The 112,702-nt window shown below is 67.9% G+C and carries 113 protein-coding genes and 1 tRNA gene (2 of these 114 cut by a window edge); 36 read left to right on the top strand and 78 right to left on the bottom strand.

Translation table 11 applies throughout. The features are described from left to right. The 7 genes from EV646_RS25815 to EV646_RS25785 all read right to left on the bottom strand — a co-directional run. Window positions 1-555: the 5' portion of a LacI family DNA-binding transcriptional regulator gene (locus EV646_RS25815; RefSeq protein WP_132152869.1), read on the bottom strand. 453 nt of this gene lie to the left of the window's left edge; 555 of the gene's 1,008 nt are visible here — the first part of the coding sequence; the start codon lies at window positions 553-555; its stop codon lies beyond the left edge, outside the window. 50 nt (window positions 556-605) lie between these two features. Next, a complete protein-coding gene (locus tag EV646_RS25810) occupies window positions 606-1,925 on the bottom strand; it encodes an ABC transporter substrate-binding protein (protein ID WP_132152867.1) in 1,320 nt (439 codons plus the stop codon). 218 nt (window positions 1,926-2,143) lie between these two features. After that, on the bottom strand, window positions 2,144-3,343 hold the full coding sequence (hemW, locus tag EV646_RS25805; RefSeq protein WP_132152865.1) for a radical SAM family heme chaperone HemW: 1,200 nt from the start codon (window positions 3,341-3,343) through the stop codon (window positions 2,144-2,146). Between the two features lie 72 nt (window positions 3,344-3,415). Continuing rightward, a complete protein-coding gene (locus EV646_RS25800) occupies window positions 3,416-3,763 on the bottom strand; it encodes a VOC family protein (RefSeq protein WP_132152863.1) in 348 nt (115 codons plus the stop codon). 94 nt (window positions 3,764-3,857) lie between these two features. Beyond that, window positions 3,858-5,306, bottom strand: coding sequence for a M81 family metallopeptidase (locus EV646_RS25795; protein WP_199237207.1), 1,449 nt, complete (start codon window positions 5,304-5,306; stop codon window positions 3,858-3,860). Window positions 5,307-5,351: 45 nt separating this feature from the next. Further along, the gene (locus EV646_RS25790) at window positions 5,352-5,543 is read right to left on the bottom strand and encodes a hypothetical protein (protein ID WP_132152859.1); all 192 of its coding nucleotides are present in this window, start codon (window positions 5,541-5,543) and stop codon (window positions 5,352-5,354) included. A 338-nt stretch (window positions 5,544-5,881) separates the two neighbouring features. Next, window positions 5,882-7,714, bottom strand: coding sequence for an AMP-dependent synthetase/ligase (locus EV646_RS25785; protein WP_132152857.1), 1,833 nt, complete (start codon window positions 7,712-7,714; stop codon window positions 5,882-5,884). Between the two features lie 108 nt (window positions 7,715-7,822). Between EV646_RS25785 and EV646_RS25780 the strand changes: the two genes are divergently transcribed. Then, complete coding sequence (locus EV646_RS25780; protein WP_132152855.1) at window positions 7,823-9,421, top strand: peptide-N4-asparagine amidase; 1,599 nt, start codon at window positions 7,823-7,825, stop codon at window positions 9,419-9,421. A gap of 130 nt (window positions 9,422-9,551) precedes the next feature. On the opposite strand, the gene EV646_RS25775 is transcribed toward EV646_RS25780, so the two are convergent. The 4 genes from EV646_RS25775 to EV646_RS25760 all read right to left on the bottom strand — a co-directional run bounded on the left by EV646_RS25775 (window position 9,552) and on the right by EV646_RS25760 (window position 11,912). Further along, a complete protein-coding gene (locus tag EV646_RS25775; protein WP_132152853.1) occupies window positions 9,552-10,139 on the bottom strand; it encodes a class I SAM-dependent methyltransferase in 588 nt (195 codons plus the stop codon). Between the two features lie 94 nt (window positions 10,140-10,233). Then, window positions 10,234-11,259 (bottom strand): aspartate-semialdehyde dehydrogenase, encoded by a 1,026-nt coding sequence (locus tag EV646_RS25770; protein WP_132152851.1) that lies wholly within the window; start codon window positions 11,257-11,259, stop codon window positions 10,234-10,236. Between the two features lie 184 nt (window positions 11,260-11,443). Then, window positions 11,444-11,629: a tautomerase family protein gene (locus EV646_RS25765; RefSeq protein WP_132152849.1), complete on the bottom strand. Its 186-nt coding sequence runs from the start codon at window positions 11,627-11,629 to the stop codon at window positions 11,444-11,446. A gap of 10 nt (window positions 11,630-11,639) precedes the next feature. Beyond that, window positions 11,640-11,912 carry a hypothetical protein gene (locus EV646_RS25760; protein WP_199237192.1) on the bottom strand — a complete coding sequence of 91 codons (273 nt, stop codon included), beginning with the start codon at window positions 11,910-11,912 and terminating at the stop codon, window positions 11,640-11,642. A gap of 150 nt (window positions 11,913-12,062) precedes the next feature. On the opposite strand from EV646_RS25760, the gene kduI reads away from it, so the two are divergent. From kduI to EV646_RS25745, 3 genes are read left to right on the top strand one after another with little or no spacing between them, the layout of a single operon-like run. Next, on the top strand, window positions 12,063-12,890 hold the full coding sequence (gene kduI, locus EV646_RS25755; protein ID WP_199237191.1) for a 5-dehydro-4-deoxy-D-glucuronate isomerase: 828 nt from the start codon (window positions 12,063-12,065) through the stop codon (window positions 12,888-12,890). Further along, complete coding sequence (locus EV646_RS25750) at window positions 12,887-13,639, top strand: SDR family oxidoreductase (RefSeq protein ID WP_132152847.1); 753 nt, start codon at window positions 12,887-12,889, stop codon at window positions 13,637-13,639. Before kduI ends, EV646_RS25750 begins: the two co-directional genes overlap by 4 nt. Before the next feature lie 10 nt (window positions 13,640-13,649). Beyond that, window positions 13,650-14,414, top strand: coding sequence for an IclR family transcriptional regulator (locus EV646_RS25745; protein ID WP_241996322.1), 765 nt, complete (start codon window positions 13,650-13,652; stop codon window positions 14,412-14,414). Window positions 14,415-14,480: 66 nt separating this feature from the next. Here the strand turns inward: EV646_RS25745 and EV646_RS25740 are convergent, their stop codons facing one another. Genes EV646_RS25740 through lepA form a run of 3 tightly spaced genes read right to left on the bottom strand, consistent with a single transcriptional unit; the run spans window position 14,481 to window position 17,946 of the window. Continuing rightward, window positions 14,481-15,107 (bottom strand): MOSC domain-containing protein, encoded by a 627-nt coding sequence (locus tag EV646_RS25740; protein ID WP_132152845.1) that lies wholly within the window; start codon window positions 15,105-15,107, stop codon window positions 14,481-14,483. 41 nt (window positions 15,108-15,148) lie between these two features. Continuing rightward, entirely contained in the window at window positions 15,149-16,060 is a 912-nt protein-coding gene (locus tag EV646_RS25735) for an aminoglycoside phosphotransferase family protein (RefSeq protein WP_132152843.1), read from the bottom strand. After that, a complete protein-coding gene (gene lepA / locus EV646_RS25730; protein WP_199237190.1) occupies window positions 16,060-17,946 on the bottom strand; it encodes a translation elongation factor 4 in 1,887 nt (628 codons plus the stop codon). Before lepA ends, EV646_RS25735 begins: the two co-directional genes overlap by 1 nt. 117 nt (window positions 17,947-18,063) lie before the next feature. On the opposite strand from lepA, the gene EV646_RS25725 reads away from it, so the two are divergent. Then, on the top strand, window positions 18,064-18,960 hold the full coding sequence (locus EV646_RS25725; RefSeq protein WP_132152842.1) for a protein kinase family protein: 897 nt from the start codon (window positions 18,064-18,066) through the stop codon (window positions 18,958-18,960). On the opposite strand, the gene EV646_RS25720 is transcribed toward EV646_RS25725, so the two are convergent. Beyond that, a complete protein-coding gene (locus EV646_RS25720) occupies window positions 18,957-21,932 on the bottom strand; it encodes a S8 family serine peptidase (protein ID WP_132152840.1) in 2,976 nt (991 codons plus the stop codon). The two genes, EV646_RS25725 and EV646_RS25720, sit on opposite strands and share 4 nt — an antisense overlap. A 266-nt stretch (window positions 21,933-22,198) precedes the next feature. Here EV646_RS25720 and rpsT point away from each other — a divergent pair, with 266 nt between their 5' ends. Continuing rightward, complete coding sequence (gene rpsT, locus EV646_RS25715; protein WP_132152838.1) at window positions 22,199-22,459, top strand: 30S ribosomal protein S20; 261 nt, start codon at window positions 22,199-22,201, stop codon at window positions 22,457-22,459. A 104-nt stretch (window positions 22,460-22,563) separates the two neighbouring features. Here rpsT and holA read toward each other — a convergent pair whose 3' ends face one another. The 3 genes from holA to EV646_RS25700 form a co-directional block, all read right to left on the bottom strand. After that, on the bottom strand, window positions 22,564-23,547 hold the full coding sequence (holA, locus tag EV646_RS25710; RefSeq protein ID WP_132152836.1) for a DNA polymerase III subunit delta: 984 nt from the start codon (window positions 23,545-23,547) through the stop codon (window positions 22,564-22,566). Window positions 23,548-23,621: 74 nt separating this feature from the next. After that, a complete protein-coding gene (locus EV646_RS25705) occupies window positions 23,622-24,266 on the bottom strand; it encodes a response regulator (protein ID WP_132152834.1) in 645 nt (214 codons plus the stop codon). Next, window positions 24,263-26,212 carry a sensor histidine kinase gene (locus tag EV646_RS25700; protein ID WP_132152832.1) on the bottom strand — a complete coding sequence of 650 codons (1,950 nt, stop codon included), beginning with the start codon at window positions 26,210-26,212 and terminating at the stop codon, window positions 24,263-24,265. The genes EV646_RS25705 and EV646_RS25700 overlap by 4 nt, the downstream gene beginning before the upstream one ends. A gap of 150 nt (window positions 26,213-26,362) precedes the next feature. Between EV646_RS25700 and EV646_RS25695 the strand changes: the two genes are divergently transcribed. Beyond that, window positions 26,363-26,758 carry a hypothetical protein gene (locus tag EV646_RS25695; protein WP_132152830.1) on the top strand — a complete coding sequence of 132 codons (396 nt, stop codon included), beginning with the start codon at window positions 26,363-26,365 and terminating at the stop codon, window positions 26,756-26,758. Between the two features lie 123 nt (window positions 26,759-26,881). Here the strand turns inward: EV646_RS25695 and EV646_RS25690 are convergent, their stop codons facing one another. From EV646_RS25690 to EV646_RS25675, 3 genes are all read right to left on the bottom strand, one after another. Beyond that, complete coding sequence (locus EV646_RS25690; protein WP_241996320.1) at window positions 26,882-29,572, bottom strand: ComEC/Rec2 family competence protein; 2,691 nt, start codon at window positions 29,570-29,572, stop codon at window positions 26,882-26,884. Continuing rightward, window positions 29,559-30,434, bottom strand: a complete 876-nt coding sequence (locus tag EV646_RS25680; RefSeq protein WP_241996319.1) for a ComEA family DNA-binding protein — start codon at window positions 30,432-30,434, stop codon at window positions 29,559-29,561. The genes EV646_RS25690 and EV646_RS25680 overlap by 14 nt, the downstream gene beginning before the upstream one ends. A 345-nt stretch (window positions 30,435-30,779) precedes the next feature. After that, window positions 30,780-31,622 carry a DegV family protein gene (locus EV646_RS25675; protein ID WP_132152826.1) on the bottom strand — a complete coding sequence of 281 codons (843 nt, stop codon included), beginning with the start codon at window positions 31,620-31,622 and terminating at the stop codon, window positions 30,780-30,782. Between the two features lie 53 nt (window positions 31,623-31,675). Between EV646_RS25675 and EV646_RS25670 the strand changes: the two genes are divergently transcribed. Then, a complete protein-coding gene (locus EV646_RS25670) occupies window positions 31,676-32,194 on the top strand; it encodes a pyridoxamine 5'-phosphate oxidase family protein (protein WP_132152824.1) in 519 nt (172 codons plus the stop codon). Between the two features lie 641 nt (window positions 32,195-32,835). Here EV646_RS25670 and EV646_RS25665 read toward each other — a convergent pair. The 11 genes from EV646_RS25665 to EV646_RS25615 all read right to left on the bottom strand — a co-directional run bounded on the left by EV646_RS25665 (window position 32,836) and on the right by EV646_RS25615 (window position 45,813). Next, entirely contained in the window at window positions 32,836-35,397 is a 2,562-nt protein-coding gene (locus EV646_RS25665; protein ID WP_132152822.1) for an ATP-binding protein, read from the bottom strand. A 170-nt stretch (window positions 35,398-35,567) separates the two neighbouring features. Further along, a complete protein-coding gene (locus tag EV646_RS25660; protein WP_132152820.1) occupies window positions 35,568-35,774 on the bottom strand; it encodes a hypothetical protein in 207 nt (68 codons plus the stop codon). A gap of 101 nt (window positions 35,775-35,875) precedes the next feature. Next, window positions 35,876-36,295, bottom strand: coding sequence for a secondary thiamine-phosphate synthase enzyme YjbQ (locus EV646_RS25655; RefSeq protein ID WP_132152818.1), 420 nt, complete (start codon window positions 36,293-36,295; stop codon window positions 35,876-35,878). Window positions 36,296-36,314: 19 nt separating this feature from the next. Continuing rightward, window positions 36,315-38,783: a leucine--tRNA ligase gene (leuS, locus tag EV646_RS25650; RefSeq protein ID WP_422386728.1), complete on the bottom strand. Its 2,469-nt coding sequence runs from the start codon at window positions 38,781-38,783 to the stop codon at window positions 36,315-36,317. Window positions 38,784-39,016: 233 nt separating this feature from the next. Next, entirely contained in the window at window positions 39,017-39,877 is an 861-nt protein-coding gene (locus EV646_RS25645; RefSeq protein WP_132152816.1) for a trypsin-like serine protease, read from the bottom strand. 67 nt (window positions 39,878-39,944) lie between these two features. Next, on the bottom strand, window positions 39,945-40,835 hold the full coding sequence (locus EV646_RS25640; RefSeq protein ID WP_132152814.1) for a helix-turn-helix domain-containing protein: 891 nt from the start codon (window positions 40,833-40,835) through the stop codon (window positions 39,945-39,947). Beyond that, window positions 40,832-41,599 (bottom strand): phytanoyl-CoA dioxygenase family protein, encoded by a 768-nt coding sequence (locus EV646_RS25635; RefSeq protein ID WP_132152812.1) that lies wholly within the window; start codon window positions 41,597-41,599, stop codon window positions 40,832-40,834. The genes EV646_RS25640 and EV646_RS25635 overlap by 4 nt, the downstream gene beginning before the upstream one ends. Window positions 41,600-41,695: 96 nt before the next feature. Further along, complete coding sequence (locus tag EV646_RS25630) at window positions 41,696-42,619, bottom strand: AraC family transcriptional regulator (protein WP_132152810.1); 924 nt, start codon at window positions 42,617-42,619, stop codon at window positions 41,696-41,698. A 35-nt stretch (window positions 42,620-42,654) separates the two neighbouring features. Continuing rightward, window positions 42,655-42,918 carry a hypothetical protein gene (locus EV646_RS25625; protein ID WP_132152808.1) on the bottom strand — a complete coding sequence of 88 codons (264 nt, stop codon included), beginning with the start codon at window positions 42,916-42,918 and terminating at the stop codon, window positions 42,655-42,657. Between the two features lie 19 nt (window positions 42,919-42,937). Beyond that, entirely contained in the window at window positions 42,938-44,617 is a 1,680-nt protein-coding gene (locus tag EV646_RS25620) for a sodium:solute symporter family protein (protein WP_132152806.1), read from the bottom strand. Between the two features lie 200 nt (window positions 44,618-44,817). Continuing rightward, window positions 44,818-45,813, bottom strand: coding sequence for an endonuclease/exonuclease/phosphatase family protein (locus EV646_RS25615; RefSeq protein ID WP_132152804.1), 996 nt, complete (start codon window positions 45,811-45,813; stop codon window positions 44,818-44,820). A 118-nt stretch (window positions 45,814-45,931) separates the two neighbouring features. On the opposite strand from EV646_RS25615, the gene EV646_RS25610 reads away from it, so the two are divergent. Beyond that, window positions 45,932-46,351, top strand: a complete 420-nt coding sequence (locus tag EV646_RS25610) for a carboxymuconolactone decarboxylase family protein (protein ID WP_132152802.1) — start codon at window positions 45,932-45,934, stop codon at window positions 46,349-46,351. A gap of 133 nt (window positions 46,352-46,484) precedes the next feature. Here EV646_RS25610 and EV646_RS25605 read toward each other — a convergent pair whose 3' ends face one another. The 6 genes from EV646_RS25605 to EV646_RS25580 all read right to left on the bottom strand — a co-directional run bounded on the left by EV646_RS25605 (window position 46,485) and on the right by EV646_RS25580 (window position 54,773). After that, a complete protein-coding gene (locus EV646_RS25605) occupies window positions 46,485-47,501 on the bottom strand; it encodes an ABC transporter substrate-binding protein (RefSeq protein WP_132152800.1) in 1,017 nt (338 codons plus the stop codon). A 130-nt stretch (window positions 47,502-47,631) separates the two neighbouring features. After that, entirely contained in the window at window positions 47,632-49,911 is a 2,280-nt protein-coding gene (locus tag EV646_RS25600; RefSeq protein WP_132152798.1) for a glycoside hydrolase family 95 protein, read from the bottom strand. A 6-nt stretch (window positions 49,912-49,917) separates the two neighbouring features. Continuing rightward, window positions 49,918-51,576 (bottom strand): type 2 periplasmic-binding domain-containing protein, encoded by a 1,659-nt coding sequence (locus EV646_RS25595; protein WP_132152796.1) that lies wholly within the window; start codon window positions 51,574-51,576, stop codon window positions 49,918-49,920. Between the two features lie 30 nt (window positions 51,577-51,606). Next, the gene (locus EV646_RS25590) at window positions 51,607-52,539 is read right to left on the bottom strand and encodes a carbohydrate ABC transporter permease (protein WP_132152794.1); all 933 of its coding nucleotides are present in this window, start codon (window positions 52,537-52,539) and stop codon (window positions 51,607-51,609) included. Continuing rightward, window positions 52,536-53,531: an ABC transporter permease gene (locus tag EV646_RS25585; protein WP_132152793.1), complete on the bottom strand. Its 996-nt coding sequence runs from the start codon at window positions 53,529-53,531 to the stop codon at window positions 52,536-52,538. Before EV646_RS25585 ends, EV646_RS25590 begins: the two co-directional genes overlap by 4 nt. A 492-nt stretch (window positions 53,532-54,023) precedes the next feature. Further along, entirely contained in the window at window positions 54,024-54,773 is a 750-nt protein-coding gene (locus EV646_RS25580; protein WP_132152791.1) for an SDR family NAD(P)-dependent oxidoreductase, read from the bottom strand. Between the two features lie 385 nt (window positions 54,774-55,158). Here EV646_RS25580 and EV646_RS25575 point away from each other — a divergent pair, with 385 nt between their 5' ends. Next, window positions 55,159-56,406, top strand: a complete 1,248-nt coding sequence (locus EV646_RS25575) for an MFS transporter (RefSeq protein WP_132152789.1) — start codon at window positions 55,159-55,161, stop codon at window positions 56,404-56,406. Between the two features lie 33 nt (window positions 56,407-56,439). On the opposite strand, the gene EV646_RS25570 is transcribed toward EV646_RS25575, so the two are convergent. Then, window positions 56,440-57,426 carry a TerC/Alx family metal homeostasis membrane protein gene (locus EV646_RS25570; RefSeq protein WP_132152787.1) on the bottom strand — a complete coding sequence of 329 codons (987 nt, stop codon included), beginning with the start codon at window positions 57,424-57,426 and terminating at the stop codon, window positions 56,440-56,442. A gap of 309 nt (window positions 57,427-57,735) precedes the next feature. On the opposite strand from EV646_RS25570, the gene EV646_RS25565 reads away from it, so the two are divergent. Continuing rightward, window positions 57,736-58,758 (top strand): NADPH:quinone reductase, encoded by a 1,023-nt coding sequence (locus EV646_RS25565; protein WP_132152785.1) that lies wholly within the window; start codon window positions 57,736-57,738, stop codon window positions 58,756-58,758. A gap of 11 nt (window positions 58,759-58,769) precedes the next feature. Here EV646_RS25565 and EV646_RS25560 read toward each other — a convergent pair whose 3' ends face one another. Next, a complete protein-coding gene (locus EV646_RS25560) occupies window positions 58,770-59,294 on the bottom strand; it encodes an NUDIX domain-containing protein (protein WP_132152783.1) in 525 nt (174 codons plus the stop codon). A 39-nt stretch (window positions 59,295-59,333) separates the two neighbouring features. Here EV646_RS25560 and EV646_RS25555 point away from each other — a divergent pair, with 39 nt between their 5' ends. The 4 genes from EV646_RS25555 (at window position 59,334) to EV646_RS25540 (ending at window position 63,535) form a co-directional block, all read left to right on the top strand. Further along, window positions 59,334-59,729, top strand: a complete 396-nt coding sequence (locus tag EV646_RS25555) for a VOC family protein (RefSeq protein ID WP_132152781.1) — start codon at window positions 59,334-59,336, stop codon at window positions 59,727-59,729. Next, window positions 59,716-60,360 (top strand): hypothetical protein, encoded by a 645-nt coding sequence (locus tag EV646_RS25550; protein ID WP_132152779.1) that lies wholly within the window; start codon window positions 59,716-59,718, stop codon window positions 60,358-60,360. The genes EV646_RS25555 and EV646_RS25550 overlap by 14 nt, the downstream gene beginning before the upstream one ends. 202 nt (window positions 60,361-60,562) lie before the next feature. After that, window positions 60,563-61,057 (top strand): SRPBCC family protein, encoded by a 495-nt coding sequence (locus EV646_RS25545; protein ID WP_158291016.1) that lies wholly within the window; start codon window positions 60,563-60,565, stop codon window positions 61,055-61,057. A gap of 177 nt (window positions 61,058-61,234) precedes the next feature. After that, a complete protein-coding gene (locus tag EV646_RS25540) occupies window positions 61,235-63,535 on the top strand; it encodes a PQQ-dependent sugar dehydrogenase (protein ID WP_132152775.1) in 2,301 nt (766 codons plus the stop codon). Between the two features lie 11 nt (window positions 63,536-63,546). Here EV646_RS25540 and EV646_RS25535 read toward each other — a convergent pair whose 3' ends face one another. Together EV646_RS25535 and EV646_RS25530 are read right to left on the bottom strand one after the other, a co-directional pair. After that, on the bottom strand, window positions 63,547-64,080 hold the full coding sequence (locus tag EV646_RS25535) for a GNAT family N-acetyltransferase (protein WP_132152773.1): 534 nt from the start codon (window positions 64,078-64,080) through the stop codon (window positions 63,547-63,549). A 9-nt stretch (window positions 64,081-64,089) separates the two neighbouring features. Beyond that, window positions 64,090-64,437, bottom strand: a complete 348-nt coding sequence (locus EV646_RS25530) for a nucleoside triphosphate pyrophosphohydrolase family protein (RefSeq protein WP_132152771.1) — start codon at window positions 64,435-64,437, stop codon at window positions 64,090-64,092. Between the two features lie 99 nt (window positions 64,438-64,536). Between EV646_RS25530 and EV646_RS25525 the strand changes: the two genes are divergently transcribed. Continuing rightward, window positions 64,537-65,013 (top strand): GNAT family N-acetyltransferase, encoded by a 477-nt coding sequence (locus tag EV646_RS25525; protein ID WP_132152769.1) that lies wholly within the window; start codon window positions 64,537-64,539, stop codon window positions 65,011-65,013. A 29-nt stretch (window positions 65,014-65,042) separates the two neighbouring features. On the opposite strand, the gene EV646_RS25520 is transcribed toward EV646_RS25525, so the two are convergent. Continuing rightward, window positions 65,043-65,687, bottom strand: a complete 645-nt coding sequence (locus EV646_RS25520; protein ID WP_199237188.1) for a GNAT family N-acetyltransferase — start codon at window positions 65,685-65,687, stop codon at window positions 65,043-65,045. Window positions 65,688-65,897: 210 nt separating this feature from the next. Next, on the bottom strand, window positions 65,898-66,074 hold the full coding sequence (locus EV646_RS39505; RefSeq protein ID WP_199237187.1) for a GNAT family N-acetyltransferase: 177 nt from the start codon (window positions 66,072-66,074) through the stop codon (window positions 65,898-65,900). Window positions 66,075-66,118: 44 nt separating this feature from the next. Here EV646_RS39505 and EV646_RS25510 point away from each other — a divergent pair, with 44 nt between their 5' ends. Beyond that, window positions 66,119-67,057, top strand: coding sequence for a phosphotransferase family protein (locus tag EV646_RS25510; RefSeq protein WP_132152767.1), 939 nt, complete (start codon window positions 66,119-66,121; stop codon window positions 67,055-67,057). Between the two features lie 20 nt (window positions 67,058-67,077). On the opposite strand, the gene EV646_RS25505 is transcribed toward EV646_RS25510, so the two are convergent. From EV646_RS25505 to EV646_RS25495, 3 genes are all read right to left on the bottom strand, one after another. After that, window positions 67,078-67,434, bottom strand: a complete 357-nt coding sequence (locus tag EV646_RS25505) for a YciI family protein (RefSeq protein WP_132152765.1) — start codon at window positions 67,432-67,434, stop codon at window positions 67,078-67,080. A gap of 41 nt (window positions 67,435-67,475) precedes the next feature. Continuing rightward, window positions 67,476-67,664 carry a hypothetical protein gene (locus tag EV646_RS25500; protein ID WP_132152763.1) on the bottom strand — a complete coding sequence of 63 codons (189 nt, stop codon included), beginning with the start codon at window positions 67,662-67,664 and terminating at the stop codon, window positions 67,476-67,478. A gap of 122 nt (window positions 67,665-67,786) precedes the next feature. Next, window positions 67,787-68,800, bottom strand: a complete 1,014-nt coding sequence (locus EV646_RS25495; protein ID WP_132152761.1) for an RNA polymerase subunit sigma-70 — start codon at window positions 68,798-68,800, stop codon at window positions 67,787-67,789. A 305-nt stretch (window positions 68,801-69,105) separates the two neighbouring features. Between EV646_RS25495 and EV646_RS25490 the strand changes: the two genes are divergently transcribed. Beyond that, on the top strand, window positions 69,106-69,489 hold the full coding sequence (locus EV646_RS25490) for a dihydrofolate reductase family protein (protein ID WP_199237186.1): 384 nt from the start codon (window positions 69,106-69,108) through the stop codon (window positions 69,487-69,489). A gap of 37 nt (window positions 69,490-69,526) precedes the next feature. On the opposite strand, the gene EV646_RS25485 is transcribed toward EV646_RS25490, so the two are convergent. Then, window positions 69,527-70,285 carry an MBL fold metallo-hydrolase gene (locus EV646_RS25485; RefSeq protein ID WP_132152759.1) on the bottom strand — a complete coding sequence of 253 codons (759 nt, stop codon included), beginning with the start codon at window positions 70,283-70,285 and terminating at the stop codon, window positions 69,527-69,529. A gap of 42 nt (window positions 70,286-70,327) precedes the next feature. Continuing rightward, window positions 70,328-70,891 carry a dihydrofolate reductase family protein gene (locus EV646_RS25480; RefSeq protein ID WP_132152758.1) on the bottom strand — a complete coding sequence of 188 codons (564 nt, stop codon included), beginning with the start codon at window positions 70,889-70,891 and terminating at the stop codon, window positions 70,328-70,330. A gap of 151 nt (window positions 70,892-71,042) precedes the next feature. On the opposite strand from EV646_RS25480, the gene EV646_RS25475 reads away from it, so the two are divergent. Further along, on the top strand, window positions 71,043-71,429 hold the full coding sequence (locus EV646_RS25475; protein WP_132152756.1) for a VOC family protein: 387 nt from the start codon (window positions 71,043-71,045) through the stop codon (window positions 71,427-71,429). 57 nt (window positions 71,430-71,486) lie between these two features. Here the strand turns inward: EV646_RS25475 and EV646_RS25470 are convergent, their stop codons facing one another. Together EV646_RS25470 and EV646_RS25465 are read right to left on the bottom strand one after the other, a co-directional pair. Further along, entirely contained in the window at window positions 71,487-71,861 is a 375-nt protein-coding gene (locus EV646_RS25470; RefSeq protein ID WP_132152754.1) for an alpha-isopropylmalate synthase regulatory domain-containing protein, read from the bottom strand. A 283-nt stretch (window positions 71,862-72,144) separates the two neighbouring features. Further along, window positions 72,145-73,041, bottom strand: coding sequence for a ketopantoate reductase family protein (locus tag EV646_RS25465; RefSeq protein WP_132152752.1), 897 nt, complete (start codon window positions 73,039-73,041; stop codon window positions 72,145-72,147). Between the two features lie 208 nt (window positions 73,042-73,249). Here EV646_RS25465 and EV646_RS25460 point away from each other — a divergent pair, with 208 nt between their 5' ends. Then, a complete protein-coding gene (locus tag EV646_RS25460) occupies window positions 73,250-73,711 on the top strand; it encodes an Lrp/AsnC family transcriptional regulator (RefSeq protein WP_241996318.1) in 462 nt (153 codons plus the stop codon). A 159-nt stretch (window positions 73,712-73,870) separates the two neighbouring features. Here EV646_RS25460 and EV646_RS25455 read toward each other — a convergent pair whose 3' ends face one another. The 8 genes from EV646_RS25455 to EV646_RS40710 all read right to left on the bottom strand — a co-directional run bounded on the left by EV646_RS25455 (window position 73,871) and on the right by EV646_RS40710 (window position 78,011). Further along, the gene (locus tag EV646_RS25455; protein ID WP_132152748.1) at window positions 73,871-74,323 is read right to left on the bottom strand and encodes a hypothetical protein; all 453 of its coding nucleotides are present in this window, start codon (window positions 74,321-74,323) and stop codon (window positions 73,871-73,873) included. A gap of 229 nt (window positions 74,324-74,552) precedes the next feature. Continuing rightward, window positions 74,553-75,419 carry a GNAT family N-acetyltransferase gene (locus EV646_RS25450; protein ID WP_132152746.1) on the bottom strand — a complete coding sequence of 289 codons (867 nt, stop codon included), beginning with the start codon at window positions 75,417-75,419 and terminating at the stop codon, window positions 74,553-74,555. 121 nt (window positions 75,420-75,540) lie between these two features. Continuing rightward, window positions 75,541-75,613 (bottom strand) — tRNA-Ala (locus tag EV646_RS25445). A gap of 370 nt (window positions 75,614-75,983) precedes the next feature. Then, on the bottom strand, window positions 75,984-76,631 hold the full coding sequence (locus tag EV646_RS25440; RefSeq protein ID WP_132152744.1) for a histidine phosphatase family protein: 648 nt from the start codon (window positions 76,629-76,631) through the stop codon (window positions 75,984-75,986). Continuing rightward, window positions 76,628-77,005: a ribosome silencing factor gene (rsfS, locus tag EV646_RS25435; protein WP_132152742.1), complete on the bottom strand. Its 378-nt coding sequence runs from the start codon at window positions 77,003-77,005 to the stop codon at window positions 76,628-76,630. The genes EV646_RS25440 and rsfS overlap by 4 nt, the downstream gene beginning before the upstream one ends. A gap of 10 nt (window positions 77,006-77,015) precedes the next feature. After that, complete coding sequence (gene nadD, locus EV646_RS25430) at window positions 77,016-77,618, bottom strand: nicotinate-nucleotide adenylyltransferase (RefSeq protein ID WP_422386727.1); 603 nt, start codon at window positions 77,616-77,618, stop codon at window positions 77,016-77,018. A 27-nt stretch (window positions 77,619-77,645) separates the two neighbouring features. Continuing rightward, a complete protein-coding gene (locus tag EV646_RS39500) occupies window positions 77,646-77,804 on the bottom strand; it encodes a hypothetical protein (protein ID WP_199237185.1) in 159 nt (52 codons plus the stop codon). A 78-nt stretch (window positions 77,805-77,882) separates the two neighbouring features. Continuing rightward, complete coding sequence (locus EV646_RS40710; RefSeq protein ID WP_277875135.1) at window positions 77,883-78,011, bottom strand: hypothetical protein; 129 nt, start codon at window positions 78,009-78,011, stop codon at window positions 77,883-77,885. Between the two features lie 138 nt (window positions 78,012-78,149). Between EV646_RS40710 and EV646_RS25425 the strand changes: the two genes are divergently transcribed. Then, a complete protein-coding gene (locus EV646_RS25425; protein ID WP_241996336.1) occupies window positions 78,150-78,602 on the top strand; it encodes an Lrp/AsnC family transcriptional regulator in 453 nt (150 codons plus the stop codon). Here the strand turns inward: EV646_RS25425 and EV646_RS25420 are convergent. Further along, a complete protein-coding gene (locus EV646_RS25420; protein ID WP_241996335.1) occupies window positions 78,510-79,733 on the bottom strand; it encodes an MFS transporter in 1,224 nt (407 codons plus the stop codon). The genes EV646_RS25425 and EV646_RS25420 overlap by 93 nt on opposite strands. 59 nt (window positions 79,734-79,792) lie before the next feature. Between EV646_RS25420 and EV646_RS25415 the strand changes: the two genes are divergently transcribed. Beyond that, on the top strand, window positions 79,793-80,656 hold the full coding sequence (locus EV646_RS25415) for a winged helix-turn-helix transcriptional regulator (protein WP_132152738.1): 864 nt from the start codon (window positions 79,793-79,795) through the stop codon (window positions 80,654-80,656). Here EV646_RS25415 and EV646_RS25410 read toward each other — a convergent pair. Further along, window positions 80,643-81,530 (bottom strand): alpha/beta fold hydrolase, encoded by an 888-nt coding sequence (locus EV646_RS25410; protein WP_132152736.1) that lies wholly within the window; start codon window positions 81,528-81,530, stop codon window positions 80,643-80,645. The genes EV646_RS25415 and EV646_RS25410 overlap by 14 nt on opposite strands. Before the next feature lie 66 nt (window positions 81,531-81,596). Here EV646_RS25410 and EV646_RS25405 point away from each other — a divergent pair, with 66 nt between their 5' ends. Together EV646_RS25405 and EV646_RS25400 are read left to right on the top strand one after the other, a co-directional pair. Next, a complete protein-coding gene (locus EV646_RS25405) occupies window positions 81,597-82,157 on the top strand; it encodes a PadR family transcriptional regulator (RefSeq protein WP_132152734.1) in 561 nt (186 codons plus the stop codon). Then, on the top strand, window positions 82,154-82,789 hold the full coding sequence (locus EV646_RS25400) for a 4'-phosphopantetheinyl transferase family protein (protein WP_132152732.1): 636 nt from the start codon (window positions 82,154-82,156) through the stop codon (window positions 82,787-82,789). Before EV646_RS25405 ends, EV646_RS25400 begins: the two co-directional genes overlap by 4 nt. On the opposite strand, the gene EV646_RS25395 is transcribed toward EV646_RS25400, so the two are convergent. From EV646_RS25395 to EV646_RS25375, 5 genes are read right to left on the bottom strand one after another with little or no spacing between them, the layout of a single operon-like run. Then, a complete protein-coding gene (locus EV646_RS25395) occupies window positions 82,774-84,018 on the bottom strand; it encodes a glutamate-5-semialdehyde dehydrogenase (protein WP_132152730.1) in 1,245 nt (414 codons plus the stop codon). The two genes, EV646_RS25400 and EV646_RS25395, sit on opposite strands and share 16 nt — an antisense overlap. Window positions 84,019-84,068: 50 nt before the next feature. Further along, window positions 84,069-85,445, bottom strand: coding sequence for an aldehyde dehydrogenase family protein (locus EV646_RS25390; protein ID WP_132152728.1), 1,377 nt, complete (start codon window positions 85,443-85,445; stop codon window positions 84,069-84,071). After that, window positions 85,442-85,858, bottom strand: a complete 417-nt coding sequence (locus tag EV646_RS25385; RefSeq protein ID WP_241996317.1) for a cupin domain-containing protein — start codon at window positions 85,856-85,858, stop codon at window positions 85,442-85,444. Before EV646_RS25385 ends, EV646_RS25390 begins: the two co-directional genes overlap by 4 nt. Then, window positions 85,855-86,163, bottom strand: a complete 309-nt coding sequence (locus tag EV646_RS25380; protein WP_132152726.1) for a putative quinol monooxygenase — start codon at window positions 86,161-86,163, stop codon at window positions 85,855-85,857. Before EV646_RS25380 ends, EV646_RS25385 begins: the two co-directional genes overlap by 4 nt. After that, window positions 86,160-87,227 (bottom strand): Ldh family oxidoreductase, encoded by a 1,068-nt coding sequence (locus EV646_RS25375; RefSeq protein WP_132152724.1) that lies wholly within the window; start codon window positions 87,225-87,227, stop codon window positions 86,160-86,162. The genes EV646_RS25380 and EV646_RS25375 overlap by 4 nt, the downstream gene beginning before the upstream one ends. 80 nt (window positions 87,228-87,307) lie before the next feature. Here EV646_RS25375 and EV646_RS25370 point away from each other — a divergent pair, with 80 nt between their 5' ends. Beyond that, complete coding sequence (locus tag EV646_RS25370) at window positions 87,308-87,964, top strand: GntR family transcriptional regulator (RefSeq protein ID WP_132152722.1); 657 nt, start codon at window positions 87,308-87,310, stop codon at window positions 87,962-87,964. Here EV646_RS25370 and EV646_RS25365 read toward each other — a convergent pair. Continuing rightward, the gene (locus tag EV646_RS25365; RefSeq protein ID WP_199237184.1) at window positions 87,961-88,644 is read right to left on the bottom strand and encodes a response regulator; all 684 of its coding nucleotides are present in this window, start codon (window positions 88,642-88,644) and stop codon (window positions 87,961-87,963) included. The two genes, EV646_RS25370 and EV646_RS25365, sit on opposite strands and share 4 nt — an antisense overlap. Further along, window positions 88,641-90,257, bottom strand: a complete 1,617-nt coding sequence (locus EV646_RS25360; protein WP_199237183.1) for a sensor histidine kinase — start codon at window positions 90,255-90,257, stop codon at window positions 88,641-88,643. The genes EV646_RS25365 and EV646_RS25360 overlap by 4 nt, the downstream gene beginning before the upstream one ends. Window positions 90,258-90,406: 149 nt before the next feature. On the opposite strand from EV646_RS25360, the gene EV646_RS25355 reads away from it, so the two are divergent. The 4 genes from EV646_RS25355 to EV646_RS25340 are packed head-to-tail and all read left to right on the top strand — an operon-like array spanning window position 90,407 to window position 93,838. Beyond that, window positions 90,407-91,411, top strand: coding sequence for a Bug family tripartite tricarboxylate transporter substrate binding protein (locus EV646_RS25355; RefSeq protein WP_241996316.1), 1,005 nt, complete (start codon window positions 90,407-90,409; stop codon window positions 91,409-91,411). After that, window positions 91,411-91,914 carry a tripartite tricarboxylate transporter TctB family protein gene (locus tag EV646_RS25350; RefSeq protein ID WP_132152720.1) on the top strand — a complete coding sequence of 168 codons (504 nt, stop codon included), beginning with the start codon at window positions 91,411-91,413 and terminating at the stop codon, window positions 91,912-91,914. Before EV646_RS25355 ends, EV646_RS25350 begins: the two co-directional genes overlap by 1 nt. Next, window positions 91,914-93,446, top strand: a complete 1,533-nt coding sequence (locus EV646_RS25345) for a tripartite tricarboxylate transporter permease (protein ID WP_132152719.1) — start codon at window positions 91,914-91,916, stop codon at window positions 93,444-93,446. Before EV646_RS25350 ends, EV646_RS25345 begins: the two co-directional genes overlap by 1 nt. 2 nt (window positions 93,447-93,448) lie before the next feature. Next, entirely contained in the window at window positions 93,449-93,838 is a 390-nt protein-coding gene (locus tag EV646_RS25340) for a universal stress protein (RefSeq protein WP_132152717.1), read from the top strand. On the opposite strand, the gene proB is transcribed toward EV646_RS25340, so the two are convergent. The 8 genes from proB to EV646_RS25300 form a co-directional block, all read right to left on the bottom strand. Further along, window positions 93,835-94,947, bottom strand: coding sequence for a glutamate 5-kinase (gene proB / locus EV646_RS25335; protein WP_132152715.1), 1,113 nt, complete (start codon window positions 94,945-94,947; stop codon window positions 93,835-93,837). The two genes, EV646_RS25340 and proB, sit on opposite strands and share 4 nt — an antisense overlap. Beyond that, on the bottom strand, window positions 94,947-96,521 hold the full coding sequence (gene obgE / locus EV646_RS25330; protein ID WP_199237182.1) for a GTPase ObgE: 1,575 nt from the start codon (window positions 96,519-96,521) through the stop codon (window positions 94,947-94,949). Before obgE ends, proB begins: the two co-directional genes overlap by 1 nt. Window positions 96,522-96,655: 134 nt before the next feature. Beyond that, window positions 96,656-96,916 (bottom strand): 50S ribosomal protein L27, encoded by a 261-nt coding sequence (gene rpmA, locus EV646_RS25325; protein ID WP_132152713.1) that lies wholly within the window; start codon window positions 96,914-96,916, stop codon window positions 96,656-96,658. 11 nt (window positions 96,917-96,927) lie between these two features. Then, complete coding sequence (gene rplU / locus EV646_RS25320) at window positions 96,928-97,245, bottom strand: 50S ribosomal protein L21 (protein WP_132153148.1); 318 nt, start codon at window positions 97,243-97,245, stop codon at window positions 96,928-96,930. A 139-nt stretch (window positions 97,246-97,384) separates the two neighbouring features. Beyond that, on the bottom strand, window positions 97,385-100,816 hold the full coding sequence (locus tag EV646_RS25315; RefSeq protein WP_199237181.1) for an Rne/Rng family ribonuclease: 3,432 nt from the start codon (window positions 100,814-100,816) through the stop codon (window positions 97,385-97,387). A gap of 142 nt (window positions 100,817-100,958) precedes the next feature. Further along, the gene (locus tag EV646_RS25310) at window positions 100,959-101,786 is read right to left on the bottom strand and encodes a TIGR03936 family radical SAM-associated protein (RefSeq protein WP_132152711.1); all 828 of its coding nucleotides are present in this window, start codon (window positions 101,784-101,786) and stop codon (window positions 100,959-100,961) included. A 367-nt stretch (window positions 101,787-102,153) separates the two neighbouring features. After that, window positions 102,154-102,654, bottom strand: coding sequence for an anthrone oxygenase family protein (locus EV646_RS25305; protein WP_132152709.1), 501 nt, complete (start codon window positions 102,652-102,654; stop codon window positions 102,154-102,156). Between the two features lie 10 nt (window positions 102,655-102,664). Next, window positions 102,665-103,480, bottom strand: coding sequence for a hypothetical protein (locus EV646_RS25300; protein ID WP_241996315.1), 816 nt, complete (start codon window positions 103,478-103,480; stop codon window positions 102,665-102,667). Window positions 103,481-103,646: 166 nt separating this feature from the next. On the opposite strand from EV646_RS25300, the gene EV646_RS25295 reads away from it, so the two are divergent. Together EV646_RS25295 and EV646_RS25290 are read left to right on the top strand one after the other, a co-directional pair. After that, window positions 103,647-104,450, top strand: coding sequence for a lysophospholipid acyltransferase family protein (locus EV646_RS25295; RefSeq protein WP_132152707.1), 804 nt, complete (start codon window positions 103,647-103,649; stop codon window positions 104,448-104,450). A gap of 39 nt (window positions 104,451-104,489) precedes the next feature. Next, window positions 104,490-105,368 carry a prephenate dehydratase gene (locus tag EV646_RS25290; protein WP_132152705.1) on the top strand — a complete coding sequence of 293 codons (879 nt, stop codon included), beginning with the start codon at window positions 104,490-104,492 and terminating at the stop codon, window positions 105,366-105,368. A gap of 108 nt (window positions 105,369-105,476) precedes the next feature. On the opposite strand, the gene EV646_RS25285 is transcribed toward EV646_RS25290, so the two are convergent. Further along, on the bottom strand, window positions 105,477-106,685 hold the full coding sequence (locus EV646_RS25285; protein WP_132153137.1) for an NAD(P)/FAD-dependent oxidoreductase: 1,209 nt from the start codon (window positions 106,683-106,685) through the stop codon (window positions 105,477-105,479). A 326-nt stretch (window positions 106,686-107,011) separates the two neighbouring features. Here EV646_RS25285 and EV646_RS25280 point away from each other — a divergent pair, with 326 nt between their 5' ends. The 5 genes from EV646_RS25280 to EV646_RS25265 all read left to right on the top strand — a co-directional run bounded on the left by EV646_RS25280 (window position 107,012) and on the right by EV646_RS25265 (window position 112,157). Then, window positions 107,012-109,330: a DUF8189 domain-containing protein gene (locus tag EV646_RS25280; protein ID WP_241996314.1), complete on the top strand. Its 2,319-nt coding sequence runs from the start codon at window positions 107,012-107,014 to the stop codon at window positions 109,328-109,330. A gap of 107 nt (window positions 109,331-109,437) precedes the next feature. Continuing rightward, window positions 109,438-109,614 carry a hypothetical protein gene (locus EV646_RS38955; protein ID WP_158291015.1) on the top strand — a complete coding sequence of 59 codons (177 nt, stop codon included), beginning with the start codon at window positions 109,438-109,440 and terminating at the stop codon, window positions 109,612-109,614. A gap of 1 nt (window position 109,615) precedes the next feature. Next, on the top strand, window positions 109,616-110,932 hold the full coding sequence (locus tag EV646_RS25275) for a M28 family metallopeptidase (protein WP_132152703.1): 1,317 nt from the start codon (window positions 109,616-109,618) through the stop codon (window positions 110,930-110,932). Between the two features lie 5 nt (window positions 110,933-110,937). Next, complete coding sequence (locus EV646_RS25270) at window positions 110,938-111,651, top strand: tyrosine-protein phosphatase (protein ID WP_158291014.1); 714 nt, start codon at window positions 110,938-110,940, stop codon at window positions 111,649-111,651. Window positions 111,652-111,788: 137 nt separating this feature from the next. Next, window positions 111,789-112,157, top strand: coding sequence for a hypothetical protein (locus EV646_RS25265; protein ID WP_132152702.1), 369 nt, complete (start codon window positions 111,789-111,791; stop codon window positions 112,155-112,157). A gap of 139 nt (window positions 112,158-112,296) precedes the next feature. On the opposite strand, the gene EV646_RS25260 is transcribed toward EV646_RS25265, so the two are convergent. Further along, window positions 112,297-112,702, bottom strand: the end of a protein-coding gene (locus tag EV646_RS25260; protein ID WP_132152700.1) for a TIGR03960 family B12-binding radical SAM protein. It continues 1,526 nt past the right edge of the window; 406 of the gene's 1,932 nt are visible here — the last part of the coding sequence; the start codon falls outside the window, past its right edge; the stop codon is at window positions 112,297-112,299.

Genomic DNA, 112,702 nt, shown 5'->3' with positions numbered 1-112,702 from the left:
CCCGAGCGAGAGCAGGTACTCAACCGCCGTACGCGCCCCCGCGACGTTGTCCACATCCACACTCGCCACCGGTACGTCGACGCCGAGCGGCCGCGCGCTGAACACGATCGGCAGCGGCAACTGGGCCAGCTCCTGCAACACGTTGTCGCGCCAGTGGTGGCTGATGATGATCGCGCCGTCGACGTGCCCGCCGCGCAGGTACCGCAGCAGCCGCTGGTCGTCGCCCTCGGCCGGCTCGATCAACAGCACCAGCTGTGACGAGGTCGGCGCCAGCGTCCGGCTCACCCCGCGCAGCATCCCGGCGAAGAACGGATCCGAGAACACCCGGCTGTCCGGCTCCGGCACCACCAAGGCAACCGAATCCGTACGACGGGTCACCAGCGCCCGAGCGGCCCGGTTCGGCACATAGCCGAGCTGACCGATCGCGCGCTCGACCGCGGCCACCGTGTCCGGCAGCACCTTCGGCGATCGGTTCACAACGCGCGAGACAGTGGCGCGGGACACTCCCGCCAGCGCCGCAACCTGCTCCAAGGTCGGAGAACCAGATTCCTTCATCGGTCCTCCCGGGTCTCGAATCTGTGCCGCGTTCACAACTTAGTACGTGTTCAGCCCTGCTTTCGCGTGTTCGCGGCATTGTCGGCGAGTTCAAGCGCCTGCTTCCAGGCCGCGTCCGCGTTCTGCTTGCCGTCGTCGACCCGGGTCAGTGCGGCGCTGAAGACCTGGTTGATCGCGCCGTCGCGAGGGCCCTTGTGCTGCTTGAGGATGACGTTCTTGGCCCGGTTGACGAAGATCTGGCCGACCGGCGCGTTGTTGAAGTACGGGTTCACCTGGGACTTGACCTGCTGGTCGTCGTACGCGTCCAAGGTGGAGGGGAACGAGCCGATCTTCTTGAAGACCTTGACCTGTTGCTCCGGCGCGGTCAGCCAGGCCGCCAGCTTGGCCGCCTCTTCGGGCTGCGTCGACTGTGTCGGGACGGTCAGGTACGAGCCGCCCCAGTTGCCGCCGCCACCAGGGAACACATCGGCGACATCCCACTTGCCCTTGCCGTAGCTGCCCGCGTTCCCCTGGATCACGCCGAGCATCCAGCCCGGGCAAGCCATGGTCGCGAACGCATCGGTGCGGAACGCCTTGTTCCAGGCGTCGCTCCAGGCCGGCAGCTTCGCGGACAGCCCGTCCGCGCTGCCCTGGACGACCTGGTCCCAGGTCTTCTTCAGCAGCGGGTTCTCGGCGCCGAGGTAGCGGTCCTGGTTCGAGTAGTAGGCTTGGATCAACTGGTTGCGCATCGCCTCCCAGGTCAGCACCGCGGAGTCGTACCAGGCCGAACCGGGCACCTTCTGCTTGAACTTCCGCCCGGTCGCGAAGTACGACGACCAATCCGGGAACAGCTTGGCGACCTCGGCCCGGTCGGTCGGCAGCCCGGCCTTCGCGAACAGGTCCTTGCGATAGCAGATCGCCTCCGGCCCGATGTCGGTGCCGTAGCCGATGATCTTCCCGTCCGGCGTGGTCGCGCCGGCGACCTTCCAGTCCAGCCAGCGGTCCTTCAGGTCGTCGGCGCCGTACTCGCGCAGGTCGACGAACTTGTCCGCCTTGGCCAGATAGTTGTAGATCCAGCTGACCTCCATCGCCTCGATGTCGGCCATCCCGGACCCGGCGGCCAAGTTGGTGTCCAGGTTCTTGATGTGCGCGTCGACGGTCGGCGCCTTGCGCTCGACGATCTTGATGTTCGGGTGCAGGGCCTCGTACTCGCGGTAGAGATCGTCGTACCCGAACTCGTTGAACGTCGCGATCGTGAGCTCGACCCTGGGCTGGTCCTCATCGTTGCCCGAGGCATCGGATCCGCCGGCCGCACCGCAGGCGGAGGCGAGCAGGACCGCGCCACAGGCGAGCAGCACTGCTATGGGGCGATAGCCGGCACAAGGCCGCATGGCTTGCTCCCAGGAACTGGACGGAGTTGAGGGGAGAGCGCTCTCGGATCGCGAGAGTGTGCTGAGTTTCGAGGGCCTCAACCAGATATGTCAAGCACCGTGCCGTCACTCTGAGACACGGCTCGGCTGGAGCTGGCGTGTCGTCACGAAGTGTCGCATGCCCGTCACCGAATGCACCACTAGCTGGGAGTTTGCTGGGTTTGCGGCACAGACCTGTTTCAGGGGAGCAGGTCGCGGACCACCGCATCGGCGAGCAGCCGACCACGCGGAGTGAGCACGAGCCGGTCAGCCCGCTGTACGACGAGCTCCGGCATGTCGGCCGCCGCGGCTCGCCCAGCCTCGTCGAGTACGTCGAGCGGCAGGCCCGCCGCCAGCCTGATCTCCAGCAAGACCCGCTCCACGCGACGCGTCTCGTCGTCGAGCGTCTCCCGTGCGTACGCCGGACTCACCCCGGCGTCGATGCGCTCGGCGTACGCGCTGGGGTGCTTCACGTTCCACCACCGGACGCCGCCGGCATGGCTGTGTGCGCCGGGGCCGATGCCCCACCAGGTGTCGCCGCGCCAGTAGATCTCGTTGTGCCGGCAGCGGGCGTCCTCGGTCCGCGCCCAGTTGGAGACCTCGTACCAGCCGAGTCCCGCGTTGGTGAGCAGCTCGTCGGCCAGCACGTACTTGTCGGCGAGGTCGTCGTCGTCCGGCATCGGGAGTTCGCCGCGCCGGATCCGGCGGGCGAGTTGGGTGCCGTCCTCGACGATCAACGCGTAGGCGCTGACGTGGTCGGGCTCCGCGGACAGCGCCGACTCGAGCGAGGCGCGCCAGTCGTCGAGCGACTCCCCCGGCGTGCCGTAAATGAGGTCGAGGTTCACGTGCTCGAAGCCGGCCGCCGTCGCTTCCTTGACCGCCTGCAGCGCTCGGCCGGGTGTGTGTTGCCGGTCGAGGATCTTCAAGACGTGCGATGAGGCGCTCTGCATGCCGAAGCTGACCCGGGTGAAGCCTGCTTCTCGCAGCTCCTCGAGGTATTGCGGGTCGACCGACTCCGGATTCGCCTCCGTCGTCACCTCCGCGTCCGGCGCCAGCCCGAACTCTTCGCGTACGGCGGCCAGCATCCGCCCGAGGTCCTTCGCCGGAAGCAGGGTCGGCGTACCGCCGCCGAAGAACACGGTGTCGACCGGCCTGTCGTCGAGCACCCGCCGGGCGAGGCGGACTTCCTTGATCGCGGTGTCGGCGTACGACGCCTGGGACGCACCGCCGCCGAGCTCCTTCGCGGTGTAGGTGTTGAAGTCGCAGTACCCGCAGCGGGACGCGCAGAAGGGCACGTGCAGGTAGAAGCCGAGCGGCCTGGTGGCGGCTTCGGCGACGGCGGCTTGCGGCAGCGACCCGTCCCGGGGCGCAACCTCCCCCTCGGGCAGTGTCGACGGCACCCGACCATCGTACGGACCTTTTCGAAACGCGATCGCCGCGAATCTGTGGTAGCGCGCCGTGGTCAGCTGACTTCAGGTGTCTTGAAGGAGACCGAGTACGTTGCCGTCGGGGTCTGTGACGGTGGCTACCAGGCGGCCGCCGCCTACGTCGTGGGCGGGTTCTTTGATGATCGCGCCGGCGGCGGTTACTTCGGCGAGTTTGGCTTCGATGTCGGTGACGTGCCAGTAGGCGACCGGCGACGTCATGGCCTGGGGGCCGCCGCCGGGGACGAGGCCGATCTGCTGGCCGGCGGCCTCGAAGCCGACGTAGTAGGTCGAGTCGGTGGTGGGCTGCATCCCGAGCAGCGCGGCGTACACCTGCTTCGCCTTCTCCAAATCCGAAACCGGGTGCAGCACAGTCTTGATTCCCTCAGTGGACATCGTCACTCCTGTAGTCGTAGGCCTGTTCATGCACATACCTCGACGCTAGTTCCGGCTCCAGGACGACGCTTCTTGATTCCTGATCGATCGGACCTCAGAGCAGTTCGGGGGCGAGGGTTGGGGTGGGCATGTCGGGGTCGAAGGGGTACATGGGGCGGTCGATGTGGTGGTGGCCGAGGCTGAGGAGGTCTTGGTTGACGCCGCCTGGGGTGAGGGCGAGGAGCCAGTCGGCGGCCATGGCGTAGAGCTCTGGTTCCAGGTAGCCGATCTTGACGATGACGAGGTCGGCCTTGCGTGGTTCCAAGCCAAGCTGGGTGAAGTCGGATTCCAGGTGGTACGGCTTGCGTCTGGACGTGACGATGACGTGTAGACCGCCGGTTCGCAGTACGGCGACACCTTCGGCGGGATCGACCGCGGCGACCTCGGCCTTGAGCGATACGGGCCCGCACGGGCCGGAGTCGATCTTGCCGCCGACCTCGACGCTGACCGTCGTACCGACGCCGGCAGATATGGCAGCCGCGGTCACTTCGGGGTCGACGATGGCGGCGTAGATCGTGGTCAGGCCGGGATCGGTGATCGCCGGGGTGCGCAGGAGCGCGTCGAGCGTCCACGACGTGTCGCCCGCTCCGCCCGCGGTCGGGTTGTCGCCGGAGTCGCTGATGAAGAACGGCCGCGCCGTACTCTCGACTGCTCGCTCGACGCACTCGGCGAGGGTCCCGGTCGGTGCGACGAACTCGAACTCGTCGTGTGCCTCCCAATAGGCCTCAGCCAGTCGCTGAGCCTGTACGGCGATGACCGTCTCGTCGTCACCGGTGACCACGACCGCGGCCTGGCAGCGGGGTTCGTCCGCCCACGCGTAGCCGACCCAGATCGCCGCGTCCAGTACGCCGTCCATCGCCTCGACTTCGTCGACCAGCGCGTAGATCCGCTTGGCCGGGTCGATCCGCGTGCTCGTCTTCTCGCCGGGCAGCAGGACTGGAACCTGCACCCACGCCTTCTGGGGACGCCCGCCGGAACGCAGCCGCGCCACCAGGTTGCGCGCTGCGCGTTCCCTGGTGTCCCATGCGTCGGTGTGCGGGGCCTTGCGGTAGCAGGTGATGAGGTCGAGCGTCTCCGCGAGCTCACGAGACACGTTGCCGTGCAGATCCATCGACGCCGAGAGCAGCACGTCCGGGCCGACGATCTCGCGGATGCCCGCAACGAACTCGGCCTCGATGTCGGTCCGGCCCAGCACACTCATCGCGCCGTGGAAGTCGATGAACACGCCATCCAGCGGCTCCACGTCAGCCAACCGCGAGTAGATCTCCCCGGACAGACGCTCGTACGTCTCCTCGGTGACCGGTCCACCCGGTACGGCGACCGCGTGCAGCAGCGGCACCCACTCGACCCCGTCTCCCGGTTTGAGAAAGTCATACCGCGCGAGCAACTCGTCTCCACGTGTCACCCGGAAATCGTCGATCGTGGTCCGGTGTGGCGAAAACGTACTCGACTCGATCGCGATCCCGGCAATACCTATCCGCAACGGTTCCGACCTACTGTGCACAGAGGATGAGCTCACCGGACAATCATCCAGCACCGCGGCTGATTCTCAACCGCCCTGGGGGTCGGCGCAGAGGAATGGAGGTCGCGAACCACCGGAATGGTAGTGGTAGCGCTTACCGTCGGCTTCGAGGATGACGCGGTAGCCGTCGATCAGCGCCTGGGTGTAGCTCATGCCCGGCTCCGGGCAGCCGAGGCTGCCATCGCTCCACGTCATCTCCTCCGAGCTCACGACTGTCACTTGACCAGCATCGACGCCCAGACGTGCCACGAGGTCAGCCTTGGCCAGTTCCACCGGACCGGCCCCTGGCGACGCGGACGGTCGTGAGCTACTTCCGGTCGGAGACATCGTCGGATCCTCACCCGCTCCAGATTCGTTGCCGCATGCACCCAGCAACATCGCGACCGCTACCAGACCGGCCCATCTCATCCCGATTACCTCCCACTGTAGGACGAGGCAGCGGCGCCAACCGTTGCAGTGGGAGCGTACGGACGAACGGGTAGTGGTCGCCCGCCCGCGGTGTGGTCAGGCGGGTGGCGGTTCCATCTGCCCGACTACCACCCGTTCGTCGGCACGCGCTACTCGTACATCTTGTCGAGCACGTCGGCGTACTCGTTCTCGACGTGCTTGCGCTTGAGTTTGAGGCTGGGGGTCATCTCGCCGGACTCGACGGTGAGGTCGCGGTCGAGGATGGTGAACTTCTTGATCGTCTCCCAGCGATTCAGGCCGAGGTTGAGCTCGTCGACGTAGCCCTGGACCATCGCGTGCGCCGCGTCGGAGGTGACGATCTCGGCGTACGACTTGCCGGCCAGGCCGTTCTGGGCGGCCCAGCCCTGGATGGCGTCGGCGTCGAGCGTCACCAGGGCGCTGACGAAGTTGCGCTTGTTGCCGTGCACAACGAACTGGCTGGCGTACGGGCAGATCGTCTTGAACCGGCCCTCGATCACCTGCGGGGCGACGTACTTGCCGCCGGAGGTCTTGAACAGGTCCTTCTTCCGGTCGGTGATGAAGAGGAACTCGTCGTCGAAGTGGCCGATGTCGCCGGTGTGGAACCAGCCGTCGGCGTCGATCACCTCGCCGGTCTGCTCCGGCTGGTTGTGGTAGCCGCTCATCACGCCCGGGCCCTTGATCAGGATCTCGCCGTCTTCGGCGATCTTCGCTTGGGTGCCGGGGAAGATCGGGCCGACGCTGCCGAGCCGGTACTGACCGGGCCGGTTCAGCGACGAGCCGGCCGCTGTCTCGGACAGGCCGTAGCCCTCCAGGATCAGCAGCCCGGCCGCGTGGAACCACTCGGCCAGCTTCTTGTCGAGCGCCGCCGAGCCGGAGACGAAGAACCGGATCCGCCCGCCGAACCGGGCCCGGATCTTCGACAGCACCAGCTTGTCGGCCAGCGTGAACTGCGCGGCGAGCGCGCCACCCGGCTCCTTGCCCTGCTGACGCAACTCCGACACCCGCTCGCCGACGCCGAACGCCCAGTGGAAGAGCTTGGCCTTGACGCCGCCCTCAGCCTCCATCATCGTCACGATCCGGGCGTGCGCCTTCTCGAAGATCCGCGGCGCCGCTGCCATGAACGTCGGCTGAACGACAGCCGCGTTCTCGACAATCTTGTCGATCCGGCCGTCGATCGCGGTGGCGAAACCGATCTGGAACTGCACGGCGAGCAGCACCTGCCCGAACACATGCGACAACGGCAGCCAGAGGAACTGCAGGTCATCCGGGCTCAGGACCTGGATCCCTTCCACCGCAGCGCCCTCGTACGTCCAGACCGAGTGCGGCAGCCGCACGCCCTTCGGACGCCCGGTGGTGCCGGAGGTGTAGATCAGCGTGCAGAGGTGGTCGGGCTTGATCTGGTCAAGCCGCTCCTCCACCGCCGACCCATGCTGTTCCAGGTACTTCGTACCGAGCTCGTCCAGCGCCGCCAGCGAGACCACCCAGTCACCGTCGGCCTCCGGAGGCTCGCCGTCGATCAGGACGACCTTCTGTAGCGACGGCGTCTCGGACCGGTGTTCACGCAGCTTGTCCAGCTGGCCCGCATCCTCGGCGAACACCACGTGGACATCGGCGTCCCCGACGATGAAGGCGACGTCGGTGGCCATCGTGGTCGGGTAGATCGTGGTCGTGGCGGCGGCCGCGAGTACGGCGGCCAGGTAGCACTCGACCCACTCCATCCGGGTGCTCGAGGCGACCGCGACGCGCTGCTCCGGCTCGACGCCGAGGGCGATCAGCCCGGCCGCCCGGCGGCGCGCCAGCTCGTCCAGCTCGCGCCAGGTGAGTGACTTCCACTGCTCACCCGACGGGTACCGGAAAGCCTCGCGGTGGGGGGTCGCGGCGACCCGGTCCAGGAACATCTGGGCCATGTTGTCCTTGCGGTTGCTCAGCACCGCGAGCTGGCCGGGATCGGCGACTGTCATCTCTGGCCTCCATCGGGGGTCAAGTAACCGGAGGGTAATCGCTAGCGGGCATCGGTGACCATGGCACCCGCTTGCCCGTGGTCACCTTCTCCATTACGTTTCCGCAACATGCGCATCCGGCCAGTGGCCCTCATCTCACTATCCGTTCTACTCCTCGGCAGGTTGGTCCCCGCGAGCGCCGCTCCGGCGCCGTCTGAGTTCGGGTCTGACTACGACGACCCGCGGACGCCCGGCCCGGCGGTCGCGGTACCGAACACGAAGCACTGCTCGGTCGAGATCGTCCGCAACCAGTTCAAGAACTTCGATCCGTACACCTCCACCTACACTCCCCCGGCCGCCTGCCAGGGACCGTGGTCCAAGGTCGTGCTGCGGATGCACGGCGAGGTGAAGGGAGTCCAGTACGACCGGCTCGGCCACATCACCATCGGCGGCGTCGGCGTCTTCCGCACCTCCACCCCGGAGCCGAGCACCGACGGCATCGCCTGGGACGTGCAGAAGGACGTCAGCTCCTACATCCCCTTGCTGCGTACGGCGCAACCGGTCGTGATGGAGCTTGGCAACGTCGTCAACGAAGCCTACACCGGCATCCTCGACATCACCGTCACGCTCGACTTCTACACCACCGGTCCCGGCGCACCTGCCGCGAAAACCGCTCAGGAAGTCCTTCCGCTGCAGGATCAGCGCCGCGAGGACTCCGACCTGATCGGTACGGCGACGCTGCCGCGGAACACCACGCGGTTGCTCGGTGAGATCTACGTCACCGGCTCCGGCGGCGGCTGCGAGGAGTTCTGGGACACCTCGGCGCCGGAGTCGACCGGATACTCCTGCCCGGACGGATCGCCGTACCGGGAGGTCGAGGTGTCGATCGACGGCAAGCTGGCCGGGATCGCGCTGCCGTACCCGTACATCTACACCGGCGGCTGGTCGAACCCGTATGCCTGGCGTCCGTCGCCGGCGCCGCGCGCGTTCGACATCAAGCCTTTGACGTACGACCTCACGCCGTTCGCCGGGCTGCTGACCGACGGCAAGGCGCACGAGTTCCGGGTCCACGTGGCCGGCGTCCCGGCCGGTCAGAGCGGCTGGTTCACGGTTCCCAACTTGCACGTGTGGACGGACGCCAAATGGAGCCAGACGCATGGCGGGCTCACGTCGTACGCGGTGACGCCGCTGAGCAAGACCGATGACGTGACCGGCGCGCCGGGCGACGCCGGATCCGTTCGGATGAAGGCTTCCCGCAGCCTCAAGATCAGTGGCTACGTCGACACCTCCGCCGGGCGAGTCCGTACGACGGTCCAGCGCGCGCTGAGCAACGAGTCGGACCACACCTGGGCAGCGGGCGAGTCGCGCGACACCCTCGACGCGAACTGGCGCGACATCTCGACCACCAGCACCGGCGGAAAGATCGAACGTACCGACCTCGGCTACGGCAAGAACGGCTACATCAGCTTCTTGCCTAACGCAACGATCCCCGGCGGGTACGACGTCGTCACCGACCTGTCGATTGTCGACAATGCTCGTACGACGTCCGGCGTCACCACCGAGACGTACGACGGCCGCGCTTCGTGGATCTACGGCGTACCAAGGGATCAGCGGCATGCGACCGGAACTCAGACCGTCCGCTACAAGGCCGTTGGAGCCGGCGGTTGCTACGACCACACGTTGAGTGCGGTCAACGGCGTGTATGTGAAGGACTTCTACCGCTGCTGATCAAGCTCGCGGAGCTTGGCGCGGACCGTCTCGGCATCGGGACGGTCCAGCGCCTCGAAGATCTCCAGCGCTTCGGTCCAGCTGGCCCGAGCCGCCGGAGCCGGTCGATCGCGACTACCCCGCTGTGGGATCAGGCGGACTTGCTGACCACCACGCGGTGGATGGTTCGGCCGGAGCTGGCGCTGGTGACTTCCTCGTCCACGAGGAGTTCGCTGGCGCCGAGTGCGTCCTTGACTGCGGCCGCGTCGACTGCGGCGTACAGGCGGCCGGCGTCGTCACGCTGATCGGTGGGCGACACCCGCCAGGTCAGGTACAGCACGCCACCCGGCTTGAGGATGTCGACCAGCCGTCGTACGGCGGGTGCGACTGCGGCGGGCTCGAGATGCATGATCACCGTCTCGCACAGCACGTTGACGAAGCTGCCGCTGGCGACCCCGTCGAGCTCAGGCAGCGCCGCCGCTCTGAACTCGACCTCCGGATGCCGGCGCTCAGCCTCGGCGCGCAGCCCGTCGGATGGCTCGAACCCAACCGCGGGAAAACCGTTCGCCGTCAGCCAGGCGGCATCACGCCCGCTCCCGCACCCAACGTCCGCCGTCAGCCCAGGCCGAAAGTACTTCCGAACAATCGCCTGCAGATCAGTACCAGCCGGCTGCGTCTCCCAATCCTCGGCATACTCCCCAGCCCCAACGTCGTAAGCCCGCAAGGTCTCCGTATCCACAGAGGCATCCTCCACCCCACCTCTCTCGACGTCAACCTTCTCGACATCAAGAGATCCCGCGCTGATCAAGCTGTTTGCGGCCGGCGGAGGTGGCTCAGCGGGTGGCTAGGAGTTCGGCGATTTGGACCGCGTTGAGGGCTGCGCCCTTGCGGAGGTTGTCGTTGGAGATGAACAACACCAAGCCGCGGTTGTCGGGGACGGACTGGTCTTGCCGGATGCGGCCGACGTACGACGGGTCCTGGCCGGCTGCTAGTAGCGGCGTGGGGAGGTCGGCGAGGGCTACGCCGGGGGCGGCGGCGAGGAGTTCGGTGGCGCGCTCGGGGGTGATCGGCTCCGCGAACTCGGCGTGGATGCTGAGCGAGTGACCGGTGAAGACGGGCACGCGGACGCAGGTGCCGGCGACCGGCAGGTCCGGGATGTGCAGGATCTTGCGGCTCTCGTTCCGCAGCTTCTGCTCCTCGTCGGTCTCACCGGTGCCGTCGGCAACAATCGATCCGGCCAGCGGGAGCACGTTGAACGCGATCGGCCCGGCGTACACCTTCGGCTCGGGCAGCGTGATGCCCTCGGTGCCACGAGCGAGCCGGCCGCCAGCCTCGGCGAGCGCCCGCGCCTGATCCTCGAGCTCGCTCACACCGACGCCGCCAGAGCCGGACACGGCCTGGTAGGTGGCGGCGATCAGCCGGGTGAGCGTCGCCTCCCGGTGCAGCGGCGCGAGCACCGGCATCGCGGCCATGGTGGTGCAGTTCGGGTTGGCGACAATGCCCTTCGGCAGGTTCTCGAGGTCGCCCGGATTCACCTCGGAGACGACGAGCGGTACGTCGGGATCCATCCTCCAGGCCGACGAGTTGTCGACCACGACAGCTCCGGCCGCCGCGACCTTCGGCGCGAACTCCTTCGACGCAGTCTTCCCGTTGGAGAACAGCGCAAGCTCAAGCCCGCTGAAGTCGGCAGTAGCAGAGTCCTCGACAGTGATCTCCACGTCACCGAACGGAAGCTTGCTCCCAGCCGACCGCGCCGACGCGAAGTACCGAATCTCATCCACCGGGAACTTCCGCTCAACCAGCAGCTCCCGCATGACGCTGCCAACCTGACCCGTGGCCCCAAACACTCCTACTCGCATGCCCCAGACAGTAGTAGCTGTCCGCCACGCCCGCCCCGCAATTCCAGCAACCGGACCCCAGCCACTCACCAACCCGCATCCACTCCGCGGGTTCACGCTCACGCGACCGGCCCTGCATCGGCAGAACCGAGGTTGGTGAGTGCTGGAGGTCCGCACGGCCGAGACCCAGCCGCCGCGTCAGCCGTCAGGCGTCGGCGACGAGTACTCCGCCGTTGGCGACGTCGGTGGTTTCGATCTCCTGGAAGACGATGCGGACCGACTCTCGCTTGGCGTTCAGGATGGCGATCGCCGACTCGGTGACGGCGGCGACGAATTCGCGGCGCTGGTCGAGCGTGCGGCCGGAGAGGAGTTCGACGGTGATATTTGGCATGGATTCGCTCCTATGGTTGAAGGTTTACAGCGGTTGGGCGGGCGGTGACCTCGTCGGGGTCGGTGTTCAGCGACGCCACCAGCTCGTCGACTTCCGGGCGGCGTTCCGGCAACAGTAGGCCGAGGCCGACGTACACGACCAAGGAAGTTGCCAGTGGCAACGCGACGACCAGGGTGGTGTCGGTGGACTCGATCCCCGTCTTGATCTTGGTGCGCGACCAGAGTCCGATCAGCACCATCAACACGAAATAGCCGACCAGGACCGTCCAGTCCACTGCGGTCATGAGGGTTCCTCCCAGGGGCGATGGGCGAATGACTGGAAGGTTCCAGAGAACAGAACTGAGTGTCAAGAGGCGGAACCCGGAACAATCCGCGTGCCTGTTCCAAAGCCGAGAAGGTTTGACACCTGGTTCCGTGGGATAGAACCTGGTTCTGTGACAGCTCTGCAGATCAGGCACGCCACCCATCCCGAGCAGGTCCCCGGCTTCGACACCGCCGCGCTGCGCCGGCACTACCTTGTCGACAATCTCTTTGTCCACGACACGATCAGCGCAGTGCTCACCCACCACGACCGGATCGTCCTCGCCGGCGCCCGGCCCGCCACCGGCCCACTGGAGCTCAGCACCTGGCCCGAGCTGCGCAGCGAGTACTTCCTCGAACGCCGCGAGGCCGGCATCGTCAACGTCGGCAAGCCAGGCACGATCACCGCCGACGGCACGAAGTACGAGCTGACGACGGGAGCCTGCCTGTACGCCGGTCGCGGCACCCGCGAGATCACCTTCGAGGGCAGCGACGCCGCCTTCTACATCTTCTCGGCACCCGCCCACACGAACTTCCCGACCACGCTGGTGCAACCCGGCGAAGGCAACCGTCTCGAGCTCGGCGACCAGCAGACCGCGAACCGCCGCACGATCGACCAGTACATCCACGCCGACGGAGTCCGCAGCTGCCAGATCGTCCTCGGCGTCACGACCCTCCACCCCGGCAGCACCTGGAACACCATGCCGGCGCACACGCATGATCGTCGTACCGAGTGTTATCTGTACTTCGGCCTGCCCGAGACCGAGCGGATCGTCCACCTGCTTGGCGAACCCGACGAGACCAGGCACCTGCTCGTCGCCGATCGGCAGGCGGTGATCTCCCCCAGTTGGTCGATCCACTCCGGCGCGGGCACGTCGTCGTACAGCTTCGTCTGGGCGATGGCGGGCGAGAACCAGACGTTCACCGACATGGACGGCGTCGACGTACGGGATCTGCGGTGACCTTCAGTTTGGCAGGCCGTACGGCGCTCGTGACCGGAGCCAGGCGTGGAATCGGAGCGGCGATCGCGGCCGGATACGCGGCTGCGGGCGCCGAGCTGATCCTGATGGCGCGCGACGCGGCGCTCGAGGAAACGCTGGAAGCGATCAAGGCCAGCGGCGGCGGCGAGGCAACGATCATCACTGCCGACTTCGCCGATCCATCAGCAGTGGAAGCGACCGCTGCCGAGCTCGTAAAGACACGGCGCATCGACATCCTGGTCAACAATGCCGGCACGATCCGGCGCGCGCCCGCGGCCGAGACGACCACAGCTGACTGGCAGCACGTGATCGACGTGAACCTCAACTCCACCTGGGCCGTGACCCGGCCGATCGGTGCCGCGATGGCGGAACGCCGTACCGGGAAGATCATCACGATCGCGTCGCTGCTCAGTTTCCAGGGCGGGATCACCGTTCCGGCTTACACTGCGAGCAAGCACGCGGTCGCGGGACTGACCAGAGCGCTGGCCAACGAGTGGGGGCCGTACGGCGTTCAGGTGAACGCGATCGCGCCCGGATACATCAGCACCGACAACACGACCGACCTGCGTGCGGACCCGGCTCGGGAAGCGGCGATCCGGGATCGTATCCCCGCCGGCCGCTGGGGGCGGCCGGACGACATCGTCGGCGCCGCGGTCTTCCTGGCCTCGGCGGCCGCCGACTATGTCAACGGTCACGTCCTCCCCGTCGACGGCGGCTGGCTGGCCAGATAGGAGTGACAAGATGACCGATATGAGCTCGCCCTCGGCCATCGACAAGACGCTGATGGTGCTGGACGCCGTACTGGAGCATTCGCGGTTCACCGATGTCGTCAACGCGACCGGGCTGGCCAAGTCGACTGTGCACCGGATCATGGCTTCGCTGGTCGAGCACGAGTTCGTCGCGCAGGCCGAGGACGGCTCGTACCATCCCGGGCCGAAGGCGCTGCGGCTTGCGGGGCATGCGCTCACCAATGTCGACCTCGCGACGGTCGCGCGGCCCGTGCTCGCCGATCTGGTTGCGCAGACTCGCTGCACGGTTCATGTCGGTCTGCTCAATGGCGACGAGGCGATCTATGTTGCTCGGCTCGACGGCCCGAAGCCGTATCGGATGCCGTCGCGCGTCGGGAAGGCCTTCTGGTTGCACTGCACTGGCATCGGCAAGGCGCTGCTGGCTGAGAAGGACGACGAAGCTCTCGATGCACTGATCACCCGCACCGGTTTGCCCGCGCGTACGCCGTTGACGCACACGACCGCGGCGGCTTTGAAGGCCGACCTCGCCCAGGTCCGCGCCCGCGGTTACGCGCTCGACGACGAGGAGAACGAGCCCGGCATCCGCTGCGTCGCCGCGGTCATCCACGACCACACCGCCGCCGCGATCGCCGCCGTCAGCATCTCCACGCTCTCCCTGGAGCAATCCATCGCCCAGGTCGCCCTGATGGCGCCGGCCGCGATCGAAGCCGCCCGCAAGATCTCAGCCGCTCTGGGCTACCGCGAACCCACCAACTGACGCGCCCCGGCCCACCGCACCACCGGCACGAACAACGCTCCGATCACCGCGGACCACACACCCTAGTCATGCGCGGGCGGCGACGCGGCGCGCCAGTTCGATCATCTCGTCGCCGAGGTCGGCGCCGGAGTCGAGCATGCGTTGCATGCGGGCCGGGTCTGGCGAGCCGAAGACCTCGCCGACGGTGACCTCGTGGGCGGGACGGTGGATGATCTCGATCGGGTCGCCCGCGCCGATGGTGCCGGTCTTCAGGACCTTCAGATACGCGCCCGGTCGGCCCTCGCGGTGGAAACGCTTGATCCAGCGAGGAATTCCCATCCGGTGCTCGAACGTCACGCAGGGAATCCGCGGATACCGGACCATCACCTCGACGTCCGGCCCGATCCGCCAGACCTCGCCGATCAGGGCTCCGGTGATGTCGAGCCCATCGGTGCGCAGGTTCTCACCGAACAGGCCGGTGGGGATGCTGCGGTCGAGTTCGGCGGACCACCACTGGGCGTCCTCTTCGGCGTACGCGTAGAGCGCCTGGTCGGGACCGCCGTGGTTCTTGGTGTCGCAGACGCTGTCACCGGCGAGGCCGAGCTCGCCCACCTGGACGCGGCCCGGCTGCGGTCGCTTGTCGATGGCGGTCAGTCCGGTTTCCTTCGGACCCGGGATCAGCTCTTCCACCACATTGACCGTCAGCAACCGCATACCCGCATACTCTCCCGCCGGGCCGGGAGTCAGCCACCGATTTAATCCTGGATGGCCTTCACGATGGCGATGTTGCGAGTCAGCCAGTCCTGCGGCAGCGTCTCGTCGGAATCGGTGCTCTCGAGGGTCCAGAGGACGTTGAGCATCTGGCGGACGATGACCCAGTCGCGGGCGCGGTCCTCGTCCAGTTCGGCGGCGTCGATCGCGGCGTAGAAGCGTTGCCGGACCGCGAACCGAAGGTCGCCGGAGGCAACGACCTCGTCCCAGCGGTTCCAGATCAGCGGCGCGACCTCGTAGTGCGGGTCGCCGGACAGCGGCTTCGGGTCGATCACCAGCCAGGGTTCGCGGACACCCGCGAGGACGTTGAAATAGTGCAGGTCGGTGTGGATCAGCTTGCCGTCGCAGGCCGGTTCGGTGCTGAAGTCCTCGGCGAGTGAGATCGCCTGCTCGACGTACCGGTGCGGGACCGGCGCCGAGGCGGGTAGTTGCCTCAGGCGCTCAACCCAGCGCTTGAGCTCACCCGACAACGTCCGGTACTGCGGACCGGCCGGGATGTGCAACCGCTTGTACGTCGCTCCGACGATCTCGCAGGCGTCGACAGCATCGATCGTGGTCAGGTCGCGCGGTTCCAACCGCTCGAGCAGCAAGGCGAAGCGGCGTGGATCCGCCCGCAGCAGCTGGACCGCGCCGTTCCCACCCCAGTCGCGGAGCGCCAGATGCTCGGTCTCCGCCTCCCAGTGCGGGAACTGCACCTTGAGCATCGCCGGCTGCCCATCGGCCGTCGTCACCGGCACGACCAGCGCACAGTTCCCGTACGACGTACTGCCGTCGACCCGCAGCTCCCACTCGTCGAGCAGCTCGCGGGTCAGCCGCGGCAGCCGATCCAGCCAGTCGGCCCAGTCCTGCCCGCGGGATGCGACCGCCCGGAAGTCCGCTGGGATCTCGACCGGCACTACTTCTTGGCCTTCTCCGCGTTGTCGGTCGTGCGCAGGGCGGCGATGAAGGCCTCTTGCGGGACCTCGACCCGGCCGACCATCTTCATCCGCTTCTTGCCTTCCTTCTGCTTCTCGAGCAGCTTGCGCTTCCGGGTGATGTCACCGCCGTAGCACTTGGCCAGCACGTCCTTGCGGATGGCGCGAATCGACTCGCGGGCGATGATGCGGGACCCGATCGCGGCCTGGATCGGCACCTCGAACTGCTGCCTCGGGATCAGTTCCTTCAGCTTGCCGGCCAGCGCGACGCCGTACGCGTAGGCGTTGTCGCGGTGCACGATCGCCGAGAACGCGTCGACCTGCTCGCCCTGCAGCAGGATGTCCACCTTGACCAGCGCGGCGGCCTGCTCACCGGTCGGCTCGTAGTCGAGCGACGCGTAGCCCTTGGTCTTGGACTTCAGCTGGTCGAAGAAGTCGAAAACGATCTCTGCCAGCGGCAGCGTGTAGCGGAGCTCGACGCGGTCCTCGGACAGGTACTCCATGCCACCCAGGCTGCCGCGCTTGGTCTGGCACAGCTCCATGATCACGCCGATGTAGTCCTTCGGGCTGAGGATCGTCGCCTTCACCACCGGCTCGTAGATCTCGGCGATCTTGCCCTCGGGAAACTCGCTCGGGTTGGTGACGACGTGCTCCTTGCCGTCCTCCATCTCGACCCGGTAGACCACGTTCGGCGCGGTCGAGATCAGGTCCAGGTCGAACTCGCGCTCGAGCCGCTCCCGGACGATCTCCATGTGCAGCAGGCCGAGGAAGCCGCAGCGGAACCCGAACCCGAGCGCACCCGAGGTCTCCGGCTCGTACTGCAATGCCGCGTCGTTCAGCTGCAGGCGCTCCAGCGCGTCACGCAGCGTCGGGTAGTCGTCGCCGTCGATCGGGAACAGCCCGGAGTACACCATCGGCTGGGGATGCTTGTAGCCGCCGAGCGGCTCGGTCGCGCCGTGCACGGCCGCGGTGACGGTGTCACCGACCCGCGACTGGCGGACGTCCTTCACCCCGGTGATCAGGTAGCCGACCTCGCCGACCCCGATACTCGGCGACTTCATCGGCTCCGGCGAGATGACACCGACCTCGAGCATCTCGTGGACCGCGCCGGTCGACATCATCTTGATCCGGTCCCGGTGGGTCAGCTCGCCGTCGACCACCCGGACGTAGGTGACCACGCCGCGGTAGGTGTCGTAGACGGAGTCGAAGATCAGCGCTCGCGGCGGCGCGTCCTTGACGCCCTTCGGCGGCTCGACCTGGGCGACGATCTCGCTGAGCAGGTCCTCGACGCCCTCGCCGGTCTTGGCCGACACCTTGAGTACGTCGGAGGGGTCGCAGCCGATGATGTGGGCCAGCTCGGCGGCGTACTTCTCCGGCTGCGCGCTGGGCAGGTCGATCTTGTTCAGCACCGGGATGATGTGCAGGTCCGCGTTCAGCGCGAGGTACAGGTTCGCCAGCGTCTGCGCCTCGATCCCCTGCGCGGCGTCCACCAGCAGTACGGCGCCCTCACACGCCTCCAGCGACCGCGACACCTCGTAGGTGAAGTCGACGTGACCGGGGGTGTCGATCATGTTCAGGATGTACGTCGTACCGTCCGGGGCCAGCAGGCCACCCGGGCTGTCCGGGCCGGGCGTGAACGGCAGCCGGACCGCCTGCGACTTGATCGTGATCCCGCGTTCGCGCTCGATGTCCATCCGGTCCAGGTACTGCGCCCGCATCGAGCGGTCGTCGACCACCCCGGTGATCTGCAGCATCCGGTCGGCCAGCGTCGACTTGCCGTGGTCGATGTGGGCGATGATGCAGAAGTTCCGGATCAGCGACGGGTCGGTGCGACCCGGCTGCGGCACATTCTTGGGGCCAACGGGCACGGAGGGATCCAGTTCTGGTCTCGATCTTGCTGGTCAACCGGTCAATCATCCCATGCGGGACCAGCGGATTTGAAAATCACCGGCGGCCGCCGGGCTATGCACCTACCGTAGTGACGCATGGCGCACGCTGCTGGGGTCCGGTTGCCCTTCGAAGAGGTGCCCGCCGGGGTGCGGGCATGGGTGGAAGGCGCACTGGGGTCGGTGGTGGTCTCCGCCACGACCCAGCAGGGCGGCTTCTCCCCCGGCGTCGCCGCCCGCCTGGTGACCGCCTCCGGCCGCCGGGCCTTCGTGAAAGCCGTCGGTACGTCGCTCAACCCGAAGACCCCTTCGCTGTTCCGCCAGGAGATCACCGCAGTGCAGGCGATCGGCCAGCTGCCGTCAGCCCCGGTGCTGTATGACGTTTACGACCACGGCGACTGGGTCGCGCTGCTGTTCGAGGACATCGAGGGGCGGCTGCCTGACCACCCCTGGGTGCAGGAGGACGCCGTACGGGTGCTGGAGGCTCTGGAGGAGCTGACCTCCGCTTTGGACCCGTCGCCGTGGCCGGAGGCGCCGGTTGCCGCCGTACGGAGTGGAGAGTTCCTGAGCCGGTGGGACAACGTGATCGCGGACGGGCTCGACGTACCCGAGTGGGCGGCTGGGCGTGAGGAGGAGCTGGCTTCGCTGGCTCGGACCGGGCTGCGGGCGCTGGCGGAGGGAAAGGCGCTGGCGCACTGGGATCTGCGGGCGGACAACATCATCCTGACCGAGCAGCGGGTGGTGTTCATCGACTGGGCGCACCCGGCGCTGGCGCCGCGCTGGGCTGACACGGTGATCCTGCACGCGGACATGCGCGAGTCGGTGCGGTTGCCGGAGCTGCCTGGCGACGAGGCGATCACCGGCTTCATCGCCGCCATCGCGGGCGGCCTCTGGTGGGGCGCGGCTCAGCCGGCCCCACCTGGCCTACCGACAATCCGTGCCTGGCAGCGCCGGCACGCTTTGGTTCATCTGGACTGGGTGCGGGAGCGGCTTTAGCTGTCTACCCGGACCACTGTGGAGCCGGAGCCGTCCGCACCGTCGGAGTAGTGCAGCCAGCCCAGGTACCGCGTGCCGGCGGTCAGGCCGGTCCACTCCGCCGTGACACTCGTCTGCCCGGCTACCTGGACCTGCTGTGCAGCTGGAGAGACGGTGAGGTTGCCCTCGTCGGCCTGCAGCTCCCAGTGGTTGAGCTTGACCGTCTGCTCCTTCGCCCCGGCAAACAGGTCGACGTACACGTCGTACGAGCCTCCGGCCGGCGCGGGGAGGTTGACCTCCTCCTCGGCTGAGCCTCCGGTGCTGCTGCCGAGCAGAGTCGTCGTGCCTGCCTTGTAGACGAACACATCGAGGTCGGTGCCCGCTGGGTAGTCCGCGTCGAACGTGGAGAACCGGGCGTACTTCACCCCGGCCTGGACTGGGACCGTGAACTTGGCGACGTGGTCGTTGGCCTGCGGGTTCGCCGTTGGGAACGCCACGCCGCCCGGGTTCTTCAGCGCAGCCTCACCGACGTCCGCCTTCGTCAGACCGACCGCGGTGGTGTTGAGCGTGCCGGTGTACCCAGCCGTGATCGGCACCTGCACCGATCCGCTGGTGCCGGTCCCATTCACCTGTTCGGGCGCTTTGACCGTCAACGGCTTGATCGCCAGCGTGCTGGTGACGGAGTGTTCGTTCGACTTCCAGGTGAGCTTGCCGAACGAGTACTGCTCCAGCGGAGCGCCGTCGTTCTCGAAGGTGACCTTGTACGTCGCCGTGCGGCCGGGCAGCGTGACCAGGAGTTTCGGCGACACGGTCACCTTGAACCCGGTCAGCCCCTCGACCTTCGGGAAGTAGATCTCCGGCAGGTCGCCGACGTTCTTCACGGTCCGGGTGACCGTCTGCTTGCCGGCCAGGTCGCCTACCGCGATGGTCGGGTAGTTGAGGTCGCTCGGGTCGATCTTGCCGTTCGCACACAGCTCGTGCGTCGACGGCACCTGACCGGACCCGCAGACGAACTTGGCCCAGTCGTCGTACGACGAGTCGTAGACCAGACCCGGGTCCATAGCCTTCTTCGGCTGCACCAGGCCGGCGCCGTACCCGAACGGCGATCCCGGCGAACCAGAGTCGTTCTGGATCGGCTTGCCGCTGGTGTCCTTGTCGGTGCCGGTGGTGAGCAGGGCGGACTTGATCGCCATCGGGGACCAGTCCGGGTGCCTGCCCTTCAGCACTGCTGCGGCGCCGGCGATGTGCGGCGACGCCATCGACGTACCGCTGAGGAAGGCGTACTCACCGCCGGCCGCGCTGAACGCGGTCGTCGCGGCCAGGACGTTCGTGCCTGGCGCCATGATGTCGGGTTTGAGCAGGTCGCCGTTGCCGGCCAGCGACGGGCCACGACTGGAGGAGCTGGCGACCTTTGGTGCGGTCACGCGGACCGGCGTACCAGGGCTGATGGTGGCGGTCGGGTTCGTGGTGCTGCCGACGTACGCCTTGATCTCCGGCGCGGCCTTCTCGTCGAGGTGGACGGTCGGGACCGAGTGAAGGTCGGCGTCGAGCGTGCCCGGGGTCAGGTTGACCAGGATCATGCCGATGCCGCCGGCGTTCTTCACCTGCAGGCTCTTGTCCACGCGGGCGTTGACGCCACGGTCGCAGACGACGATCTTGCCGGAGACCTTGGCCGGGTCGAGCGTGTTCGCCTGGCACAGGTTCGGGTTGGTGTTGGGCAGACCGGCGTCCTTGGCGAGGATCACCGGGGCGTTCGGCGTACCGGCTCCGATACCGGAGCCGGTGTAGGTCTTGCCGTTGCCCAGGGTCACGGTGGTCTGGATGTCGCGGTCATGGGTGCCGTTGGCAACCGTCGTCACCCAGGGGTAGTTCTTGCCGACCGTACTGACGCCCGGACCGGTGTTGCCGGCGCTGGTCGAGACGAACACCCCCGCCTTGGCGGCCCGCAGGAAGGCCAGGCCGGTGGCGTTCACGAAGGTCGAGCCGGAACCGGAGATCGAGTAGTTGATCACGTCCACGCCATCGGCGACCGCGGCGTCGATACCGGCCACGATGTCGGCGTCCGTACCGCTGCCGCCACCGGCCTGGTCAACCGACCACAGCACCTTGTAGATCGCGAGGCGGGCGTGCGGTGCGATGCCGGAGCCCTTGCCGTAGTCCCGGCCGAGCACGCTCATGTCGACGCCGTAGTTGCCGGCCGCCGTACTCGCGGTGTGCGTGCCGTGGCCGCCGTAGTCGCGAGGGGACTTGAACTCCTCCGGGATCGGGCGGGTGCCGATGCCCTTGTTGAAGTACCGAGCGCCGATGACCTTGTTGTTGCAGGTCACCGGGCCGGTCTCGCCGGTCTGGCAGGTGCCCTTCCACTTCTTGGCGACGATCGCGTCGGACTGCTTGGTGGTCTCCATCGGCGCGAAGCTGGCGCGCTCCGGGACGAAGCCGGTGTCGATCATGCCGATGATGACGCCGTCGCCGGCCTTGTCGACCCCACCCGCCTGCTGCCATGCACCGCCCTTGCCGGACAGGCCGAGGAACCGCGGCGTGTCGACGGTGTCCTGGTGCTGGATCTCACTGGGCTCGACGCTTCTCACCCCGGACGACTTGGCCAGCTTGACGGCGTCGTCGTACGACATCTGCGCGGAGAATCCGGCGTAGGTGTAGCTGTAGTCGTAGAGCTTCTTGACTTTGGGGAGTGCGCTGAGCAGCTCGTCGCGCTCGTTGGTGAGGTGCTGGACGTACTCCACGACCTGGCTGGCGGTCTTGACCAGCTTGCTGCCGGGGAGGACGCGAGTGGCGGGCAGGCCGGCGATGTCACCGTCGTACTCGGTCACCGGCGCATCGTCGAGCTGGACGATGTAGTCGCCGGTTTCGGACCGCTTCACCAGTGGATCGGCTGCGGGGGTCTCGTTGGCCTGGACCGTGCGGGCGGCGAAGGGGAGGCCGACCAGGGATGCGACGAGCGCGGTCGCGACAATGATCGGCGTACGGCGTGACACTGAGTTCCTCCAGGGCTGGGACGGCGGCGATGGTGGAGCTTTGCTCTGTGACGGTGCTCGGCGTCACGCGGGCCCGAGTATGCCGTCGGCCGGGACTGATGTCACGCTCAGCCGGTTGAAATCCGCCGCCGAGTCCGGCTGGCCCGGTTTGGTTCTGAGCGGGGCTTGTTGGTAATCTGGCTCTTCGCGCACCCACGGGTGGTAGTCAGCCGTGCGCGCGACACCTTTCCTGTACTGACCAACACACCTGATCGAGGCTCTGCTCCGTGGCGAACATCAAGTCCCAGATCAAGCGCAACCGCCAGAACGAGGCTGCGCGACTTCGCAACAAGTCGGTGAAGTCGACCCTCAAGACGGCCGTTCGCCGCTTCCGCGAGGCCGCCGAGGCCGGCGACACCGCGAAGGCGCAGGAGCAGGCCCGCGTGGCCGGCCGTCTGCTCGACAAGGCTGCCAGCAAGGGCGTCATCCACGCCAACCAGGCCGCCAACCGGAAGTCGTCCATCTTCAAGAAGGCCGCCTCCCTCTAAGGCACCGCCAAACGATCGGCCACCCCTTCTGGGCCGGCCGATCGTTTTTGCGTCCCCAAAACCCGGCTGTTTCGTCTGTTCGCGAGCCTCTGCGTCGTACTGGCTCAGCGGCGGCCGTGGGATCGGCTGACGGTGATGACCATGCGTTCCAGGGCATAGCCGGCGTCGCCGGAGGCGCCTTTGACGTCGGCGTCGGCTTGGGCGACTGCCTTGATGGCGGCAGCGAGTCCGCCGGGCGTCCAGCCGCGGGCCTGCTGCTTCAGTTGCTTGAGCTTCCACGGCGGTACGCCGACCTCCCGCGCCAGATCGGCCTCGCGCAGCCCGCTCGGGGCGCTGGAGTACTTCGCCAGCCCGCGCAAACCACCCGCCATCGCGCTCGTCACCAGCACCGGCGCGACTCCACAGTCCAGCGCCCACCGCAGCTGCTCCAGTGCCGGCTCGGTCCGCCCCGCGATCGCCGCATCCGCCACCGCGAAACTCGTCACCTCCGCCCGCCCACCGAAGTACTGACCGATGAGCTCCGCCGTGACCGCCTGACCGCCCGAATCCGACACCAGCTGGGAACACGCTCCCGCCAGCGCCCGCAGGTCATGCCCGACCGCGTCGACCAGCGCCGACGCCGCCCCCTCGTCCACACTCCCGCCGTGCAACCGGATCTCCCCGGCCACGAACTGCGGCAACTCCCACGTCTTCGGCGCGGTCGCGACCACCTCGGTGACCGATGCCTTCCGCAACTTGTCGAGGACCGCCTTGCCCTTCTGCCCGCCCGAGTGCACCAGCACGACCAGTACGTCGTCCGACGGTGCGCCCGCGTAGTCGAGCAAATTCGGCACCATGTCCGCCGGGAGGTCCTGCAGCGACCGCAGCACGAGCACTCGCTCACTCGCGAACAGCGACGGCCCGGTCAGCTCCGCGAACACCCCCACGTCCAGCGTGGTCGCCTCGACCTCGGTCACCTCGACCTCGGCGCTGCCCTTCGACACCGCCGCGATCGCAGACTTCACCGCCCGATCCGCCAAGAACGCCTCGGCCCCGGTCACCAGCAACACGTCACCGAGCTTCGGCGCAGTACCCCTACGAACAGCCACGCCCGCCAGCATCCCACGCCCCACCGACAATCCAGCCCAACGGGTGCTGCAGGCCGAGCAGCCCGGCCGCCGGATCAGTGGCCGAGGCCGGCGTCGCGGGCTCGGGCTACTGCTTCGGCGCGGCCGGCGACGTGCAGCTTCGCGAAGACGTTCGAGACATGGTTGCGGACGGTCTTGTCGGTGACCACGAGCTGCCGTGCGATCGCCGCGTTGGTCAGCCCCCGGGCCACCAGGTCGAGCACCTCGCGCTCCCGGTCGGTCAGTTCCGGGAAGGGAGCGACCCCGGACCCAGCTCGCCCGGCCGCGAAGTACGAGATCACCCGGCCTGCGATGGCGGACGAGAACACGACTTCGCCGTGCGCGACTCCGTCCAGTGCCCGGCCGATCTCGGCGCGATCGGCGCCTTTGAGCAGGTAACCCCTGGCGCCGGCCCGGATCGCCGCGAACACCGACTCGTCGTTCTCCAGCATCGTCAGCACCAGCACCGCGACCGCCGGATGCCTCCCGGTCACCTCCCGGGTCGCCTCGACGCCGTTCATCACCGGCATGTGCAGGTCCATCACCACAACGTCCGGAACCAGTTCATCCGCCAGCCGTACCGCCTCCGCACCATCGGCCGCCTCCCCCACGACCTCCTTCTCAGGCATGGTGGAGATCGCAGTCACGAGCCCCTCCCGGTAAAGCGGGTGATCATCGACCACGAGCACACGCACCGTCATAGCGCTCCCCTCGGCAGTACGGCGATCACGCGCGTACCGTCAGGCCCTGAGTCGATCGTCAGCTGCCCGCCGAGCTCTTCGGCGCGCTCCCTCATCGACGACGTACCCACCCCGGGCGTCAACCGGTCCGGCAGCCCGCTGCCGTCGTCCACGACCTCGACCCGGAGGCAGCCGTCCAGCTCCTGAACTCGTACGGCGACGCTGCTGGCCCCAGCGTGCCTGACCGCGTTGCCTGTCGCCTCACCTGCGATGTGGTACGCGGCAACCTCAACCGCTGCAGGCAGTCCGGCGACCTCATCGGCCAGCACGCGCACAGTGGTCGTACCAGTGGACAGTCGGTCACCGAGTTCGCGGACCGCGGCGGCCAAGCCCAGCTCGTCCAGCATCGGCGGCCGCAGCTCGTGCACCATCGCGCGTACGTCGGCAACCGCAGCATTGAGCCGGGGAACCAGCCGGTCGAGCAACCGCCGGGCCGCGTCCGGGTCGTCCGGCGCGATGTCACGCGCGGTCTCGACATGGAGAGCGAGCGCCGCCAGCGACGGACCGACGCCGTCGTGCAGGTCCCGCCGGAGGCGCCGGCGCTCCTCCTCCCGGGCGACGACCACCGCCTCGCGTGAGCGCTGCGACTCCCGCGCGAGCAGCACAGTGTGCGCCGCCACCGCGGCCTGCGCCGCAAGCTGGTCCAGAGCTCGCACCTCGTGGTCATCGAACTCGGCTGATCGTGCAACTGTGAGCCGCCCGAAGCGCTCACCGGCGTACTCGAGCTCGACAGTCAAGCTCCGGCCCACCGGACCATCGCCGTACGACGTCACGAGCCCGTCCCGGAGCTGGATCGTCGCCTGCTGGGCCCGCAGCGACCTTGCCACCTGCTCGACCACCGAGGGCAGCACTCGCTCCGAGAGGTCGTCAGGCGTGGTCGCAGCGGCGAGCCGGTCCCCGAGTCTTGCCAGTACCGCGTACGGCTCGTCGACATCACCATGGACGAGCCTGTTGACGTGCCGCTGCAGCCAGGAGCGGAGTGGCAGCGCGACCAAGGCGACGGCGGTGGTGGCGAGGATGGGTGCGCCGGTGGTCGCTCCCAGGCGATCGCCGACCAGCCAGACCGTGACGGCGTACAAGGCGATGACCAGCGCAGACAGGCCGGCATACACGAGGACTCGGGAGATGACGACGTCGACGTCCCACAGGCCGTAGCGCATGACGGCGAAGCCGATCGCCAACGGCAACGGCAGCATGGCGAGCGCTGCGACGACGCCTGCGGCACCACCGGGCAGGAGTCGTGCGAAGCCGAACAGTACGACGGTGCACGCATAGCCGACCAGCACCCACTTCAGCTGCTGTCGCTCGACGTCAACGACCCGCCGCCATCGCATGACCAGCGACGCGAACCCAGCGAGGACAGCCGCTACGAGCAGAACCCCGGCTGCATTGCCTATGACCGGCTGTGCCACGGCTGCCACACCCACTGGGTTCGTCTCGCCCCGTAGAGCCTCAGGGAAGTCCTGCGACTCGTACGGCGTCAGCGCCCAGGTGAGTGCGGTGACTACGACGGCAGCGCAGGTGAGCCACAGGACCGGTCGCCACCGTCTGGTAGCGGGACGGCCGTCCGGCAGCAGTAGCGGGAGCAGTGCAGCGATGGCGGCGTAGCCGGGAGCCCACAGCCACGACCCGAGCCAGGTCGCCCAGGAATCTGCAGTGAGCAGACCGAGCTCAGCGCTGAACAAGGCCAGGCCTTGAGTGAGGCCGATCAGCCCGAGCAGCAACCGGATCCAGTTCGCATCGGTGGCCCGAAGGAGCAAGCACGCCAGCCCGTAGGCCACCGACGCAGCCAGCTCCATCAGCCAAAACGACGGCTCACTGGTCCGCCCGGCCGCTGCATTGACGGCATGCAGGCCGGCACCCACCAGCCCCATCAGAACCGCAAGCCCGCCGACGACAACACCCATACCCGCATCATCCCGGCGCCTGGTCCCGCCGTCACGGGACACCAAGTCCCGACCAAGGTCATGACGCACACCCGTCGCCCTCGGGACAGCCCGGCCGCGACCGTGGAGTCACCTCAGCACGTCGCTGGGAACTATCGACAGGAGAGAAACATGACCGCCATCACCCACGCCAGCGCCACCACGACGACTCGGCGGCGGCCTCCCGCGACCGTCATCGCCGCGTCGATCCTCCTCGGCCTCATCGCGGCCGTCGGCGCGTACGGCGCCATCTACTTCACCGGACTCGAGGGGTGGAGCGGACTCGGCCTGAGCTTCGTGGTCTCGTACGAGTTCCTCGCCCTCGGCGGACTGATCGCCGTCATCGCCTTCCTCCGCGGCCACCGCCTCGGCCGCCCCGGCGTGACGGTGTACGCGATCTGGATGACCTACTTCACCCTCTTCAAGCTCATCGCCTTCCAAGAGCTCCAGGCCATCCCCTTCGGCGTCGTCGCCGCGACGGCTCTCGTCCTGATCACGCGCCCGTCGTCCCGCGAATACCGAAACTGACCGCAGCCCGATTTCACTGGCGGCCCGCGTCGTCTCCCGAGTAGCCGCGTGGGCCCTGGGCAGCGAGGCCCGCACCACCGTCCCAACAACCGTCGCCTTCACAACCTCCGCAGGGAACTGACGTCACGGCGGGTGGTGGGTTGTGGTGAGGGTCAGGTGGTTGTTGGGGTTGGTGATGGTCAGAGGGCCGGTGGTGTTGGTGGCGGCGGTCCTGGTGGATTGGTGGGACAGGAGGGCGAGGGTTCTGGGGGCGGGGTGGCCGTAGTCGTTGTCGCGGCCGGCGGAGATGAGGGCTAGGCGGGCGTTGGTGGCGGCGATGAAGGCAGGGTCCTGATAGGCGGAGCCGTGGTGGGGGACTTTGAGGACGTCGGCACGGAGGTCGGCGCCCGAGGCAAGGATTGCGCGCTGCGACTCGGGTTCGAGGTCGCCGGTGAGGAGGATCCGGAGGCCGGCGAGCTCGACCATCATGGTGATGCTCGCGTTGTTCTCGGGCGAACCCTCGTCCGTCGAGGTCGCCGAGGACTTGCCGTCCGCCGGCAACGCAGGTACGCGAGCCGGCCAGAGTGTGGTCCAGCTGAGCGATCCGACCACCCGTTTCTCGTGGTAGCTGACGGTCCGCAGACTGATGCCGTGGTGCGATGCGAGGTCTACGACGCGGCGGTGCTCCGCCGGTGGTGAGGAGTACGGCGTCACCTCGATCTCGTCGACCCGACGCCCATTGAGTACGCCTGCCAGCCCACCGACATGATCCGCGTGGAAGTGACTGAGCACCAGCACCGGGATGTAGTCGACGCCCAGGTCGCGCAAGCAGCGATCCATCGCGGTCGGGTCCGGGCCGGTGTCGACGACAACCGCTGCTCTGTCGCCTGACCGCAGTACCAGACCATCGCCTTGACCCACGTCGCAGACGACGAAGAGCCAGTCGTCGGGCGGCCAGCCGAGTGAGCCGGCCGGACGCAGTACGACGAGCGCAAGCAGGACCACCGCGAGCAGCATCGCGATCGGGCGGGCGAGCAGGCGATGGAGGCCCACGACGAGGGCGAGGCACAGCAACGTCAGGACCACGACGCCGACCACGGTCGCAGGCCAGGCGTTCGCTGCGCCAGGGAGATCCGCACCTTCACGGCCGATGAGGATGATCCAGCGGGCGGGCCAACCGGCGACCCAGCCTACGAGTTGGGCCGCCTCCGTGCTCACCATCGCGACTCCGGCCGCCGCGAAGCCGAGGATCGTCGCCGGCCCGACCGCCGGACCCGCGAGCAGATTGGCGCCGACGGCAACCAATGAGATCTCGCCGGACAGCCAGGCCACGACCGGCGTACACGCGAGTTGCGCGGCCAGCGGGCACGAGATCGCCTCCGCAAGCCACACCGGCAACCACTTGGCGAGCGCGTCCCGCCAGCTTGGGCCGAGCAGCACGATGCCCGCGGTCGCGAGGACGGACAGCGCGAACCCGGCCGACCTCGCGAGCGAGGTGTCGAGGAGCAGTAGGACGATCACCGCGACCGAGAGACTGCGTACGGCGCGCCGGCTCCCACCGCCGCTCGTCATCGCTGCCAATGCGATCAAGCCCATCGCCGCTGCTCGCAGGACGCTGGGCTGAGGTCTGGCGAGGATCACGAACACCACGACGGTCAGCAAGCCGACCACCGTGAGAGCACGCGCGCGTACGCCGATCAGCCGGGCGAGCGGGAGCACGAACGCCAGCAGCAGCGTTAGGTTGGTACCCGAAACCGCCGACAGATGAGTGAGGCCGGTGGTCTTGAAGTCCTCGGTCAGCTCGGCCGGGATCCCGCTCTCGTCGCCCATCACCAGAGCCGGAACCAGTCCGCGTACGTCCTCGGGCTGGCCGGCGACGGATTCGCGCAGGCCCGCACGGACCTGCTCGGCGGCGCGCAGCCACCACGGTGGTTCGTCGACGATCCGTGGTGGTGAGCGGATCGACAGCATCGCCCCGACGTCGGAGCCGGCCTCGACCGCGTCGAGCCGCCCGTTGGCGTTGACGTGCTGGCCGTACCGGACGTCACGCCACTGGCTCGAGCCGATCACGAACACCGGCGTACGCACCCGGGTCACAGTCCCCCGCGCCCGCACCTCCTCGATCGTCGCTTTCACCACCACGTACGGCGGCCGCCGACTGCCCGAACTCCGTCGTACGGACGGATCACCGTCGATCGTCAACCGCACGCCGACCGTGGCACTCTCCGCCGCCAGCCCGCGCACCGGCCCAGCCTGCAAACCCTCCACCTGCAAACCCGCCGCCACAGCCATCCCCGCCACCACAACCAACACCCCAACCACAGCCCACCCCCCAGCACCCCACCGCCGCCCCCACCCGCCCTCCGGCCGCCGCAGGCCGCCGCCCAGTCCCCCGATCGGCTCGCTGCCGACAGGCACGCCCGCGGCCCGTGCCCCGACCAGCTCGTTGCCGACAGGCACGCTGGCGACAGGTTCGGCGGGGGCTGGCTCGTCGACGGCGGGCTCGTCGACGGCGGCTGCCGCTGACCTGCGTAGCGTGACACCCACCAGCACGGCGAGTGTGAGAGCGACTGCGCCGGTGATGACACCCGCGAGCGGGCGTTGCGCGACGAGGAAGACCGCCGTCAGCCAGCCGGCTGCCGCCGGCACCAGCAAGCGCACGTCGAGCGGCTCACCTGGGTTAGCGGGTTCGTCTGCTGGGGTCGAGGGTTCGGCTGCCGAGGCCGCGGAGTCGACCGCTGGGGCCGCGGAGTCGACCGTCGGGGTCGCGGGGTCGGCTGGTGGGGTTGTGGGGACGGCTGCTGGGAGCGTGGGGGTGGGGTCAGATGCGGACATGGGATTTGAGGGATTCGAACTTTTTGGGGCCTACGCCGGGGATCTCCTGGAGTTGGTCGATGGTGGTGAAGGGGCCGTTTTCGGTGCGGTAGTCGAGGATGCGTTGGGCCAGGACCGGGCCGACGCCGGGGAGGGCGTCGAGTTGGGCGAGGGTCGCGGTGTTGAGGTCGACGGGTGTGTTGGTGGATGGGTTGGCTGGGGTTGAGGTGGCTGGACCTGGGCCGGTTGTGGTGGGGGCGGCGGGTAGGCCGACGAGGATTTGTTCGCCGTCGGTGACCTGGCGGGCGAGGTTGAGGGTGGTGAGATCTACGCCGGGGAGCGGGCCGCCTGCGAGGGTGAGTACGTCGGCGACGCGCGAGCCGGTGGGAGCGCGGACCAGGCCGGGGCGGCGGACCTTGCCCGCAACATGAACGACGACGACGGCCTGGGACGGCCCGCCGAGCGATGGCTGTGCGGTGCCGCCAGGCGATGGCTGCGAACTGCCGGGCGATAGCTGAGCAGCGCCTGGCGAGGTGAGGGATCCGCCGGTCGTGGGCTGGGAGACGGGCGCGCCGGTGGTGAGGGTCGACGGGCGGGCGTCTGGCAGGACCTCGGGGCGGGCGCGGAAGACTGACCAGGCGGCCCAGGCCAGGCCGATGGACAGTACGACGGCGAGCACCACGACGTGGCGTGGTGACAGCGTCCAGCGGGCACCACGTAGTCGCTCGGGCCGGACTGATTCGGGAATCCATCCACCTCGCACCTCCTCATCACGCTCCTCCAGGTCCTGACCGGTTTCGCCGTACTTCCCCGCATCCAGGCGCGCGAGCGCACGCAAGCGGTCGCCCGAGTCGGGCGCAGGAGCACGGTGTGTGACCTTCACACCAGAGAAAGTACGAGTCCGCAGACCCGCCCAGACGACGAATCCGAAGCTGTGGAAAACCACCGCAAGCGAGGGTTGCCTACTGACCTGGACGGTTGCCCCCTCAGATTCTCAGAGGGCAACCCTCCACCTGACGGGATAACCCCTGAGGTGGAGGGTTTGCGGCCTGGCCGCGGAGGGGTTTGCGGCCGGGCGGCGGAGGGTTTGCGGCCGGGCGGCGGAGGGGTTGCGGCCGGGCGGCGGTGGGGTTTGCCGCCGGGGCGGCGGAGGGTTTGCGGCCGGGGGGAGTGTGGTGGCGGCGGGGCGGATGCCGGGCGCGGGACTCGTGAGGTGGGTGAGGAGGGGCTAGCGGGGGGCGATGACGACGGCGAGGAGGCCGGGGCCTACGTGGGCGCCGATGACGGCGCCTACTTCGCGGAGGACGATTTCGTCGGCTTGGGGCAGCCGGTTGGCCAGGCCGTCGGCGAGAGTCTGGGCCTTTTCCAGGCTGTCCAGGTGGTGTACGGCGACCTGGACGGGACCGTCGCCGGCGCGCTGGACGGCGATGTCGGCCAGGCGGGCGATCGCGCGGCTCGAGGTGCGGACTTTCTCCAGTGGGACGATCCGGCCGCCGCTGATCGTCAGCAGCGGCTTGACGGCGAGCGCCGTACCGACGAGTGCGCGGGCGGCGCCGATGCGGCCGCCGCGGCGGAGGTACTCGAGCGTGTCCACGTAGAAAAACGCCGAGATCGACGCCATCCGGGCTCGGGCGGCGGCCTCGACCGCCGCCTGGTCCTCCCCTGCGGCGGCTGCGGCGGCCGCGGCCAGGACGGGGAAGCCGAGGCCCATCGCGACCGACCGCGAGTCGATCACGCGCACCGGGATCGGCGACTCCTTCGCCCCGATCATGGCCGCCTCGACCGTCCCGGACATCTCGCCGGAGAGGTGGATGGACACGACCGAATCGGCTCCGGCTGCCGCACAAGCGGCGTACGCCTCGGAGAACGTCTGGGGCGACGGACGGCTGGTCGATACCGGTGTGAACGTCTTGAGCGCCTCCGCGACCGCGTCGGCCGACGTGGCGCCGTCGTCGTACGACGTGCCGCCGATGACGACCTGCACCGGTACGACGGTCAGCGGGTGCCGGAGCACCTCGTGCGCGGACAGGCCAGCCGTGGAGTCGGTGACGACGTGCACGCGGGCTGACATGCAGCGAGGTTACCGGACAGTTTATGTCGGCGCGCGGTGGAAGACTGCGAAAGATGAAGGAGACAGCGGCGGAAGTCAGCGAGTTGCAGGCTCTCCTCGACGCGGCGTACGAGCGCTCGACGGAGCATCTGCGCAACATCATCAAGGGCCCACGCCGGCTGACCGCGGCCGAGCTGGTGCGGGTTCTGACCGGGATGTGCACGATCAACCTCGCCACGGTCACCGCGCGCGGTGAGCCACGGATCAGCGCGGTCGACGGGCACTTCCTGCATGCCCGGTGGGTGTTCACCACGTCTGGCTCGGCTGCGAAGGCGAGGCAGCTCAAGGCGAGACCGGCGGCGAGCATCTCGTACGTCGACGGGGAGCGGATCGGGGTGTTCAGTCACGGCGACGTGGAGTTCCTGACCCCGGAACACGCGGATTTCGCCGAGATCGAGGCACATCTGACCAAGCACTATGGCAGTTCACCGTCCAGCTGGGGCGAGGACATCGTCTACTGCCGCCTGCAGCCCACCTGGATCGTCGGCTACGCCTTCGACAAGACGGCGGTCCTGAAGGACGCGAAAGACTAGCGAGGTGAAGGCCACCCCTCCGGGGCCTTCACCTCGCTGCGGCTGACTTCCCCTGTGAATCAGCCTTTGCCTCACTTGTGCTGACTCCCCCTCGTCGTCAGCAGAGTTCAAGTTCCTCGGTGAGCTACTCCCCGTACCGGTCCCGCGAAGGCCGGCCTGACCGCGAGCTCGCCGAGGTCCCCGGGGAGCCCCAGCATCTGACCCACCGGCGGGTGACCAAGCCCGCCGGTTTCCCCGTGTCAGCAGGACCGGCACTCGTCCCCTGTGTCGTGTGCCCGGTCCAGTGCTGGGACCCCGCCCCGGGTGTGGTGCCCTGACGGCGCACGGCACCCGGTACTGGCAGGACAGATCCGCACGTCGCAGCACTCCGGAGCTCTCGACAGCCGATCGGCGCCCCCACCGTCCGGCCGCCGGATGCCCTCCGCGTCGCCTTTCCAAAGCTCGATGAGTACCCGGGCAGTCTGGTGAGCCATGGCTGCCTCGTCATGGTCACCGCCTCTTTCCCTGCCCGTGATGCCCGAGCCCGGCATCGGTCTCTGCTTCGTGGAACCTGTCCTACGGCTGTAATTCTTCGTCCGGCAGCCATGTCAGGACGAGGCAGAAGACCCGGCAGTTACCCGGCAGCTTCAGCGGGATCGCCGTCACGAAAGGGCAGCGAGTACGTCGTTCGCCAGCCGCTGTACGGCGGCCGCCGGGTCAGGCTCGGGCCACCCATCGGCCACCGACGCACTGGCACACGACTCCTGCAGCACCGACCACGCGGTAGGAAGCATCGGCGGGTCCATAGACCGCTGCCACGCCAGCAACTGCCCGCAGAGCTGGTCACCCTCAGCAGACTTCCCCAGGGCGTGCAGCACGGCCACCGCCTCGGGCAGTACGTCGAGCAGGTACACGACCCGGCCCTCGGCCAGGAGCCGGTTTACCGCGTCACGGATGCACAGCCGTGCCTGATCAAGGTCTCCGGCGTCACGGGCGAGCCGGGACCGGTGGAGCATCACCAGGTAGTCGAAGTACCCACGGTGGCCCCGGATGTCGGCGTCGGCCTCGTCGAGCAGAGCGCGAGCCTCGTCGTACCGGCCGTCGTGGTACTCGACCATGGCCAGGCAGCCGGCCACCTTCGTACGCTCGGGGTCGTCCGACGCCTGGCTGTCCTGGGCCAGTTTCGCCCAGCGCCGTGCCTCGGACAGGTTGCCCAACTCGAGTTCAACCCGGCTGAGCGCCATGTACGCGATCTCGTCCGGGTAGACGCCCGGGTTGACCAGCGCGGCCTGCCAGGCGAGCAGCAGCTCCTTGGCCTCGGGCAGGCGTCCCCAGCGCAGCAGGGCCAGCCCGCAGATCGCCTGGACTGTTGCGGACCGCTGCACGTTCCCGTGCTTACGCGCGTCCTCGACCAGCGCAGGCACCTCCGCCAGGCTCTGCATGTCGAGCAAGTGGGAACCGGAGGACACCCACCCGCCACGAGCGACCAGCCCCATCTCCGTCTCGCCGGGGATGAGTGTGCGCGCCTCACCGTAGTGCCGGCGGGCACCACGGATGTCACCGGTCAGACTGGACAGCCGCCCGGCGATCGCCCGCAGCATGCCGCTGACTTCCTTGTTCTCGACGTTCTCCGCGCACAGCGTCGCCCAGCGGATCCCGCTCTCGGCCACGCTCGCCTGGTACTGCCACGCGATCCGGAAGCCCAGCACGATCTGCGCGGCCACATCCCACTTCTCCAGCGCAGCTGCTCGCTCGAGGGCTACCTCGAAGAGGGCCGAGTTCGCGTGCGCTGCCCGGTAGCGGCGGTCGCGATCCGGTGAGGACCAGGCGCCCTCCAACCCCGAGACGTACGTCGAGCACCACTCGACCGCCCGGTCCTGGAACTCGGTCAGGTCGTCACCCTGCGACGCCAGACCGGCGTACGCGTGCTCCCGGATCGTCTCCAGCAGCTTGTAGCGAGCGCCGTACAGCTGCTCGAACTCCAGCACAGGCTGCAGCAGCGACTTGTCCACCAGCTCGGCTAGCAACATCGGTACGTCGGCGCCGTCGATCGGCTCGCCCGTACACACGCCGGCCACCGCTTCCAGCGTGAACGGCGACCCGAGCACTGACGCGCGATACAGCATCTGCCGCGCGGGGTCCGACAGCGCGTCCACACTCCACGCGATCGTGTCCGCCAGCGTGCGCTGGTGTGGCGCTCCGAACCGCCGCGGCCCGGATAGCAGCCGGAACCGGTCGTCCAGAGCGGCCAGGATCGTCTCCACCGACAGCGACCCGGCCCGCGCGGCCGCCAGCTCCAGCGCGAGCGGCAGCCCGTCCAGCCGACGGCACAGCCTGGCTACGGTCGGAGCGTTCTCCTCGGTCAGCTGGAAGTCAGGCCGCACTCGCGCGACCCGGCGGGAGAACATCTCCACCGCCGGGCTGGCCGCGATCTCCGCGAAGTCCTTGTCGTTCGCCGGCACCTCGAGCACCTGGACCCGGCGGACCACCTCGTCCGGCAGGCCGAGCGGGATCCGCGACGTCACCAGTACGCCGATGCCCGGGAAGCTGCGGACCATCCGGTTCGCCACCGTCGCGACCCCGTCGAGCACGTGCTCGGCGTTGTCCTCGACGATCACCAGGTCCCCCGGCTCGCGACCGGACAGTACGTCGTCCAGGTCCGACGTACCTGGTGCGGTTCCGAACGCGTCGAGAATCGCAGACGGTACGGCGGCATCGCGCTGGACGGTGGTGAGGTCGACGACCACGACTGTGGTGTCAGCACCGGAGAAGCGGTCAGCCGCTGCCAGCGCAAGCTCGGTCTTGCCTACTCCACCCGGGCCGACCAGCGTGACGAGCCTGTTCTGACGCAGTAGGGCCTGCAGCTCCTGCAGCTCCTGCTCGCGACCGACAAGGCCGTCGGGGATCGGGCGCGTGCCGCGCCAGCGCAGACCGGTCGGTGCGGGCGCCGCAACGGAGATGACGGGTCGCACGGTGCCGTGGCCGGCGGCGGCGAGAAAGCGCTCGGCGTCGCCGTCATGGAGCTTCAAACCTGCGGCCAGCAGCCGGACGGAGTCCTTGCGGGGCCGGGCCACTCGGCCGGCCTCCAGCTCACGGATGGTCCGCACGCTGAGTCCGGCGCGATCGGCCAGCTCCTCCTGGGAGAGCCCCGCCTGGACCCTCAAGTCGAGCAGGAGATCGGCAAAACCCCGCCGTCCCTCAGCCCGGCCATCCGTGTCCGACAAAGCCCGTCACCCCTCTTGCAGCCCCACGTTCCCGTCACAACATAGCGTGACAACGGCGCCGGCGCCGGGACGCCCGGTGACGTCTGCTGCGGCGCAGGTCACAGGGGACGGGCAATAAAGGCAACGAGTGTGATTAAGTCTGCAATTACTGAAGGGGCAGAATGCGCGTTTCAAGCCGTCGCGCGAACCGAGGCTGATTCATTTTCACCGGTGTAAAGGGAAAGGACGCCGGCCCAGTCTTCGAGGCGGGCGCTGGTGTCGGCACGGCCGGTGTCGGCATTCAGCAGGCTGCCATCACAAATACCGCGGGTGGCGCGGATCAGAAGTTCGGTGCCTAGCCCCGCCCACTGGGCCCGAAGGTTGTCAAGCGCTGCCATGCGGGCAATTCAACCGGAGCTGTGTTTCGCATGCGTAACGCGACCCGCAACATCGCGATAAGTCACAAGAATTCCGGAACTCGTGGTTACCGGGTGGTCCATTAACCGGGCAGCCAGGAAAGCCGGACCTGCCGGCGCGGATTGTCCACGTTGGTGTCGACCAGACAGATGGACTGCCAGGTGCCGAGCATCATCCGCCCGTCGAGCACCGGGATCGTCGCGGACGGCGGCACGAAGGCGGGCAGCACGTGATCTCGCCCATGGCCAGGAGTGCCGTGCCGGTGCCGCCAGCCGAAGTCCCGCGGCAACACCTCCTCGAGCAAGGCGAGCAGGTCGGTGTCGCTCCCCGCACCGGTCTCCAGGATCGCGATCCCGGCCGTCGCGTGCGGCACGAACACGTGCAGCAGTCCGTCGCCCTGAGCCTGATGGGCCTCAGAGTCGACGAACTGCTCACACTTGCTCGTCAGGTCGAAGACGACCTCGGAACCGCCGGTCTCGACATCGATCAGCTCAGAACGCATCTGAGCAGCCTAGCCCGTGCTAGGCCGGGACGATGTTGACCAGTTTGGGCGCCCGGACGATGACCTTGCGGACACCGCGGCCGTCCAGTGCCTTCTGGACCGTGTCGGAGGCCAGCGCCAGCTGCTCCAGGTCGGCGTCGGTGATGTCCGGCGAGACCTCCAGCCGGTCCTTCACCTTGCCGGCGATCTGCACCACGCAGGTGACCGCGTCCTGGACCAGCAGCGCCGGATCCACCTTCGGCCAGCCGGCCTTGGCAACCGTGGCTTCGTGGCCCAGCGCCTCCCACATGTCCTCGGCCGTGTACGGCGCGACCAGACTCAGCAGGACCGCCACGGCCTCGACCGCCTCGCGGACCGCCGGGTCGGCCGCACCCGGGCCGGAGTCGACCGCCTTGCGGGTCGCGTTCACCAGCTCCATGATCCGGGCGACCATCACGTTGAACCGGAACGAGTCGATCAGCTCGGCCGCGTCGGCGATGGTCCGGTGGGTGATCTTGCGCAGCTCGGTGTCACCGGTCGACGGATCCGAGCCCAGCGGCGCCTCGACCGCTCCTGCCAGCCGCCAGGCCCGTTGCAGGAACTTCAGTGAGCCTCCCGGCGACATGTCGGCCCAGTCGATGTCGTCCGACGGCGGCCCGGCGAACACCATGGTCAGCCGTACCGCGTCCACGCCGTACTCGTCGATCATGTCGCCCAGGTTCACCCCGTTGCCCAGCGACTTGCTCATCGCCTTGCCCTGGTTGATCACCTGGCCCTGGTTCAGCAGCCGGGTGAACGGCTCCACCGCGGTCAGCATGCCCATGTCGTGCAGCGCCTTGACGAAGAACCGCGCGTACAGGAGATGCAGTACGGCGTGCTCCTTGCCGCCGACGTACTGGAACACCGGCATCCACCGCTCAGCGGCGGAAGGGTCGAACGGGCCCTCGGCGTAGTCCGGCGACAGGTAGCGCAGGAAGTACCAGGACGAGTCGACGAAGGTGTCCATCGTGTCGGTGTCGCGCTCCGCCTTGCCACCGCACTTCGGGCAGTCGACCTCGACCCACTCGCGGGCGGCCGCCAGCGGCGACACACCCTTCGGCGCCAGGTCGGCACCGCGCAGGTCGGGCAGCTCCATCGGCAGCTGGTCGTCCGGCACCGGCACCTCGCCGCAGGACGGGCAGTGGATGATCGGGATCGGGCAGCCCCAGTACCGCTGCCGGCTCAGCAGCCAGTCGCGCAGCCGGTAGTTGATCGTCCGCTCGCCCAGGCCCTTGCTCGCCAGCCAGTCGATGATCGTCGACTTGGCCTCGTCGATGGCCAGGCCGTCCAGGCTGATCTCGGCGTTGGCGCTGTTGATCGCGGCGCCCTCACCGGTGTAGGCCTTGCCGTCGAAGTCCTCCGGCGGCTGCACGGTCCGCACGATCGGCAGGCCGAACTTCTCTGCGAACTCCCAGTCCCGGGTGTCCTGGCCGGGCACGGCCATGATCGCACCGGTGCCGTAGTCGGCCAGCACGTAGTCCGCCGCCCAGATCGGGATCCGCTCGCCGGTGACCGGGTTGATCGCGTACGAGCCCAGGAAGACGCCGGTCTTCTCCCGCTCGGTGCTCAGCCGCTCGATCTCGGTCTCGCCCTTGACCTTCGCCAGGTACGCGTCGAACGCGGCCTGCTGCTCCGGAGTGACCAGCTCGGCGGCCAGCTTCGCGTCCGGCGCGACCACCATGAAGGTGGCGCCGAACAGCGTGTCCGGGCGGGTGGTGAAGACCTTGATCGGCTCGTCCCGGCCCTCCACCTGGAAGTCCGCGAACGCACCCTCGGACCGGCCGATCCAGTTGCGCTGCATCAGCAGGATCTCTTCCGGCCACTCCAGCAGCTCCATGTCGTCCAGCAGCCGCTGGGCGTACTCAGTGGTCTTGAAGTACCACTGGGTCAGCTCACGCTTGGTGACCTCGAACCCGCACCGCTCACACCGGCCCTGCACCACCTGCTCGTTGGCCAGCACGGTCTGGTCGTTCGGGCACCAGTTCACGTACGACGCCTTGCGGTAGGCCAGGCCGCGTTCGTAGAAACGCAGGAACAGCCACTGCGTCCACCGGTAGTACTCCGGGTCGGACGTGTGCAGCCGGCGCGACCAGTCGAAGCTCAGGCCGTAGCGCCGGATCGACTCCGCCTGGGTCTCGATGTTGGCGTAGGTGTAGGTCGCCGGGTGCTCGTTGCGCTTGATCGCCGCGTTCTCGGCTGGCAGCCCGAACGAGTCCCAGCCGATCGGGTTCAGTACGTCGTACCCCTGCTGGAACCAGTAGCGCGCCAGTACGTCGTGCAGCGCGAAGACCTCGGCGTGACCCATGTGCAGGTCGCCGGAGGGGTAGGAGAACATCGTGAGCGCGTAGCGACGCTCCGCGGAGCCGTCGTCACGCGTCTTGAACGGGTCCAGCTTCTCCCACACCGGCCGCCACTTGGCCTGCATGGTGTTGAAGTCGTACCCGCCCCTGTCGATGGGGGCGTCCTCCACCTGCTCGCTCACGGTCCTACTCCTGCTTCGTGTGTTTGTTGAGCCTTAATCTGCCAGACGGCATACCTAGAAATAAAAAAGCCCCTCGCACAGGAGGGGGTGCCGCACTGACCGGCGCTCTAGCGCCTGAATGCCAGTACGGCTAACTAAGGAGCAGGCTCACTCGCATGCGATCAGGATAGCACCGGTGCCGCGACCGACTGAGACGGTCGCGGCACCGGTAGGGAGAGCGGTCAGCCGATCGGTACGCCGTACGTCTTCAGCCAGTCCTGGACGACCTTGATGTCGATCCGCTGCAGGCCGTCGAGGTAGCGGCAGTTGGCGGTGTAGCCGTAGCTGGTCACGGTGACCTGGTAGCCACCGAGGAACGTCGGGCCGCCGGAGTCACCAAAGCAGGTGCCGCCGGTGCCGCGGGTGTCGTGCTCGTTGCCGTTCACCTGCAGGATCTGCGGAGTGAGCTTCTGGCCGGGCTCGTCGGCCCAGCGGCGCAGCAGCGGGTACGACATCGGGGTCGGCTTCTGCGGACCACTGTCGGCCTTGCGGACCTCGGTGCCGTAGCCGACAGACCTGAAGAGCGTGCTGTTCAGCTTCGGCTGCTGGTAGGCGTTCAGGTAGTTGGTGGGCGCGATCTTGGCCGGTGCGATGTTGGTGACCGGCCTGTCGAGCACGATCACGCCGACGTCGTTCCAGTTGTCCATGTCGGTGAAGTCGGAGTACTTCGGGTGCGCGTACGCCGTACCCGACTTGTAGCCGGCCTTCTCGAGCTCGGCCTGGGTGTAGCCCTTCGACGGGTCGGCAGCGACCGGGAACGGCGACGGCGGCTGCTCGGCGATCACCGAGTCGAACGTCACCAGCGTCTTGCCGAGCGTGCCCAGCGTGCAGTGCGCCGCGGTCACCAGCACCGTCGGCGAGACCAGGGTCGCCGTACAGCGGAAGCGCCCGTCGGGTTGGTAGAACAGGATCACGCCGACGTTGGGATGACCGTTGCCATCGGGCTCGCCGCCGGTGATGGCGGAGGCGGACAGCGCCGGCAGGCTGATCAGCCCGAGTGCCAGCGCGCAGATGCCGATGACGCGGCCGAGTCGACTTCTCATATGACCCCTCCCAGAGGTGTGGTTGCTGCATTGGAGCAGCCACGCGAAACACTGTCCAGGTGTCGCTCTAGATAAACTCGGTGCCTCCACTGCGGCGGTGGTCGCCTGGTGTGCGGCCATAGTGGCGGCGGAAGGCTGTGGAGAACGGGCGTACGTCGGAATAGCCGCAGGAGCGGGCTACCTCGGTCACGGTGACGGCTGGGTCGAGCAGCAGCTGTGCGGCCAGCTCGAGGCGCAGCCGGCGCAAGGTGGACATGATCGACGTTCCGGTCTGCTGGTGGAACAGGCGCTCTGCATGGCGCTCGGAGAGGTGGGCAGCGGCTGCGACGTCCCGGACGGTGATCTGCCGGGACAGGTTGTCTCGGAGGTGCCGCTGCATCGCGGCGACGGCCAGTGGAGCCCGGTCACGTACGACGGGCTCGACGGCCAGGTCCTCGTCGAGGGCGAAGGCGCGGGCGGTTTCCAGCACCAGTGTGGAGGCGAGAGCCGCTAGAGCGGTGTTGTAGCCAGACAACGGTGCTGCTGCCTCGGCGGCCAGCGCGGTGATGAGTGCCGGCAACGAGTCTGTCCGGTCGGACACCACTGGGCCGTCGGCTCGAGTCAGGCCCGACCACCATCCAGGCTGGTCAGAGCCCGGGCGGAAGGTGAAGCCCCAGAAGGCTATGCCTAAGGGCTCGGACCGGCTGGACTCGATCTCGTGGACGTCGCCGGGGCGGGCGATGAAGACCGAGCCGGGCTGGACGTCGTACTGCACGTCTCCGGAGTTGAAGCGGCCTGAGCCGGAGTACGCGAGGCAGACCTCGTGGAAGGAGTGGCTGTGCCAGTAGTTGCGCCAGTACTCCGGCCGGTAGTGCCCCCAGCTCAGGAAGTCGGCACGGAACCCGTCGACCTCGCAGGACTCCAGCAGCCCGGCGAGGTCGACGAAACGGTCCGCGTCAGCGACATCCGAAAGCGTCAAACGCCACTCCTGCCGGTCGGGTCGACTCCACGCAGCATCATGCCCTGACCGAGCGAGAAGTCGTGCGTCTTCACCGTCGGCGGGTCCGCCGGATCGCGGTACTGGATCAGCCAGGTCGTCCGGGCTTCCTCACTGACGTTCACCCCGGACCCGTGCACGGTCAGATAGGTGAAGAACAGTACGTCGCCCGCCTCGGCCGGCTGCGGGATCGCCGAGTCGAACGGTACGTCGGGCAAGTGGTACGACCCCTCCGGGTCGTGCTCCCGCGGCCCCTCCTTGTGGCTGCCCGGTATGACCCTGACGCACCCCTTCTCGACTGGCGCGTCGTCGAAGTGGAAGATCGCCGCACCGACCCGGTGGTACTTGTGCGGGAAGAACGGGTAGTCCTGGTGCAGCGGGAACGGCGACCCGTTCTCCGGCGGCTTCACGAACAGCTTGGTGTGGTGCAGCTGCACGTTCTCCACCCCCATCACCGCGGCGGCCACGTCGGTGAACCGCGGGTCCACCAGCAGCCGGGAAAACGCGGCGTCGTAGAACTGCGCGTCGTGCAGATGCTGCAGCTTCGTCGGTGCGTCCGTCATCTCCCGCGCGGCGGCCCAGGTGGGGTCGTCGGCCCGGTGCAGCAAGGCCAGCAGGTCGTGGCTGCGCTGCCGGTAGAAGGCAGCTTCCTCCTTGCTGAGCAGGCCTTTCACCAGCACGAAGCCGTCCTCGGCGTACCGCTCGGCCAGCGTCGCGAGGTCCGAAGAACCGGAAGTGATGGTCATCTCGAAGTCCTCCTGATCGGGTACTTCGAGCCTACGAACACAGGCGCCCGGACGGCAGGACCACACCGGACGCCGATGTTCGCCAAACGGACATGCTCACAGCGGGGTGACGGGAATGCAGAAGTCGAGGACGATGCGCTTCTTGGGGCCGGGCTCGGCGCTGTCGTAGTAGATCTCCAGTGGTGGGCGGTCGTCGGCCTGGAAGCCGCTGCCGGGCAGCCAACCGCCGTACATCGCATCCACGCTGCGGCCGATCTCGGCCGGGTCGTCGACGTCCAGGCGCTGTACGGCGTAGCGCCCGCCCGGGAGATCCTGGATGTCGACCTCTGCCGAAGCGGTCGTGACAGTCGCCGGCACCGTGACACATGCGTCGTACCGGCAGAGGTCGTTGGGCGTGACGTCGGGATTGTCGTGGGGTACACCGATGACCAAGGTGTTGGGACCGAAGAGGCCCTGGCCGGCGACCCAGCCGCAGACCTGCTGGAAGGCCGCGTTGAGGTGCTCGGCGAAGACGCCTTTGCTGTAGGCGAAGCGACGGATGTAGGCGACGTGGTAGGCGGGCAGGGTCTTGACTTCGACGTTCATCGTGCGGCTCTCCTCGGGGTACAGGTCCCAGTCCTTCGGAGCGTAGAGCGCACGCCTGCTGTCACCTTCTCCCTCCTTGCGGTGTATGTCTCCACCCTTGCGGAACTCGGAGGCGCTGACACCGAAGCGCTCCTTGAAAGCCCGCGCGAAGTTGGAGTGTGAGGAGAAACCGCAGCTGAGCGCGATGTCGGTGACTCGCGTTGTCGGCTGCCAGAGGAGCAGGCTGGCTGCTCGCTCCACCCTCAGCCGCCAGATGAAGCTGCTCAATGTCTCGCCCATGACGCCTTTGAAGATGCGGTGGAAGTGGTACGGCGAGAAGCCGGCGACGTCGGCGAGCTCGCGCAGGGTGAGCGGCTCGTCGAGGTGCTCGCTGATGTGATTCACGACGCGGTTGAGTCGCCTCGTGTACTCCCAGCGCGGCGGAGATGTGGTCATGGCGCAGCCTCCGGTGGCTGCCACGATCGTACTGATCACTCCTCCGGAGCGTCGGCCGGCCTTTCCGTGATCGGTACGACGATCGGCCGCAGCCGGGCCCAGGCGACGAACAACGCGGCGAAGGCGAGCATCGCGATGCCGCCCCAGAGGTTGATGTTGATCCCGGCCGCCTTGTCCACCTCCTTCGGGTCCGCGATGATGCCGAGGATCGTCAGCACCAGGCCGTAGATCCCGATCAGCGTCGCGATCACCACCCGGATGTCGAACGCCCCGGCCTTCTTCTTCTCGCGATCAGCCATGACTGTGCTCCTTCCGGGATCAGCCGAAGACGAAGTTGAGTGCGACGGTCAGCGCCAGCGAGATGCCGGCCAGCAGCACCGGCTTGCGGTACCAGCCGCCGTCGCCGTGCTGGGCGTCCTCCTTCAGGTGCTCCTTGGGCGTCAGCGAGTACACCAGTCCGACGAGCTCGGTGTCGCGCTTCGGCGTCGTCACCAGGCTGACGATCACGCTGAGGATGATGTCCACCACGAAGGCCGCGCCGGCGCCGACGAAGCTCGCACCCTGGCCGGGCAGGTCGATGACGCCGTTCTCCGAAAGAACGAACACAGCCACCGCGGTCGCCGTACCGCTGACCAGGCCGACCCAACCGGCCGTCGCGGTCATCCGCTTCCAGAACATACCGAGGATGAACGTGGCGAACAGCGGCGCGTTGAAGAACGAGAACAGCTGCTGGAGGTAGTCCATCAGGTTGCTGTAGCCGGAGGCGATCGCCGCGGTCCCGATGGCGATCAGCGTGCCGACGACAGTCACCCAGCGGCCGGTACGCAGGTAGAAGCCGTCCGGCCGGTCCTTGACGACGTACCGCTCGATCAGGTCGTACGTCATGACCGTGTTGAACGAGCTGAGGTTGGCCGCCATACCGGCCATGAACGACGCCAGCAGACCGGTGATCGCGAGACCGAGCATGCCGTTCGGCAGCAGGTCGCGCATCAGGATCAGCAGCGCATCGTTGTAGTCGACGTCGCCGCTGCCGGTGGCCTTGAACTGGGCCAGCTCGGGCGCGACCACGGCCGCGATCATGCCCGGGATGATGACGATGAACGGGACGAACATCTTCGGGAAGGACCCGATGATCGGCGTACGGCGGGCGGCCGACATGTTCTTCGACGCCATCGCCCGCTGGACCTCGACGAAGTTGGTCGTCCAGTAGCCGAACGAGAGGACGAAACCGAGGCCGAAGACCAGACCGATCACGGACAGGAAGTTGCTGCTGAAGCCACTCAGGGCGTTGCCGGGCCAGGCGCTCAGCTGCTCGGAGCCGCCCGGCGACGCGGTCACCTTGTCGACCAGGCCCTGCCAGCCGCCGACCTTGTGCAGGCCGACGATGGTCAGCGGCAGCAACGCGGCGACGATGACGAAGAACTGCAGCACCTCGTTGTAGATCGCCGCGGACAGGCCGCCGAGGGTGATGTAGCTGAGCACGATCAGCGCGGCGACGATCACCGACGCCCAGATCGGCCAGCCGAGCAGCACGTTGACGATGGTGGCCAGCAGGAACAGGTTCACCCCGGCGATCAGCACCTGGGCGACGGCGAAGCTGATCGCGTTCACCAGGTGCGCGGGCTTGCCGAACCGGCGCAGCATGAACTCCGGCACGCTGCGCACCTTCGAGCCGTAGTAGAACGGCATCATCACGACGCCGAGGAACAGCATCGCCGGGATCGCGCCGATCCAGAAGTAGTGCACCGTCGGCATGCCGTACTCCGCGCCGTTCGCGGACATGCCCATGATCTCGATCGCGCCCAGGTTCGCCGAGATGAACGCCAGGCCGGTGACCCAGGCCGGCAGCGACCGGCCGGAGAGGAAGAAGTCCAGGCTGTTGGAGACGGCGCGCTTGGCCAGGTACCCGATGCCGAGCACGAAGGTGAAGTACAACGCGATGATGATGTAGTCGATCGCCGTGGCGTCCAGCCTCAGGATCGAGTCTTGCGCAAGCATCCGGCCTCCCGCATCGTCGATGTGACGGATGGTGGTGTTACCGGTTCGGAACGTTACTCCTGCTTTCAACTAGAGTCGCGCCGACCCGCGTCTCCACCCGAATCTCCACCCGTAGTCGACCTTGTTGCTGAGGGCAACGTCGAGGTCGTCCGGCACCGCGCCGAAGCGGTCCGCTACGCCTCCCTCAAGGCGATCGCGGACTAGATCCTGAGCTCGGCTACCACTGGGCGGTGGTCGCTGCCGGTGGACTTCATTACCCAGGCCTTGGTAGGGGTGACGCCGCGGACCAGGATGTGGTCGATTCGCGCCATCGGGAACTTGGCCGGCCAGGTGAATCCGAAGCCGTAGCCGGCCGCGCCTTGCGCCGATCGCAGTCCGGTGGTCAACGGCGCCAGGCTGCGGTCGTTCGCCGTACCGTTGAAGTCGCCCATCACGATCACGCCGTTCAGCTTCTCGTCGGAGATCTGCCGGCCGAGCGCCTTGATCGTGTCGTTGCGCTGGCCGGACGTGAACCCGCCGGCTCCGACCCGGACCGAGGCCAGGTGGGCGACGTACACCGCGACCTTGCCCTCCGGCGTATTCACCTCGGCCCGCAGCGCTCGGGTCCACTTGAAGCCGACGTCGACCGACTTGCTCTGGGCGACCGGATACTTCGACCAGAGGGCGACCGTGTCGCGCTGGACCTCGTACGGATAGGTCTTGGCGAACGCTGCCTTGTAGATCTTCATGTCGGCCGTGGTGATCTCCTCGAGCGCCACCACATCCGCGTCCGCCGCCAGCAGCTCCTGCGCCGTCTTCTGCGGATCCGGGTTGTCCGCGTCGACGTTCTGCGAGAGCACCCGCAGGTCGTAGGCGCCACCGCCCTTGCCGGGGATTAGGAGGTGCCCGAACATCAGCCCCCACACCGCCGCCGGAAGGAGCAACGCGACCCCAGCCGTCGCGGAACGTCGTACCACCGCAGACACCGCCAGAATCGGTATGGCGACGCCGACCCACGGCAGGAACGTGTCGAGCAAGCTGCCGAGGTTGCCGATCGAGTTCGGCACGTAGCGATGGAACATCAGCGGTACGGCGGTCAGCACGGCGAGCACGGCGATCACCCACCCGCGACGCCAGGGGCTGCTTTTCCGGCGTCGCCTGGCCGAACCGCGCGACGGCGGGTTCCGGGCGGCGACAGCGGTTTGGCGGTCCGACATGCTGCGATTCTTGCCGACACCGGGTCCGGACCAAAGTCCACACCCGGTCTTTCATCCCTACGAAGGACCGAACCGGCCGAAATGATTAGTGATCCCGGCCGGGGCTAGCGTCGAGAGCATGACTCACGTTCCCGACATCAACAGCCCGGAAGAACAGACCCGGTACGAGCGAGGCCTCGCCGTCCTGGCCGCGGTCGACGGGGGTTCAGCGCCGGCGGTGATGGAGAACCTCGCCGACATCGCCCCCGCCCTCGCGCACCACGTGGTCGCGTTCGGCTTCGGAGACATCTACGCGCGGCCCGGCCTCGACCCGAAGCAGCGGCAGCTGGTCACCCTCGGCATCCTGACCGCCCTCGGCGGCTGCGAGCCGCAGCTCGAAGTCCACGTGCGTACGTCGCTCAACGTCGGGCTCACGACCACGGAGATCGTCGAGGCACTCACCCACGCCGCCGGCTACTGCGGTTTCCCGAAGGCACTGAACGCGATCTTCGTCGCCAAGAAGGTCTTCGCTGAACGCGGCCTGCTCCCGGTCGGCTAGCCCTTCGGGCGTCTCCAGCTCCTCCGGTCGGCTAGCCCTTCGGGCGGAGCAGCTTCTCCAGGCGACTAGCCCTCCGGGCGGAGCAGCTTCTCCAGGCGACTAGCCCTTCGGGCCGAGGAGCTTCTCCAGGCGACTAGCCCTTCGGGCCGAGGAGCTTCTCCAGGTCGGAGAGGACGCCCTGAGCGCCGAGCGGGCCGAGGCCGAGGAACCAGACCTCGTCGTCGACGCGGGCGACGTGGCCGGCCTTCACCGCCGGCAGCGCCTTCCAGAGGTTGCCGTTGACAACAGTGTTCTCGGCGGTGGTGTCCGGCTTGCCGTAGCTGGAGTAGAAGATCCAGTCGCCGTCGGCCTTGCCGATGTTCTCCTGCGACACCTCGACGGCCAGGTCCTGGACGTCCTGGATCTTCGGCCGCGGCAGCCCGACGTCCTTCAGGATCACGCCGATGAAGGACAGGTTGCCGTACAGCCGGATCTCACCCGGCCGGAACCGGACCAGCGAGATCGTCGGCGACCCGTCGACCTTCGCCTTCACCTCGTCGGCGCGCTTCTGGTAGTCGTTCAGGAGCTGGGTCGCCTTGGTCTCCTCGCCGACCGCGTCCCCGACCAGCAGGAAGTTCTCCTTCCACGGGAACCCGGGCCGGATGCTGAACACCGTCGGCGCGATCGCGCTCAGCTTGTCGTAGAGATCGTTCGCGCGCAGCTTGCTGCCGAGGATCAGGTCCGGCTTCAGGGCGGCGATCGCCTCGAGGTTCAGCTCGCTGATCCCGCCGACCGTCTTGATCCCTTGCGCCTTGTCCGCGAGGTACGACGGTACGCCGCTCTGACCCGCGGTCGTCGCCATCCCGACCGGGGTGATGCCGAGCGCGAGTACGTCGTCCAGTTCACCACTGTCGAGGACGACGATCCGCTCGGGCTTCTTCTCCAGCTTGGTCTCGCCCAGCGCGTGCTTCACGGTCCGCGGGAACACCCCCGGCTCCGCGTCCGACCCGAGCTTGGCCGTCTCCGCATCCGCCGTCTTGAACAACCGGCCGCCCGTCGCCACCTCGGTGTCGCCAGGCCCGGAGTCGGAGCTCTTCGTCTCCCCTCCCCCACACCCGGTCAGCGCCAGCAACGCGGTGGCCACGACAACAACCCCAAGGCGGATTTTCATGCCGCAGACCCTACAACAAGTTTGGTTAGGCACCCCTAACCACCGCCCCCATTTGATGGGTTACCCGCCGACCTGGTGGGTTCCCCGCCCGGATGCGAGCGGGGAACCCACCATTTGACTGGTGAACCCGTCAAATGGCTGCGGGCGGGAGGAGAGTGCGGGAGTCGCCGGCGGCGAGGGTTACGGTGGTGGTGCCGTTGGCGGGGAGGGCGATCTGGAAGGTGCCGGGGTGGGTGGCGTGGACTGTGACGGCGGTGAGCTTGCCCTCGCGCCAGGTGACGTCGAAGGTCAGGCCGCCGCGGGCACGGAGACCGCGGAAGGAACCGTCCGGCCAGTCGCTCGGGAGAGCCGGCAGCAGGCGGATGGTGTCGGTGTGGCTCTGGATCAGCAGCTCGGGGATGCAGCCGGTCATGCCGAAGTTGGCGTCGATCTGGAAGATGTCGCCGTCGCGGTGCAGCAGGTTGTCCGAGACGAGCCGGCTGAGATAGTCGCGGATGACAGCCGCCGCCTTCTCCGGCTCGAACAGTCGTGCCCACAACGCGACCAGCCAAGCGCTCGTCCAACCGCCCGGCTTCGCACCGGCCGTCCGGACCTCGAGCGACTTTCGGGCGGCTGATGCCCATTCCGGCGTACGCGTGGGGTCGATCTCGGCGCCCGGGTAGAGGCCGTACAGATGCGACTGATGCCGATGATCAGGCTCGGACGGCTGCCAATCGGTCGGCCATTCGAGCAGCCGGCCGTCGTCCGCCGTACGGATCTCCGGCAGGCGCTCCCGGGCAACACGAGCTTCTCGAGCCAGGTCCGTCGCCAGACCCAGCGCTGCCTCCGCTTCCAGCAGGTTGGAGAACAGTTCTCTGATGACCCAGATGTCGTACGTCGTGGTGAGGTCGACCGAGGCTTTGTCGCCCGACGGCAGGACGAAGTGGTGCTCCGGCGCGGTGGACGGGATGAACTGCAGTCGCCCGTCACGGTCCTCCACCAGCATCGCCAGGACGAACTCGGCAGCGCCGGCGAGCAGCGGATACGCCCGATCGCGCAGGAAGTCCAGGTCCTGCTGGAATCGGTAGTGCTCCATCAGGTGCGCGGTCAGCCAGACTCCACAGGTCGCGCACATCGCCCACACCGGGTCGTCGCCGCCTTCACCCACCGGCCAGGTCGCGCGCCAGATGTCCGCGTTGTGATGCGACACCCAGCCGGGTGCGTCGTACAGGATGCGCGCAGTCTCGGCACCGGACTCGGCCAAGCCTTCGAGCAGGTCGGTGAGGGGGTCGAAGCACTCGGTGAGGCCGGTGAGGTCGGCGAGCCAGTAGTTCATCTGGGTGTTGATGTTGTTGGTCCAGTCGCTGGCCCACATCGGCCGGCGGTCCTGGTTCCAGATGCCTTGCAGGTTGGCCGCCTGCGTCCCAGGGCGGGACGACGCCATCAGCAGATAACGGCCGAAGTTGAACATCAACGCGACCAGGTCGGGATCGTTGCCACCGGCCTTGATTCGCTCGTCGGTGGGCAACTCCGACGGCTCGCCCAGCTGCAACTCAGCACGGTCATACAACCGATGGTGATCTTCGAGATGCCGCTCCCGAAGCTTGTCGAGGGCAACCACATCCAGTACGGCGGTTGCCTCGCGCAATGCGACGAGCGGATCCCGGCCGGGCGGGACCGACCACCCGGCAAAGGTACTTGCCGCCGACAACACCACGGTCACACTGTCGGCTCCGCGGACAGCAACGCCCGCCGCGCCGACGTCGCCTGTGCCGCCGGTGCTGTGAACCCGGAGCGCGACGCCGAAACCGATCCCGTGGCCATCCCTGTAGCGGATCGGGTCCGGGCTCTTCCGGTACTCGATGGTGAGCTCCGACGGCGCGTGACCGACGATCCCATAGGTGCCATCGGCAACTTCCACTTGCACCGGATGCTGACTGGTCAGCTCCAGGGCGAGGTCGATTGCACCCGGCTCGTCGGCCGTGATCGTCCACACCATCACCTGGTCCGGCGTGGACACGTACGTCTCCCGCCGGAACCGTACGCCGCCGACCGTGTAGTCGACGGCGACGATTCCGGTCTCCAGATCCAAACTCCGCCGGTACTCCTCGGGCTCCCCCGACGACAGAATCCGCAGGTCGGCGAGCGGCTGATACGACTCGACCAGCGGACCCTGCAACGCCCGGGTCCGCTCGGTCGCCGCCAACTGATCGCCCTCGGCGAGCAACCGCCGTACGTCGGCCAGCACGGAAGGACCATCAGTGACGTTCAACGTGCGCGGACCGTCGCCGGACCAGACGTCGTCGAGGTTGAGCGCGATCCGCTCCTCGTCGACGCGGCCGAACACCTTCGCGCCGAGGTGACCGTTGCCCACCGGCAACGCCTCGAACCAGTCCGGAGCCGGAGTTCGGAACCACAGATCATGCGACATGGAGGTCTACTTGCTCCCGGACTTGTACTTGTCGTAGGCCTGCTGCTGGATCTCGAGGTACCGCGGCATGCCGGTGCTGTCCAGACCCTTCACGTAAGCATCCCAGTCGGTGTCGATGTTCTTCGAGCCGGTGATGAACGCCAGCTGGTTCTGGTTCACGTAGTTGTTGAGGTTGGTCTGCAGAGTGGCGGTCTCACCGCTCAGGCTCGGGTCCGGCCAGACCGAGGTCTGCGGGAACCACTGCGCCTTGTCCTCGTGACCCTCGTACAGCTTCGTCGCCTCCCACAGCCGCCGCTCGAGGCCGGCGCCGGCGTAGATGTCCTTCGGCACGACCTGCGCGTTCCGGAAGGCCAGCGTGTTGTTGTACTGGCCGAGCGCGCCCCAACTGATGTTCTTCGGCGGGTCCTGCTTCGGCTTGTACAGCGGCTTGGTGTTCGCGTCGAGCGCGATGTCACCGGCACCGGGCTTGGTCCAGCCGACGCCCTCCGGACCCATGTTGGTGATCATCTGACCCTCGTCGGAGTAGATCCAGTCCAGCATCTTGATCGCCGCGACTTGGGCCTCCTTGCTGGCCTTGTTGGTCAGCATGAACGTGTAGCCGGTGGAGGTCGGGTGGTTGTACCCGGTGTAGCTCTTCCCCTCGGGACCGGTCAGCGGCGGCACCGCGTCGTACTGCTTGTCCCGGCCGTCCTTGGAGTCGAGCTGCACGAAGATGCCCGGCCAGAGCACAGGCACCGAGCCGAGGACGACAGCCTTCGGATTGTTGCCCTGGGCCTGCAGCGCCTGCGCGTTCTGGGTGAACGCGGCCTGGTCGATCAGGCCGTCCTTGTACAGGGACGCGATGTACTTCAGTCCTTCCTTCCACTGCGGCGAGGTCACCGGAGTGACGACCTTGTCGCCATTCAGGGTGATCAGCGACCGTACGCCGTTGTTCGCGCCGACCGGGTCATAGGCGAACGCGTTCATCAGGTACGCGATGAGGCTGCTGTCCTGGACGTCGGTGGTCATCGGGATCTCGTCGGCCTTGCCGTTGCCGTTCGGGTCCTTGGTCTTGAACGCCTCGAGCACCGTGCGCAGGTCCTCGGTCGTCTTCGGCACCTGCAGGCCGAGCTTCTTCAGCCAGGTGCTGTTGATCCACAACTTGTCCGGGTAGGTGCAGTGGAAGCAGTCGGCCCACTGCGGCAGCGCGTAGATGTGACCGTCCGGCGCGGTCGACATCTCCTTGTACTCCTTGTTGGAGTCCAGCGCCTTCTGGATGTTCGGCGCGTTCTCCTTGATCAGGTCTTCCAGCGGTACGGCGACACCCTGCTGACCGAGCTTGAGCACCTCGGCCTGGGTGAACGCGTCGATCCACGGGATCAGGAAGAACAGGTCCGGGTAGTCGCCGCTGGCCAGCGAGATCTGCCGCTTCTCCTTGGCCGGACCGGCGTCGTACGTCGTGGTCTGCCAGCGGAACTGGATCTTGAACTTGTCGCTCATGATCTTGGTCACCGCATTGGTGTCCAGGTTCGTACTCTGGTCGGCCGGCGTGAAGGTGTCGATGACGACCTTGCCGTCGGCCGTGGTCTCGTTCGCCGCACCCTTCGACTTGTCCGAGCTGCACGCCGCCAGGGCGAGCACGCCGGCCGCAGCCAGCGCGACAACCTTGCTCACGGATGAGCGCATGTCTGGTGTTTCCCTTCTGGAGTAGGCTTTTCAGCCCTTGACCGCGCCGACCATCACGCCCTTGGTGAAGTGGCGGGCGACGAACGGGTAGATGATCAGTACGGGCAGGCTCGAGATGACGATGAGCGCGTACTTGAGGACGTTGGCCAGCTGTTGCTGTTCGAGCTGCTGGGCCAGGCTTGTGGTGGTGGTGGACCCGGTGAGGGTGTTCAGGATCAGCACATTCCGGAGCACGATCTGCAGCGGGTACAGGCCGGGGTCCTTCAGATAGACCAGCGCGTCGAAGTAGCTGTTCCACTGGAAGATCGCGTACATCAGCGCGATCACCGCGATCACCGGCTTGGACGACGGCAGCACGATGGACCAGAGGAAGCGCAGATCGCTCGCGCCGTCGATGGTGGCCGCCTCGTACAGCTCATCCGGGATTGTCGAGCGGAAGAAAGTCCGGGCGATGATCACCTGCCAGACCCCGATCGCGCTCGGAATCACCATCGCCCAACGGGTGTTCAGCATGCCCAGGTCCTGGACCACCAGGTACGTCGGGATCATGCCGCCGGAGAACAGCATGGTGAAGATCAGCAGGCTCATGATCACGTTCCGGCCGAAGAAGGTACGGCGCGACAACGGATAGGCGATGGCGACCGTCAGCGTGACCGAGATCAGCGTGCCGCCGATCGCGTAGATGAACGAGTTCAGGTAGCCCTTCATGATCAGCGGATCACTGAAGGCTTCCTGGTACGCCTTGACACTCGGCTCGATCGGCCAGAGCAGCACCCGGCCGGCACTGACCGCGGACGGACTGCTGAATGAGTTGGCGACGATGTAGATCAGTGGCACCGCAACGACGATCAGGGCGAGCCAGAGCATGATCTTCACCCCGGTCAGGAAGATCTTGTCGGTCCGGGTCTCCTCGATCGTGGTGCGCTCCGACCGGCGGGACGTCGTACGGGCGATCACTGTCATGACCAGAGTCCGTTTCCGGTGATGCGCTTGGCGGCGAAGTTCACGCCGAGCAGCAGGAAGAGGTTGAGGACGGAGTTGAACAGCCCGATGGCGGTCGCCATGCTGAAGTCGGCGTTCAGCAGACCGGTCTTGTAGACGTACGTCGCGATGATCTCGGACTGGGCCGTGTTCAGCGGGTTCTGCAGCAGGAACGCCTTCTCGAACCCGATCGACATGATGTTGCCGACGCCGAGCACCAGGATGATCACCGCGGTCGGCATGATGCCGGGCAGGTCGACGTGCCGGATCCGCTGCAGCCGGCTGGCGCCGTCGATCCGGGCCGACTCGTGCAGGGCCGGGTCGATACCGGACAGCGCGGCCAGGTAGATCACCGCGGAGTATCCGGTGGTCTGCCAGACGTCGGACCAGACGTAGATGTGGCGGAAGTAGTCCGGCCTGCCGAGGAAGTCGATCGACGGCACGCCGAACAGCCCGATCGCGTCGTTGACGAAGCCGAGCCGCGGCGACAGCACCAGGATCGTCATCGAGACCACCACGACGGTGGAGATGAAGTACGGCGCGTAGGTCACCAGCTGGACGGTCTTCTTGAACCGCCCGTTGCGGATCTCGTTCAGTGCGATCGCCAGGATGATCGGGATCGGGAAGCTGGCCAGCACCGTGTAGACCGAGAGCAGGAAGGTGTTCTTCACCAGGGTCCAGAACGTCGGGTTGGCGAAGAACAGCTCGAAGTTGCGGAACCCGACCCACTCGCTGCCCCACGGACCCTTGACCGGGCTGTAGTTCTTGAACGCGATCACCGCGTTGGCGATCGGGACGTACTTGAAGATGACGAAGTACGCGAGCGGTACGACGATGAGCAGGTACAGCTGCCAGTGCCGGCGCAGACTCCGCCGGGCCGCGGTCCACCGGCTCGGCCGCGGGATCCGGGCGGGTCTCACCGCCTCGCTGCGTACCGGCGCCGGCCGCGCGGCCGGTTTCAGGGTTGCACTCACTCCGCGTCCTTCCAATATCCGATAGGATCTCGGGTTCTGTCCCGGCGAGGATGACACAGAACGTTCTGCTGCGGAAGACTATCTCTGCGGCCGAGACCAGACCTTGACCGATCGGCTCAGATCCCTTGTTTTCAAGGGTTATCACTCATTGCATCAGGCAACCAATGGGGTGACAGCACGGATCGACCCGATGGCCCGCCAGCGGATCAGGATGTGCGTCAGCCCCGTCCGAAGTCGCTCTGAGCCACCGGCTTCGATCGGATCCCGACTTTATTTCCTCTGTGAACTATGTCGAAGTCAACCTGGCGCCGGTGCCGCTGTCAAGCCCCGGCGAGGCGCAGCGTCCATCGCCCGTACACCGATCGGCCAGCTCAGGTCGTTGCCTTCGCCGTCGTACTGGGCATCCGGCCATCCTCGCAGTTGACCTTGAGAAGCCACCGACCAGATTTCGGGAAGAAATCTGGTCGGTGGGTGCTCAAGGTGAGGGCGGGGTCAGTCGGCGATGGCGCCGCAGCTGAGGTTGAGGACGGCGGCGGTGATGGGGCCGGCGTGGTCGGAGGCGGCGAAGGCGGCGGTGTGGGCGACCTCGGCCATTCGGGGCAGGCGGCGCAGCGCGGTGCGGTTGATGAGGTGGTCGAGGCCGCCTTCCTCGATGTTCCACTCGGGGTGGGTGTCGGGGGTGAAGTTCGGGCGCAGGGCGACGACGCGTACGCCGTACTGGCCGATCTCGCCGGCGAGTGACCTGGTCAGTGTCTCGATTGACGCGCAGGCCAGGCTGAAGCCGCCCATCTCGAAGTCAGGGCCGGACTCGCGGGAGGCCGACGAAGACAGCATCAGGATCACGCCGCCGCGTTGCTCGATCATCCGGCGCGCGGCCGCGGTCGCGGTGATGAAGTTCGTCCGCGCGGCGTCCTCGACCGGCCGGACGAAGTCGTCCACTGCCATGTCGACCAGTGGGATGCTCTGCTTCACCCGCACGCTCACGCCGTTGAAGACGACGTCGATCCGGCCCTCGATCGACGCCACGTGTGCGTTCACCGACTCAGCGTCGTACCCGTCGACGACGGCGACCGTCGCCCGGCCACCGGCCTCGGCGATGTCAGCGGCGACCTTCTCCAACTTAGCGAGCGTCCGGCCGGCAAGGTGCACGGTGGCGCCCTCGGCCGCGAAGGCTCGGGCGACCGCGCCGCCCATCGCGCCTCCGCCGCCGTACACGATCGCGGTCTTGTTCTCGAGCAACATGATCGGGGTCCTCTCCCTGTCGAAGCTTCTACAAGGGAGACGGAGCCGCCCGCCGGTTCTCGACACGTCAGCGAGAGATGTCCGCGAGAGGGCAAAACCTGACCCGACCATCACGGGGGAACGGCCGGGCCAGGCACTTTCGATGGTACCCCTGAAAGCCCGATGCAGTCGGTTAATTCGGAGGCGGACTCGCCGGACCGTCGCCTACCCTGACGCCATGCAACGTCGCTCCTGAAAGCGCACCACCGCTCTCGCCACCGCGAGCCGCCGTCGTGCGTCACGTCAAGCGCTTGCCGTCGCGCGCCTTCGTAGCGCCACGTCGCGGGGAGACCCCGCCGCGTGAACGGCCGGCGCTTCCGTCTGCCCGCACAACGTGGAGCTTCCGATGCATTTGCCTGCCTACGGGTCCGCTGATCCGGCCCGGACGTACTACGTCTACAACGGCGCCTGGGCGTTCCTGTCCGCGCTCGCGTTCACGCTCAGCATGGTGTATTACGTCCGCGACGCCGGACTGGACCCACTCCAGATGGTCCTGGTCGGGACCACCCTCGAACTCGCCTGCTTCCTGTTCGAAGTGCCGACCGGCATCGTCGCCGACATCTACAGCCGCCGGCTGTCCATCATCATCGGCTTCGCCCTGATCGGGGCCGGTCTCCTGCTGCAGGGCCTGGTGCCGGCGTTCCTGGCGATCCTCGCCGCGCAGGTGCTCTGGGGTGTCGGCTACACCTTCACCTCCGGCGCCGACCAGGCCTGGATCACCGACGAGGTCGGTACCGACCGGGCCGCGAAGGTGTTCGTCCGCAGTCAGCAGATCAGCCTGGCCGCCAAGATCGCCGGCACCGTCACCGCCGGCGCACTCGGCCTGGTCAGCCTGCCGCTGCCGATGGCGCTCTCAGGCGGCGGGATGCTCCTGCTCGCGCTGGCCCTGGCGGTCTTCATGCGCGAGGACAACTTCCACCGCACCCCGCGGGCGGAACGGTCGATGGCCGAGACCTTCAAGGACGGACTCGCCGTCGCCCGGCGGCGTCCCGTCGTACGGACGCTGGTTCTGATCAGCCTGATCTCCGGGCTGTCCAGCGAGGCGTTCGACCGATTGTGGTCGGTCAAGATCCTGCACTTCAGCTTCCCGGCGGTCTTCGGTACGTCGGACCCGGCGTTCTGGTTCACCGTCCTCGCCCTGGTCGGGACGCTGCTCGCGCTCGTCACCTCCGTGGTACTGAACCGGCTCTCGCCGGAGCGGCTCAGCGCGACGCATCCGAACGGCGTACTCGCGGTGCTGAGCCTGGTGGAACTGTCCGCTGTGACCGCGTTCGCGCTGCTCGATCATCTCTGGCTCGCGCTGGCCGCGATGTGGGTGCGGACAATCGCCGGCACGCTCGCCTGGCCGATCGAGTCGGCCTGGCTGAACCGGCACGTCGACTCGCGCTCCCGCGCGACGGTGATCTCGATGGTGTCGCAGGCGAACGCGATCGGCCAGGTCGTCGGCGGCCCGCCGCTCGGCGCGATCGGCCGTACGTCGTTGAGAGCCGCGCTGACGGCCTCGGGCCTGATCCTCACCCCGATCCCGCTCCTCTACCTCCGCCTCCGAGCGCCCTCGCTATCCGGAACAAAGTCGTCAGTGGGTGCAGATTAGTTTCCGGAAAGCCAGCCGTACGTCGTACTGGCGTCACTCGTCGGTCTTGATCCGGACCTCGACCCGGCGGCGGTCGTACGACGACTTGATCAGTGAGGCGACGGTGGTGATGAACAGGGTGCCGGCGATGAAGCCGAGCGAGGTGAGGATGCCGATGTGCGGCAGGTGGATCGCGCCGATGTCGTCGATGTGCGAACCGTGCAGCGCCTCGATGATCAGCTTCACGCCGATGAAGGCGAGGATCACCGACAGGCCGACGTTCAGGTAGATGATCCGCTCCAGCAGACCGCCGATCAGGAAGTACAGCTGGCGCAGGCCCATCAGCGCGAACGCGTTCGCGGTGAGCACGATGTACGCGTCCTGGGTGAGGCCGAAGATCGCCGGGATCGAGTCGAGCGCGAAGATCACGTTCGCCATCCCGATCGCGGCGATCACGATCACCAGCGGCGTCACCATCCGGCGGCCGTCGACCCGGGTGGTGAGCTTGGCGCCGTCGTAGTCGTGCGACAGCGGCAGCACCCGGCGCATCCCGCGCAGTACGGCGTTCTCCTGGAAGTCGGTCTCGTCGTTGTCGCCCTCGAGCGCCAGCCGGACCGCGGTATAGACCAGGAACGCGCCGAACAGGTAGAACACCCAGCTCGCCGCCGCGATCGCCGCCGCCCCGGCCAGGATGAACACCGCCCGCAGCAGCATCGACACCACGATGCCGATGTAGAGCACCTTGTCCTGGGCCAGCGACGGTACGGCGAACCGCGCCATGATGATGACGAAGACAAACAGATTGTCGACACTCAGGCTGTACTCGGTGATGTACCCGGCGACGAACTCACCGCCGCTGGCTCCCGGGCTGAACACGAACAAGCCGACGCCGAACAGCGCCGCCAGCCCGACGTAGAACAGCACCCACCGGGTCGCGTCCTTGATCGTCACGGTGCGCTTCCGCCTGGCGATCACGATCAGGTCGAACGCGACGATCGCGAGCAGGCCGGCGATCGTGACCACCCAGACGACAGGGGACATGCTCGAGACCATCACAAACCTCCGGACGACGACAACGCGGTCCGGAGGTCTCTTCCGCCTGGGCTACCCCAGGCCGGCAGCACCGGTTCGGCCGTCCAGGCCTCCCGTGATGACGACACTGCCACTCCAGGCGACGCTCGGCGCCACCCGCGAGGGAATACTCCCCTCCACAAACGCACCAACCCTACCCAACGCGGTACATCAGGCTCCAATCGTATACCGGATACAGTTTCCTGGTCGAGATGGAATATGTCAGCGGCGCTCTCGGCTATAGCGGATGACCATGACGCCGCTGCTCTGGAGTTCCTGATGAAGGCAATCGTGCACGACCAACTCGGCCCCGCTGACGCCGTACTTCGCTTGGTGGATCGCGAGGTCGCGGAGCCCGCGGCGGGCGAGGTACGGATTCGGGTGGCCGTCTCCGGCGTGAACCCAACAGATTGGAAGGCCCGCACGGGCCTGTACGGCGGCGACGCGGTCGAGTCCGTCCCTAACCAGGATGGCGCGGGGATCATCGACGCAGTCGGGCCAGGCGTCGACGAATTCGCCGTCGGCGACCGGGTCTGGGTGACGTTGGCTGCGTACGGACGCCCAGCAAGCGGTACCGCACAGGAGTACACAGTCGTCCCCGTCGAGCGCGTGTTCGCGCTGCCCGACAACGCCTCCTTCGAGCTCGGCGCGAGCATCGGCATCCCCGCGATCACGGCGCACCGCGCTCTGACGGTCGCCGAGGGCGGCCCGACGCGGCTAGCGCCCGGCGCCCTCGAAGGCAAGGTGGTCCTGGTCGCCGGTGGAGCCGGCGCAGTCGGACACGCGGCGATCCAACTGGCCCGCTGGGCCGGCGCCACGGTCATTGCGACCGTCAGCCCCACGAAGACGGCGTACGCCGAGGCGGCCGGCGCGCACCACGTCGTGAACTACCAGGACGCGGATGCGGCCTCGCAGATCCGCGCCGTTGCGCCTGACGGCGTCGATCTCGTCGTCGAGGTAGCCATCGGCGCCAACAACGAGCTCGACCTCGCCGTACTGCGGCCGCGCGGCACCATCGCGATCTACGCGAACAACGGCGACAAACCGTTCACCGTCGACGTCGGCCAGAACATGGGCCTGAACGCCCGCTACCAGTTCGTCCTCCTCTACAGCGTCGGCTGGCAATTCCTCACCGCCGCCGCCGAAGACATCAACACCGCCCTGAAAGCCAACGCCCTCCCCGTAGGCACCCCCGCAGGCCTCCCCCTCCACCACTACCCCCTATCCGAAACCGCCGCCGCCCACCAATCCGTAGAATCCAGCACCACCGGCAAGGTCCTCATCAACATCGCGGACCTCTGACGGCCGCCCGGCTATTCGGCCGGCTGGCGGCCGAAGTCGGCGTACAGCGGGTGTCCTGCCGTTAGTGCGTTGAGGGCGAGGGTGAGGCGGCGGGCTAGGGAGGGGCGGAGCCGCGGGCGCGCTTGGTCCAGCGTGAGGAACTCGGCGCCGCGGGCTTCGCCTGGGTCGATGTGGAGGCGGGCGATGGTGGCGGGGGTGAGGACGCCGCCGTCGAAGACGAAAGCTAGAGCGTCGTTCCAGACTCCTAGTGCGGGGACCCAGTCGACGACCAGGAGGTCGCCGACTGGGAGTTCGAGGCCGAGCTCCTCCTGGAGTTCGCGGCAGCAGGCGTCGTACGGCGATTCGTCGTACTCGGCCATGCCGCCGGGGATGTCGAGGGTCGGCTTGTAGGTCGGGTCGAGAAAGAGGATGCGGCCGGCCTCGTCGCGGATCAGCGCGCCGCCGGCCGTGGTCTTGCGTGGCAGCCGGGACGCGATTCCCGGATTGAACTCCTTCTCCGGTTCTCCCTCAGCGGCCAGGTCGTCTTGTCGGTTCACCGGTCTAGTCTCTTACGGAGACATCCCGAGGAGGAGCAGATGCTGCGAGGGCGAGCTGAGAAGGGCCATTATTTCGGTACGGTCATCGACGCGCCGGATCCCCAGGCGCTCGGGCGGTTCTACCATCAGGTGCTGGGCTGGGAGATATACAAGGACGAGCCCGGCGGGTTCGGTCTCGCCGTACCAGGCAACTCCGAGACCTACCTGGCGTTCCAGACCCAGACCTCAGCGCCATGGGAACGCCCGGTCTGGCCCGCCGAGGAGGGCCGGCAACAGATGATGATGCACCTGGACATCGAGGTCGGCGAGCTGGACGCGGCCGTCGAACACGCCCTCGAACTCGGCGCCACCCTCGCCGACTTCCAGCCCCAGCAAGACGTCCGCGTGCTCCTTGACCCGGCCGGGCATCCATTCTGCTTGTATGCCAACGGCTGATCCGGACGATCCGGACGAGAAGCGTGACGAGACCGGGGACGACCTCCGGGACTTGAATCTGGACTTGACCGTCTCGCGGATCAACGACGTCGTCGTGCACCATCAGCTGCATCCGAACGAGCCGCTCGACGCAGGCGACATGGCCGGCGACGACATGCGCACGATCGCCGCACACGCCCTCGTGACGATCGGCCGCGACCCCGCCGTCGGCAACTACCTCGCCCGCCCGCGCTCCGTCCTCAGCCGGCTCATCGCCTTCATCCTCGGCTGTGCGCTGGTCACCGGCCTGTACCTCGGGTTCGGGTGGGCGGGCGTCTTCGGCGCTGGGTACCTCGTCGGACCGCTCGTCGCGCCGGGCGCCAGCCTCGTCCTTGCCCGGCGGATCTTCAGCTGGGTCTACAGCGTCCGCCTGCCGAAGCGAAGAGCCGACGGTCTCACCGTCCTCAACTACTTCACGACCGGCCTCGGCCTGACCGTCTGCACCATCTTCACGGCGACCGGCTCCTGGCTCGCCGAACACGGCCTCCCGTTCACCATCCCGTTCATCGTGCTCGTCTTCGTCCTGGTGGTCACGCCGATGTACTACCTCGTCGTCAGGGAGGATTACGACGAGGCCGATCCACCCGGCTGAAGCCGCCGTACGGCGAAATCCCTTGCCTTGGTCAACCTTCGTCCGGCAGCGGGACGGTTGCCAGGCTGAGTCGCTGCACACACCGGGGAACAGGGTGCGCCGGAACGCCACCGTGTGTATGCGGACGGCGACTACGGTTCGGCACCCTCGACGGGCGGTCCGGATCGGCGCATTGTGGAGGCATCACCCTGGGGAGGGAGTTATGGAAACGCTGGTCGACATCGAGGAAAGCGTTCACATCGACGCGCTGCCGGAGACCGTGTGGCGCCTCGTCACCGACGTCCGGCGGCACCCGGAGTACGCCGGTCCGAAGAGCATCACCAAGGCCATCGAATTCGACGACACCCTGCATGTCGGAGCCCGGTGGATCGCGCACGAGAAGGCCGGGCCGCAGAAGTTCGACGCCCGGTCCGAAGTCACCATCCTCGACCCGGGTCACGAGTTCGGCTGGGCTTCGTTCCCGCCGATGAAGGAGCAGAACCGGGGCGAGGGCGGCCGCGTCCTGTGGAGTTACACCATCGTCCCGGAGCAGACCGGCACCCGCCTGACCCACCACATGCAGGTCCTTCCCGCCCAGAAGGGTGCGTGGGTGCAGAAGACCATGAACGCCGTACTGCGGCTGCCCAAGCAGCAACGCCGCGGCATCATCACGTCCCTCACCAACATCAAGACCACCGCCGAACACGAACCCATGTGACGCGCTCTTGCCCCCGGCAACCAAGCGTTCGCGGTCACCGAGTGTAGATCGGTCGCGCGCCGGCGGTAGTCGATGCGGGTGAGCACTTACCCTTCGCGGCCCGAACGCGCACAATGCGAGCCATAAGGGCACGCGGAGGGGGTCCGCTGGTCGGGGGTGCGAATGGTGGGGGCCGACATGTTGCGTCTCTGGAGTGGTACGCGCACGCGCAAACTGGTCAGTGCAGTGGTGACAGTGTTGCTCGGCGCAACGTTGATTACACAGATCCCGGCAACGGCTTCGACGTTGCCCACCGGGTTCCGCGACACCGTCGTACTGAGTGGGCTGACCAACCCGACGGTGCTGCAGTTCGCGGCCGACGGGCGGATCTTCGTCGGCCAGAAGAACGGCATCATCAAGGTCTTCCAGAGCCTGACCGACACCAATCCGGTCACGGTCGCCGACCTCAGAGTCGCGGTCAACGACTACTGGGACCGTGGCCTGCTCGGGCTCGCGATTCCGCCCAACTTCCCGGCAAGCCCGTACGTCTACGTGCTGTACGCGTACGAAGCTCCGATCGGCGGCACGGCACCGACGTGGAACGACGCGTGCCCGACGCCGCCTGGCCCGACCACCGACGGCTGCCTGGTGTCTGCGCGCCTGTCGCGGCTGCAGATCAGCGGCAACGTCATGACCGGCCCGGAGCAGGTGCTCATCAACGATTGGTGCCAGCAGTACCCGAGCCACTCCGTCGGCACATTGCTGTTCGGACGCGACGGCTATCTGTACGTCAGCGGCGGTGACGGCGCGAGTTTCAACAACGTCGACTACGGCCAGTACGGCGCGACGTACGCCGGCGACAAGGCGAACCCCTGCGGCGATCCGCCCGGCGCGGTCGGCACCGCGCTGGCCCCGCCCGGCGCTGAGGGTGGAGCCCTGCGCAGCCAGAGCGTACGACGTACTGACGGTCCGGCGACCCTAAACGGCGCGGTTCTCCGAGTCGATCCAGCTACAGGTGCCGGCGTACCCGGGAACCCCTTCTACTCCTCGACCGATGCGAACGCTCGCCGCATCGTCGCCTACGGACTGCGCAACCCGTTCCGCATGACCCAGCGGCCGGGCACCGACGAGCTGTGGGTCGGCGACGTCGGCTGGAACACCTGGGAAGAGATCAACCGCGTGGTGGCTCCGACTCCTGCTGCGAACTTCGGATGGCCTTGCTACGAAGGCGCTTCGGCGCAAGGTGGTTACCAGGCCGCCGGGCTCAGCCAGTGCGCGTCTTTGTACTCCACGCCGGGCTCGGTCGTCGCGCCGTACTATGCCTACAACCACAGCGCCTGCGTGGTGACCTACACCGGTTGCCGTACGGGCGGTTCGTCCATCACCGGCATCGCGTTCTACCAGGGCGGGTCGTATCCGTCGTCGTACAACGGCGCGCTGTTCTTCGGGGACCACAGCCGCAACGAGATCTGGGCGATGCTGCCTGGTGCGAACGGGTTGCCCGACCCGGCTCAACAGGTGTCATTCGTCGGCGTCGACTCGACCGGCGGTGCGGCCGGACACCCTGTTGACCTGAAGATCGGCCCTGGCGGTGATCTGTTCTACGTCGACATGGAGAACGGCAGCGTCCACCGCATCACCTACACGGCCGCCAACCAACCGCCAACCGCTGCTCTCACGGCAACACCGACCAACGGTCCCGTGCCGCTGACCGTGAACTTCAACGGTACGGCGTCCTCCGACCCCGAGGGCCGTCCGCTCAGCTACTCATGGGATCTCAATGGCGACGGGACGTTCGGCGACGCGACCGGTGCGACTGCGTCGTACACCTATACGGCGGCCGGCACCTATAACGCGGGGTTGCGGGTGACTGATGACCAAGGCGCCAGTGATACCAAGTTCGTGACTATCACGGCCGGGAATACTGCGCCGAGCGCTGTGATCGACACGCCCGCGTCGACCCTCACGTGGAAGGTGGGTGACGCGATCTCCTTCAGCGGGCACGCGACCGACGTACAGGACGGAACTGTGCCGGCGTCGAAGCTCAGCTGGTCGCTCCTCATGCACCACTGCGTCACGCCGTCCGACTGCCACTCTCATGTCCTGCAGACGTTTGACGGCGTCTCCGGCGGCTCGATCGCTGCGCCGGATCATGAGTATCCGTGCTGGCTCGAACTCCAGCTGACCGCAACTGACTCCGGCGGCCTGTCGTCGACGGTGTCGCGTCGCCTCGATCCGAAGACCGTCGTACTCACGTTCAGGACGAACCCCGGCGGCCTCAACCTTGCCAACATGGCGGTCAACGAGGAACCGGTCGCAACCCCGTTCGCCATGACGGTCGTCGTCGGCTCGGCCAACTCGGTCAGCGCGCCGTTGACTCAAGTCTTCAACAAGTCGACCTACAGCTTCATCTCCTGGTCCGACGGAGGTCCGGCGAACCACACCATCACCGCGCCGACGGTGAACACCACCTACACAGCCACCTACCGCAAACGCTGAGGTGTTGGCTTCTACCGCAGCTCGCACGTCATCCAGATGGAGTTGCCGCGTTCGGGATCCTCCGTGATGCGATCGCTGCGGTAGAAGCCGAGCTTCTCGAGCACGCGGAACGACGGCGTGTTCCACTCCCGCACGGTCGCCCACAGCCTGCTGCGCCCGGTCGCCGCCGCAGCCTCGACCACAGCTCGGGCGGCCTCGGTCGCATAGCCCTGCCCGTGCACCCTGCGGGCGAGCTCGTAGGCGATCTCCGGCTCCTCGAAGGTCGCCTGGCCGACCGTCAGTCCGCAGTACCCGATCACGTCGCCTTCACTCCGCCGTACGATCGGCAACAGTCCCAGCCCCGGCGCGGCCGTCAATGGATTCTCCGTCAGCCACCCACGGATCTCCTCAACCGTAGGCCGCCCATCCGCCCCGATCCGCCGCATCGCCCGCGGATCCCGCTCAGCCCACAACCCCCGATACACCTCGGCATCCGCCGGCACCCACCGCCGCAACCACAATCGCTCCGTCCCCAACTCCCCCGGAAACTCCCCAAACCTCACCACCCACCAACCCTAACCTTTATGTACCGGCGTCTCGCTGAGTTGCTCGTCAAGGTACGTATCGATCGATCGCATGGTGTTCACAAACGCGGAGACGATATCCACGTCCACGGCATCGGCCAGAACCAGCAGGCTCCACAGACAGTCCGCAAGCTCGTGCTCAAGGGCGCCTTTCAGATCGGCCGGCCCTTCCCTGACACCTGAATGCACCGCGACAAGTTTGGCCAAGTCTCCGACGTCACCCATGAAACCGTTCATGAGATCAGCGGTCGACCACTCCCGACCGTACCGGGCGACCTCCAGCAACGCGTAGCGCGATCGAACCTCACGCGCCCGCCGCACGACATCCTCCAGCTCCATGCCTCACCTTCCCACGCCGTCCTGGTCCAGGAGTCATCGATCATCGCGGGCATGCGGATGGCCGGTCTCATTCAGTGAAGCCGTGTCAGGGTGTGAGGCATGGACGCCGAGGACGAAGCTCGACCGCAGATCCGCACCTTCACCGAGCAGGATCGCGAGGCGGTCATGGCGCTTGCCCCAAGACTGACCGAGGGAGTGGCTCCGTGGCGTGATGGGAGCGCCGTACTGCGTGCCGTCACCGAGTGGGTCGGCGACTCTCTCGAACGCGCGAACACCGCCGACCGCGCCGTGTTCGTCGGCGAGGTAGGTGGTCGCGTCGTCGGAGCGGTGACAGTCGCCACGAGGCGCCACTTCAGTGGTGAGGTTGACGCCTATGTAGGGGAACTCATTGTCGCCTCGGGGCACTCTCGTCATGGTGTGGGAACGGCGCTGATGGCTGCTGCCGAGGATTGGGGGCGGGCGCGTGGACTGGCGCGGCTGAGCCTGGAGACGGGTGCGGCAAACACAATTGCGCGCGGCTTCTACGAGAAGTTGGGGTACGAGGACGAAGACGTGCGGCTCAGCCGTCGCCTCTGAGCGGCAACGCGCGGACGTTCTGATGTGCGTCAGGACAATGGCAAGTACGTTCGGCAGGCGTCGATGTTGTGGAGGTGGATGTTGTTTCTGCGGCGCTGTTGCCAGTTGGCTCTGGTGAGGCGCCAGCGGTTCAGCAGGGCGGGTTCGCCTTGCCGGGTTGCCCAGTCCGAACCGTTGGGCTCGTAGCCGAGGTTGCGGGAGATTGCGTTGGAGCCGTGGTTGTCGACGAAGGCGTCGCTGCCTGCTTCCTTCGCTCCGAGCCCGTCGAACGCGAGGTGCAGGATCGCTGCCCGCATCTCATGTCCTAGCCCGCGGCCGCGCTGATCGGTTGCCAGCCAGGAGAAGCTCGTGACTGTGCCGAAGGTGGCGAAGTTGACCCCGATGAGGTCCTGCATTCCGACCGGCTGACCATTCACCACGACGACGAAGTAGAGCCGCCACCAGTCGGGCTCGACCTTGCCTCTGCCGCGCCATATCGCACGCAGCCACTTAGCAACTCGCAGGTCAGGATCTGGCTCGTAGAACGACATCGGATCGTCGTACGGCGCGGGGTCGGCGTGCGTCTTGCCGGCACGCACCACCTCGGCGAGCTGGTCCATCAGGTCGTCGGTGGCGGCGCGCAACTCCAGCGTGGGCGTACTGACACGGACGTCGAGGAGCGGATAACTCATCATCGGCGGTAACCGTGCCCGTCCGGTTGTTGGTAGCTCACGAGGGCCGATCCAACTCCACACCCCGGCGACAGCGCACCTGGTTTTCCACCGCCCGCTGCCCTAGGACCACACGCCGTACCACTGCTCGGCGCCGTACTTCTCGAAACGGTCTACCTCGGTGAACCCCAGCTTCGCCGCGACGCGCATCGAGCCTTCGTTGGCGGTCTGGGTTTAGAGCACCACATGCACGCCGGGAAGCACGCTCGCGAACCAGTCGTGTGCCGCCGCGCACGCCTCGGCGGCGTACCCGCGTCCCCACGCCTCCGGCAGGAACATGTAGCCGAGGGCAACCTCCTCGCCATCCGGACCGAAATCGACCGGCTCTCCCTGTACGGCGATTGTCGACAATAAAACAGTCGTACGTGCCGTCGTATGGATGATGAAGTGGCACGGTGACCAACCACGATGAGGCGGCGGCTGTCCGACCGCTGACGCAGGCTTGGGTGAGCCGGTACCTGGAGGCCGGCGAACGGATCGTCAGCACCGAGGCGCTGCACGGCGGCGTCACTGCCGAAATGCGGAGGCTGACCATCGGCACGCGGGACGGAGGCACCCGTGACCTGGTACTGCGGACCGTCGTCAACGTGGAGCACGCCGAGGACTGGCTGAACGGGGAGGCTGACACGCTAAACCTGCTCACAGGAACCGAGGTACCGGCTCCTGAACTGGTCGCGGTGGATCCGACAGCCGCGCATTGCGAGTATCCATCGCTCCTGATGACTCATCTGGCGGGTCGGACGATCCTCGACGATTACGGGTTGGAGACGCGCGTACCTCTGCTGGCCCGCCAACTTGTGGCGATCCACGCGCTACGACCCACCGAGCGGCCCCGGGACTATGTGACGCTGACGACCGCCGACACCGTCGTGACTCCGAAGGGCGCCGACGCGGCGGCGTGGGCCGCGGCAATCGACGTGATCCGCAAGCCCGCGCCGTCGTACGAGGGACGATTCCTGCACCGCGACTTCCAACCCGGCAACGTGCTCTTCGACGCGCTAGGTGCCCGGATCACCGGCGTCGTCGACTGGGCTGCAACCTCCTGGGGCCCGACGGATCTCGACGTGGCGCACTGCTCCGCGAATCTCGCGCTACTGCACGGGCCGGCGTGGGGCCTGCGGTTCGCTCAGGCGTACGAGGAGGCCGGCGGGGTGCTCGCCGCGGTCGCCAGCGAGCGGCTGTATTGGCTGGTGCGAGACGCGCTGGCGTTCTCCGAAGAACTCCAACTGGTCTCGCAGCCATGGCGGGAGGCAGGCAGAACAGACCTCACAACACAAGCCGTCGAGCAACGGCTAGATGCCTACATCACCAACCTGATGGACACCCTGAGCTAAGCCACAAGTGATGGTTGGTCTCAGTCCATCTCTGGGTCGTACATGAACTTGCGGATGTCTTGGGCGCAGCGGCAGGCGGCCGCGTTCTTGGCGGCCCACTTGAGGGCCTCCTCCCGGGTGGGTACGTCGACGATCATGAAGCCACCGATGAGCTCTTTGCTCTCCGGGTACGGGCCGTCGGTGACCATCCCGTCGGTGGCCACCACGGCGTGCTCCACGTCGCCGTCGTCGTAGCTCAGTCCGCCGGCGAAGACGAACACGCCGGCGTCCTTGGCCTCCTGGCACACCGCGTGCGCGGCCTTGCCCACCTCGGGCCAGTCCTCCTCGGCGATGTGGTCCATCGCGCCCTTCTCGAACGAGATCAGGTACTTCGGCATCCCATCACTCCTTGTCCCGGCGACCATCCTCCGGCCGCCTCTCACCCCTGCAACGAACACCCCACCCCGAATCCGACAAAACGGGCAAGCGCAGCGGCGAGGGTGGTGGCCACCATCGCTGCGAGCGCGGCAGTCAAGCCGGCAACGACGAGCCCGCGGAGTCGGTGGGTGTGGCTGGTCTGGCCCGATGCCAGGCCTGCGACGATCCCGCTGTCTTTCATGCTGTTCATGCCGTTCCTCATCGTTCGGTACTGGCGTTCGGGGTGTGTTGACTGGCACGTGACGGTCCTGGCTCTGGGCATGACGCTGCGCCGTGGCACGGCCGGGATTTCGCAGGGGCATGGGCGCGGGACTACTCCGTGCCGTCCGCCGGCAGGCGCTCCGGCAGCGCGAGCCGCGGGAACTGGTCGTTGTGGAATGTGACGATCTCGGTGATCGCCCCGCCGGTGATGCGCAGGACGTCGATCGTCAGCGGCAGGTATGCGCCCTCCTGCTTCCGCCACTGGTAGTAGGCGACGGCGGGCTGCCGGTTCACGGAGGTGAGGATGGCGCGCAGGCCCTTCATGCCCTCGAAGCCGCTCTCGACCCAGTAGTTCACCACCGTGTCGCGGCCGACGTACAGGCCCGGCGTTGGCGGCATCGAGCAGCGGACGTCGTCCCGCACCATCGCGGCGAGCCGGTCGATATCCGTAGCCACGCTGGCGTCGGTGTAGCGCCGTACCAGCTCACGCGTCCCGGCATCCTCCTCGCCGCCGGTCCAGTCCTGCCGCTCGGCGGGCAGGTGCTCGCGCAGGCCGGCGCGGGCCCGCTGCAGTGCGCTGTTCACGGAGTTGACGGAGTCCCCGAGGAGCTCCGCGACGTCCTTCGCAGGCCAGCCGAGTACGTCGCGCAGGATCAGTACGGCCCGCGGGCGCGGCGCGAGGTGCTGGACTGCGACCAGGTACGCCAGCTCGATCGTCTCCCGGGCGACAGCGACGGTCTCCGGCTCGTCCGCGTCGTTCGCGGGCAGTTCGTCGAGCAGCCGGTCCGGGTAGGGCTGCAGCCACAGCACCTCGCCGCCGGTCGCGGCCTCCGGGCGGCGCTGAGCGAGCAGGTCCAGGCAGGCGTTGGTGGCGATTCGGTACAGCCAGGCCCGAAATGTCGACCGCCCCTCGAAGGTCTCCCGCCGCCGCCAGGCGCGGAGGAACGTCTCCTGCACGGTGTCCTCGGCGTCCTGGAACGACCCGAGCATCCGGTAGCAGTGCACGTGCAGTTCTCGCCGGTGCCGCTCCGCCAGCCCCGAGAACGCCGGCTCGTCGACCTCGCCCAGACCGCTTCCGCCCAGTCCGTTCACGCTCAGCTCCTTCAGCCAAGTGTCCGCACTCATAAAGTCATCCTTCCGTGTCGTCGTGTCCCGTTGTAGGTGTGACGGGTACGGGCGCAACAACTCATCACCAGGGTCAGTCGCACGGCTGATCCAGTGACGAATCCACTTGCCCGCTTCTGCTCAGGCTGTTAGACACGAGCGATGGGCCGGCTTGTGATCACCCAGAACATCACCGTCGACGGCCGTATCGAGTTCCTCGACGACTGGTTCCAGCCGTCGCCCGAGTCCGGGTACGACGACCTCCATGAGGAGATGGCGCGACAGGGCTCGGAGTGCGCCGCGATGCTTTGGGGCGGCAAACGTTCGTGGACTTCCGTTGCTACTGGCCGCAGCACACCGACGAACCCGCCGGGGCGTCGCTGGAGCGCCTCCAGAAGTATGTGGTCTCCACCACGCTCGACGACCCCGGTTGGGTGCACTCGACCGTCCTGTCCGGAGATCCGGTCGAGGAGGCGCGGCGACTGGTAGCGGAGGTCGACGGCGACGTGGTGCTGACGGGAAGCATCCAGCTGTGCCATGCGCTGTTCGCGGCCGGGCTGGCCGACGAACTCCGGCTGTTTGTCTACCCGGCGATCCAGGCTCGCGGGCGCGGGCTTCTGGCGCACGGCACCACGCCGCCGGCGCTCTCCCTCCTCGAGTCCCGGTCGTTCGAGTCGGGGGTCACGCTGCTCCGGTACGCCGTCTCGTGAGCGACGTCCTCGACCACGAGCGCGATGACGCCCGAGTTCATGCGGATGTGTTTCGGGCCTGCTGCAGGTTCGACTGGTGAGGGCCGGACATCCAGTCTTGATCCAGACGCGCGTCGACCGGTTCCGTTCCTCGCCGCAACCCGTCGATGTAGGCACGATCGGCAGCGAGGCGGGCCGCCACCTCGGTGCCCTTGGCAACGGCGCCGTGGCCGGGGACCAGGACATCGACGTACTTGGCGGCCTCCTCCAGCCGGTCGAGCGCCGACTCGTAGGCGGCCAGCTGATCCGGGCGGCGAGGGTCGAGGAGCGGGATCAGTACGTCGGAGAGCATGTCGCCGGCGAGCAGGACGCCACGGTCCGCAAGGAGAACCGCGGCGTGTCCGATGGCGTGCGCCTCGTGCGCGACGATCTCGCCCGGCACCGGTCCCCCGTCCGCGGGCAGGGGGGTCAGGAGCCCGATCAGCTCGAGGGGGATTCCCGACGCGCTCTCCGCCGCCACCGTCTGCGCCCGCTCTCGGGCTTCGCTGGCAGTCTGGGCGCAGCCGGGGGTGGCGTAGCGCGGTACGTCGCCGTACCGGGAATGCCAGAGCAGGTGGTCCCAGTGGGGATGGGTGGAGAACCCGGCGATCACCGGAATGCCGAGGCGGTCCACGTCATCGGCGAGCTGGTTCAGATCGGAGCCGTCGATGCCGGGATCGACCAGGATCAACCCACCCTCCCCGCGCACCACGATGGCATTGCTCCAGACCCACTCGCTCTGCCGGACCCAAACCCCGTCGGCCACCTGATTCAACATCTGTTCACCCTGTCAGCCTTCTCCGCCCGGTGCAATCACGAGCTAACGCGCCACGCGGTGGCGCAGATAGACGACTCTTGCGCCGAAGCTGCGAGTCTCGACGAGTTCGAGATCCACCCGGCGTTCGCCTTGAGGGAAGAACGGAATGCCACCGCCAACCAGCACCGGGTAGACCATGGCCCGGTACTCGTCGATCAGACCGAACGCGGCCGCCTCGGCGGCGAGAGTCGCACCGCCGATCGCGATGTCGCCCTCCCCGGGCTCGGCTCGCAACCGCTCGATCTCCTCCGCCACGCCGCCGGAAGCCAACCGGGCATTGCCCTCGACCGCTGACAGAGTGGTGGAGAACACCACCTTTGGGAGCGGCTTCCACAGCGCGGTCCACTCGAGCTCTGCGTCGCCGAGCGACGGATCCTGGTCGGCGGTCTCCCAGTACAGCATCGTCTCGTACAGCCGTCGCCCCAGCAGATGTACGCCGACCTCTCGAATCTCGTCGATCCAGAACCGAAAGACCTCCTCGTCGGGCACCGTCCAGTCAAAGCCGCCGTCCGGCCCGACGATGTAGCCATCAAGTGACACACTCATCGAATACGTCACGCTGCGCATCAGAAGCCCTCCTCGGTCACGGTTTCGACAGTACGACGGTCAGACGCCGCAGAACTCATCGCGACTCGCGGAATCCCCAGGGCCGAGTCACCGAGTCATCAGCTCTGAAATCTGCGTGACATCGCTCGTCAGGGGCGCAGATCATGAGCGAATGGCGCGACTCCATGACATCGTCTTCGACTGCCATCACCCCGCCGCCACGGCCCGCTTCTGGGCCGCGGCTCTAGACGGCTACGCCGTCGCACCCTACGACGACGCAGAACTCGCACGTCTACGCTCCCTGGGGATCACCAGTACCGAAGACGACCCGACAGTGCTCGTCGAGCCGGCAGACGGCGGACCTCGTCTGTGGTTCCAGCGCGTGCCAGAGCCCAAGAACGGGAAGAACCGCGTGCACCTGGACCTGCTGGCTGCGGACCCGGAGCCGGAGATCCAGCGCCTGACCGCTCTCGGCGCGACCGTGCAAGCCCGGTACACGGACAACATCGTCCTGACCGATCCCGAGGGCAACGAGTTCTGCCTGTCCCTGTTGGGCTGACGGCCACAGAGCATCCTGGGACAACCCGGCCGCAGCGCGACGGTTATCTCACTGGACTCAGCCTCGTGCCGGCCGCTTCGAGTTGTACTGGTTGAGGGCCGCGACGAGAGCAAGCCCGGCGGCCTCGACGACATCTGTGGACGACGCCCGAACCGTAAGCCTCCGACCCGGCAGCTCCACCTCGAGCTCGACTTCTCCGACAGCCCCGCTGCCCGGCCCGACCGAGTACGCGCGAAACGCAACTACCAGCGCCTCCACGCCCGTCGCCTGCGAAATCGACTGGCACACCGCGTCGATGAGCCCGGTGCCAGAACCCTCAGCCCGCACCTGCTCCCCACCCCGCGAGAGCTCCACGCTGACACGCGGCCCATCCTGCGTACCCCCGGAGTACGCAATACCACCGAGCTGCCACCCGGTAACCGTCTCCGCCATGCGATCCCCCCTTGATACCCAGCAAGCCAGCGCCAGCACGCTCCCCAGCCCATATCCGCGCCCCGCGCCCTAGCCGGAGCCTAACCGCTCCACCCCCCAAACGGACCCCCAAACAGACTTCCCCCAAACTCCACCCCAGCACCACGCCAACCGTGCAGCTGCTATCTCTCCTCCTCGACGCCCTCCCAGCAACCGTCGCCAGGCTGCCGGCCGCCGGGGAAGCGGCGGCCGGGATCCTCGGCCGCGCTTCGACTTGGATCCTCTGTGTACGCCGTTGGGCGCGTCAGATCAGCCCTTCGCTGGTGGCGTTCAGCAGGGCGTGCAGCGTGCGGATCCGCGGCGTTTCGATGCCGTGGCCGTCGGCGGCACGAAGGATCGCTCCGGAGATTGCGTCGTGCTCAAGCGGTCTGCCCGCCGTGCGGTCGGTGAGCATGGACGTGGTCGATCCTTCCGGCAGAGCTTGCAGCCAGTCGACGATCTGCAGTGCATTTTGTTCGGGTATCGCCGCTCCCGCGGCACGGGCGACTGAGGCAGCTTCGGTGACTAGTTCTCTGGCGTAGCAGGCGATGGCCGGGTCCCGGACCACCTCCGTCCGGCGGCCGGTCAGTGCGGTGATGGAGTTCGAGACGAGGTTGGTCAGGAGCTTGGTCCAGGCCGCCGTGGTGAAGTCGGCTTCGAGCCGCGGCCGCAGACCACCCTCGCTCAGCAGCGTGGCAACCCTTCGCGCCACCGGATTGTCGGGCATGCAGAGGTCCGGACCGGCGGACCGGCGCGCGATGGCCCGGCCTGGTGCGGTGCGCTCCACCGGCGCGAAGACGACGGCGGGGATGACGGGCGCGTCGCCCACGAAGGGGCGGACCCGGTCGCCGTGCTCGATTCCGTTCTGCGCCACCAGAACCGGGCTGCCATCCTTCGTGGCGGCGGTCAGCCAGTCGCCGACCGCCACAGTGTGGTGTGCTTTCACGGCGAGGACCACCAGCGCGCTCGGTGACAAGTCCGCTGGGTCCATGACGTGGTGTACCGGGAAAGCCTCGGCGCTGTCGCCGTCGACCAGTTCCATCCGGTCGATCGGCCGGCCGGCGCAGATCGTCACCCGATGACCGGACTGGGCGAGACTCGCGCCGAACAACACGCCCATCGCGCCGGCGCCGATGACGGTGACGGAACGTCCTGGATTCATCGCAGCCTCACCAACCAGTCGCGGGTGGCCGTATCGGCCGCGACCGCGTTGGGGACGATCTCGAATTCAAGAGTCACGGTCATGAGTCAATTGTTGCCGCTGAAGACCGAAATTTGAGTGCGTATTTTGCGCTCTGTGAGGCCATTGAGGCATAGAGTTGCTCGCTGTTGGCGATCAAGCGCACTATTATTGCGCCACGGGTGACTGCATGAGGAGAACAGGGATGCGTGCGCTGGACAAGATCGATCGGGCGATTCTGGCGGAACTCAGCCGCGATGCCCGTACGACGAACACCGAGTTGGCGGGGCGTGTGGGCCTGACCTCGGCTCCTTGCCTGCGGCGGGTCCGGCGGCTGGAGGAGGCCGGGGTGATCGCCGGCTACCGGGCCATGCTCGACCCGGTGGCAACGGGCCGGGCGTGTGAGGTCATCGTGGCGGTGGAGATCTCGATGACCGACGTGCAGACCACCCGGGAGTTCGAAGACGCGGTAGCCGCGTTCGACGAGGTGACCGAGGTGCGGCGGCTGCTCGGGCGTCCCGACTACTTTCTCCGGGTCAACGTCGCCGACCTCGCGGCGTACGAGAACTTCGTGATGAACTCGCTGACCCGGCTCCCGGCGATCCACCGCATCGAGTCCCACCAGACGATGAAGATCATCAAATCCGCATGACCGCGCCCGCTCAGTGATCGCCGAAGGTGGCGACCAGTCGGCGCGGAGTTCGAACAGCACCCGCCGTTCGCCGCGACCCGGATCGCGAAGCCGGTAGCTCTCGGCGCCGATCGCCCCCCAGGTGGCGTTCGTCCACGCCTGCCGGGATCTCCTGAGAGATCACGCTAGGCGGAGCAGCGAGCCACCCAGGGACACGATCGGGTTGAGGATCGCGACACACAGGCCGATAACCCCGAAGAAGCAGGCGGTACCGTCGAGGAGTCGACGACCTCGAGTGAGTCCGGCGAGCCAGGCGGCCACAGCCCCGAAGATGCCCGGGGCGCCCGACCAGAAGAACACGAGTGTGATGATCGCGAGGGCGCTGAACACGATGGCGCCGACCCGCGCCGTGCCTGGCGACCGGACCAGTGCCAGACCGGCAAGCACGCCGACGACCAGTGCGGTGGTACCGGCGACACCGATAGACACGATCTCCTCGACCGGCCCCTCGCTCCGGAGGGGATCCTCGTCGGTGAAGACGATCGAGCCAGCAGGGAACGCGATCACCGCGAGCACACACAAGGCGTAGACCCCGCCGATCAGGACGGGTGCGGATGGGACTCGTCCCTCCAAGCGTTAGTGATCTTGGTGATCGCTGTCATGTCGCCCCCTGGGCTGACGGCTCGCGCGTTCGGGCCCCTGCCCAAGCGTGGCACGACCCGTAACCGTGCGACCAGCGAGGCGATAGACACTCAGGTCATGCAAAAGGCAGGTCTCCCGAGTGGGAAACCGGCCTCTGAACTGCGGTGGAGCTTGGGGGATTCGAACCCCTGACCTCTTCCATGGTCCGGGGACCCCGACGTCAGGCCTTCCGGATGCGGTCGGCGATCTCTGGCCTTGCTGCGAGGCCGGCCGCCTTGTACGTCGCGACGCCGCCGATGTTGGAGCTCGGCGTGCACACGCGCACGCTCGACGAGCCCATCTCCCGCAGCGCGGCCGCCCCGGCGACGGTGATCGCTCGGCCATAGCCGCGGCCGCGGTGGTCTACATGGACGCCCATCGGCTCGATCAGTCCCGGCTTCCCCGGGCCGGCCGACCAGACCGTGACCACCGCCGCGGGGTTGCCCTGGTCGTCGTACACCCCCAGGCATCGGGCATCGGCGTAGAACGGTGCCGCGGACAGCTCGTGCATGTACTCGCGCGTGGGCTTGGTGGTGTTGAACGCGGACCGCAGTACGTCGGCAAAGTCCTGTGCCTGCTCCAGGCCGATCTCCTTGATCCGTACGCCGGCGTCCTCCACCGCTTCGGCGAGGTCGCGGAAGAGCGGCGTCCACGGCTCGTCGACGCCCCAGCCCTCCTTGGTCAACAGCTCGTGGAGCAGCAGGCCCTGCGGCGCCTCGATGGACACCGCTCCTTGCGGCAGCACGCCGCGCTCAGGCAGCGAAAAGTCCTCGACGAGCCGCCAGGCCAAGTCCTCGTCCTGGAAGGCGTCGGGAGCGACCGTCATCCGCACCAACGTCGGCGAATCCAGCATCCCGACAGCGAGGATCCGTCCGTCCCGGCTCCAGGTTCGGACCGCCGCGGCCGTCTCGGCCGTTCCGAACCGGTAGTTCCAGCCGATGTCCCCGGGATGCAGCTGCATCGGCGCGTCGTCGTGCTGCCACTCCCGCAGCGCCGCCACAGCCTCACGCACCCCGTCCGCCGTCGGCGTACTCAGCAAAATCGTCATGGCCGGGATCTGACCACCCCGTCTCGGTGGCGTGCAACCGATTAAGTAGTCACTCAGTTGGCCACCCCAGGTCACGCGAAAGGCCGGTCTCCCGAGTGGGAAATCGGCCTCTGAACTGCGGTGGAGCTTAGGGGATTCGAACCCCTGACCTCTTCCATGCCATGGAAGCGCGCTACCAACTGCGCCAAAGCCCCGCGGTGTCTTGCGACTCCGGAAGTTTAGCGGATGAGTGGCGCCAAAGAAAAATCGGATAAGAGCCTGTCCGCGGCAGGCGCCGAAGGGTGCCGCAGAACCTCTTGCGAGGTGCTGGTTGCCCTCCGCCAGTGTCCTGCAGTACGGGCGCCGACCCTCGGCAGGTCCCAGAAAAAGTCCGCCGAGCACGGTACGACGGACCGCAGCTCCCCCGCCAAAGGCGCCAGGCGGGCTGCCGCGAAGCGGTGTCTTCTCCACTCGCGCCCCAGTCGTCCCGCCGAACACCGGTGTGCCGCATGCTCGCTTCGCGCCGCCGCCAAAGGCGCCAAAGGAACAGCCGCCGCGGAGCGGTGTCCTTTGGGCGGAGCCCTTCTAGCGTTGGGGGTCGTCGGACATTACTGGTTCGGGGAGGGAGCCGGCGTTCCATTCTTCGATGCGCCAGCGGTTGTTGCGGCTGGGGAGGAGGGAGACCCAGTTGCAGTTGGAGAGGCCGCCGAAGGCGGGCCAGTAGTCCTGGGGGATGCCGAGGAAGAGGCAGATGCCGACGCGGGCGGCGAGGCCGTGGGTGGCGACGACGATGGTGTCCTCGGACGTACCTTGCTCGGCGATCCGTTCCAAGGCTGAGCAAAAGCGCGCGGCGACCTCTTCGACGGTTTCGCCGGCGGTGCCGCGACGCTGGGGTTCGCCGGCCCGGATCCGGGCGGCAGCCTCGGGATTCAACGAGGCCAGTTCGGCCATGGTCATGCCGGCCCAGTCGTCGACGTTGATCTCACGCAGCGCCTCGTCGTACTCGATCTTGAGGCCGGTCAACGAAGCCAGCTCAAATGCGGTGGCCGCGGCGCGCTGGAGGTCGCTGGCGAAGAGGCGGGTCGGGGCCAGTGACGCCAGCCGGGAGGCGGCCTCGCGGGCCTGCGATACGCCGACCTCGTCGAGGGGGATGTCGGCTTGGCCCTGGATCTTGTCCTGCAGGTTCCATTCCGTCCGGCCGTGACGCCAGACGATCAGCCGGCCCGCCGTCATTCTGCCGAAGGAATCGGCGACGGCAGCGGGATCGTCGGGCAGTCGCGCCAGAGCCGCTCGAGGGAGTAGAAGCTGCGTTCCTCGGCGTGCTGGACGTGGATGACGATCTCGAGGTAGTCGAGCAGCACCCAGCGGCCCTCGCGGGCGCCTTCCCGGCGGACCGGCTTGGCGTCGAAGTCGACCCGCAGCTTCTCCTCGATCGCGTCCACGATGGCGCGCACCTGCCGGTCGTTCGAGGCGGAGGCGACCAGGAAGGCGTCGGTGATGGCGAGCTGCTCGGAGACGTCGAAGGCGAGGACGTTCTCGGCCTTCTTGTCGTGGGCCGCCTCGGCCGCCGCGGTGAGCAGCTGGATGGCGCGTTCGGTGGCTGGCATGCAGTTCCTTCTAACGGTTGGTGTAGAGCTCGCGTTTGGCGATGTACTGGACGATGCCGTCCGGCACGAGGTACCAGGTCGGGTTCCCCTTGGCGACCCGGGCCCGGCATTCGGTCGACGAGATCGCCAGCGCCGGCACCTCGAGCAGCGTGATGCGGTCCATCGGCAGTTTGTCCAGCGGCAGCTCGAGGCTCTCGGTGCCGGGCCGGGTACAGCCGACGAACTGGGCGAGTTTGAACATCTCGTCCACGTCGCGCCAGGTGAGGATCTGGGCGAGCGCGTCGGCGCCGGTGATGAAGAACAGCTCGGCGTCCGGGTACAGCTTGGACAGGTCGCGCAGGGTGTCGATGGTGTACGTCGGTCCTGGCCGGTCGATGTCCACCCGGCTGACCGAGAACCTGGGGTTCGACGCGGTGGCGATCACCGTCATCAGGTACCGGTCCTCGGCCGGCGAGACCACCCGTTCGGACTTCTGCCACGGCTGGCCGGTCGGGACGAAGATGACCTCGTCCAGGTCGAAGTACGACTGCACTTCGCTGGCCGCGACGAGGTGACCGTGGTGGATCGGGTCGAACGTGCCGCCCATCACGCCAAGGCGCCGTACCCGCTCCACGGAAGCCACGTCAGCCTTTCAAGCCGCTCAGCTGTGCGGCCGGCCCTTGCCCATGATCACGGTGACGAGCAGCAGCAGGGCGAGCACGAACAGGGCGAACCCGCCGTACCACCAGGCTGAGATGTGCGAGGCCTCGGAGCCGGCTTCTTCGGCGACCGCCAGCAGCGGCAGCAGGTGCGTGTGCATGACGCAGAGCCTATCTCGTGGCCTGATGTACGAGCGCGACCGGTGGCCCGACTGGCCAGCCGGTCGCGCGGGCGATCATCAGCTGTGGCGGATGTGACGGGTCAGCAGCCGGCGCCAGACGGACGGCGCGGCAGCGCGGCGGTGGTACTGCGCGGCGACGCGGTGCAGCTCGTCGATATGGGCACGGGCGACTTCGGGGGTGATCATGAATCCTTCACTTCGTTTGTACGGCGGAGTCGGGGCGGGCTCATCCCGACACCAACCATTCTACGTCGACCACTAGGCTGTCACAAACGAATTAAAGGCAAATCCAGCCACCAACCTACGAATCGGCGGGTGAACGGCATGATGGACGCGATCGACCGGCAGCTGATCGAGGCACTCCGGAGCAACGGCCGGTCCAGCTGGGCCGAGCTCGGCCGCGTGGTCGGGCTGTCCGGTCCGAGCGTCCAGGAGCGAGTACGGCGGCTCGAGGAGCGCGGCGTACTGCTCGGGTACCGCGCTGTCGTCGCCCCGGAGCACGTCGGCCTCGGCACCAGCGCGCTGATCGGGTTGTTCCAGCGCGACGACGTGGAGACCGACGACATCGTCGACCAGGTCCGCGAGATCGCCGCGGTCGAGGACTGCTGGTTCGTCGCCGGCGACCAGGAGCTGGTCGTCAAAGTCCGCGTCCCCGACGTCACACAACTGGAGGCAGTGGTCGGCTCACTGCGCCGCGTCAACGGCGTGGTCCGGACGCGGACGACCGTCGTACTCTCGACCCGCTGGGAGGGCCGGCCGGCGCCGCTCCCCGACTAGCGCCAGTACGACGCCCGCGGCAAGAGCGAGCGTGGCCGCGACTGGGTAGAGCACCGACGGCGCGTGCTGGTAGACGGTCCCGCCGATGGCCGGCGCGAGGAACATGCCGCTGATCGACGCGGCGGCGTACAGGCTGGAATAACGCCCGACCATGCCAGCCGGCGCGGCATCGGCGACGTGCGCGGTCGCGGTCGGTTTGTAGAGCATCTCCCCCGCCGTGATGACCGCGACGGCCACCGCAGCTCCCGCGAGGGCGGGCCAGAAACCGAGCACGGCCAACCCAAGACCCACCAGCACGAACCCGAGAGCGATCACCCGCGAAGCACGATGCCGATGCAGCCGCACGGCGAGCGGTGCCTCACAGCAGACGATGACGACGGAGCTCAGCCCGATCAGTACGCCGTACGCGACCGCGGGCGAACCGGCGTCGCGCAGCAGCAACGGCATCGTCGCGAACAACTGCCGGTACACGGTGTCCACCATCACGATCGTTGCCAGCAGCACCAACACCGCCCGATCCCGCAGCAGCACCCGCCACATCCCGGACGAAGCCACCACATCCGTACGTCGCCCAGTCGGCACGAACCGCCACACGATCGCGGCCAGCACCAGGCTGGTCACCGCATCCAGAACGAAGACCAGCGAGAAGTCGTACGCCGCCAGCAAGCCGCCCAGCGGCGGACCGATGGTGAAGCCGGCATTGCTCGCGGTCCGCGACAGGGCAATCCCCTCGCGGCGACGCTCGGCCGGAAGCGCAGTGGCGACAAGCGCGCTCAGATTGGGACGACTCGCACCACCGAACAGACCGGCGAAAGCGGCCAGCACACCAAGCCCCACCGACGGCACGAGAGGCATCGCCAAGCAGCTCACAGCCCACGCCAGCTGGCTGACCACCGCGGCCTGCCGCAAACCGAAGCGATCTCCGAACCACCCACCGCATAGATTCCCACCGAGCAGACCCACGCCGTACGCCGCCGCCGCAAAGCCAGCCTGTTGCGCGGACATCCCACGGTCCTCGACCAGGTAGAGCGTGAGGTAGATCCACGCCAGCGCCCCCGCCGAGCTGACCAGCTGACCGACCATCACCGCCTTCAGCCAGCGCGGTAGTTCTGCGATCCGCCGCCAGTACATCGACACCCCCCAGCTAGAGTGAGTTCCCGACAGGAACTTACTCTAGTCTGGAGCTCGTGGTGCGGCGAAGCAGTTTCTCGCCCGAGCCGGACTGTGCGATCGCGCAGTCCCTCGGCGTGATCGGCGACGGCTGGGAGCTGCTGATCGTCCGGGACTTGGCCCGAGGCCTGGACCGGTTCGACCAGCTCGCTGCGTCGCTGAACATCTCCCGCAAGGTGCTAACGGAACGACTGACCGGCCTGCTCGACAGCGGCATCGCCGAGCGGTCGGCGTACCAGGACCGCCCGACCCGCTACAGCTATCGCCTCACGCCGCGCGGCCGCGCGCTGCTGCCGGTGCTGGTCGCGCTCCAGGACTGGGGCGATCGCTGGCTGCTCGGCGACGGCTCACTCACCGGCACCAACGCGGCCGGCGAACCGCCCGCCCATCGGATCCATCAACTCGTCGGCCACCGAGTGCCCGAGATCGCACTGCCAGCCACGTCCGGCGAAGCGCTGGACGTGGTGGACGAAAACAAAAAGGCCACCGTGCTGTTCGGCTACCCGGCGACCGGCCGCCCGACTCCACTGCCGGACGGCTGGAGCGACATCGCCGGCGCCAGCGGCTGCACCCTCGAAAACCGTCTCTTCGGTGCGAAGTACGACGATTTCGTTGCTCAAGGCATCGCCGTACGCGGCGTCAGCACCCAGCGCACCGACGAACAGCGGGCATTCGCGGCCGCCGAGGAGATCCCGCACCCGCTACTGTCCGACGTCGAGCTGGAACTCGCCGCCGCGCTCCGATTGCCGACATTCCGCGCCGGCGGGTACGAACGGTTGAAGCGCGTCGTGCTCGTGCTCGGGCCGGATCGCGTCGTACGGGCGGTGAGATATCCCGTGACCGACATCGCGGAAGTCGTCGACTGGGCCCTCACGACTGCTTGAAGAAGGTCCTGATCTCGGTCGCGATCCGGCCGACTGCCTTGGCGTTGCCGCGTGGGTTCGTCCCACCCGGATCGCTGGACGCACCGTGGTCGAGGCCGTCGAACTCGATCCGCTTGCAGTGCGGCAGGGCCTTCTCCAGCGTGTCACGCCACGGCTTCAGCGCCGCCAGCCCCTTGCTGCCACCCATCAACAGGACCTCGGCCGACACGTCACGGAACTTGTCGAACGTCCCGGCCAGCTCGGCGATCAGCGCGCCCTCGTGGTGAATGGTCGGCGCGAGCTTGCGCATCGTGATCGCGTCGGCGTCGAGCCCGCGCTCGTCCTTGGCCAGCATCTTCTCGGTCATCGCGATCAGCATCCGCCGCGGGAACAGCTTCAGGAACGACGGCGCCAGCTTCAGACCGAACATGCTCGTGACCATCGCGCCCGGGATGTCACCGCGGGCGATCTCCTCGTCGAACCGCGCCAGCCAAGCTCGGTGCGTCTCACCTTCCATCACCAGCGCAGGCTCGTAGACGGCTACCTTCCGCAGGATCGGCAGCGTACGCGCGGCCTCCATCACGACCGCGCCGCCGGCACTGACCCCGAACGCCATCGAAGCGCCGGCCTCGGTCAGCACGGCCTCGAGGTCTTCCACCTCCGTGCGTACGGCGTGATCCGGCCGATGCGGACCGGACAGCCCCCGCCCCCGCCGATCCGGCAGGTAGACGGTGAAGTCGCCGGCGAGCGCCTCGGCGAGCAGCGTGTGACTGCGCGCCGACTCCATGCTGCCGTGCACCAGCACGACCGCTGGGCCGCGGCCGGTCTTCCAGTACCCGATGCGGGTGCCGTCGCGGGATTCGACCGCGGCGGACGTCAATTCTGTGCTCATCATGAATCGATAGTTACACGTGATCTAGTTGCATTGCAACTAGTATCTGCAACACCTAAGCTTGCGAGCATGAACCGCTCCCCCTTGGCGCTCGCGATCCTCGGCCTGCTGGAGAACGGGCCGCTGCACCCGTACGGGATCCAGCGGTTGATCAAGCAGTGGGGCAAGGACCAGGTCGTGAACGTCGGCCAGCGGACCAGCCTCTACCGGATGATCGTCCGGCTGGAGGAAGCCGGCCTGATCGGCGTCGCCGCGACCGAGCGGGACGAGCGCTACCCCGAACGGACGACGTACCACCTGACCGACGCCGGCCGGACCGTCTGCCGCGAGTGGCTGGCGGACATCCTGACCACGCCGCGCAACGAGTTCCCCGAGTTCCCGGCGGCGCTGTCGTTCGTGATGCTGCTGACGCCGGAGACCGCTGGCGAACTTCTGCAGGAACGGCGGGAACGGCTGCAGCGACGGATCGCCGACTTCGACGCGGAGTTGAAGAGCGATGGGGTTCCCCGTTGGGCGCTGCTCGAGACCGAGTATCAGAAGGCGGTCGCCGAGGCCGAGGTGGCATGGATCGCGTCGATTGTCGACGATCTACAAGAGGGCTCACTGACTTGGACACCCGGACCGGTATGACCGAGGTCGAGGTGTGGTGGGGGCGGATCGGTCAGGTACGCGATGAGTTCGCCGCCGATCTTGATGCGGTCGAACGGCAACGCCTCGCGGCCTACGTGCGGGACGACGACAAGGCGCGATTCCTGTTGGGGTGCACAATCGTACGACGGTTGCTCGCAGCCCGGTTGTCGTTGCCGGCAGCAAGCATCGAGCTCACGAGAACCTGTGCCGACTGTGGCAAGCCGCACGGCAAGGTGCGGGTCGACGGTGCCGAGCTGTCAGTGACGCATTCGGGGGAGCTGGTCGGTGTCGCGGTCAGCGATCACCCGGTCGGGCTCGATGTGGAGAAGGTTGATCTGGGCATCGATGTGGACGGGCTCGCGAGGTTGAGCCTCGCGGACGAGGAGATCGCAACGCTCGCCAAATCCGACGACAGAGCGCGCGCATTCACGACGTACTGGACGCGCAAAGAGGCGGTCGTGAAGGCGACCGGGGATGGGCTGCGCACGGATCTGCGGACAATCACAGGTCCACCGGCTGGGTTTCAGCTGGTGGATCTGGAAACCGACACCGAGTACGTGGCGGCTCTGGCCGTGATGGCCGCTGAGCCGCTCGTCGTACTGGCGAAGGACGCTGCTCAGGTCCTGATTTGACCCTCGCCGGTGACGACGTACTTGGTCGACGTCATCTCCGGTAGGCCCATCGGGCCGCGGGCGTGCAGCTTCTGGGTGGAGATGCCGATCTCGGCGCCGAAGCCGAACTCACCGCCGTCGGTGAATCGCGTCGAAGCGTTGACGACGACCGCGGCCGAGTCGACCGCCTGTACAAAGCGCCGGGCCGCGGACTGTGAGCGGGTGATGATCGCGTCGGTGTGCCCGGAGCTGTAGCGCCGGATGTGCTGCACCGCGGCCTCGAGCGAGTCGACCACGGCTGCCGAGAGATCGAGCGAGCTGTACTCGGCCCCGAAGTCCTCGTCCGTCGCGGCAACAATATCCTTGCCAGCGGCAACCACAGCCGGGTCACCGTGCACCGTCACACCAGCCTCCGCCAGGGCCGGCAACGCGACACCCAAGAACTCGGAAGCGACGGACGAATGCACCAGCAGTGATTCGGCCGCGTTGCAGACACTCGGCCGCTGGGTCTTCGCGTTGAGCAGGATCGTCAACGCCAGCTCGAGATCCGCGTCCTCGTCCACGTAGACGTGACAGTTGCCGACCCCGGTCTCGATCACCGGCACCGTCGACTCGCTGACCACGGTCTGGATCAGCCCGGCACCACCGCGCGGAATCAGTACGTCGACCAGCCCGCGCGCCTGCATCAGCTCCTTCACCGCGGCGCGCTCCGTCGGCACCCCCTGCACCACATCCGCCGGCAACCCGGCCGACGCTGCCGCATCCCGCAGTACGGCGATGATCGCCTCGTTGGAGGAAGCGGCCGACGACGAGCCACGCAGCAGCACGGCGTTGCCCGACTTCAGGCAGATACCGGCCGCGTCGGCGGTCACGTTCGGGCGAGCCTCGTAGATGATCCCGACCACGCCGAACGGCACGCGGACCTGACGAAGCTCGAGCCCGTTCGGCAGCGTGTACCCACGCACCACCTCACCGACAGGGTCGGTCAGCCCGGCCAACTGCTCGAGACCGGCGGCCATCGCGTCCACCCGGCCCGCGTCCAACGCCAGCCGGTCCACGGTCGACTCCGGCGTACCGGCTTCCCGCGCGGCCGCCACGTCCTTCGCGTTCGCCGCGACGATCGCGTCGGTGTCGGCCCGCAACGCCGCCGCCATCGCGTGCAGCGCCGCGTCCTTGGTCGCCCGGGAAGCCTCCGCCAGCGCGTAGGACGCTTCACGCGCCCGCCGGGCCAGCTCGATGATCTCGCTCACCTTCCCTATCGTAGGGCGCTCCCTCGCAGCCCCACCCAGCCGTCTCACCCTCAGCCGGCGACCCAGTAGGTGCGGGTATTCGTGAACTCGCGAAGCCCGGCAGCGGCCAGCTCCCGGCCGTAGCCACTCCGCTTCGTCCCGCCGAAAGGCAGCCGCGGGTCGGAGGCGACAACAGCGTTGATGAAGGCGGCCCCCGAGGTGACCCGCCGCGCCAGCTCGACGCCTCGAGAAGCATCGCGAGTCCAGACGCTCACCCCCAGCCCGTACGGCGTGGCGCCGGCCAGTTCGGCCGCGTGCGCAGGACCGTTAGCCACAGCCACTGCGGCGACCGGCCCGAACGTCTCCTCGTCGAACACCGGCATCCCCGGAGCGGTCCCGGTCAGAACCGTCGGCTCGAAGAAGTACCCAGGTCCCGCGATGCTCCCGCCGCCAATCGCCAAGACCGCACCGGCCGCAAGTGATGAATCCACCTGCCGCTGAAGGGCGACCCGCAGGTCGTCGCGGGCCAGCGGCCCGACCGCGACCGCACGATCGGTGGGATCCCCCACCACCAAGCCCTTGACGCCGGTAACGAACCGATCGATGAACTCGTCGGCCACCTCGGCCTCGACGATGAACCGCTTCGCACACACGCAACTCTGACCGGAGTTCGTGAAGCGCGCCCGGACCGCCGCCGCGGCAGCCGCCTCGACGTCTGCGTCCGCGAGTACGACGAACGCGTCCGAACCACCCAGCTCGAGTACGGACTTCTTCGACGCCCGCCCGGCGGCCGCTCCGACCGCGGCGCCCGCGCGATTGCTGCCGGTCAACGTGACGGCCGCGATCCGGTCATCCGCGATCAGCCGCTCGATGGTCGCCGGCACGTCCGGCTCCTCCACGACCACCGTGCGAACCAAGTGCTCAGGGAATCCAGCGCGCCTGAACAACTGCTCGATCGCCAGCGCGGACCCGGTCACGTTCGGCGAGTGCTTCAGCAGCACTCCGTTGCCAGCGGCAAGCGTCGGTACGGCGAACCGCAACACCTGCCAGACCGGGAAGTTCCACGGCATCACCGCGAGCACCAACCCGATCGGCTCGTACGACACCCACGCCTTCGCACCATCGACCATGACCTGCTCGTCGGCGAGGATCGCCGCGCCGTTCGCGGCGTAGTACTCGGCGGTGACGGCGGACTTCTCGATCTCGCCCTCGGCCTCGCGGATCGGCTTGCCCATCTCGGCCGTGATCAGAGCGGCAAGCCCATCGGCAGAAGCCCGGAGCTCAGAAGCCAGCCGGGTCAACGCCTCCAGTCGCTCGCCAACCGGCACAGATCCCCATTCGGCAGCAGCTTGCGCAGCTTGTGCGACGACCTGCTCGAGCTGCTGCAAAGTCATCGCGTCGTACGTCGCCGGCGTGGTTCCGTCGGTGGGATTGACCGTGGTGATCATCGGGCGCTCAATCCGCCACGGTCGTTCTCTGACAGGTGCTCGACGGTCTCGCCCGTCTCGGTCATGGTCCGGGTGACGTCGCGACCGCCGTACACCCAGTAGATCCGCATCGGCGTGGTGCCGCGGTTGAGGAACCGGTGCGGCACGCCGGCCGGAACCCAGGTCGCGTCGCCCGCGACCAGATCGAACCGCTCGCCGTCGATCTCCGCGACGGCGTCGCCTTCGAGGATCAGGACCGATTCCTCCACGTTGTGACTGTGCAGGGGAAGGCCGGTGCCCGGGGCGAAGACGGTCTGCCCGGTGGTGATGCGGTTGGTCTCGGAGTTCCAGCGGCCGACGTACGGCAGGGTGACAACGCCGTTGCCGCGGTCGAACGGCACGATCTCGCCGGGACGGATCAGCAGGTTCATCATTTGCCCTCAAAGTGGAAGAGACGGCTGGCCAGGGTGTTGATCTGGCTGCCGGGTACGACGTGCTCGGCCACGGCTTCACGCCAGACCTTGAAGTGCGGGGCCGATCGATGCGCCTCGACAGCGGCCTCGTCGGTGTACAGCTCGTACAGGGTGAAGTGGTGGTCGTCAGCCTCGTCCTGGCTGACGTCGAAGTACCGGCAGCCCGGCTCGTCGTGGTACGAGCGTTCGGCGTTGGTCCGGATCGCCTCGACGAAGTCGCCGAGATGTCCAGGGATCACCTGGAGCGAGACGGTGAGGCTGATCATGCGACGAGTTCCTCCGTGGGTGGCAGGTCGACCTGGGTCTCGGCGCCGAGCGTGACCAGGCCGGACCAGGTGGTGGCGGTCAGGGTGATACCGGTGACGGCGTGATCGGCGAGGTTCTGGTCCTCCAGCTCGCCCGGGACGAGGATCCGGTCCGCCCAGGCGGCGGTCTCGGCCGATCGGGTCGCGTCGACCAGGGCTTCGACACGTTGGGCGTACGACGCTGGGTCGCCCATCGCGGCGACGTCGATGGTGAGCAGCAAATGCCCGGCCCCGCTGGGCGCGTCCGGCTGATAAGGCCCGGCGACGTCGGCACCGAAGGCGCTGCCGGTCAGCACGCCGGCGAGGACGTCGAACATGAACGAGATCACGTAGCCCTTCGGCCCAGCCATGGGCAGGATCAGGCCCTCGATCGCCTGGCGCGGGTCGGTGGTCGGGTTGCCGGCGGCGTCGGCGGCCCAGCCCTCGGGGATCGCGGTCCCGCGCTCCGCCGCGAGATAAACCTTGCCGCGGGCGACGGCTGTGTTGGCCAGGTCCATCACCACTGTCCCGTGCCGGCCGGCCGGAGCCGCGATGGACCAGGGATTCGTGCCGATGCTCTTGCGCCGGCCGCCCCACGGTGCCATCGCGGGACTGGCGTTCGTGCACAGGAAGGCGACGCACCCCTGATCGGCCGCCTTGCGGGTGAAGTACGCCGCGGTGCCGAAATGACCCGAATTCCGGACGCCGATCGCGCTCACGCCGTACTCGCGAGCGCGGTCGACGCCCAGCGAGATCGCCTGGCCGGTGATCACCTGACCGATGCCGTTGCCGCCGTCGAGCACCAGCAGCGCACCGGTGTCGCGGACGCGCTCGATCCGGGTGACCCGTTCCATTGCGCCGCTACGGAGGCGGGCGACGTACCACGGCAGCCGGAGCATGCCGTGGGACGCATGCCCCCAGAGCTCGGCGGTCACCAAGGTGTCGGCCAGGAGGTGTGCATCGGGCTCGGGCACGCCCTCCGCGCGCAGCACGGCCTCAGCGAAGGACAGCAGCGCCTCCGGGCGGATCCGCTGGGCAGATGCCATCCGCTGCTCCAATCTGACGGTTTGCAGGGATGACACCAATGAAGCATACTTGTATACAAGTGTGCAAAGGGAGAGGCCAGATGACGGACAAACTGCGGCGCGCCTCCGGCGGACAGGTCGTGTACGCCGAGCTGAAGCGGCAGATCCTGTCGCTCGAGCTGCCACCGGGCCGGCGGCTGTTCGAGCCGGAGCTTTCCCAGCAACTGCAGGTGAGCCGCACTCCACTGCGCGAGGCCCTCCGGCTGTTGCTGGCCGAGGACCTGGTGGATCAGCTGCCGACCGGCGGGATGGTCGTGCGGTCCCTGTCGGCCGAGGAGATCGACGAGCTCTACACGGTCCGGGCGGCGCTGGAGGGGCTGCTGACCGCGGAGGCGGCCGAGCGGATGACCGATCCGGCAGCGGAGACGCTCACCCGGCTGGTGGCGCGGAACGAGCGGCTGGTCGAGTTCGCCGAGGACGCCATGACCGCCGGGCACGACTTCCATCTCGCGATCGCCGAGATCGCCGCGCACGGGTGGGCGGCCAGGCTGCACCAGCAGGTCGACGGTCAGATGGCGCGGTACCGGGCCTTCACGAACCAGTCGCAGCTGCGCAGGTCCGCCGCGTTGGAGGAGCACCGCGGCATCCTCGACGCGTTGATCGGCCGCGACGCCGCCCGGGCTCGTGAACTCGCCGAGGCCCACGCCCTGACGGCTCGCGATACAGCCCTCGCAGCGATCGGCGAACGGCTCCCCTAGCGCCGGACGAGCCGGTATCGACGCTCGGGCCGGCCGGCGACGCCGTACCGGGGACGCATCTCGGCGCGGCCGATGGTGACCAGGTGTTCGAGGTAGCGGCGGGTGCTGCTGCGGGAGAGTCCAGTCACCTCCGCGCAGTCGCTGGCGGACATCCCGTCGTCCGGAGCATCGCCGAGTGCCTGGACCACGAGATCGGTCGTTTCCGGACTGATCCCCTTGGGCGCGGCCACCGCACCCCGGCTCCCCTGCGCACGGAACACGCGGTCGACCTCCGCCTGGTCGACGTCGGTCAGGCGCTGGAGCTCGGCCCGGTGCTCGGCGTACTCCTTCAGCCTGCTGCGGAGCGACTCGATCTCGAAGGGCTTGACCAAGTACTGGAACACGCCGCCGCGCAACGCCGTACGGAGGCTGTCCAGATCACGCGCGGCACTGATGACGATGACGTCGACCGGATAGTCGGCCGCCGACTCGCGGAACCGCCGCAGTACCTCCAGACCGCTCATGTCCGGCAGATGGATGTCGAGCAGGACCAGGTCCGGCCGCAAGGAGCGTACGGCGGCCAACGCCTCGGCACCGTTGCGGGCGGCACCGACCACTTCGAACCCAGGCTGCCGGGAGACCACGCTCGAGTGCAGCCGCGCCACCATGAAGTCGTCGTCGACGACCAGGACGTGAATCATGTCCGCACCACCGGAGCGAGCATCGGCAAAGTCGCCACGAACACGGCCCCCGCATCGTTGTGCACAGTGACATCGCCCCCGCGCTTGCGGCAGATCACCCGGACCAGCGCAAGCCCGATCCCGTGATCGCCGGACTCGCTGTTCTTCGTACTGAAGCCATGCGCGAAGACCCGATGCTGCATCGCACTGTCGACGCCGGGCCCGGAGTCCCGGACCTGAATCCGGACCGCACCCGCGCGCTCGAGCACCTCGACGGCGACGAACGGATCCGGCGCTCCCGCGGCCGCGTCGAGCGCGTTGTCGACCAGGTTGCCGAGGACGGTCGAGACATCGGTCGCGAGCCGCTCGTCCAACCGCGGGAGCAGGCTGCCCGGCTCGATCTCGAAGGTGACGCCACGCTCGACAGCCTGCGACGACTTCGCGATCAGCAGGGCGGCGACGGCCGGGTCAGCCACCCGGGCCGTGACGCCGGCAGTCAGCTCGGTCTGGTCAGCGGTCACCTGCCGGATGTAGCGCAGCACCTCGTCGTACTCGCCCAGGTCGACGAGCCCGCTGACGATGTGCATCCGGTTGCTGAACTCATGTGCCTGTGCACGCAATGTGTCGGTCGTGTTGCGGGTCAGATCGAGCTCACGTTGCAGCTCCAGCAGTTCGGTCCGGTCGCGGAAGGTCGCGACCCAGCCGATCTGCCGGCCGTGGCTGCGGACCGGCATCCGGCTCAGCGTGAGGACGCGGCCGTGCAGCGGCAGGATCTGGTCGGTGGCCGGATCCGGCCCGTCGAAGATCTCCAGCAGCCGGCCGGTGTCGTCCACCTCGCGCAGCGCCCGTCCGGCCGACGCCAGCGGAATCCCCAGCAGATGCGCCGCTTCGTCGTTCACCATGGTGATCCGCCGCTGGAGATCGACCGCCAGGACGCCTTCCTTGATGCCGTGCAGCAGAGCTTCCCGCTGCTCCACCAGCCCGGTGATCTCCCGCGGCTCCAAGCCGAGGGTCTGCCGTTTCACCGTTCTTGCCAACAGCAACGACCCCAGTACGCCGAGTAGGCTCGCGATGCCGAGGTACGTGAGCAGGTTGGGCAGGGCCTCCTGGAAGTTGGCCAGCACCGAGGGGTACTGCCGGCCGACTGCCACGACGCCATCCGTCGCTCCGGTGTTCTCGTTGAGGATCGGTGCCATCGCGAGGGCAGCGCCCGTCGCCTCGTCCTGCCCCACCCAGGAGCGGCCGAGGAACGCGTCCGTCGCCTGCACCCGCAGGACCGAGTTCTTCGGCAACGGATCGGAGGAGACGATGATTCGCCGGTCCCGCAACGCCACCACGATGTACGTCGAACCGGACAAAGTGCGGCCGGCCTCCACCTGGGACTGCGCCTGGCCGACCAAGGCGGTGCCGTTCGAGGCGGCCGCGCCCCGTACGCCGGACGTGACGGCCAGCCGCTCGGCGACCTCGCGGGCCCGCTTGCCCTCGGTTTCGTGGAAGCGTGCATTGGACTGCGCCAATGAGACGGCGGCGACGCCGACCAGTACGACGAACACGATCAGCAACTGCATGGCCAGCATCCGGCCGGCCAGCGTCCAGCGACGCCGGCCCAGCAACGCCGGCCACCTCGGTTTCACGGCTCGATTGTGCTCGGACGGGCCGGATCGCGCCATCTTTGGCGTGAGCACAATGAACACAACGGAGTTTGCGTGCGTAACGGTGACACCGCCACCGCGCGCGCGGCACGCTGACGGCGACTGGACCCCTGCAGACCAAGGAGACCGCCGTGAAAGCACGGACGTGGTTCACCAGCATCACCGCCGTCATGGCGCTCGCCGTCGCGGCCACCGGCTGCGGCGTCAGTGCCGACGACAACACCTCCGGCGGAACCGACAGCGGCCCGGTGAAGGGCCTGCGCATCCTTGTCCCGAACTCCCCGGGCAGCGGCTACGACACCACGGCTCGGGCCGCCGCGAAGGCGATGCAGGACGCCAAGCTGACCGACACGGTCGAGGTGTTCAACACCGCGGGCGCCGGCGGCACCGTCGGCCTGCAGCGACTGGTGAACGAGAAGGGCAAGGAAGACATCCTGATGCAGATGGGACTCGGCGTCGTCGGGGCCGTCTACACCAACAAGTCGAAGGCGACCCTGCAGGACACCGTCCCGATCGCCAAGCTGATCGAGGAGGCCGAGGCGATCGTCGTACCGAAGGGCTCGCCGTACACCAGCCTGGACCAGTTGGTGGCCGCGTGGAAGGCCGATCCCGGCAAGGTGCCGGTCGGTGGCGCCTCGAACAAGGGCGGCCCGGACCACCTGACCCCGATGCTGCTGGCGAAGGCGGTCGGCGTCGAGCCGAAGAGCGTCAACTACGTGCCGTACGACGGCGGCGGCGAACTGCTCACCGCGGTGCTGGGCAAGAAGATCGCCTTCGCGGCGACCGGGATCGGCGAGGTCGCCGAGCAGGCCAAGAGCGGTGACGTGAAGATCCTCGCGGTGACCACCGACAAGCCGGTCGAGGGCGTCGACGCACCGACGCTGAAGAGCCTCGGCGTCGACCTGGTCTTCACCAACTGGCGTGGCATCGTCGCGCCGCCGGAGCTGTCCGACGAGAAGAAGAAGCAGTTCGTCGAGCTGCTGACGAAGATGCACGACTCACCGCAGTGGAAGCAGACGCTGGCCGATCAGGGCTGGGCCGACGCGTTCCAGACCGGTGACGAGTTCAAGTCGTTCCTCGACAGCGAGAACGACAGGGTCGCCGGCGTGCTGCGAGAACTGGGTCTCGTGGCCTGATGAGCACCCCGTCCACAAGCGTGAAGCAGGGCCGCTCCGAGCTCGGAGTGGCCCTCCTGCTCCTCGTCCTCGGCGGCTGGGCCGTGGTCGACGCGCTGCGGCTCACCGAGCAGCAGAGCCCGGGGCCGATCGACGCGAAGACGATCCCGCTGGTCGTCGGCGGGCTGCTGATCCTGACCGCGGTCCTGCTGGCGATCGACGTACTGCGCGGTGGCAGGGGCGAACAGGAGGCCGGCGAAGATGTCGATCTCGGTCACGGCAGCGACTGGAAGACCCTTGGTCTGCTGGCCGCGGCGTTCCTGGCCAACATCCTGCTGATCGACCGGCTCGGCTGGCCGATCTCCGGGGCGGTGTTGTTCTTCGGCACCGCCTTCGCCCTGGGCAGCCGGCATCTGATCCGCAACGCGATCATCTCGATCGTGTTGTCGGTCGGCAGCTGGTACCTGTTCAACCTCGCCCTGGGCATCGCCCTGCCGGTCGGCATCCTCAAGGGGATCCTCTGATGAACGCGTTCACCGAGCTGCTGAACGGCTTCGCCACCGCGGCCCACCCGACCAACCTGCTGTACGCCTTCCTCGGCGTCCTGCTCGGTACGGCGATCGGCGTACTGCCCGGGATCGGTCCGGCGATGACGATCGCGCTGCTGCTGCCGCTGACGTACTCGCTCGAGCCGACCCAGGCCTTCATCATGTTCGCCGGCATCTACTACGGCGGCATGTACGGCGGTTCGACCACCTCGATCCTGCTGAACACACCAGGGGAAAGCGCCTCGGTGGTCACCGCGATCGAAGGCAACAAGATGGCCCGGAGAGGCCGAGCCGCCGCGGCGCTGGCCACGGCGGCGATCGGATCGTTCGTGGCCGGCACGATCGGCACGCTCGGCCTGGCGCTGCTGGCACCCGCCGTGGTCAAGCTGGCCATCAAGATGGGCGCACCGGACTACTTCGCGGTGATGGTGCTGGCGTTCATCGCGGTCACCACCGTGCTCGGCTCGTCGAAGGTCCGCGGCCTGGCCGCGCTCGCGATCGGGCTGCTGATCGGCCTGATCGGGATCGACCCGACCTCCGGCCAGCAGCGGCTCACCCTCGGCATCCCGGAACTTGCCGACGGCATCGATGTCGTCGTGGTCGCGGTCGGCCTGTTCGCCGTCGGCGAGGCACTGTGGATCGCTGCCCACCTGCGGCGTACCCCGGCCGAGATCATCCCGGTCGGCGCCGCGCGGATGAATCGCGAGGACTGGCGACGGTCCTGGAAACCCTGGCTGCGCGGGACCGTGATCGGTTTCCCCTTCGGCGCGATTCCGGCCGGCGGCGCCGAGATCCCGACGTTCCTGTCGTATGTCACCGAGAAGAAGCTGACCAAGCACCCCGAGGAGTTCGGCAAGGGTGCGATCGAGGGCGTCGCCGGTCCCGAGGCGACGAACAACGCGTCGGCCGCGGGCGGTCTGGTTCCCCTGCTCACGTTGGGGATCCCGACCACCGCGACCGCCGCGGTGATGCTCGGCGCCTTCCAGGGGTACGGCATCCAGCCCGGGCCGCGGTTGCTGCAGACGCAGCCCGAGCTGGTCTGGGGCCTGGTGGCCAGCCTGTTCATCGGCAACGCGATCCTGCTCGCGCTGAACCTGCCGCTGGCGCCGATGTGGGCCAAGCTGCTGCGGATCCCCCGGCCGTACCTGTACGCCGGCATCCTGTTCTTCGCCAGCATCGGCGCGTACGCCGCGAACCTGTCCACCTTCGACCTGTGGCTGCTGCTCGTCCTGGGCGGCCTCGGCTTCGCGATGCGCAGGTACGGCCTGCCGGTGGTGCCGGCGATCATCGGCATCATCCTCGGCCCGACCGCCGAGGAGCAGATGCGGCGTGCCCTGCAGATCAGCGACGGCGAGGTCAGCGGGCTCTACAACACCTGGTTCTCCAAGGCCGTGTACGTCGTCATCCTGCTGGTGCTGGTGGTTCCGCCACTGGTCGGCTGGATCCGCAACCGCCGGAGGCCGAAGGACAACGACGTACTCCAGCATGCTGAGAAGACAGGAGACTGATCGTGGCGATCATCGTCGGCTACGTACCGACCGCCGAGGGCGCCGCGGCGCTGGAGGGCGCGATCGAGGAGGCCAAGCTCCGCAAGCAGCGGCTCGTGGTGGTGAACTCCAGCCGCGGCGAGTCACTGGTCGACAAGCGGTTCGCGTCCGGCTCGGAGTGGGAGTCGGTCGAGCACCGCCTGGCCGATTCCGGTGTCGAGCATGAGTTGACCCAGCTCGTCGACAGCAAGGACGCCGGCGACCAGATCCTCAAACTGGCGCACGAACTCAACGCCGAGCTGATCGTCATCGGTCTCCGCCGCCGTACCCCGGTCGGCAAGCTCCTCCTGGGCAGCCAGGCCCAAACCATCCTGCTCCAAGCCGACTGCCCGGTCCTGGCCGTGAAGCCCTAAAGCAGGACCAGGTCGTCGCGGTGGACGACCTCACGCTCGTACGCCGCTCCGAGCTCCCTGGCCAGATCGCGGGTCGATCGGCCCAGCAGGTCAGGGAGTTCGGTGGCGTCGTAGTTCACCAGGCCCCGTGCGACGACGACACCCTCGGGTGACACCAGGTCGACGGGATCGCCGGCCGAGAAGGTTCCCTCGACCTTCGAGATACCGGCCGGGAGGAGCGACGTACGGCGCTCTGTCACCGCCCGTACGGCGCCATCGTCGAGCCAGAGCCGGCCTTGGCCCGAGGTCGCGTGGGCGAGCCAGAGCAAGCGGGTCTTGCGGCGGCGGCCGGTGGGGTGGAAGAGAGTGCCGACGGGTTGACCGCGAAGAGCTTCGCCGACGCGCGCGGCCGAGGTGAGGACGACCGGAATCCCTGCCTCGGTGGCGATTGCGGCCGCCTCGACCTTCGTCTGCATGCCGCCGGTGCCGACGCCGGACGAGCCGGTCCGTCCGATCCGCAGCGGTTCCAGGTCCGCCGGACCCCGGACGTCGGCGACCATCGACGTACCGGGCTTGCGCGGATCCCCGTCGTACAGGCCATCGACATCCGACAGCAGGAGCAGCAGATCGGCGTGCACGAGGTGGCTGGTCAGCGCGGCCAGGCGATCGTTGTCGCCGAAGCGGATCTCGGTGGTGGCGACCGTGTCGTTCTCGTTGACGATCGGTACGACGCCCAGCTCGAGCAGCCGCGCGAACGTCCGGTAGGCGTTGCGGTAGTGGCTTCGGCGGGTCACGTCGTCGACGGTCAGGAGCACCTGGCCGACGCGCAGGCCGTGCGCGGCGAAGGCATCGCTGTAGCGGGCCATGAGCAGACCCTGCCCGACCGACGCGGCCGCCTGCTGCGTCGCCAGATCACGCGGTCGCGAACGGAGACCCATCGGAGCCAGGCCGGCCGCGATCGCACCGGACGAGACGAGCACGACCTCGGTCCCTTCCACCCGCCGGGCCGCGATGGCGTCGACGAGCAGCCGGAGCCGGTCATGGTCGATCTTGCCGCGGTGGGTCAGCGACGACGAGCCGATCTTCACCACGATTCGCGTGGCCTTCACGGCCTCCGCGCGAAGCTTCATCAGACGTCCTGATCTGTGGCTTCCAACTCCGACGCTTCGAGCTCGCGCGCGTCCTTGCGCGCCAGCTTCTCCGCCTTCTCCGCCGCTCTCCTCGCCTCGGCCGGGGACAGATCCACCTCGTCCTCGATCCAGCCCTGCTTGTACTCGGAGCGATCCGTCTTGTGGGCGTGGTACTCGGTGTCCTTCAGCTTGCGGCGCTGAGCAGCCGGCCGGGCCTCCTCCAGCCGGTGGTCCTCGCCGCGCCGGGCCAGGATCTCGGCGCCGGCCTGGACCTCGGGCGCGAAGTCGAACACGATCGCGTTCGGCCCGTCGCCGATGACGACCGCGTCGCCCTCCATCGCGCCCAGCTCGAGCAGTTCCTTCTCCACGCCGAGCCGGTTCAGCCGGTCGGCCAGGTAGCCGGTCGCCTCCGCGTTCGCGAAGTCGGTCTGCTTGACCCAGCGCTCGGGCTTCTCGCCCTGCACCAGCCAGCCGCCGTCGTCCGGCAGCTTCTTCACCTTGAACTCCGGCCCGCCCTGCACCTGCGGCCGGATCACGATCCGCGTGGTGTCGGGCTTCTCCGCCTCCGCCCGACGCCGTACGACGATCTCCGCCATCGCGAACTTCAAGGCTTCCAGCCCTTCGTGCGAAGCGGTGGAGATCGGGAATACCCGCAGCCCGCGCTGTTCCAGCTCGGCCTGCACCATCTGCGCGATCTCCCGGGCGTCCGGTACGTCGATCTTGTTCAGGGCAACCAATCGCGGCCGGTCCTCCAGCCCGCCGTGGGCCTGCAGCTCGGCCTCGATCGTGTCGAGGTCGCTGAGCGGGTCGCGACCCGGCTCGTACGTCGCACAGTCGATGACGTGGACGAGCGCCGCACACCGCTCGACGTGCCGCAGGAAGTCGTGGCCGAGCCCACGTCCCTCGCTCGCGCCCTCGATCAGGCCGGGTACGTCGGCCACGGTGAACGTCGTGTCACCGGCGACGACGACGCCAAGGTTCGGGATCAGGGTGGTGAAGGGGTAGTCCGCGATCTTCGGCCGGGCGCGGCTGATCGATGCGACCAGCGACGACTTGCCGGCGCTCGGGAATCCGACCAGGCCGATGTCGGCGACCACCTTGAGCTCGAGGACTAGAGTCCGCTCGTCACCGTCCTCACCGAGCAGCGCGAACCCGGGCGCCTTCCGCGAGTTGCTGGCCAGCGCGGCGTTCCCGAGCCCGCCCTTGCCGCCTTGCGCTGCGACGAACTCGGCTCCGGTTCCGACGAGATCCGCGAGTACGACGCCATCCGTCGTACTGACGACGGTGCCGTCCGGGACGGGCAGGACGACGTCCGCGCCGTTGCTGCCGGCCTGGTGGTCACCCTTGCCCTGGGCACCGTTCGTGGCGGTGCGGTGGCTGGAGCGGTGGTAGTCGACGAGGGTGGTGGTGTCGGGGTCGACGCGGAGGATCACGCTGCCGCCGTCGCCGCCGTTACCACCGTCCGGGCCGCCGAGCGGCTTGAACTTCTCCCGGTGCACCGAAGCGCACCCGTTTCCGCCGCGGCCCGCGGCAACATGCACCGTGACCCGATCGACAAAGCTGGGAATCGCCATCGGTGTTCTCTACTTCCTGCAGGAGTTGCTGTCCGGCACAGAAAGCCTGTGCCTCTTACATAGCTGAAGGGCGGGCCCGCGGTATTCCGCGACCCGCCCTTCGACAGAGCTTGAAATACGTCCGGGTGGCGGTGTTACTCCGCCGGGGCCGGGACGATGTTGACGACGCGGCGACCGCGCCGGGTGCCGAACTCCACCGTGCCCTCGGCCAGCGCGAACAGGGTGTCGTCGCCGCCACGGCCGACCAGGTTGCCCGGGTGGAAGTGGGTGCCACGCTGGCGGACGATGATCTCGCCGGCGTTGACCAGCTGGCCGCCGTACCGCTTCACGCCGAGCCGCTGCGCGTTGGAGTCGCGACCGTTACGGGTCGACGCTGCTCCCTTTTTGTGTGCCATTTCTGATCAGCTCACTTCTTCTTGGCGTCGATCGCGGTGACCTTGACCTGGGTGTAGTGCTGACGGTGCCCCTGGCGCTTACGGTAACCGGTCTTGTTCTTGTACTTGAGGATGTTGATCTTGGGGCCCTTGGTGCGGCCCAGGACCTCGGCCGACACAGCCACCTTGGCCAGCGCGGCGGCGTCGGTCGTCACGGTGTCGCCATCGACGACGAGGACTGCGGGCAGCGAAACCGTCTCGCCGACCTGGTCCGTCAGGCTGTCGATCTCGATGACATCGCCGACGGCGACCTTCTGCTGGGTGCCGCCACTGCGCACGATCGCGTACACCGTGGATCTCACTCTCTGCTGGTTCGGAAGTTCTAACGGGGGCCTGCACAGACCTGCTAGCGGCCCACACAAACATGGCACGCGGAAGGCGCGCCGACGCTCAAGTTTACGGGTCCGCTCACAGACGGGTCAAACCGGGTCAATTGGCGCTCGTGACCAGCTCAGCAGCCTCAGCCGCCTCACCAGTCCCGTTGTCGCCTGCGTCACTCTTGCGTCGACTGCGCCGCCGCCGGGTCGTGCCGTTCTTGGCAGTCCCGTTCTGCTCGGCCGCCGCAGTCTCGGTTCCTTCGAGTACGACGGACGTCGCCTGACCGGCCGCGGCACCGCCGTCCGGGAACCCGGTCGCCTCCGGGCTCCCCGGCTGGTCGGCCTCCGCCGCCACCGGGTAACCCGTCGGCTCCGCCGTACCTGCCTCGGCTCCCGCCGTACCGCCGCCGGCTTCCGCCGTACCGGAGTCACCTGCGGGCTCGTCCGACTTCTTCGTATCCGCCAGAGCGGAAGCTGCGGCGATCTGGGCGACCTTCAGGGCGGCGTCCTTGTGCTGCGGGGCCTCCGGCTCGGTCTGCTCTTCCTCGGCGCGGCCCTTGCCCCGGCCGCGGCGACGGGAGGTCTTCTTGGCCGCCGTACCCTCGTCGGCGGCCGGCTTCTGCTCCTGGCCGTTGCCGTTGCGGCTGTCCCGGCGGCGCGATTCCTTGGGCTCGTCGTGCAGGATCAGCCCGCGGCCACCGCAGTGGTCGCAGTTCTCGCTGAACGCCTCGAGCAGGCCGGTGCCGATCCGCTTCCGGGTCATCTGGACCAGGCCGAGCGAGGTGACCTCGGCCACCTGGTGCTTGGTCCGGTCCCGGCCCAGGCACTCGACCAGCCGGCGCAGCACCAGGTCCCGGTTCGACTCCAGCACCATGTCGATGAAGTCGATCACGATGATGCCGCCGATGTCGCGGAGCCGGAGCTGCCGGACGATCTCCTCGGCCGCCTCCAGGTTGTTCTTGGTGACGGTCTCCTCGAGGTTGCCGCCGGAGCCGGTGAACTTGCCGGTGTTGACGTCGACGACCGTCATCGCCTCGGTCCGGTCGATGACCAGCGAACCACCCGACGGCAGCCAGACCTTGCGGTCCAGCGCCTTCTTGATCTGCTCGTCGATCCGGAAGTTCGCGAAGACGTCACCGTCGCCATTCCACTTCTCCACCCGGTCGGCCAGGTGCGGGGCGACGTCGGAGACGTACTCGCGGACCTGGTCGTACGCGTCGTCACCGGAGATCACCAGCTTGGTGAAGTCCTCGGTGAACAGGTCGCGGACCACCCGGATGAGCAGATCGGGCTCGCCGTGCAGCAATTGCGGGGACTGGCCGTTCTTCGACTTCTTGTCGATGTCGTCCCAGTACCGCTGCAGCCGGCTGACGTCGGCGGTCAGTTCCTCTTCGGTCGCGCCCTCGGCCGCGGTCCGGACAATCACGCCGGCCTCGTCCGGGACGATGTCCTTGAGGATGCCCTTCAGCCGGTTCCGCTCGGTGTCGGGCAGCTTGCGGCTGATGCCGCCGTTGCCGCCGCGCGGGACGTAGACGACGTACCGGCCGGGCAGGCTGATCTGGTTGGTCAGCCGGGCGCCCTTGTGGCCGATCGGGTCCTTGGTCACCTGGACCAGGACCGACTGGCCGGACTTGAGCACCTGCTCGATCTTGCGCGAGCCGTTGGACCCGCCGAGCGTGGCCCAGTCGACCTCACCGGCGTACAGGACGGCGTTGCGGCCCTTGCCGATGTCGATGAACGCGGCCTCCATGCTGGGCAACACGTTCTGCACCCGGCCGAGGTACACGTTGCCGATCAGCGAGACCTGCTCCTCCTGGGCGACGTAGTGCTCGACCAGGACGTTGTCCTCGGAGACGGCGATCTGGGTCAGGTCGCCGCGGGCGCGGATCACCATGGTCCGCTCGACCGACTCGCGCCGGGCCAGGAACTCGGCCTCGGTCACGATCGGCGCACGGCGGCGGCCGGCGGCGCGACCCTCGCGGCGGCGCTGCTTCTTCGCCTCCAGCCGGGTCGAGCCCTCGATCGCGGTGACCTCGTTGGCGGTGTTCTTGCTGCGCGGCTCCCGCACCCGTACGACGGTCTCGTCCGGGTCGTCGGGCGCCGAAGCGCTGTCCTCGCCCTTACGGCGACGGCGACGCCGGCGGCGCCGGGTCGACGAACCCGCGCCCTCGGCCTCGTCGTCGGCCTCAGCCTCGGCCTGGTCGTCGTCGGAGCCCTCGGCGGTCTGGTCGCCGGTCTCCTGCTCGTCGTTCTCGTCGTCGTCGGAGTGCTCGTCGGTGCTGTCGTCGCCGTTCTCGGCGTCACCGGACTTGCGGCGGCGACGGCCACCGCGGCGGCGACGGCGACGGCGGGTGCCCTCGCCACCTTCCTCGCCGTCCTCGGACTGCGCGCTGTCGCCGTCCTCGTCCTCGGTGGTGCCCTCGGCCGCCTCGACCACCGGCTCAGCCGCGGTCGCCTCTTCGGCGTCCCGGCTCTCGGTGTCGCGGCCCCGCCGGTTCCGGCGGCGGCGTGTGGTCGTCGGCTGCTCGTCGGCGCCCGGCTCAGCTTCTGGGGTCGCCTCGTCGGTCTCCGGCGTCGCCTCGACCGGGCTGGTCGCCGCGGCCTGCTTCGGAGCCTTCTCCGGTACGTCGGCCGTCGGCGCCTGGAACAGCACCGGAGCGGCAACCGGAGCCCGACGCCGCGTACGCCGCTGAGGCGCCTCGCCGTCACCCTCCGCAGCAGCGCCGCCACCGGCTCCTGTCACGCTCTCGACGGCCTGCGCGGCGCGGCCGCGGGCGCTCGCACGGCTGTCATCGGCCTGGGCCGCGTCGTCACCAGCGTGCGCGGCGGCCCGGCCACCGGCTGCCGTCGTACGGTCGCCGACTCCGGCTGCGCTGTCGGCGTCAGTCGCGCCGTCGGCGGCTGCGGACGTGGCGGAGCCTCCGTCCGAGTTGGCGCCACGGCCGCGGGAGCGGGTGCGGCGCGAGCGGGTGGAGCCGGACTGCGCTCGATCACCGGCTGACGAGTTGCCTGCCGCGTCGCCGGACGCCGGGGCGTCGGCCGCGGCTGCGTCGGCGACTGGGCCGTCGGTGACCGGGGTGTCCTCGGTGAGGAGGTCGGCCTGGGCGGCGGCCTTCTTGGTGGTGCGCTTGCGGGTGGTCTTCTTCGCGGGCGCCGGAGCGCTCTCCACGACCGGCCCACCATCGGCCGGGGTCTCAGCCTCGGCCAGCTCCGGGAACCCGTCCTGGGCTGCGGCCTTCTTCGCCGTACGCTTCGCCGGCGCCTTCTTCGCGGCTGTCTTGGCCGCGGTCGTCTTCTTGGCGACCGCCTTCTTGGCGGTCTTCTTCACCGGCGCCGGGTCGGCGGCCTCGCCGTCCGACTGCGTCGGCACGGCATCGGTGGGGACGCCGTCACCGGCAGCGGCGGCCTTCTTGGCCGTGCGCTTGCGGGTGGTGGTCGTCTTCTTGGCGGCAGCCTTCTTCGCGGTCTTGCGGGCGGCGGGCTGCTGCTCCTGGGCGGTGGCAGCCGTTTCGGCTGCTTCGGTAGTCGGCTCGTTGTCGAGCATGCGGTGCGGTTCTCCTCAAGCCCTGCGGCGCATCCTGCGACCCCTGTCACGGGTCCGGCGCGGCCGCCGAGCGGTCACGGTTCGCCACTTCCGGCATCGGTGCCGGCGCGGCGGAAGCCTGCTGGATCCGCTCCGCCCGTGCTCAGGGCTCGGAGGGAGCGGCGGCGTCGCCCTCCGCTGTATGCGTCTGGTGGTCGTCCGCCTGGCCGGTCGCGGTCGCCTGGGTGGCGTCGCGGTCACGAGCGAGCGGGTCGTCCACCGTGCCGGTCGCCGCGATAAGCGGGCCCTGGGCGAGCCTGGTCAGAAGAGCCGGGCCCGTCACCGGGAGCGCCGCTACCTCGAGCACACCGGCGAGAACGTCGTCGGGTCTCACGGCCGGGGTTCCGTGCCGTAACACCACTTGCAGTATCGCACACGTCGCAACCGGCGCCGGTTCGTCCGCGACCGCGAGTCGCAGAACGGCGTCCCGACAATCGAACGAGCGAAGCCCGCGTTTGGTCATGCGCTCGACCAGAATTTCCTCCCGGGCGAGGAACGCCTCGACCGCGCCGGCGGCCTGGTCCGGATCCACCCCTGGCAACGCGATCAGCCACTCGCTCGCCTCCAGCCGGTCGGCCAGCGAGCCGGACCCGGCGACGACCACCTCGAGCACGTCCAGCCCCGGCGGCAGCGCCTCGTCCAGGGCGGACCGCACCTGCTCGGCGTCCCGGGTCTGTGTGAGCGAAATCTCCAAATACTCCGCCTCGGATGCGGCTCCGGTCGGCGCGGCACCGGCGTACGAGATCTTCGGGTGCGGGCTGAACCCGTGCGAGAACGCCACCGGCAGCTCGGCCCGTCGGACAGCGCGTTCAAACGCTCGCTGGAAATCCCGGTGTGAGGTGAATCGCAGCCGCCCCCGCTTGGCGAACCGCACCCGCAACTTCTGTACGGCGGGTAACTGCTGCGACGGAGGAGCTTGAACAGGAGCCACAACCCCATTCTCTCAGGCCCATTCCGCCGGACCGCCCCGCCAGCCCTCAGAAGCCACCGCGCCCAGAACTCCCCGCCACCGAAGCCACCGTGCGCCGACGAACGCTCCGCGAGTGAAGCCACCATGCCCGAGGAGACCCGCCAGTGAAGTCACCGCGTCGAGTGTGGGCGCCGCGTCGCCGGAAAGGGCTTGCCGACGACAAGGTTGCCCCACTCGATGAGCTCAGGGTCGGGCCGCTCTCGAGCCGTGGCCAACCGCCCACATTTGATGGGTTGACCAGTCAAATGGCGGGTTCCCCGCTGGCATCCGAGGGGGGAACCCACCATCGGATGGGTGAACCCACCAAATGGCGGTGGATCCCCGTGGGTCAGGGGTGGGCGGCGGACTTACCGGCGAGGTAGAGGGACCAGGCGAGGACGACGAAGGCGGTCGTGTCGAGGGCGACGCGCACGGCGTTGAAGGAGCGCCAGCGGGATTCGTTGAAGGCGGCGCGGGCCGCGGCGACGTCGATGGTGTCGGGGTCTCCGGCCGCCTTGAGCGCGTCGTTGAGCGGGACGTTGACCGCCATCGTGATGATCGCCGTGATCAGGTTGAGCACGAACGCGATCGCGATCCAGACCAGAGCAGCCTCCCCCAGGCTGAACAGGCCGGCGAGCAGCGTGAACACCAGCGAGCCGAGGAACCCGAGGCCGAGGAAGAGCGGGTTGAGGATCGCCCGGTCGACCGCCTGGAACGCGGCGACGAAGGTCTTGTCGTCGGTCTTCGCAAGCCCCGGCATGAACGCGTTCGTGTAGATCGCGTACACGCCGGCCATCATTCCGGTCGTCACGGTCGCCAGGAGCAGCGCCACTACCCGCAGTCCGTCCATCTCAGTCCCCCTACAACTTGGCGCATTGGCTGGACCGTGGTCCGGACACCTGGTTCGGCGCCTGCAGGTTCACCGGCGCCGGTGCGTTGCCCGAGCAGCTCAACGGCCCGTCGACCGTATTCCCCGCCAGTACGGCGGCCTCCGTCGTACGCGCGCGGGTCACGGACACCGGCCCATCGACCGTGGTCCCGACAACTACCACGCTTCGGCTCACCCCGTCGATACTCAGCGGGCCGCCGACCGTGCTCCGCAGCAACTGGAGATCGGCGGCGCCATCCGCCCGAACCGGGCCCACGAACCGGGTGTCAGAGGCAACCAACGACGCCCCGGCGGCGACCAGAACAGGACCGTTGATCGTGGCATCGACCAGGCAGGTGACCCCGGAACGCAGGAACAGCGAGCCGTGCACACCCGTGATCGTGGACGTACAGGTAGGGGCCGGACGCAACAACGTCACGGCGAACTGGCGCGGCGCCCCGATGTTGCCGGAAGCATCGATGGCGCGGTACTCGACCTGATGGCGCCCGTACCCCGGTGGTACGTCGTCCCACGGCACCACCCGCGGCACGCCGAGCTTGCCGTAGACGAGCTGGTCGATCTCGGTCCCCTCAGCGGTGAACCGGAACGGCGCGGACGCGACGGTCGGCCAGCCGTAGTAGTTGTACCAACCGTCCCCGTCGACCCTGAACTCCGGTACGACGTACCCGGCGCTGTCGTCCGTCGCGGCGAGACCCATCGTGAACGCGTCGTTGTAGATGTACTCCGGCCGGCTGCAACCGGGAAGCTCGCCGCCACGGCTGCCATCACCGCCACCAGGGCCGTCCATCGCTTGGTCCTCACAAACCACACCCCCAGCGGACGGCGACACTGCCGTGAGCAGCTTACGAACTCACCGAGACCCGTGTCAGGACCTTCCGCGTGGCGACCTGCGCGCCAAGCAGGCTGTCGTGCGGCATCATGAGGGGTCGGGGAACAGTGAGGAAAGGACATCGATGACGGAACCGGCGCAGTCGCCGCGGCCCGAGCCGGACCGTGCGACCGGAGTGGATGACGCCGGTGACGGCGACGGCAAGGGCATCTACTGGGTGCTGAAGAACGTGCTGATCGGGCCGCCGGTCAAGCGCATCTTCCGGCCGAACGTGGTCGGCGCCGAGAACATCCCCGCCGAGGGCCCGGCGATCATCGCCAGCAACCACCTCTCGTACGCCGACTGGATCTTCATGCCGCTGGTGCTCCGCCGGCGGGTCACCTTCGTGGCGAAATCGGACTACTTCACCGGCGCCGGGATCAAGGGCCGGTTCCAGCGCGGCTTCTTCAAGGGCACCGGCCAGGTGCCGATCGACCGGTCCGGCGGCTCGGCGTCCGAGGGCGCGATGCGAGCCGGGATGAAGGTGCTCGAGCGCGGCGAGCTGTTCGGCATCTACCCCGAGGGCACCCGCTCGCACGACGGCCGCCTGTACAAGGGCCGGACCGGCGTCGCCCGGCTCGCCCTGGAGGCGAAGGTCCCGGTGATCCCGTGCGGCGTGATCGGCACCGACGTGATCGCCCCGCCCGGAAAGGTGGTCGCGTCGATGGCCTCCCCGACGGTGAAGTTCGGCGAGCCGCTGGACTTCTCCCGGTACGAGGGGATGGAGAGCGACCGGCTGATCCTGCGCGCCGTCACCGACGAGATCATGTACAAGATCATGGAGCTGTCCGGCCAGGAGTACATCGACATGTACGCCACCAAGGCCAAGCAGCTGGAGGGCCGCGCGGTCACCGGAGCACCCAAGAAGGTCCGCAAGACGAACACCTGATCCGTCTCCTGAGACAGGTGGGGTCTACCCTGGGAGATCGTGGACGGACCGATCGCTTACCAGGGTGAGCCAGGCGCCAATTCGGCCATGGCCTGCACCGAGATGTACCCGGACCGCGAGCAGCTGCCTTGTACGACGTTCGAGGACGCGCTCGAGGCGGTCAGCAGCGGTCGCGCCGGACTCGCGATGATCCCGGTGGACAACTCGATCGCCGGCCGGGTGGCGGACATCCACCACCTGCTGCCGGAGTCCGGTCTGCACATCGTCGGCGAGTACTTCCTGCCGATTCATTTCCAGTTGCTCGCCGTACCGGGTACGTCGATCGACCGGATCCGGACCGTCCGCAGCCACGTGCACGCCCTCGGGCAATGCCGCAAGATCATCCGCGAGCACGGCTGGTCGACCGTCGTCGCCGACGACACGGCCGGCTCGGCCCGCGAGGTCGCCGAACTGGCCGACCCGACCGTCGCGTCGCTGTCCCCCCGCGCCGCCGCTGAGCTGTACGGCCTGGAGACGCTGGCGAGCGACGTCGAGGACGAGCACCACAACACGACGCGCTTCCTGGTCCTGTCGCGTGAGCCCGAGGTCCCGCCGGTCGGTTCCGGCCCGATCATCACGAGCTTCGTCTACCGCGTCCGCAACGTCTCGGCCGCCCTCTACAAGGCCCTCGGCGGTTTCGCCACCAACGGCGTCAACATGACCAAGCTGGAGTCGTACCAGCTCGGCGGCATGTTCTTCGCCACCCAGTTCTACGCCGACATCGAGGGCCACCCGGACGATCCCAACGTCGCCCTGGCGCTGGAAGAGCTGGCCTTCTTCTCCGTCGAGGTCCGCCTGCTCGGCGTCTACCCCGCCCACCCCTTCCGCGCCGAAATCGCCGAACCTCTGGCCAACCGGGCCCTTCGTCCACACCACTAATTCACCCGCGATGTCCGGGATCCCGCACTAGGGTTCCCGGGTGCATATCGTGACGGTCGACGGCCGTGTCCGCCCCGTCGCCCAACGCACCATCTGGGAACTGACGCTCTAGATCCCCGCAGCGGACATGAGGCGGCCGATGTTGGCTGGGGCGAGGAATTCGGCTGGTGACAGGGTGCCTACCTGCATGCTGACGAAGTCGTCCATGGCCTCCTGGTTGCCGTGGATCGCGCCGAGCAACTGCTGCATCTCCGGCGGCGGAGGCTGCAGTGTCGCCAGTTGAGTGGTGAACTCGTACATCGGGAACACGTGCTCATCCCTGCTCGTCTGGTAGTCGGCCATCGCCACGTCGTACGCGCGCTTTCCCTCGAGCCACTCGTCGATCGCCGTACTGCAGAGCTCGGCATCGCGGAACGCGTCGCTGATGCCCTGCGCGGTGATCGGGTCCTTGTTGTAGCCGGCGTCGCCGACCAGCGCCCAGCCTGGTCCGGCCGGGGTCCGGAAGAAGTTCTCCACCGCGCCGCCGAGGAACGGCTCGACCCTGGTCGCGGCCCGGAACCGGGCGGCGAAGTCCGGCGCAAGCTCGACCGTCTTGGCGAAGCCGGCTTCGACGTCGGCCTTGAACTCCTGCGCCTGCGCGTGCGGCCAGCCCATGACCATCAGGGTCAGCCCGTCGTTGGTCGGGATCACACCCCAGCCTCGCTCCGGCCGGATGATGACCTCGAAACCATCCGTCGGCAGATCGCTGTAGAAGGCGTAGTACGCGTAGGCGAGTCTCGGCTTCTCGTGATAGCGCGGCGCATCGACCCAGCGGGCGACGTGCGAGTTGCGTCCGTCGGCTCCGACTACCACCCGCGCCCGTTCGACGACCGGCGTACCGTCCTCACTGTGTCCGCGGATGCCGGTCACGGTGCCGTCCTCGACCTCCAGACCGTCCACGTTGAACCGCTCGCGAACTTCGGCCCCGGCACGTGCCGCGGCGTCGACCAGGATCTTGTCCAGCAGGTATCGCCGCGGCGCGCACCCGGCCGAGCCGCCGCCGACGGGTCGCGAGGTGCCGGCGATCGTCACCGGCCCGAAGTCGAACGAGTACCGCTCGATCCAGGGACACCCGGTCGCGATCACTTCCTCGAGCAGACCCCATCGCCGCAAAGCCGCAACCCCCTGCGGCTGAATGACCAGCGTCGACAGCGTGTCACTCGGGAAGCCGGCCCGGTCGACCAGCAACACCCGATATCCCTTACGCGCCAGCAAGATCGCCGTCGGTGAGCCCGCACACCGAGCCCCCACCACAATCACGTCGTACGTCGTCCCCATCTCAACCACCCCCGACCCGATCCTCGCACCATCACCCCCACCGAGGAACACCATCGCCCCCACGCCCTTTTCCGGAAGGAAATTTGCACCTGGCGACCAAAAAGATCCGCAAAGAGCTGCCGTGCGGTGAGGTCTTGTGTGCGTGAGGTGAGCGGGTGGAAGGTGAGCGGAGAGCAATGGAATGGGGGCTGGTTGTTCTGTGGGGGAAGGCGGTAGGTGCCGTCTTCGATCGAGGGGTGGCTGGGGGATTCGTCGGTCCGGGATCGCGCGGTGCGCCTGGCCGCGCGTATCCGACCTGCTTGATGGCCCCCACGGGAGGGGGAGAGATGCCGAGGAAGGCCAACGGGAGAGCGGACAAGCACCGCGACGAGCATCGGATGCCGGGCGACGTACCGCCGGCCGGTGCCACGAACGGCCTGCCGAAATCCAACGGAATGCCCGGCGCACCGACCGGCGACCGAATGCCGGCGACCGGCATGAGCGGCGGCGCGGGCGCGGGCGGAGGCACGGGCAGCGGTACGACGGGTGGCGGGATGCCCGGTGGCGGCATGAGCGGCGGCGTGGGTGACGGCGGGATGCCGGGTGGCGGGATGACGGGCGGCGGCGGGGCCGGAGGTGCCGGTATGAGCGGCGGCGCCGGTGGTGACGACCGGACCGAGTACCCGACCCGGCGGCAATGCGGTGTGATGGATGTGCACCGGCGCCTGCTGTCCACCTCGCCGGAGTACGCCGCCGCTCGGTCGGCGCTGGAGAACGCGACCACCGATTTCGTCGCCCGCCAGGAGAGGTTCGCCGGCGTCGCGCGTATCCCGGTCGTCGTCCACGTGATCTGGAAGACTGCCGCGCAGAACATCTCACAAGCCCAGATCGACAGCCAGATCGACGTACTGAACCACGACTTCCGGGCGACGAACCCGGACCTGTCGATCGTGCCGGCGCCGTTCACCGGGCTGATCGCGGACGCGCGGATCCAGTTCCACCTGGCGACCGAGGACCCGGACGGCAACTCGACGACGGGCGTCACCCGGACCCAGACGAGCGCCAGCTCGTTCGGCACCGACGACCGGGTGAAGTCGAGTGCGACCGGCGGCCACGACCCCTGGCCGACCGACCGGTACCTGAACATCTGGGTCTGCCAACTCGGCAACGGCCTGCTCGGATATGCCCAGTTCCCGGGCGGTCCGGCGGACACCGACGGCGTCGTCATCCTGCACAGCGGCTTCGGCACCACCGGTACGGCGGCCGCACCGTTCAACCTCGGGCGTACGACGACGCACGAGATCGGCCACTACCTGAACCTGTTCCACATCTGGGGCGACGACGGCACCGGCTGCAGCGGCAGTGACGAGGTCGCCGACACCCCGAACCAGGCCGGCCCGAACTTCGGCGTACCGACGTTCCCGCACGTGACCTGCAGCAACGGGCCGAACGGCGACCTGTTCGTCAACTACATGGACTACACCGACGACCGCGGCATGGTGATGTTCACCGACGACCAGGTGGCCCGGATGGAGGCCTGCCTGGACACCGTCCGGTCCCCGCTGATCGAAAGCGGCGTCGCCGGTACGCCGGAACCGGCCGGCTCGGTGGTGTCGTGGGGTACGAACCGGCTGGACGCGTTCGTGCTCAGCACCGACCTGGCGATGTATCACAAGTGGTGGGACGGAGCGGCGTGGGGACCGTCCGTCAGCGGTTACGAGCACATGGGTGGTGTCTGTATGACTGCTCCGGAAGTCGCGTCCTGGGGACCGGACCGGCTGGACGCTTTCGTCCTCGGCACCGATCACGCGCTGTACCACAAGTGGTGGGACGGCTCAGCCTGGGGACCGTCACTCACCGGCTACGAGAACCTCGGCGGCGTCTGCCTGAGCCCGCCGCGGCTGGCCACCTGGGGACCGAACCGGCTGGACGCCTTCGTCCTCGGCACCGACCGCGGGCTCTACCACAAGTGGTTCGACGGGACCTCCTGGGGACCGTCCGACACCGGCTTCGAGTACCTCGGCGGCATCTGCATGAGCCCACCCGAAGTCGTTGCCTGGGGCACCGACCGGCTGGACGTGTTCGTCCTCGGCACCGACAACGCGGTGCACCACAAGTGGTGGGACGGCTCGAACTGGGGGCCGTCGGCGGTCGACTTCGAGAGCCTCGGCGGCGTCTGCGCCTCCCCGCCGCGGGTCGTTGCGTGGGGCGAGAACCGCCTGGACCTGTTCGTCATCGGCACCGACTCCGCGCTGTACCACAAGTGGTACGACGGCTCGGCCTGGTCCGACTTCGAGAACCTCGGCGGCGTCTGTACGACGGCTCCGACGGTTGTCTCGTGGGACGCGAACCGGCTGGACGTGTTCGTGCTCAGCACGGATTCGGCGCTCTACCACAAGTGGTACGACGGCTCGGCCTGGTCCGGCTGGGAGGCTCTGGGCGGCATCTGCACCGACGAGCCACGCGTGGTCTCGTGGGGCCCGAACCGGCTGGACGTCTTCGTCACCGGCACCGACAAGCAGCTCTACCACAAGTGGTGGGACGGCTCGGCCTGGTCGCCGTCGCTCACTGACTACGAACCGCTGGGTGGAGTCATCAGCGACTTCAAGGTGACCATCCCCGAAACGATGCCGGCAGCAACGATCGAACAGGTGGTGCTGAGCTGACCCGCACCAAAGGACGGTGGACGCACTCGTTCGAGGAGGACCACGACGGGATCAGCGTCTACCGCCGGGACGACTTCGCCTTCCCGCCGGCCCGCGGCCGGCGGGGGGTGGAGTTCCGTCCGGACGGAACCCTCGTCGAATGGGCGCTCGGCCGCGCCGACGTACCCGAAGCCAGGCCGGCCGGCCGCTGGGAACCGAACGGCCTGATCACCCGCAGCTCAGGCGGAAGCGCCCGGATCATCAAGGCCGAGCCCGACCGCCTCGAGATCATCTGGCAGGACTGACATGAGTGCTGTGCGCTATCTCGTCGTACCGACTGCTGATGCTGCTGATGGTGCGCAGTCGGCGCGGTTCGGGGACAAGACCCTCCTCTGGGTCCCGGCCGACCAACGCCTCGGCCGGGCCTCCCGGACCGCACCCGGCCTGCTGCTCGTCACGCAGGTGGGCCGGAGTTTCCAGGACGACTTCCCGGACGTGACGCCGTTGCTGGACCACGGCCGCCACCTGGTGATCTCGTCCGCCGACAAACCCCGCCGCCGCTCCACCACCTGCTGGCGGGTCGAGCCGTTGCGCGCCGGTACGACGATTGTCGACAATCCTCCGCTAGTCGCGGCGAGGGTGGATCCGGCTGTGGCCGACCTGGTCGGCGCATTGTCGCCCACGTCGTACCGGGCGGATCTGACGTGGTTCGCGAGTCTTCCGACGCGGCACTCGTTGAGTCCGTCGTTCGGCACCGCAGTCGACTTTGCCGCCGCCCGGATGATTGCCCTCGGCTACAGGGTCACCCGGACTCAGATCACCGTAGGCGCGGGTCATTCGGAGAACCTGATCGGCGACCGGGCCGGATCAAGCTCGGACCCCGGGCTGGTCCTGATCACGGCACATCTGGATTCGATCAACCTCGCCGGCGGCCCGGCCGCATCCGCACCCGGCGCCGACGACAACGCGAGCGGCTCGGCCGGTGTGCTCGAGCTCGGGCGACTGCTCGCGACGCAGCGGTGGCAGCACGACGTACGGCTGATCCTGTTCGGCGGCGAGGAGGAAGGGCTGTTCGGCAGCAAGCAGTACGTCGCCTTGCTGCCGCCGGCCGACCGGTCGAGGATTCGCGCCGTACTCAACATGGACATGATCGCGGCGAAGAACACGGCTGTGCCGACTGTGCTGCTGGAGGGTGCGCCGGTGTCGTCGGGTCAGATGACGGACCTCGCGACGGCGGCTGCGACGTACACCGGGTTGAAGGTGGAGACTTCGCTGAACCCGTTCGCGAGCGACCATGTGCCGTTCATCAACGCAAGGATTCCCGCGGTGCTGACGATCGAGGGCGCGGACAGCGCGAACGGTCATATCCATTCGGCTTCCGACACGGTGGACTTCCTGGACTGGGCGTTGGCAGCCGAGATTCTCCGGATGAACGTGGCCGCGCTGGCCGGCTGGCTCGAGCCGGTTGTTCCGGCGACCCGGCCGCGACCTGCTGGTTCCGTGGTCTCCTGGGGTCCGGGCCGGCTCGACGTGTTCGCGGTCGGCATGGATTCGGCCTTGCACCACACGGCCTTCGACGGGACTTGGCACGACCTCGAGTCGCTTGGCGGTTCTATAAGCTGACGCCCGTGTGGAGCGGATGCCTGAATGCGCGTGATGTTGGCGGGCTTCCGACCCGGTACGGCGTACCGACACGCGCGGGGGCGGTGCTTCGGACCGACTCGCTGGACAACCTGGATCAGGATGGCCTGGAGGCATTCGTTGCCGTCGGCGCCGGTTTGGTGCTGGATCTGCGGTCCGACTGGGAGCTGACGCAACCACATCCGCTCGACGGCTCGGCGTCGTACCAGCGGATTCCGTGGATCGATGACGTCGCCGATGCGGAGCGGGATCCAGCGGCCGAGCGGGTGCTGGCCGACCTCTACCGTGGCAGTCTCGACCGGAACCGTCGGCAGATCGCGAAGGCGCTTCGGGCGGTGACCGCGGCGCCGGTCGACGCGCCCGTGGTGGTGCATTGCAAGTCCGGCAAGGACCGGACTGGCCTGCTGATCGCCTTGCTGCTCGACCTGGTCGGCGTACCGCGGGAAGTGATCGCGGACGACTATGCGGTGAGCGAGGAACTGCTCGGCATCCCGGCTCGGCTCGCCGAACTGCCGGAGGACGAACGACCTGCGGCGGCGTTCTACTCGCGGACGCTGCCGTCGACAATCCTCGATTCGCTCGATCACCTCGATCACGCGTACGGCGGTGTGCGGTCCTATCTCGGCGCACTTGGACTCTCCGACGCTGAGATCCACCAACTGGCGACGCGGCTGGTGGAGGTCGACGTACAGGCTGTGTGACAGAAGCCGCGTTGGCCGGTGCCGACTTCGTTCTGGGCAGCGCTGACGAGCTCTTGCTCACCGAGCTGCTATTGGATGTCGTAACCGACTGCCTTAGTCTGGCTACTTCCTGTAAGTTTCTCACCACTGGGGACCGCATGAAGAAGCTCCTGGGCGCAGCCCTCACCAGCACTCTCGCCCTCGCCGGCCTGACGGTCGGCACACCCGCACAGGCGTCGACGCAGGCGTGCGACCTGGTCACCGCGCAGAGCGTCGGCTACAGCGCGCTGATGCTGTACGTCGGCGTCGGACTCGAAGGTTGTTCGAACAGCGTGACCGAGGTCAGCGTCGAGCTGCAGAAGGGATCGAGCGCCGCCGGGCCGTTCACCACTGTTGCCGAGAACTACGCCTACTCCGGCGGCGCCGCCTGGTTCGACGAGGGAACCGGCTGCGGCTACTACGTCGGCGTAGCCCACTGGCAAGACCAGAGCGAGACCACTCCCAAACCGACGTACTACTGCAACTGACCTCGCCCAGGACTGCAGGGTCTCGTCCGGGAGGCGTCACCCACTCGTTTCGGCAGGGCAAACTCCGCGAACCGGTCGGACCGGGCAACGAGCACGGCCACGGGATTGTGCCGGTTCGCGGAGGGGTGGGGCGCTGCCGTCAGACGACCGAGAGTGGGAGGAGTTTCTTGCCGGTGGGGCCGATTTGGATTTCGGTGCCCATCTGGGGGCAGACGCCGCAGTCGAAGCACGGGGTCCAGCGGCAGTCCTCGACCTCGATCGCGCCGTCCTCCTCGAGCGAGTCCTGCCAGTCCTCCCAGAGCCAGTCCCGGTCCAGGCCGGAGTCGAGGTGGTCCCAGGGCAGCACTTCGGCGTACTCGCGTTCGCGCGTCGTGTACCAGGCGAGATCGACCGGCTCGCCGGCGAGCGCCTTCTCGGTCGCCTCGACCCAGCGGTCGAAGGAGAAGTGCTCGCTCCAGCCGTCGAACCGGCCGCCGTCGCGCCAGACCTGCTCGATCACCCGGCCGACCCGGCGGTCGCCGCGGGACAGCAGGCCCTCGATGATG

The sequence above is a fragment of the Kribbella antiqua genome, assembly GCF_004345665.1.
In the GTDB taxonomy this organism is placed as follows: Bacteria; Actinomycetota; Actinomycetes; order Propionibacteriales; family Kribbellaceae; genus Kribbella; species Kribbella antiqua.
This window is presented reverse-complemented; position numbering and strand designations above follow the sequence as displayed.

Bases quoted from the DNA above. Each gene is read 5' to 3' on its own strand.
- EV646_RS25810 (WP_132152867.1), bottom strand. From the start codon at position 1,925: ATGCGGCCTTGTGCCGGCTATCGCCCCATAGCAGTGCTGCTCGCCTGT.
- EV646_RS25800 (WP_132152863.1), bottom strand. From the start codon at position 3,763: ATGTCCACTGAGGGAATCAAGACTGTGCTGCACCCGGTTTCGGATTTG.
- EV646_RS25785 (WP_132152857.1), bottom strand. From the start codon at position 7,714: ATGACAGTCGCCGATCCCGGCCAGCTCGCGGTGCTGAGCAACCGCAAG.
- EV646_RS25780 (WP_132152855.1), top strand. From the start codon at position 7,823: ATGCGCATCCGGCCAGTGGCCCTCATCTCACTATCCGTTCTACTCCTC.
- EV646_RS25770 (WP_132152851.1), bottom strand. From the start codon at position 11,259: ATGCGAGTAGGAGTGTTTGGGGCCACGGGTCAGGTTGGCAGCGTCATG.
- EV646_RS25765 (WP_132152849.1), bottom strand. From the start codon at position 11,629: ATGCCAAATATCACCGTCGAACTCCTCTCCGGCCGCACGCTCGACCAG.
- EV646_RS25760 (WP_199237192.1), bottom strand. From the start codon at position 11,912: ATGACCGCAGTGGACTGGACGGTCCTGGTCGGCTATTTCGTGTTGATG.
- EV646_RS25745 (WP_241996322.1), top strand. From the start codon at position 13,650: ATGACCGATATGAGCTCGCCCTCGGCCATCGACAAGACGCTGATGGTG.
- EV646_RS25740 (WP_132152845.1), bottom strand. From the start codon at position 15,107: ATGCGGTTGCTGACGGTCAATGTGGTGGAAGAGCTGATCCCGGGTCCG.
- EV646_RS25725 (WP_132152842.1), top strand. From the start codon at position 18,064: ATGGCGCACGCTGCTGGGGTCCGGTTGCCCTTCGAAGAGGTGCCCGCC.
- EV646_RS25705 (WP_132152834.1), bottom strand. From the start codon at position 24,266: ATGACGGTGCGTGTGCTCGTGGTCGATGATCACCCGCTTTACCGGGAG.
- EV646_RS25700 (WP_132152832.1), bottom strand. From the start codon at position 26,212: ATGGGTGTTGTCGTCGGCGGGCTTGCGGTTCTGATGGGGCTGGTGGGT.
- EV646_RS25695 (WP_132152830.1), top strand. From the start codon at position 26,363: ATGACCGCCATCACCCACGCCAGCGCCACCACGACGACTCGGCGGCGG.
- EV646_RS25690 (WP_241996320.1), bottom strand. From the start codon at position 29,572: ATGTCCGCATCTGACCCCACCCCCACGCTCCCAGCAGCCGTCCCCACA.
- EV646_RS25675 (WP_132152826.1), bottom strand. From the start codon at position 31,622: ATGTCAGCCCGCGTGCACGTCGTCACCGACTCCACGGCTGGCCTGTCC.
- EV646_RS25670 (WP_132152824.1), top strand. From the start codon at position 31,676: ATGAAGGAGACAGCGGCGGAAGTCAGCGAGTTGCAGGCTCTCCTCGAC.
- EV646_RS25660 (WP_132152820.1), bottom strand. From the start codon at position 35,774: ATGGCAGCGCTTGACAACCTTCGGGCCCAGTGGGCGGGGCTAGGCACC.
- EV646_RS25655 (WP_132152818.1), bottom strand. From the start codon at position 36,295: ATGCGTTCTGAGCTGATCGATGTCGAGACCGGCGGTTCCGAGGTCGTC.
- EV646_RS25645 (WP_132152816.1), bottom strand. From the start codon at position 39,877: ATGAGAAGTCGACTCGGCCGCGTCATCGGCATCTGCGCGCTGGCACTC.
- EV646_RS25635 (WP_132152812.1), bottom strand. From the start codon at position 41,599: ATGACCATCACTTCCGGTTCTTCGGACCTCGCGACGCTGGCCGAGCGG.
- EV646_RS25630 (WP_132152810.1), bottom strand. From the start codon at position 42,619: ATGACCACATCTCCGCCGCGCTGGGAGTACACGAGGCGACTCAACCGC.
- EV646_RS25625 (WP_132152808.1), bottom strand. From the start codon at position 42,918: ATGGCTGATCGCGAGAAGAAGAAGGCCGGGGCGTTCGACATCCGGGTG.
- EV646_RS25620 (WP_132152806.1), bottom strand. From the start codon at position 44,617: ATGCTTGCGCAAGACTCGATCCTGAGGCTGGACGCCACGGCGATCGAC.
- EV646_RS25615 (WP_132152804.1), bottom strand. From the start codon at position 45,813: ATGTCGGACCGCCAAACCGCTGTCGCCGCCCGGAACCCGCCGTCGCGC.
- EV646_RS25610 (WP_132152802.1), top strand. From the start codon at position 45,932: ATGACTCACGTTCCCGACATCAACAGCCCGGAAGAACAGACCCGGTAC.
- EV646_RS25605 (WP_132152800.1), bottom strand. From the start codon at position 47,501: ATGAAAATCCGCCTTGGGGTTGTTGTCGTGGCCACCGCGTTGCTGGCG.
- EV646_RS25600 (WP_132152798.1), bottom strand. From the start codon at position 49,911: ATGTCGCATGATCTGTGGTTCCGAACTCCGGCTCCGGACTGGTTCGAG.
- EV646_RS25595 (WP_132152796.1), bottom strand. From the start codon at position 51,576: ATGCGCTCATCCGTGAGCAAGGTTGTCGCGCTGGCTGCGGCCGGCGTG.
- EV646_RS25590 (WP_132152794.1), bottom strand. From the start codon at position 52,539: ATGACAGTGATCGCCCGTACGACGTCCCGCCGGTCGGAGCGCACCACG.
- EV646_RS25580 (WP_132152791.1), bottom strand. From the start codon at position 54,773: ATGTTGCTCGAGAACAAGACCGCGATCGTGTACGGCGGCGGAGGCGCG.
- EV646_RS25575 (WP_132152789.1), top strand. From the start codon at position 55,159: ATGCATTTGCCTGCCTACGGGTCCGCTGATCCGGCCCGGACGTACTAC.
- EV646_RS25570 (WP_132152787.1), bottom strand. From the start codon at position 57,426: ATGTCCCCTGTCGTCTGGGTGGTCACGATCGCCGGCCTGCTCGCGATC.
- EV646_RS25565 (WP_132152785.1), top strand. From the start codon at position 57,736: ATGAAGGCAATCGTGCACGACCAACTCGGCCCCGCTGACGCCGTACTT.
- EV646_RS25555 (WP_132152781.1), top strand. From the start codon at position 59,334: ATGCTGCGAGGGCGAGCTGAGAAGGGCCATTATTTCGGTACGGTCATC.
- EV646_RS25550 (WP_132152779.1), top strand. From the start codon at position 59,716: ATGCCAACGGCTGATCCGGACGATCCGGACGAGAAGCGTGACGAGACC.
- EV646_RS25545 (WP_158291016.1), top strand. From the start codon at position 60,563: ATGGAAACGCTGGTCGACATCGAGGAAAGCGTTCACATCGACGCGCTG.
- EV646_RS25540 (WP_132152775.1), top strand. From the start codon at position 61,235: ATGTTGCGTCTCTGGAGTGGTACGCGCACGCGCAAACTGGTCAGTGCA.
- EV646_RS25530 (WP_132152771.1), bottom strand. From the start codon at position 64,437: ATGGAGCTGGAGGATGTCGTGCGGCGGGCGCGTGAGGTTCGATCGCGC.
- EV646_RS25525 (WP_132152769.1), top strand. From the start codon at position 64,537: ATGGACGCCGAGGACGAAGCTCGACCGCAGATCCGCACCTTCACCGAG.
- EV646_RS25520 (WP_199237188.1), bottom strand. From the start codon at position 65,687: ATGATGAGTTATCCGCTCCTCGACGTCCGTGTCAGTACGCCCACGCTG.
- EV646_RS25505 (WP_132152765.1), bottom strand. From the start codon at position 67,434: ATGCCGAAGTACCTGATCTCGTTCGAGAAGGGCGCGATGGACCACATC.
- EV646_RS25500 (WP_132152763.1), bottom strand. From the start codon at position 67,664: ATGAACAGCATGAAAGACAGCGGGATCGTCGCAGGCCTGGCATCGGGC.
- EV646_RS25495 (WP_132152761.1), bottom strand. From the start codon at position 68,800: ATGAGTGCGGACACTTGGCTGAAGGAGCTGAGCGTGAACGGACTGGGC.
- EV646_RS25485 (WP_132152759.1), bottom strand. From the start codon at position 70,285: ATGTTGAATCAGGTGGCCGACGGGGTTTGGGTCCGGCAGAGCGAGTGG.
- EV646_RS25480 (WP_132152758.1), bottom strand. From the start codon at position 70,891: ATGCGCAGCGTGACGTATTCGATGAGTGTGTCACTTGATGGCTACATC.
- EV646_RS25475 (WP_132152756.1), top strand. From the start codon at position 71,043: ATGGCGCGACTCCATGACATCGTCTTCGACTGCCATCACCCCGCCGCC.
- EV646_RS25470 (WP_132152754.1), bottom strand. From the start codon at position 71,861: ATGGCGGAGACGGTTACCGGGTGGCAGCTCGGTGGTATTGCGTACTCC.
- EV646_RS25465 (WP_132152752.1), bottom strand. From the start codon at position 73,041: ATGAATCCAGGACGTTCCGTCACCGTCATCGGCGCCGGCGCGATGGGC.
- EV646_RS25460 (WP_241996318.1), top strand. From the start codon at position 73,250: ATGAGGAGAACAGGGATGCGTGCGCTGGACAAGATCGATCGGGCGATT.
- EV646_RS25450 (WP_132152746.1), bottom strand. From the start codon at position 75,419: ATGACGATTTTGCTGAGTACGCCGACGGCGGACGGGGTGCGTGAGGCT.
- EV646_RS25440 (WP_132152744.1), bottom strand. From the start codon at position 76,631: ATGACGGCGGGCCGGCTGATCGTCTGGCGTCACGGCCGGACGGAATGG.
- rsfS (WP_132152742.1), bottom strand. From the start codon at position 77,005: ATGCCAGCCACCGAACGCGCCATCCAGCTGCTCACCGCGGCGGCCGAG.
- EV646_RS39500 (WP_199237185.1), bottom strand. From the start codon at position 77,804: ATGCACACGCACCTGCTGCCGCTGCTGGCGGTCGCCGAAGAAGCCGGC.
- EV646_RS40710 (WP_277875135.1), bottom strand. From the start codon at position 78,011: ATGATCACCCCCGAAGTCGCCCGTGCCCATATCGACGAGCTGCACCGC.
- EV646_RS25425 (WP_241996336.1), top strand. From the start codon at position 78,150: ATGATGGACGCGATCGACCGGCAGCTGATCGAGGCACTCCGGAGCAAC.
- EV646_RS25420 (WP_241996335.1), bottom strand. From the start codon at position 79,733: ATGTACTGGCGGCGGATCGCAGAACTACCGCGCTGGCTGAAGGCGGTG.
- EV646_RS25410 (WP_132152736.1), bottom strand. From the start codon at position 81,530: ATGATGAGCACAGAATTGACGTCCGCCGCGGTCGAATCCCGCGACGGC.
- EV646_RS25405 (WP_132152734.1), top strand. From the start codon at position 81,597: ATGAACCGCTCCCCCTTGGCGCTCGCGATCCTCGGCCTGCTGGAGAAC.
- EV646_RS25400 (WP_132152732.1), top strand. From the start codon at position 82,154: ATGACCGAGGTCGAGGTGTGGTGGGGGCGGATCGGTCAGGTACGCGAT.
- EV646_RS25390 (WP_132152728.1), bottom strand. From the start codon at position 85,445: ATGATCACCACGGTCAATCCCACCGACGGAACCACGCCGGCGACGTAC.
- EV646_RS25385 (WP_241996317.1), bottom strand. From the start codon at position 85,858: ATGATGAACCTGCTGATCCGTCCCGGCGAGATCGTGCCGTTCGACCGC.
- EV646_RS25380 (WP_132152726.1), bottom strand. From the start codon at position 86,163: ATGATCAGCCTCACCGTCTCGCTCCAGGTGATCCCTGGACATCTCGGC.
- EV646_RS25375 (WP_132152724.1), bottom strand. From the start codon at position 87,227: ATGGCATCTGCCCAGCGGATCCGCCCGGAGGCGCTGCTGTCCTTCGCT.
- EV646_RS25370 (WP_132152722.1), top strand. From the start codon at position 87,308: ATGACGGACAAACTGCGGCGCGCCTCCGGCGGACAGGTCGTGTACGCC.
- EV646_RS25365 (WP_199237184.1), bottom strand. From the start codon at position 88,644: ATGATTCACGTCCTGGTCGTCGACGACGACTTCATGGTGGCGCGGCTG.
- EV646_RS25350 (WP_132152720.1), top strand. From the start codon at position 91,411: ATGAGCACCCCGTCCACAAGCGTGAAGCAGGGCCGCTCCGAGCTCGGA.
- EV646_RS25345 (WP_132152719.1), top strand. From the start codon at position 91,914: ATGAACGCGTTCACCGAGCTGCTGAACGGCTTCGCCACCGCGGCCCAC.
- proB (WP_132152715.1), bottom strand. From the start codon at position 94,947: ATGAAGCTTCGCGCGGAGGCCGTGAAGGCCACGCGAATCGTGGTGAAG.
- obgE (WP_199237182.1), bottom strand. From the start codon at position 96,521: ATGGCGATTCCCAGCTTTGTCGATCGGGTCACGGTGCATGTTGCCGCG.
- rpmA (WP_132152713.1), bottom strand. From the start codon at position 96,916: ATGGCACACAAAAAGGGAGCAGCGTCGACCCGTAACGGTCGCGACTCC.
- EV646_RS25315 (WP_199237181.1), bottom strand. From the start codon at position 100,816: ATGCTCGACAACGAGCCGACTACCGAAGCAGCCGAAACGGCTGCCACC.
- EV646_RS25305 (WP_132152709.1), bottom strand. From the start codon at position 102,654: ATGGACGGACTGCGGGTAGTGGCGCTGCTCCTGGCGACCGTGACGACC.
- EV646_RS25300 (WP_241996315.1), bottom strand. From the start codon at position 103,480: ATGGACGGCCCTGGTGGCGGTGATGGCAGCCGTGGCGGCGAGCTTCCC.
- EV646_RS25295 (WP_132152707.1), top strand. From the start codon at position 103,647: ATGACGGAACCGGCGCAGTCGCCGCGGCCCGAGCCGGACCGTGCGACC.
- EV646_RS25285 (WP_132153137.1), bottom strand. From the start codon at position 106,685: ATGGGGACGACGTACGACGTGATTGTGGTGGGGGCTCGGTGTGCGGGC.
- EV646_RS25280 (WP_241996314.1), top strand. From the start codon at position 107,012: ATGCCGAGGAAGGCCAACGGGAGAGCGGACAAGCACCGCGACGAGCAT.
- EV646_RS25275 (WP_132152703.1), top strand. From the start codon at position 109,616: ATGAGTGCTGTGCGCTATCTCGTCGTACCGACTGCTGATGCTGCTGAT.
- EV646_RS25265 (WP_132152702.1), top strand. From the start codon at position 111,789: ATGAAGAAGCTCCTGGGCGCAGCCCTCACCAGCACTCTCGCCCTCGCC.